At 51.4% G+C, this 115343-nt stretch carries 79 protein-coding genes and 1 tRNA gene; 38 read left to right on the forward strand and 42 right to left on the reverse strand.

What is annotated here, in order from left to right:
* The first annotated feature begins 559 nt into the window (after positions 1–559).
* Both acs and EOE67_RS03915 read left to right on the forward strand, forming a co-directional pair.
* Positions 560–2509 (forward strand): acetate--CoA ligase, encoded by a 1950-nt coding sequence (acs, locus tag EOE67_RS03910; protein WP_127697751.1) that lies wholly within the window; start codon positions 560–562, stop codon positions 2507–2509.
* A gap of 136 nt (positions 2510–2645) precedes the next feature.
* Complete coding sequence (locus tag EOE67_RS03915; RefSeq protein WP_127697752.1) at positions 2646–3326, forward strand: LuxR C-terminal-related transcriptional regulator; 681 nt, start codon at positions 2646–2648, stop codon at positions 3324–3326.
* Here EOE67_RS03915 and EOE67_RS03920 read toward each other — a convergent pair.
* The 3 genes from EOE67_RS03920 to EOE67_RS03930 all read right to left on the reverse strand — a co-directional run bounded on the left by EOE67_RS03920 (position 3323) and on the right by EOE67_RS03930 (position 8887).
* On the reverse strand, positions 3323–4162 hold the full coding sequence (locus tag EOE67_RS03920) for a kinase (protein WP_240652711.1): 840 nt from the start codon (positions 4160–4162) through the stop codon (positions 3323–3325). The two genes, EOE67_RS03915 and EOE67_RS03920, sit on opposite strands and share 4 nt — an antisense overlap.
* Positions 4155–5264, reverse strand: coding sequence for an AI-2E family transporter (locus EOE67_RS03925; RefSeq protein ID WP_127697753.1), 1110 nt, complete (start codon positions 5262–5264; stop codon positions 4155–4157). The genes EOE67_RS03920 and EOE67_RS03925 overlap by 8 nt, the downstream gene beginning before the upstream one ends.
* 77 nt (positions 5265–5341) lie before the next feature.
* On the reverse strand, positions 5342–8887 hold the full coding sequence (locus EOE67_RS03930) for a PAS-domain containing protein (RefSeq protein ID WP_127697754.1): 3546 nt from the start codon (positions 8885–8887) through the stop codon (positions 5342–5344).
* A 168-nt stretch (positions 8888–9055) separates the two neighbouring features.
* On the opposite strand from EOE67_RS03930, the gene EOE67_RS03935 reads away from it, so the two are divergent.
* The 3 genes from EOE67_RS03935 to EOE67_RS03945 all read left to right on the forward strand — a co-directional run bounded on the left by EOE67_RS03935 (position 9056) and on the right by EOE67_RS03945 (position 11737).
* Entirely contained in the window at positions 9056–9319 is a 264-nt protein-coding gene (locus EOE67_RS03935; RefSeq protein WP_127697755.1) for a DUF4212 domain-containing protein, read from the forward strand.
* Between the two features lie 5 nt (positions 9320–9324).
* Positions 9325–11091, forward strand: a complete 1767-nt coding sequence (locus EOE67_RS03940) for a sodium:solute symporter family protein (protein WP_127697756.1) — start codon at positions 9325–9327, stop codon at positions 11089–11091.
* A 115-nt stretch (positions 11092–11206) separates the two neighbouring features.
* Complete coding sequence (locus EOE67_RS03945; RefSeq protein WP_127697757.1) at positions 11207–11737, forward strand: hypothetical protein; 531 nt, start codon at positions 11207–11209, stop codon at positions 11735–11737.
* Between the two features lie 47 nt (positions 11738–11784).
* Here EOE67_RS03945 and efp read toward each other — a convergent pair whose 3' ends face one another.
* From efp to EOE67_RS03965, 4 genes are read right to left on the reverse strand one after another with little or no spacing between them, the layout of a single operon-like run.
* Positions 11785–12345 carry an elongation factor P gene (efp, locus tag EOE67_RS03950; RefSeq protein WP_442966062.1) on the reverse strand — a complete coding sequence of 187 codons (561 nt, stop codon included), beginning with the start codon at positions 12343–12345 and terminating at the stop codon, positions 11785–11787.
* A gap of 18 nt (positions 12346–12363) precedes the next feature.
* A complete protein-coding gene (gene earP / locus EOE67_RS03955) occupies positions 12364–13539 on the reverse strand; it encodes an elongation factor P maturation arginine rhamnosyltransferase EarP (protein WP_127697758.1) in 1176 nt (391 codons plus the stop codon).
* 44 nt (positions 13540–13583) lie between these two features.
* Positions 13584–13991 (reverse strand): hypothetical protein, encoded by a 408-nt coding sequence (locus EOE67_RS03960; RefSeq protein WP_127697759.1) that lies wholly within the window; start codon positions 13989–13991, stop codon positions 13584–13586.
* On the reverse strand, positions 13964–14500 hold the full coding sequence (locus EOE67_RS03965) for a hypothetical protein (protein ID WP_127697760.1): 537 nt from the start codon (positions 14498–14500) through the stop codon (positions 13964–13966). Before EOE67_RS03965 ends, EOE67_RS03960 begins: the two co-directional genes overlap by 28 nt.
* Positions 14501–14638: 138 nt before the next feature.
* Here EOE67_RS03965 and EOE67_RS03970 point away from each other — a divergent pair, with 138 nt between their 5' ends.
* The 3 genes from EOE67_RS03970 (at position 14639) to EOE67_RS03980 (ending at position 18439) form a co-directional block, all read left to right on the forward strand.
* Positions 14639–15955: a sensor domain-containing diguanylate cyclase gene (locus tag EOE67_RS03970; RefSeq protein ID WP_206099423.1), complete on the forward strand. Its 1317-nt coding sequence runs from the start codon at positions 14639–14641 to the stop codon at positions 15953–15955.
* Positions 15945–17933 carry a TonB-dependent receptor plug domain-containing protein gene (locus EOE67_RS03975; RefSeq protein WP_164852214.1) on the forward strand — a complete coding sequence of 663 codons (1989 nt, stop codon included), beginning with the start codon at positions 15945–15947 and terminating at the stop codon, positions 17931–17933. Before EOE67_RS03970 ends, EOE67_RS03975 begins: the two co-directional genes overlap by 11 nt.
* Positions 17934–18004: 71 nt before the next feature.
* Entirely contained in the window at positions 18005–18439 is a 435-nt protein-coding gene (locus EOE67_RS03980; protein ID WP_276317434.1) for a YfiR family protein, read from the forward strand.
* A gap of 40 nt (positions 18440–18479) precedes the next feature.
* Here the strand turns inward: EOE67_RS03980 and EOE67_RS03985 are convergent, their stop codons facing one another.
* The 6 genes from EOE67_RS03985 to thrS all read right to left on the reverse strand — a co-directional run bounded on the left by EOE67_RS03985 (position 18480) and on the right by thrS (position 23299).
* Positions 18480–19088, reverse strand: a complete 609-nt coding sequence (locus EOE67_RS03985) for a LysE family translocator (RefSeq protein WP_127697763.1) — start codon at positions 19086–19088, stop codon at positions 18480–18482.
* Between the two features lie 16 nt (positions 19089–19104).
* Positions 19105–19968: a substrate-binding periplasmic protein gene (locus EOE67_RS03990; protein WP_127697764.1), complete on the reverse strand. Its 864-nt coding sequence runs from the start codon at positions 19966–19968 to the stop codon at positions 19105–19107.
* 172 nt (positions 19969–20140) lie between these two features.
* Complete coding sequence (rplT, locus tag EOE67_RS03995; protein WP_068069276.1) at positions 20141–20500, reverse strand: 50S ribosomal protein L20; 360 nt, start codon at positions 20498–20500, stop codon at positions 20141–20143.
* A 16-nt stretch (positions 20501–20516) separates the two neighbouring features.
* Complete coding sequence (gene rpmI / locus EOE67_RS04000) at positions 20517–20714, reverse strand: 50S ribosomal protein L35 (protein ID WP_068069322.1); 198 nt, start codon at positions 20712–20714, stop codon at positions 20517–20519.
* A gap of 104 nt (positions 20715–20818) precedes the next feature.
* Complete coding sequence (gene infC, locus EOE67_RS04005; RefSeq protein ID WP_276317431.1) at positions 20819–21376, reverse strand: translation initiation factor IF-3; 558 nt, start codon at positions 21374–21376, stop codon at positions 20819–20821.
* A 12-nt stretch (positions 21377–21388) separates the two neighbouring features.
* Positions 21389–23299 carry a threonine--tRNA ligase gene (thrS, locus tag EOE67_RS04010; RefSeq protein WP_127697765.1) on the reverse strand — a complete coding sequence of 637 codons (1911 nt, stop codon included), beginning with the start codon at positions 23297–23299 and terminating at the stop codon, positions 21389–21391.
* A gap of 288 nt (positions 23300–23587) precedes the next feature.
* On the opposite strand from thrS, the gene EOE67_RS04015 reads away from it, so the two are divergent.
* The 4 genes from EOE67_RS04015 to EOE67_RS04030 are packed head-to-tail and all read left to right on the forward strand — an operon-like array spanning position 23588 to position 26168.
* Positions 23588–24448 carry a fructosamine kinase family protein gene (locus EOE67_RS04015; protein WP_127697766.1) on the forward strand — a complete coding sequence of 287 codons (861 nt, stop codon included), beginning with the start codon at positions 23588–23590 and terminating at the stop codon, positions 24446–24448.
* A gap of 29 nt (positions 24449–24477) precedes the next feature.
* The gene (hxpB, locus tag EOE67_RS04020) at positions 24478–25128 is read left to right on the forward strand and encodes a hexitol phosphatase HxpB (RefSeq protein WP_127697767.1); all 651 of its coding nucleotides are present in this window, start codon (positions 24478–24480) and stop codon (positions 25126–25128) included.
* On the forward strand, positions 25125–25922 hold the full coding sequence (locus tag EOE67_RS04025; protein WP_127697768.1) for a pteridine reductase: 798 nt from the start codon (positions 25125–25127) through the stop codon (positions 25920–25922). The genes hxpB and EOE67_RS04025 overlap by 4 nt, the downstream gene beginning before the upstream one ends.
* A gap of 45 nt (positions 25923–25967) precedes the next feature.
* Positions 25968–26168 (forward strand): CPXCG motif-containing cysteine-rich protein, encoded by a 201-nt coding sequence (locus tag EOE67_RS04030; protein ID WP_127697769.1) that lies wholly within the window; start codon positions 25968–25970, stop codon positions 26166–26168.
* 38 nt (positions 26169–26206) lie between these two features.
* Here EOE67_RS04030 and EOE67_RS04035 read toward each other — a convergent pair whose 3' ends face one another.
* The gene (locus tag EOE67_RS04035; RefSeq protein ID WP_127697770.1) at positions 26207–26842 is read right to left on the reverse strand and encodes a riboflavin synthase subunit alpha; all 636 of its coding nucleotides are present in this window, start codon (positions 26840–26842) and stop codon (positions 26207–26209) included.
* A gap of 102 nt (positions 26843–26944) precedes the next feature.
* Between EOE67_RS04035 and EOE67_RS04040 the strand changes: the two genes are divergently transcribed.
* The 6 genes from EOE67_RS04040 to EOE67_RS04065 all read left to right on the forward strand — a co-directional run bounded on the left by EOE67_RS04040 (position 26945) and on the right by EOE67_RS04065 (position 34574).
* Positions 26945–28318 (forward strand): MATE family efflux transporter, encoded by a 1374-nt coding sequence (locus EOE67_RS04040; protein ID WP_127697771.1) that lies wholly within the window; start codon positions 26945–26947, stop codon positions 28316–28318.
* A gap of 19 nt (positions 28319–28337) precedes the next feature.
* A complete protein-coding gene (locus tag EOE67_RS04045; protein WP_127697772.1) occupies positions 28338–29417 on the forward strand; it encodes a DUF3080 family protein in 1080 nt (359 codons plus the stop codon).
* Between the two features lie 130 nt (positions 29418–29547).
* Positions 29548–29624: transfer RNA gene (locus tag EOE67_RS04050), tRNA-Val, on the forward strand.
* Positions 29625–30059: 435 nt separating this feature from the next.
* Complete coding sequence (locus tag EOE67_RS04055) at positions 30060–31760, forward strand: phosphate ABC transporter substrate-binding/OmpA family protein (protein ID WP_206099424.1); 1701 nt, start codon at positions 30060–30062, stop codon at positions 31758–31760.
* Positions 31761–31792: 32 nt separating this feature from the next.
* On the forward strand, positions 31793–32443 hold the full coding sequence (locus EOE67_RS04060; RefSeq protein ID WP_127697773.1) for a hypothetical protein: 651 nt from the start codon (positions 31793–31795) through the stop codon (positions 32441–32443).
* 424 nt (positions 32444–32867) lie between these two features.
* The gene (locus EOE67_RS04065) at positions 32868–34574 is read left to right on the forward strand and encodes an alkaline phosphatase D family protein (protein WP_127697774.1); all 1707 of its coding nucleotides are present in this window, start codon (positions 32868–32870) and stop codon (positions 34572–34574) included.
* Positions 34575–34642: 68 nt separating this feature from the next.
* On the opposite strand, the gene EOE67_RS04070 is transcribed toward EOE67_RS04065, so the two are convergent.
* Positions 34643–36964 (reverse strand): TonB-dependent receptor, encoded by a 2322-nt coding sequence (locus EOE67_RS04070; protein WP_127697775.1) that lies wholly within the window; start codon positions 36962–36964, stop codon positions 34643–34645.
* Positions 36965–37224: 260 nt separating this feature from the next.
* Here EOE67_RS04070 and EOE67_RS04075 point away from each other — a divergent pair, with 260 nt between their 5' ends.
* The gene (locus EOE67_RS04075; RefSeq protein ID WP_127697776.1) at positions 37225–38004 is read left to right on the forward strand and encodes a substrate-binding periplasmic protein; all 780 of its coding nucleotides are present in this window, start codon (positions 37225–37227) and stop codon (positions 38002–38004) included.
* 568 nt (positions 38005–38572) lie between these two features.
* Here the strand turns inward: EOE67_RS04075 and EOE67_RS04085 are convergent.
* Positions 38573–40030: an aminotransferase-like domain-containing protein gene (locus tag EOE67_RS04085; protein WP_127697777.1), complete on the reverse strand. Its 1458-nt coding sequence runs from the start codon at positions 40028–40030 to the stop codon at positions 38573–38575.
* A gap of 140 nt (positions 40031–40170) precedes the next feature.
* Between EOE67_RS04085 and EOE67_RS04090 the strand changes: the two genes are divergently transcribed.
* The gene (locus EOE67_RS04090) at positions 40171–40947 is read left to right on the forward strand and encodes an aldolase (protein ID WP_127697778.1); all 777 of its coding nucleotides are present in this window, start codon (positions 40171–40173) and stop codon (positions 40945–40947) included.
* A 10-nt stretch (positions 40948–40957) separates the two neighbouring features.
* Positions 40958–41833, forward strand: coding sequence for a dihydrodipicolinate synthase family protein (locus EOE67_RS04095; protein WP_127697779.1), 876 nt, complete (start codon positions 40958–40960; stop codon positions 41831–41833).
* A 142-nt stretch (positions 41834–41975) separates the two neighbouring features.
* Here EOE67_RS04095 and EOE67_RS04100 read toward each other — a convergent pair whose 3' ends face one another.
* From EOE67_RS04100 to EOE67_RS04115, 4 genes are all read right to left on the reverse strand, one after another.
* Entirely contained in the window at positions 41976–43334 is a 1359-nt protein-coding gene (locus EOE67_RS04100) for a DUF2252 family protein (protein ID WP_127697780.1), read from the reverse strand.
* Between the two features lie 282 nt (positions 43335–43616).
* Positions 43617–45260: an amidohydrolase family protein gene (locus EOE67_RS04105; protein WP_127697781.1), complete on the reverse strand. Its 1644-nt coding sequence runs from the start codon at positions 45258–45260 to the stop codon at positions 43617–43619.
* Positions 45261–45514: 254 nt separating this feature from the next.
* Positions 45515–46273 carry a DUF3307 domain-containing protein gene (locus EOE67_RS04110; RefSeq protein ID WP_127697782.1) on the reverse strand — a complete coding sequence of 253 codons (759 nt, stop codon included), beginning with the start codon at positions 46271–46273 and terminating at the stop codon, positions 45515–45517.
* A complete protein-coding gene (locus EOE67_RS04115; protein WP_127697783.1) occupies positions 46266–46916 on the reverse strand; it encodes a hypothetical protein in 651 nt (216 codons plus the stop codon). The genes EOE67_RS04110 and EOE67_RS04115 overlap by 8 nt, the downstream gene beginning before the upstream one ends.
* A gap of 367 nt (positions 46917–47283) precedes the next feature.
* On the opposite strand from EOE67_RS04115, the gene EOE67_RS04120 reads away from it, so the two are divergent.
* Positions 47284–48753 (forward strand): alkaline phosphatase D family protein, encoded by a 1470-nt coding sequence (locus EOE67_RS04120; protein WP_127697784.1) that lies wholly within the window; start codon positions 47284–47286, stop codon positions 48751–48753.
* Between the two features lie 130 nt (positions 48754–48883).
* Entirely contained in the window at positions 48884–49810 is a 927-nt protein-coding gene (locus EOE67_RS04125) for a TlpA family protein disulfide reductase (RefSeq protein WP_127697785.1), read from the forward strand.
* Positions 49811–49846: 36 nt separating this feature from the next.
* Here EOE67_RS04125 and EOE67_RS04130 read toward each other — a convergent pair whose 3' ends face one another.
* From EOE67_RS04130 to EOE67_RS04140, 3 genes are all read right to left on the reverse strand, one after another.
* On the reverse strand, positions 49847–50905 hold the full coding sequence (locus tag EOE67_RS04130; RefSeq protein ID WP_127697786.1) for a 2-dehydropantoate 2-reductase: 1059 nt from the start codon (positions 50903–50905) through the stop codon (positions 49847–49849).
* A 12-nt stretch (positions 50906–50917) separates the two neighbouring features.
* Positions 50918–52267, reverse strand: coding sequence for a class II 3-deoxy-7-phosphoheptulonate synthase (locus tag EOE67_RS04135; RefSeq protein ID WP_127697787.1), 1350 nt, complete (start codon positions 52265–52267; stop codon positions 50918–50920).
* Between the two features lie 210 nt (positions 52268–52477).
* Positions 52478–52951: a low molecular weight protein-tyrosine-phosphatase gene (locus EOE67_RS04140; RefSeq protein WP_127697788.1), complete on the reverse strand. Its 474-nt coding sequence runs from the start codon at positions 52949–52951 to the stop codon at positions 52478–52480.
* Positions 52952–53100: 149 nt separating this feature from the next.
* Between EOE67_RS04140 and EOE67_RS04145 the strand changes: the two genes are divergently transcribed.
* From EOE67_RS04145 to EOE67_RS04155, 3 genes are read left to right on the forward strand one after another with little or no spacing between them, the layout of a single operon-like run.
* Entirely contained in the window at positions 53101–54009 is a 909-nt protein-coding gene (locus EOE67_RS04145; protein WP_127697789.1) for an AAA family ATPase, read from the forward strand.
* Positions 53997–54923: a DUF58 domain-containing protein gene (locus tag EOE67_RS04150; RefSeq protein WP_127697790.1), complete on the forward strand. Its 927-nt coding sequence runs from the start codon at positions 53997–53999 to the stop codon at positions 54921–54923. The genes EOE67_RS04145 and EOE67_RS04150 overlap by 13 nt, the downstream gene beginning before the upstream one ends.
* Positions 54917–56860, forward strand: coding sequence for a transglutaminase TgpA family protein (locus tag EOE67_RS04155; protein WP_127697791.1), 1944 nt, complete (start codon positions 54917–54919; stop codon positions 56858–56860). Before EOE67_RS04150 ends, EOE67_RS04155 begins: the two co-directional genes overlap by 7 nt.
* A gap of 15 nt (positions 56861–56875) precedes the next feature.
* On the opposite strand, the gene EOE67_RS04160 is transcribed toward EOE67_RS04155, so the two are convergent.
* From EOE67_RS04160 to htpX, 4 genes are all read right to left on the reverse strand, one after another.
* On the reverse strand, positions 56876–57115 hold the full coding sequence (locus EOE67_RS04160) for a TIGR02647 family protein (protein WP_068063138.1): 240 nt from the start codon (positions 57113–57115) through the stop codon (positions 56876–56878).
* Between the two features lie 62 nt (positions 57116–57177).
* Positions 57178–57735 (reverse strand): lipid-binding SYLF domain-containing protein, encoded by a 558-nt coding sequence (locus tag EOE67_RS04165; protein ID WP_127697792.1) that lies wholly within the window; start codon positions 57733–57735, stop codon positions 57178–57180.
* A 9-nt stretch (positions 57736–57744) separates the two neighbouring features.
* A complete protein-coding gene (locus EOE67_RS04170) occupies positions 57745–61134 on the reverse strand; it encodes a S41 family peptidase (protein ID WP_127697793.1) in 3390 nt (1129 codons plus the stop codon).
* 224 nt (positions 61135–61358) lie between these two features.
* A complete protein-coding gene (gene htpX, locus EOE67_RS04175; RefSeq protein ID WP_127697794.1) occupies positions 61359–62234 on the reverse strand; it encodes a protease HtpX in 876 nt (291 codons plus the stop codon).
* A 214-nt stretch (positions 62235–62448) separates the two neighbouring features.
* Between htpX and pepE the strand changes: the two genes are divergently transcribed.
* Entirely contained in the window at positions 62449–63156 is a 708-nt protein-coding gene (gene pepE / locus EOE67_RS04180) for a dipeptidase PepE (protein WP_127697795.1), read from the forward strand.
* On the opposite strand, the gene bioD is transcribed toward pepE, so the two are convergent.
* From bioD to bioB, 4 genes are read right to left on the reverse strand one after another with little or no spacing between them, the layout of a single operon-like run.
* Entirely contained in the window at positions 63157–63831 is a 675-nt protein-coding gene (bioD, locus tag EOE67_RS04185; protein ID WP_127697796.1) for a dethiobiotin synthase, read from the reverse strand.
* A 1-nt stretch (position 63832) separates the two neighbouring features.
* On the reverse strand, positions 63833–64717 hold the full coding sequence (gene bioC, locus EOE67_RS04190) for a malonyl-ACP O-methyltransferase BioC (protein ID WP_127697797.1): 885 nt from the start codon (positions 64715–64717) through the stop codon (positions 63833–63835).
* Positions 64717–65871: an aminotransferase class I/II-fold pyridoxal phosphate-dependent enzyme gene (locus EOE67_RS04195; RefSeq protein ID WP_127697798.1), complete on the reverse strand. Its 1155-nt coding sequence runs from the start codon at positions 65869–65871 to the stop codon at positions 64717–64719. The genes bioC and EOE67_RS04195 overlap by 1 nt, the downstream gene beginning before the upstream one ends.
* A 33-nt stretch (positions 65872–65904) precedes the next feature.
* Complete coding sequence (gene bioB / locus EOE67_RS04200; RefSeq protein ID WP_127697799.1) at positions 65905–66960, reverse strand: biotin synthase BioB; 1056 nt, start codon at positions 66958–66960, stop codon at positions 65905–65907.
* A gap of 129 nt (positions 66961–67089) precedes the next feature.
* On the opposite strand from bioB, the gene bioA reads away from it, so the two are divergent.
* Entirely contained in the window at positions 67090–68385 is a 1296-nt protein-coding gene (bioA, locus tag EOE67_RS04205) for an adenosylmethionine--8-amino-7-oxononanoate transaminase (RefSeq protein ID WP_127697800.1), read from the forward strand.
* Positions 68386–68428: 43 nt separating this feature from the next.
* Here the strand turns inward: bioA and EOE67_RS04210 are convergent, their stop codons facing one another.
* Complete coding sequence (locus EOE67_RS04210) at positions 68429–68803, reverse strand: hypothetical protein (RefSeq protein WP_127697801.1); 375 nt, start codon at positions 68801–68803, stop codon at positions 68429–68431.
* A gap of 118 nt (positions 68804–68921) precedes the next feature.
* On the opposite strand from EOE67_RS04210, the gene asnS reads away from it, so the two are divergent.
* Positions 68922–70322, forward strand: coding sequence for an asparagine--tRNA ligase (gene asnS, locus EOE67_RS04215; protein ID WP_127697802.1), 1401 nt, complete (start codon positions 68922–68924; stop codon positions 70320–70322).
* Between the two features lie 113 nt (positions 70323–70435).
* On the opposite strand, the gene EOE67_RS04220 is transcribed toward asnS, so the two are convergent.
* On the reverse strand, positions 70436–71209 hold the full coding sequence (locus EOE67_RS04220; protein WP_127697803.1) for a 4'-phosphopantetheinyl transferase family protein: 774 nt from the start codon (positions 71207–71209) through the stop codon (positions 70436–70438).
* Between the two features lie 160 nt (positions 71210–71369).
* Between EOE67_RS04220 and EOE67_RS04225 the strand changes: the two genes are divergently transcribed.
* On the forward strand, positions 71370–72161 hold the full coding sequence (locus EOE67_RS04225) for a MipA/OmpV family protein (protein WP_127697804.1): 792 nt from the start codon (positions 71370–71372) through the stop codon (positions 72159–72161).
* 139 nt (positions 72162–72300) lie between these two features.
* Here EOE67_RS04225 and EOE67_RS04230 read toward each other — a convergent pair whose 3' ends face one another.
* Positions 72301–83019, reverse strand: a complete 10719-nt coding sequence (locus EOE67_RS04230; RefSeq protein WP_127697805.1) for a non-ribosomal peptide synthetase — start codon at positions 83017–83019, stop codon at positions 72301–72303.
* Positions 83020–83051: 32 nt separating this feature from the next.
* Complete coding sequence (locus EOE67_RS04235) at positions 83052–84524, reverse strand: MATE family efflux transporter (protein WP_127697806.1); 1473 nt, start codon at positions 84522–84524, stop codon at positions 83052–83054.
* A 309-nt stretch (positions 84525–84833) separates the two neighbouring features.
* Between EOE67_RS04235 and EOE67_RS04240 the strand changes: the two genes are divergently transcribed.
* The 8 genes from EOE67_RS04240 (at position 84834) to EOE67_RS04275 (ending at position 92381) form a co-directional block, all read left to right on the forward strand.
* Positions 84834–85529 (forward strand): ABC transporter ATP-binding protein, encoded by a 696-nt coding sequence (locus tag EOE67_RS04240; protein WP_127697807.1) that lies wholly within the window; start codon positions 84834–84836, stop codon positions 85527–85529.
* Positions 85526–86920, forward strand: coding sequence for an ABC transporter permease (locus EOE67_RS04245; RefSeq protein WP_127697808.1), 1395 nt, complete (start codon positions 85526–85528; stop codon positions 86918–86920). The genes EOE67_RS04240 and EOE67_RS04245 overlap by 4 nt, the downstream gene beginning before the upstream one ends.
* Positions 86921–86941: 21 nt before the next feature.
* Positions 86942–87721, forward strand: a complete 780-nt coding sequence (locus EOE67_RS04250; protein ID WP_206099425.1) for an outer membrane lipoprotein-sorting protein — start codon at positions 86942–86944, stop codon at positions 87719–87721.
* Between the two features lie 3 nt (positions 87722–87724).
* A complete protein-coding gene (locus EOE67_RS04255) occupies positions 87725–88999 on the forward strand; it encodes a hypothetical protein (RefSeq protein WP_127697810.1) in 1275 nt (424 codons plus the stop codon).
* Between the two features lie 16 nt (positions 89000–89015).
* Positions 89016–90152 (forward strand): sensor histidine kinase, encoded by a 1137-nt coding sequence (locus EOE67_RS04260; RefSeq protein WP_127697811.1) that lies wholly within the window; start codon positions 89016–89018, stop codon positions 90150–90152.
* Between the two features lie 6 nt (positions 90153–90158).
* Positions 90159–90890, forward strand: coding sequence for a LytR/AlgR family response regulator transcription factor (locus EOE67_RS04265; RefSeq protein ID WP_127697812.1), 732 nt, complete (start codon positions 90159–90161; stop codon positions 90888–90890).
* A 19-nt stretch (positions 90891–90909) separates the two neighbouring features.
* Positions 90910–91566: a hypothetical protein gene (locus tag EOE67_RS04270; RefSeq protein WP_127697813.1), complete on the forward strand. Its 657-nt coding sequence runs from the start codon at positions 90910–90912 to the stop codon at positions 91564–91566.
* A 74-nt stretch (positions 91567–91640) separates the two neighbouring features.
* Positions 91641–92381, forward strand: a complete 741-nt coding sequence (locus tag EOE67_RS04275; RefSeq protein WP_164852216.1) for a thioesterase II family protein — start codon at positions 91641–91643, stop codon at positions 92379–92381.
* A gap of 51 nt (positions 92382–92432) precedes the next feature.
* On the opposite strand, the gene EOE67_RS04280 is transcribed toward EOE67_RS04275, so the two are convergent.
* The 7 genes from EOE67_RS04280 to EOE67_RS04310 form a co-directional block, all read right to left on the reverse strand.
* Positions 92433–93425 carry a hypothetical protein gene (locus EOE67_RS04280; protein WP_127697815.1) on the reverse strand — a complete coding sequence of 331 codons (993 nt, stop codon included), beginning with the start codon at positions 93423–93425 and terminating at the stop codon, positions 92433–92435.
* Between the two features lie 78 nt (positions 93426–93503).
* On the reverse strand, positions 93504–94553 hold the full coding sequence (locus EOE67_RS04285; RefSeq protein ID WP_127697816.1) for a hypothetical protein: 1050 nt from the start codon (positions 94551–94553) through the stop codon (positions 93504–93506).
* A gap of 276 nt (positions 94554–94829) precedes the next feature.
* Entirely contained in the window at positions 94830–96830 is a 2001-nt protein-coding gene (locus EOE67_RS04290) for a thiamine pyrophosphate-dependent enzyme (protein ID WP_127697817.1), read from the reverse strand.
* Positions 96831–96907: 77 nt separating this feature from the next.
* Complete coding sequence (locus EOE67_RS04295) at positions 96908–97543, reverse strand: 2-oxoacid:acceptor oxidoreductase family protein (protein ID WP_127697818.1); 636 nt, start codon at positions 97541–97543, stop codon at positions 96908–96910.
* A 17-nt stretch (positions 97544–97560) separates the two neighbouring features.
* Positions 97561–102540 (reverse strand): type I polyketide synthase, encoded by a 4980-nt coding sequence (locus EOE67_RS04300; protein WP_127697819.1) that lies wholly within the window; start codon positions 102538–102540, stop codon positions 97561–97563.
* Positions 102541–102552: 12 nt separating this feature from the next.
* Positions 102553–108216, reverse strand: a complete 5664-nt coding sequence (locus EOE67_RS04305) for a type I polyketide synthase (protein ID WP_127697820.1) — start codon at positions 108214–108216, stop codon at positions 102553–102555.
* A gap of 21 nt (positions 108217–108237) precedes the next feature.
* Positions 108238–114558 carry a type I polyketide synthase gene (locus EOE67_RS04310; protein ID WP_127697821.1) on the reverse strand — a complete coding sequence of 2107 codons (6321 nt, stop codon included), beginning with the start codon at positions 114556–114558 and terminating at the stop codon, positions 108238–108240.
* Positions 114559–115343: the final 785 nt, after the last annotated feature.

Genomic DNA, 115343 nt, shown 5'->3' on the forward strand with positions numbered 1-115343 from the left:
TTCAGTTCGTGTCAAGCGTCTTTTTATCGACTATTTTCACTTTCTTCAAACTCACTCAGTTCGCTGCTTTCGCTGCTCACCGTGGCATGGCGCGCATTATAGGGCGTATTTAAAATGGCGCAAGCGGAAATTTGAAGAAAACTGCAAAACCCGGTTTGATTGCCGAACTTTTGCCCAACTTGTCGCATAAAGCAACAATTCAGCCTATTTAAGCAGTACTAAAAGACAATTATCGTCGTCAGTTCCACATTCAGTGCGTCTTACAACATCAACTTCGGCAGTGTCATCACTGCTACTACGTACTGAATCAAGCTGGTGTGACCTTTATCGAAGGCCATTTGTTGCATAGTTGTGGTCTGTCCGCTGTTGTTAGTTTTATTTGTCGGTAATAAATCGTTTTACGCTGGTTCAGGTTTGACCGAAGCAGCATTTTAGTCACAGCACCCGAACAAATGACAAACCAGCTAGACTAATGTCTAATTTTCGGCACCGGTCACTTGCGGTAGAACAACAGCATTATATTGTAGCTGGCGCCAAGCGCCCTTGGAGAAATTGAGTTATGTCCCATCAACAACTTTATCCGGTTACGCAAGCCGCTTTAGCCAGAACCTATCTGACGAACGAGCAGTATTTGCAGATGTACCAACAATCTATTAAAGAGCCAGAGCAATTCTGGGCCGAACATGGCCGCCGGCTCGATTGGATCACACCTTATACCAAAGTCAAAGACAGCAGTTTTGAATTGGGTAATGTCCATGTGAACTGGTTTAGTGATGGCACCTTAAACGCCAGCTACAACTGTCTGGACCGCCATTTGCCAGCAAAAGCCAATCAAGTTGCTTATTTCTGGGAAGGTGATGAGCCTGGCGTACAAAAAGCCGTCACTTATCAGGAGCTTTATGATGAAGTGTGTCAGCTGGCCAACGGTATGCGTAGTCTTGGCGTAGGCAAAGGCGACAAAGTCACTATCTATTTACCGATGATCCCACAAGCGGCTGTCGCCTTACTGGCATGTGCCCGAATTGGCGCCGTGCATTCGGTAGTATTCGCCGGGTTTTCGCCGGACGCTTTGGGCAGCCGGATTGTCGATTGTGATTCCAAACTGGTGATCACAGCCGATCAGGCGTTACGTGGCGCCCGTACTACGGCATTAAAAGACAACACCGATTTAGCTTTAGGCCACTTGGGTGCGGCAAATCCGGTCAAGCATGTGATTGTAGTGAAACATGTTGGCCAAAATATTGATGAGCATGCCGGGCGCGATGTCTGGTATCACGATTTATTAGCCGCGCAGCCTAAACACTGCGAACCAGAACCGATGAACGCTGAAGATCCATTGTTTATCCTTTATACCTCAGGATCTACCGGCAAACCAAAAGGTGTGTTGCATACCACCGGCGGTTATATGGTATGGGCATCAATGACGCATCAATATGTGTTTGATTATCAGGATGGTGATGTTTACTGGTGCGCCGCCGACGTCGGTTGGGTCACCGGCCACACTTATATAGTGTATGGACCGCTGGCCAACGGCGCAACCAGCGTAATGTTTGAAGGGGTTCCGACTTATCCAAACGTCAAACGAATCGCGCAGATTGTTGATAAATACCAAGTGAACGTCCTTTATACCGCCCCCACTGCCATTCGCGCTTTAATGGCACATGGTACTGCCGCGGTTGAAGGTGCCAATTTATCCTCACTGCATTTATTAGGGAGTGTCGGCGAGCCGATTAATCCGGAAGCCTGGCATTGGTACCACGAGCAAGTGGGTAAAGGTCAATGCCCGATTGTCGACACCTGGTGGCAAACTGAAACCGGTGGTGCACTGATTACCCCGTTACCTGGCGCAACCGCATTAAAACCTGGCTCTGCCACCCGGCCATTTTTTGGCGTTATTCCGGCAATTGTGGACAACGAAGGCAATCTGCTTGATGGTACCTGTGAAGGCAACCTGGTGTTGCTCGATAGCTGGCCTGGCATGATGCGCACGGTATTTGGTGACCATGACCGCTTTGAACAAACTTATTTCTCTACTTATAAAGGCATGTACTTTACCGGCGATGGTGCTAAACGCGATGAAGATGGTTATTACTGGCTGACTGGCCGGGTTGATGACGTGCTCAACGTATCAGGTCACCGCTTGGGCACCGCCGAAATTGAAAGCTGCCTGGTGGCACATGAAGCCATTGCTGAAGCCGCGGTGGTCGGTTACCCGCATGACTTAAAAGGCCAGGGCATTTATGTGTTTATTGCGCCACGTGTTGGCGTTGAACCCAGTGATGATCTGACAAAGGCCGTGAAAGAATGGGTACGCCGGGAGATCTCGCCAATTGCCAGCCCTGACTTAATTCAGTGGGCGCCGGGTTTACCCAAAACCCGCTCTGGTAAAATTATGCGGCGTATTCTGCGTAAAATTGCCGCTAATGAACATGATTCCTTAGGCGACATTTCGACGCTGGCCGACCCTTCGGTGGTCGAGCATCTGATTGAGAACCGTTTAAACAAGTAGCAACTGGCCAGAGTATAAGCTATTGAATAGCTTATACTCTGGCAAATGCCTAGACAGTGATCAATGTCTTCACTATGCTGCGTACACGCGAGGATCGGACTACATCGGGATCCAGCTTGCTAAACCGGAGCCTAGTATGACCAAGCTAATAGTCGCAGACGATCACCCGCTGTTTCGAAATGCCCTGATTAATGCCATCAGTAACACCTTTATCACCAAAGCCACTATAGAAGCCGACTGTTTTGAAGCCACCTGTCAGGCACTAGAACAGCATCCGGACGCCGACTTGTTGTTACTTGACCTGCATATGCCGGGAAATTGTGGTTTTCTCGGACTCATTCAGCTGCGCAAAAACTTCCCGACATTACCCATCGTGGTGATCTCCGCCAGCGACGATCCAGACGTCATTCGCCGGGTAATGAACTTTGGTGCTTCTGCTTATATACCAAAATCAGCGCACCCGGTCGAAATTGGTAAAGCTTTGACCGCAGTGATGGATGGCGAAACCTGGTTACCGCAAAATTTGCAGGCATTATTCAAACCGGATCCACACAACGTAGCGGATTTAGATTTAGCCGCCAAAGTGGCACAGCTGACCAATCAGCAATACAAAGTGCTGTATTTCCTGACCGAAGGTTGGCTGAATAAACAAATTGCCTACGATTTACATATTTCCGAAGCGACGGTGAAAGCGCACTTAACGGCTATTTTCAGAAAGTTAGGTGTCACCAACCGCACTCAGGTGGTGATCCAGGCGCAGCGGCTGCAGTTGGAACCGCCGGTTGATCGCGCGATGGCGCAGCATGATCCGGCCTAAAGCAACTGCGGTTGATGGAACGCGTCTAGTTCCACCACCAGATCAGCACGTTGTGGCAATACCAAAAAGCTATGCTCCGTCAGCCGCTGAAAAGTTTGCATAAAACGCTCAAGCTCAATGTCGTTCATCCCTTTACCGCATTGCTGGCGCAGTTGATGTTCCTGCAACGCCCGCCAGCGGCAGATCGTTGGCCAATCCGGTGCTTTTAACCAAATCAGCGAACTCAGCAACGACCAGTATTGCTGATACTGACCTGCCAGTTGCTGATTAACAAAGTGGCGCCAGCTAAAGCTTTGATCTTCAGATTGTTCTAATTGATTCACGGCTTGCTGGAGATCGGCTGTAGATTGCGCCGTCAGACCTAAACACCAGCCCTCGATAATCAACAACGAAAACTGTTGTGGTGCACGCGCAGCAATGGGTTGATCCAGCGCTTTGTCAAAACGTGGCAATGCCACCGGCTGCCCATTGCGCACGGCCTGAGCATCGGCAATCGCCTGAGCGATATGATGGCTTCCCGGCACGCCGCGCATCACGAGCAACGGATGCACCTTCGCCGCCAACACGGCTCGCTGCTGCTGACTCAGATAATAATCATCCAGCGACACAGCACCCGCAATAACGCCCTGCTCCTGCGCAAATTGTACTAACAAGGTCGACAGCGTGGTTTTACCGCTGCCCTGCGCGCCAGAAATGCCGATCACAGCCGGTTCCTGATACTCTTTGCTCAGCGTCTGCCACAGCCCAGTGACAAACATCCGGTACTGATCTCGCTGACGTTGCTTTGGAAACAACGCCAGCAGCTGTTGCTCGAAGCTCTGCACGGTGTCACTCAATCGTTTTGCTGTTCATTCGCTGCTCGGCCACATCTTCGGACGAAGAGGCGGTGCTAAAACCCGCCTGATTAAATTCAGTGATAAAGATCTGCCAAAACGCCAAAAACAACGCTGCAATTAATGGCCCTAACACAAAACCATTAATCCCAAGCAAGGTGATCCCACCCAGGGTTGAAAACAGCACGATATAATCCGGTAACTTGGTGTCGCGGCCTACCAGCAACGGCCGCAGGATGTTATCAGCCAGACCAATCACCAGCGCACCGTACGCGATCAGTACCGTTGCCTGCCACCACTGCCCGGTTGAATACAAATACAACGCCACCGGAAACCACACCAACGCCGCTCCAATGGCCGGTAATAAACTTAAAAAAGTCATCACCACGCCCCACAAAATAGGCGCCGGTACGTCAAGGATCCACAAAATAATCCCGCCCAGTACGCCCTGTACCACCGCAACCACCAGATTACCTTTAACCGTAGCGCGGGTCACTTCAGCAAATTTAGCAAACAACATCCGCTCGCGCTCGTCACCTAACGGCAAGGCCACAATAAAGAGCTCAACTAATTTGGCGCCGTCTCGCAGCAGAAAAAATGCCAGGTACAACATCAAGCCGATATTTAAAAACAAACTGGCAGCATTCTGACCCACAGCAAAGGTTTTTTCCGCTAACAGCCGGCTACCTGCAACCGCAGCTTCAGACAAACGCTGTTTAATATTGTCGGTATCGACACCAAATTCCTGCAATGTGTTAGTGACCAACGGAAATGCCATTTTGATCTTATCCAGCGTTGCTTCGGGATTTAGTTCACCCTTTTCGATCCGCTGGTAAAAACTGATCCCTTCCTGCACAAATGATGCGCCAATCGCCAGCAAGGGCAGCACGACCATCACCACACAAATCAGCAACGTCAGCGCGGCAACCCGATTTGGTTTATTGCCAAGTTTGTACAATAAAAAACTTTGCAACGGGTAAAAAATGACCGCCAGCGCCGCTGCCCAAAAAATTGCCCCCCAGAATGGTTCCAATACCAGACCAAAGCCAAAGGTCACCGTTATTAATAACACTAAAAAAAATCGCCGTTCCAGCTGTGCACGCATTCGTTTAACTTCTCCCTATCAATATTCTTTTATCCTACCATGAGCCAGCCAGAAACCAATCCCAGCGTGTTGGATCCTTAACTGCCTTTCGCCAAACGTAAATAATTCAAACTAGCCCGCAAGGCGGCGGCTTTGATCGGTTTTGCTAAAAAAATCATCCCGGCTTGTTTGGCTCGCTCCGGTAAATCCGGCTCTGGCGCTGCTGACACCAAAATAGCCGGCACGCCAGGCCAGTATTGTTGTAATTGCTGGTACAGCTGCAGACCATGCTGATGCTGACCTAACTGGTAATCCAAAATCAATACATCCGGCGCGGCCGTTGTGGTCGCCAGTTGTAAAATGCTGGCGGCATCGTGGCAACTGCGCAGGTTCCCGACGCCCCATTGCCGGAGCAAGGCCGCAAGCGCAGTCAGATTTGCCGTGTCATCATCAACACAACAAATCGACAACCCTGCAAACGGACTGTGCGCAACCGACACTACCGGCAGTGACTGATTCTGGATATCCGCAACGTCGACCTTGTTGAGAAACGGTACTGTGAACCGAAACACCGTGCCTTTGCCAGGTACCGAAACCACTTCAAGGCGATGACCCAGACTTTTCGCCATCCGCTGTACCACGCCGAGGCCAAGGCCAACGCCGGACTCACCGCGTGCGGTCGCGTCAACCCGATAAAAATCATCAAAAATATAAGGTAAATCCTGTGCTGCAATACCGGGGCCGGTATCCCACACTTCGATGCACAACAATTCGCCGCGGCGTCGACACCCTAACAACACCTTGCCAGTGGGCGTGTATTTAATCGCGTTGGACAACATATTTTGTAAAATACGGCGCAAGTAAGTTGAATTACTTTGCACCAGATAGCTGCTGGTACGGACTTTAAGTTGCAGATTTTTCTGCATCGCCAGCAATGAATATTCATCGTGTAATTGCCGCAATAAACCGGCAAGTTCAACCGGCTGCCTTGCTGGCTCTAATTTGCCATCATCCAGCTTGGCAATTTCCAGCAAGGTGGAAATCAGCTCCTCGGTGGCTTTGAGTGAGTTATCGAGCTGCCCAATCATCGCTTGCTGGCGCGCAGGTTCCGCTTGCTCCTGCAGTGCCGCGGTAAACAAACGGGCGGCGTTTAGCGGCTGCAAAATATCGTGGCTAGCCAGCGCCAGAAATCTGGTTTTTGATGCGTTGGCACTTTCGGCTTCAGCTTTTGCCAACAATAATTGTTGCTCAGTGATCCGGCGTAAATCAATTTCATCGAGCAGTTCATCATTGATCTGGCTGATTTGTTGCGTGCGCTCCACCACCCGTTGTTCCAGATGTTGTTTCGCTTCCGCCAGTTGTTGCACTGCTTTTACATGGCCAGTGATATCGGTAAAGCTGGTGACAAAACCACCGCCAGGAATAGGATTACCACGCATTTCAATCACGGTGCCGTCCGGTCGCACCCGCTGAAACACATGCGCCGTACCACGTTGCATATGCTGCAGCCGTTTTTGCACATGATCGTCGGCGCTGCCCTCACCGCACAAACCGCGTTCGGCATTAAACCTGACGATATCGGCTATCGATCGGCCAACCCGCACCATGCCTTCGGGATAATCAAACATTTCCAGGTATTGCCGGTTCCAGGCCACCAGCTGTAAATCACGGTCAACCACGCTCACGCCCTGACTCAAATGCTCCAGCGTCGAGAACAGAATTTTGCGCGAAAACTGGATCGCCTGGCGGGTGTCGTCGAACAAAGTCACCACATCTTCAAATGCCAACTGACGCCCATCCAGCACCGCATTGACCATGGCGGCAGCGCTGGAAGATCCAATCACTCCGGCCAGTTCCCGTTCAATGTGGCGCACCAGCGCAGGCTCCGGCGCTTCGTCCAGTGCCGGAGCCTGTCGTTGACGGCGGCTGAATTCGGCAATCGACTCATCAGCGCGGTCAACTCCGATAAAACGCTCCAGTAAAGTTTTTAGATCCTGGCCATAAATGCGGCTCCGCCGGGCGGTTTTTACCTCGTCCAATGGCAAATTCGGTTTCACAAAAGCGACCGCTTGCAGCCGGTCGTTTAAATTGGCTTTATGCAACAACGACATCGCAACATAGGCCAGCAAATTAAGTCCCAGTGACCACAACACGCCATGACTGAGCGGGTCAATGTCGAGCCCAAACAACCTAGTTGGTCGAAGCCAGCTTTGACCAAACAACCCCTGCTGCATAATCGCGCTGTCGACCACCCCGACACTGACCAACTGTGGCAACATCAGACAGAAAAACCACAGCGTAAAGCCAATTCCGACGCCGGCATAAACGCCAGATGCCTGGCCCCGTCGCCAGTACAAACCACCCAGCACCGCCGGTGCTAACTGAATAATCAGGGCAAAGGCCAGCAGACCGGTTTCGGCCAGCTCATAATTTCGGGCAAATAGTGTGTAATAGCCGTACGACAACGCCATCACCACCACAATCATCAACCGGCGTACCCGCAAAATCAGCGGACTGTAGTCGCGCGCAAGCTGTGCATTTGGGTTGGCTCTTAGCAGCGTTGGCATCACCACATCGTTACTGATCATGGTACTGAGCGCCAGCGTGGCGATGATAATCATCGACGTTGCCGCCGAAAAACCGCCAATAAATACCAGTGCACTGACACTTTCCCAGCCCTGACTGGCCGGCAGTAACAATACAAAACTATCGGCATGCGCCAGCTGCTGCGGGAATAACTGATAACCAGCGAGCGCTATCGGCAGCACCACCAACGTCACCAACACCAGATAACCGCTGAACCAGCGTTTGGCGTGTTGCAGATGTTGGGGTGCAACATTTTCAACAAAAGTGACGTGGAACTGGCGCGGTAACAAAAAAATGGCCGCCATTGCCAGCACGGTTTTGGTAATAAAAGCCAGCAGACTAAACGATTCATGGTTGCTGCGCGTGGCAGCATATTGGGTAAAATCACTGAACACCGACCAGGGCCTGTCCAATACAAACCAACACACCGCAAACGCCAGCGTCAACAACGCAGTGAGTTTGATCACCGATTCAAAAGCAATCGCGACCATCACACCACGGTTTTGCTCCGTTAACAGCACTTTACGGGTACCAAACAAAATCGCAAACAACGTCATGGTCAATGCACTTAGCAGTGCGGAATCTTGCCACCAGGCAGCCTGCGTATTTTCTGGCTGACCTAACAACACCTGATATGAAGTTGCCACCGCCTTGAGCTGCAGTGCGATATAAGGCACCACCACGATCAGACACAACAGCGCACTCATCGCCGCGATGGCGTGGCGTTTGCCATAGCGGGCACTGATAAAGTCAGTAATCGAAGTGACATTGTGTTTCTTGGCGACAAACAATAACTTACGTAGTACTGGTTGCCCGAAGACAAACACCAGCAAAGGCCCAAGATAAATCGGCACATAGTCCCAGCCGGAACTGATGGCCGAACCCACAGCGCCATAATAAGTCCACGACGTACAGTACACAGCAAGCGCCAGACTATAAATCAGCCCGCCATACTTTTTGAGTAATTGATCCGATGCGTGACGTTCAGCCCAATTGGCAATCAGGAACAAGCCACCGACATAACACAGCGCCAATACAGCAACAATCCACGCAGCCACGAAGGTCTCCATTAATCTGTAGGGTCAAAACCAGCCGCTAATGTTCGTCAGCAAAGCGCTGATGTCAATACTGCGATGATTTGCTTCGACTAAAGTCGGGCTTTCGTTACCACAGCCAGCTGCTAGATTAAAGCTGCTCGTAACAATAACAAAAGAAGGATTTAATAAATGACGGTGCATGATAAAAATGCGGAGGCGTATTGGAAAGCCAATTTGCGTCTGATCATCGGTAGCCTAATCATCTGGGCGCTGGTGTCCTATGGATTCGGCATTATCTTCCGGCCACTGCTGGCTGGAATTGCGATCGGCGGAACTGATCTTGGCTTCTGGTTCGCGCAACAGGGTTCGATTATTACCTTTATCATTCTGATTTTCTTCTACGCCTGGAAGATGAACAAACTTGATAAAGCATACGGCCTGGACGAGGAGTAACCCCGATGAGCCAATTTGCAATCAACTTGTTGTTTGTCGGCGGGTCGTTCGCGCTTTATATCGTGATCGCGATTTGGGCCAGAGCCGGCTCCACCAAAGAATTTTATGTCGCTGGCGGTGGCGTCCACCCGGTGATGAACGGGATGGCGACCGCCGCTGACTGGATGTCTGCAGCCTCTTTTATTTCAATGGCCGGCTTAATTTCCGTCGGCGGTTACGCCAACTCCACCTATTTAATGGGTTGGACCGGTGGTTATGTGTTACTCGCCATGCTATTAGCGCCTTATTTACGTAAATTCGGCAAATTCACCGTGCCCGATTTTATCGGCGACCGTTTTTACAGCTCAGGTGCCCGTTTAGTCGCTGTCGCTTGTTTAATTATTGCTTCTGTTACTTACGTGATTGGCCAGATGACTGGTGCCGGCGTCGCGTTCTCGCGTTTCCTGGAAGTCAGCAGTGACGCCGGTTTAATTATTGCGGCGGTGATTGTGTTTATGTATGCCGTGCTTGGCGGCATGAAAGGTATTACCTACACCCAGGTCGCGCAGTATGTGGTGCTGATTGTTGCTTATACCATTCCGGCAGTGTTTATTTCGCTGCAACTGACTGACACCTTCTTACCACCGCTTGGTTTGTTCTCGGATCATGTGCAATCTGGCGTGCCATTACTGCAAAAGTTAGATGAAGTGGTGCGTGAGCTGGGTTTTGTTGATTACACCGCTGATGTCGATAACAAACTGAATATGGTGTTGTTTACCTTGTCGCTGATGATTGGTACTGCCGGTTTACCGCATGTGATTATCCGGTTTTTCACCGTACCGAAAGTGGCGGATGCCCGTTGGTCTGCCGGTTGGGCGTTGGTGTTTATCGCTATTTTGTATCTGACGGCACCTGCGGTTGCATCCATGGCCCGGTTAAACCTGATGACCACTATTTTCCCCAATGGCCCAACAGCTGATGCAGTCAAATATGAAGAACGGCCAGACTGGATTAAAAACTGGGAAAAAACCGGTTTAATCAAGCATGACGATCTCAATGGCGACGGTCGCATACAGTTGTATAACCACAGCCCGGCTTTTGCAGCAACCGCGACCGAGCGTGGCTGGAAAGGCAACGAGCTGGAAGTGAACAACGATATTCTGGTGCTGGCCAATCCGGAGATCGCCAATTTGCCAGGCTGGGTGGTTGGTTTAATCGCAGCTGGTGGTTTAGCGGCAGCGTTATCGACCGCGGCGGGTTTGTTGCTGGCGATATCGTCCGCCATCAGTCACGACTTAATTAAAGGCTCGATCAATCCGCATATCACGGAAAAACAGGAATTGCTTTATGCACGAATCTCGATGGGGCTGGCGATTGTCGTTGCGACCTGGCTGGGGATGGATCCCCCCGGCTTTGCCGCGCAAACCGTAGCACTGGCGTTTGGCATCGCTGCAGCGTCTATATTTCCAGCTTTGATGATGGGGATTTTCTCCAAACGGGTGAATAGCAAAGGCGCTATTTGGGGGATGGTGGCAGGGATGGTGTTTACCTGTGTTTATATCTTCCTGTATCTGGGTTGGTTTTTTATTCCTGGCACTGCTTCGTTTGAAAACATACCGGAAAATTGGATCTTCGGGATTTCGCCGTTGTCGATTGGAGCCATTGGTGCGGCAATTAACTTTCTGGTGGCCTTTGGGGTGTCCGCTGTGACAGAGCAACCGCCAAAAGCAATTCAGGATCTGGTCGAAAGTGTACGCTTCCCGCGGGGTGCCGGCACTGCAGTTGATCACTAACGAACGTCAGCAGCTGTAATCTGAGGCTTTGCTCAGGTTACAATCTGCCCTGTAGACTCATGGGTCTTCACCGGCCCATTTTTTCCGTCAGACGGTTAAAAGGATAACGAACACAATGCTTTGGGAACTTCTGGCCACAATGATCGCCGGTGTTGGCGCTGCGGGGGGCGCCCTACTGTTACGTAAATTGAGCCGCCAACGCCTGCCTAAGTACTGGGTGCCGGTGTTTGCCGGTCTTGGCATGCTGACCTTTCAAATTCATGGTGAATACAACTGGTTCCGCCATCAAAGTGGTTTATTGCCGGAAGGTGTTACAGTGGTCCGTACTGTGGAAAGTTCCAGCTGGTGGCGTCCCTGGAGTTACCTCAAGCCACACACGCTGCAATTTGTTGCGATGGATAGTAAAAACGCCAGTTCGAATCAGCACAATACCGACTTAGTGCTGGTTGATTTGTATTTTTTTGAACACCGTCAGCCTGCCAGGCGGATCAAGCAAGTAGTCCACTGCGCCTTGCAAAAGCGAGCTTTGTACAGCAACACACTGCCTCTGCCTAAACCTGGCGAAGCCGTTGATGACCGCTGGCAAGTATTAGCACCCGGCGATGTAGTGCTGTTGCAACTCTGTACACCAAGCCGTTCCGACTAAATAAAAAAACCCGCACAAAACGGCGGGTTCTTTCAACTGGCGGCTAATTACTTAGCACGGCCACGGTATTCGTCAGTACGGGTATCGATTTCGATTTTGTCACCAGTTTCAACAAATGCTGGCACCATCAGTTCAAAACCGGTGTCCAGTTTAGCTGGCTTCATCACTTTGCCTGAAGTATCACCACGGGCAGCAGGTTCTGAGTACACAACTTCACGAATAACGAATGGCGGCAGGTCAACAGAGATTGCACGCTCACCGTAGAAAACAACTGAACACTGCATATCCGGAACCAGATATTTCAGCGCTTCGGTCATGTTTTCAGCTTCGATTTCGTATTGATTGTATTCAGCATCCATGAATACATACATTGGATCAGCGAAGTAAGAATAAGTCACTTCTTTGGTATCAAGCATCACTTGTTCAAACTTGTCGTCAGCGCGGTAAACAGTCTCTAAACCGCCACCGGTCAACAGACCTTTCATTTTCATTTTAACAACAGCAGCATTACGGCCAGATTTGTTGAATTCAGCTTTCTGAACAACCATTGGCTCGTTGTTGACCATGATCACCTGGCCAGCGCGTACTTCTTGAGCAGTCTTCATCATAATTGAAATATCTTCTTGTTAGGAAAAATTGCGGGGCATTATAAATTTATTTTCAGCAAAACGCACGAGGTTGGTAACAAGATCTTGCTGTAATAGCAAAAACTGCTGCCATTGCCGCTGGTGCTCGGTAATTTCTTTCATATTTTCAATCAATAACGGCATTAGCTCTGCAAGCGATTGTTCTAAATCCCAGCGGATATGCAGTTGCCGGATGAGTTCGGAAATTGCGGCTGGCGCCGCTTGCAGATATTTATCCAAAAATGCCTGCAATTTCACCTGATGGGCTTGTTCTTGCTGGCGATAAATTTGCCAAATCATTGGCTTACCCGCCCAGTGCGCCCGGATCACCGAATCTTCACCCCGCACAAAATTGAGATCACAAGCCGCCAGCAGGTAGTCATAGTGCGGTTGTGGCATAAATGGCAGGAGTTCAAGCCGTAGCCTATTAATTGTGATTGATGTCTGGGTGGCAAGTTCTGGCCAGATCTGCCGCAGCTGCTGCGCAACCACACCTTCTGGCACTAACAGCAACACCGACTGCGGTAACTGCTGCAGTTGTCCGACAAAATCAGCAATCGCTTGCTGCTGATAACAAAACAGTGAAATTTTTAGTTGATACTGCATGGCATCAACAACTCCGGCCTGAGCCCAGAATTGCTGCTGCGCCGGTACATCCTGACTAAAGGTTTGCAAATTCTCAACCAAGCCTTTTTCACGTAATAATCCGCCAGTTTGTGTGGTAAAACCTGGGAAAAAGAAATACTTAGCCAAGTTAAGCCCTGCTTGTGGTGAGGCCAGAGAATGGCAGCCATGCACCCAATCTTCGGCCGATAAATACTCCAGATTCAACCAGATAGCATCTGGGCGCAGCGCTGAAAACTGCGACAGGTAAGAAGTTGGCACCGAGCAAGCCAGCGCCTCAATGAGCAGATCCGGAAATTCATCGGCGGTCAGTGCTGGAAATTCAGCCTGCCATAATCTGATCAGCACACCAAACTGCTGCTGCTGTGCCGACTGCGGATTAATCTCTGGGCAAATGCGTTGAAAACTTTGTAAATCATCGACCCAGAGCGTCACTGCAATATTATGTTCAGCTGCCATTTGCCTGGACAATCGCCAGCAAATACCAATATCACCGAAATTATCAATGACGGTACAAAATACGTCACAACGTTTAATAGTCCGCACGGACATAGATGTTCTCCAAAGCGCATACCACAGATGCTTTGCTTGATATTTTAACCAAATGAACGCCAGACGATACCGACCAATTTCAGACTGATCAGCAAAGAGCCCACGAATAACAACAAGATCAAACTGGCGGTACCGTGTAATTTCAGGTAAAACCAGTAAAATTTGAGTTTCATCCTCCAGCCAGCCCCTGCCGGTAACAACGGCGGTTGAAAAACAAAAATCAGCCGGATAAAGATCCAGATCAACATCCATAAAGACAGCAGCAACGGCAGCAATAACTCACCGCCACCACGGTGTTCGGCAAACAACCAGTAACCAGTCCATCCGCCGCAGCCAACAAGCAAAACCCACAACCACACAAGCGCAGGATAACGACTGCCAGCAATCCTCGTTAACTGGGTAATGTAACTGCAATACCAGCGCTTCATGTCGTCGGCAACGCTTGTTGCCATAATTCAACCGGAAACAACGGTAAGATCCCTGAGAGGCCAGCCATATCCCCCACCAACCAGATTTGCTCAAACGGATGCTGACCTGGTAACAACAGTCGCGGGCGATATTGCTGCAGATCCTGACAACGCCACAGTGGGTTGGCATTACGGATCACCAGCCAGACGCGCTGACTGTCATATTTTTTCTGACCTTTTTGGGCGATCAGTCGGTTTAGCGCCTCAAGCAGCCGGTCTTCCGCCGGTACTTGTTGCAAGGCCAATAATTGTTGATGCGTTTGTAAGGATAAAGAACGTCCGAGAATATGCATGGCTTCGGCTTCACTTCCATACAAATGGGCGATTTCTAAATCCAGACGTTGCGCTTGCAGATAACAGGAAACATCAGGTTTAGCCGGCTCATTGTGCCAGATATGGCGCATCCGCAATCCAAACTGCTGTTCATACAGGCGCATAAAGAGCCGGGCAGCATCGTGTTCAAGATTTATTTTTTCCAGTTGTTGCTCACGCATGATCCGGACTCGCCCTTCTGCTGGAAATAATTAATAAAATCCTCGCTATATTATCGCAAGCAGCTATAAAAAATAAGACTTCCCAGCTTTAGTGTCGGTGGCAACATCGGCAAATGTCCGGATAAGGCGACCCAGTAAGTGACGCAACCCAGTATTCTGACGCCAAAACACCAAACAGATTTACCCGATTCACTGGTCGTCAGACTCACACGGCTGAATAACGGCATTCTGGCACTGACGCTCACCTTTACTTTCACCGCGATGGCCGCCACCTTTTGGTTCGGCTCTATTTCCCATCAACAACACAATGCGCTGGCCAGTGCGCAAGTGCTGGCCAGCAGTATTGCACCGGCGTTGATCTTCAGTGATCCAAAATCGGCGCAACTTGAATTGCAAACCTTTAGCCGCGCCACTGATGTGCTGGCGGTACAGGTGTTGCACATGTCACAAGTGTCGCCAGGTGAAACAACAATTTTTGTCCAGTGGCAACAGCCAGAATGGAAGAAAACGTTGACACCACCCACCATCTGGCCGCAACAAGCAAATGTGGTGTCGGGCTGGCAGCAATATCAAATCCAGATGCCGATTATGTTTAAACAGGAACAAGTCGGGCTGTTACTGGTACAACAAAGTCTGAAAAGTTTACAGCAGCAGGTGATGGCGCTAATCGCGTTGATGGGGCTCATTACATTATTGATGCTGGCACTGGCCAGCAGAGGTTTGCGCCTGGTGCAACAGCGCGCGTTGTCGCCGATTATTGAGCTCTCAGCGCTGGCAGAACAGGCTGCTCGGGACAATGACTACAGTGTACGGGGCATTGTCAGACGCCATGATGAAGTTGGCCGGCTGACCGAGCGGATCAACGAATTATTTACCCAGGTCGCGGCCAATCAGTTTTGGCTGAAACAACAACTGGCCGACGAGCGTCAAACCGGACAGCAATTAAAACAACTGGCCCATCATGACAGTCTGACCGGCTTGCCCAACCGATTGTACTTCCAGCAACAATTATCCGCGACCCTGCAACTGACACTACAACAGCACAAAACGATGGCGTTGATGTTTATCGATTTAGATAACTTCAAAACTGTAAACGATAGTTTCGGCCACGATTATGGCGATGAAGTCCTGCAACTGGTGTCAGCACGAATGCAGCAGGTGCTGCGCGGCCAGGATTTATTATGCCGGCTGGGAGGTGATGAATTTGCCGTGCTGCTGAGCGAACTGAACGATATCCGCCATGCTGAATCGCTGGCCGAACGGCTGATTGCCGCCGTGCGTTTACCAATGGTGATCCGGGAGCATCTGATGCCGGTCGGTGCCACTATTGGCCTGGCGTTCTGCCCGTTGGATGCCAGCGAGCCTGCCACCTTATTGCAAAAAGCGGATGAAGCCATGTATGCCGCAAAACGCGCTGGCAAGAATACCTTTCGCCGGGTGCAACATGCGCCATAGAGCCTGGTTACTGCTCTGTCTGTGTTATTGCGGCTCGGTTCTAGCGCAGCAGCAATATCAACAACAGCTGCAACAGACGACTTCACAAATAGCCGAGCCTAGCTTGGAAGAGTTGCTGCGAACGCCGTTAAACGCCGTGCCGCGGGATGTGGAAATCACCACGGCGAGCCGTACCCAACAAAGCGCCGACACTGCACCGGCCATCACATATCTGGTCACCAGTCAGGATATCCGGCTCTTCCAGTTACGCACGCTGGCAGAAGTGCTGCAGCTGATGCCGGGAATTCAGATCAGCAGTGATGGCGGATTTCATTACATCGGCGTACGCGGTTTAGGCCGGCATGCCGATTTTAATTCGAGGCTGTTGTTTTTAATCGATGGTGTACGTGCCAACGACAACATTGGCGATGCCATGCTGGTCGGGACGGATGCCATTGTTGATGTGGAGTCGATTGAACGGGTGGAGTTTACCCCAGGGCCAGGCTCTGCCCTTTATGGCAACAACGCCTTTTTTGGGGTGTTAAACATCGTGACTAAGGGCGTCAGCCGGTTACATGGAGTGGCACTGTCGATCCAACTCGACAGTTTACAGCAGCAACAACTGAGACTGAACTTTGCACACCGTGAACAAGCAAGTTGGGAAAGTTGGTTGAGTGCCAGTATCAATGAGCGGCCGAATATACCGCTGACTTACCCGGCTCCCGACCAATTCACCGACTTGCTCCAATCGCAAAACCACGAAGATTTTTATCGGCTGCAAGGCGGATTTAAAAGTTCAGGCTGGTTATGGCAAGGGGCATATAATCAGCGAAAATTGACCATACCGATTGGGCTGAGTGAGCCGTTCACACCAGAGGTGAGCGATATTTCTGAACGAAATTACCGGTACCGGATCAGTAAAAAATTTGTATTCTCGACCGAGTGGGAGCTCGACGCCAAACTGAGCCAAAGTGGACTTGGTTTTCAACGGTTAGAACCTTATCAGGATCCAAGGTTACAGCGGTTTGTCGCGGAAACCAGGATGGACGGTCGCTGGCGGCATATTGAACTCCAACTGGCCAATCGTAGTTTTGCCAGTCATCTGCTGCTGGCTGGATTCGAGCATCAACAGGATTTACTGCAACAAATTACCATCGGCGATGCAGGTTTCCCGCCAGCATTTACCTTTATCGGCAACAATCATCGAACCGGTATTTTCTTACAGGATCTATGGCAAATACTGCCAGAGCATACGCTGGTGCTGGGCGCGCGCTTTGATGACAGCGAAACCGGCCCAGCCATCACCACGCCCAGAGTGGCCTGGATTTGGCAAACCACCGCCGATATGACGCTAAAATTGATGCACGGCAGCGCGTTTCGGGTTGCTAATCTGAATGAATTCAGCACCAATGCCCTCACTATCCACCCTATCCCTTCCGAAGAAAAAATCGAAACAACTGAGCTTGCCTGGCAACATTATCTGACGTCGCAGCTGCAGTATCGGCTGGCATTTTTTCAATCAAACATCACGGATTTAATTGAAATTGACCCTTTTATCGGCGCGTTTATCAACGGCAGCGCCTTACGCAGTCATGGTCTGGATGCCGGCATTGAATATCGGGGACGTCAGCAGCAACAATTCCGGCTGAATTGGTCCTGGCAGAACACCCGTTATCAGCAACAAACGAAGCTACTGGAAAATTCGCCGTCACATCTGCTGAATATTCTCTACAATCAACCCCTTTTTAATCCGGACTTTATTTTTAGCTGGCAAACCAGAGCCGTCAGTCAACGCGAAACCTTACTGGAGAGGCTGCCAGGCTACGTGCTACACAATGCCAATATCCTGTGGCAACTGTCGGACGAATTGGAACTCAGTTTTGGCATTCATAACCTGACCCAGACCCGATATTATGATCAACCAAGCCTAACTGCGCCACCGATCCAAAACTTCGATAGGACAGTCCGTATCGCGCTGCAATGGAGACTGCACCGATGACGTGGGCGCAATTTTGCTTCTTAATCAGCTGCTTGGGCGGCTGTTTCCAAGTGATAGCTGTAGAACCGGACATGCTGCTCAAGGCCAGATTTGTAGCACGATTCGTGCAATTGACTGAATGGCCGCCACCACCGCCGACCCGCTTTCGGTATTGTGTTGCCGGGAATACGCCGTTGCTGCAGGCGTTACAGCAGACAAAGCTACATAGCTCACAAGGCGAGCCGTTGCAGATTGAGGCCATTGAGCAACCAGCCCAGGCATTAACTTGCCAGCTATTAATTCTGAGCCTGGACCAACACGCTGAACTTATTCGCTGGCAACAGCAGCTGGCAGCAACACCGCTGTTGGTGATCACTGACAATAGCGAAGCCTTTCATAGCCTGGCCGTCATCGGTTTAATCACCGAACCAGACGGCATCAGTTTTCGCATTAATCACAGTCTGGCACAGCAGCGTGGCCTTAAACTAAGTTCGCAGTTACTGAAGCTAGCCAGGGAAGTGATATAAACAAAGACTGTTTTGGAAAAACATCAGGCCGGGGATGTTCTCAGTGCCAAGGCCACATCTCGTAAATTACCGGCACGACCGACGCAATCAACAATAAACCCATACTGATATTAAAAATCCGCTGCGGGAGCGGCTTGGCCAATAACGGCCGCAACAAAGCCCCAAACACCAGCCAGGTTCCGACACAAGGGAAACTCATCAACAAAAACGCCGCGGTAATTTGCACCACGTCGAAATAAAAGGAACCAGCCAAGGACGTAAACGCAGCAATAGCGCCCGACGCCATCACCCAGGCTTTGCCATTAATCCATTGAAACAACGCCGCTTGCCAGAAGGTCAACGGCGGCCTTTTGATTGCATCAATAGTGCCTGGCGTGCTGCTGGCGATCCGCCACGCCAGCCAGATCAGGTAGCAGACACCGAGAATTTTAATGATCCAATGCAGCCACGGGTATTGCTGAAACACCACGCCAAAGCCGATGCCGACCAGCAGCACCATGGTTGGAAAACCCAGACAAATACCCAGTAAATGCGGCAAGCTGGCTTTAATACCGTAATTCACGCCGGACGACATGATCATAATGTTGTTTGGGCCAAGGGTAATGGTACTGGAAAATGCAAAGAACAATACGGCGAAAAATACGTCCACGGTCAGCCTCGGTTGGTTATTGATGCTCTAACTTATGCCACAAGCTGGCATCGTCAATCGGCGTTAAGGGTGGTAAAAATGGATTTGGTAATTCAATCACCGTGCGCCGTTCCAACGCCATCTGGGTTAAATGCTTTTGAAAAAACTGCTGAAATAGCGCCAAAAAGCTACCGTCGGCCAATGCTTTGCGCAGGCCTGATTCGATCGTTGCCGCAAGTGCCAAATTGTCTTGTTTGACAAAAAAATACACGGCTCCCGGGTAATGGATGAGCCAGTCGGTTTCAATTACCAGACCTTGTTGCCGCCAGGTTTGCCTTTCAGCTTCAATTTCCAACACGCCGCGCGGAATGGCATCAACGCGGTCTTTTAATAACATCTGGAACAAGTTCTCATACTTCGACACCGCCAAAATCGAAAAACGGCTGGCACGCAGAATTTCGGTATCCACCCAATCGTGCACCTGCGCAAAGCGAAGTTGCTGCAGCGCTTTTTTGTCGGCTAACTGGCTGAATTTTTGCTGATCGGCAGCTTTGATCAGCAGCAACCGATAGCTGCCAAGGCCACGATAAATCGGAATTCGAATGGGTAAATATTGCAGTTCACGGTCACTCGACGTCATGGTCCACACCACATCGATACCACCATTAGCGTTCAACAAATGCAGAGCGCGGCTTTTTGACATAGGTTCAGCGGAAGGTTGCAATTCTGCCTTTACCCCGGCTTTATCAAATGCAAGTTGCAACAACGCAATCGGATATTCCGAACGAAAGTCGCTCATGGTGGCAACTGCCGGATATTTGATGATCAGCGGTTGTGCACAGAGCGGTAACAACGCCCCACCCACCATCCATGTTAAGAACAAGGCCAGACATCGCCTCATTTCAGATCCTTCTCTATTTTAGGTAAATAAAGTGTAGCAAATTACCGGGCTATCACAACCTGAGTTTCGACAGGACAAGACGCAACGGCGACAAAGAGAGTTTGACGGACAGCTTGAGGAATTTTAGACACAAAAAAGGCAGCCGGAGCTGCCTTTTTAAACTACTTAAAAATTAAGCAGTTAAAGCTTGTTTCGCTTTAGACACCAGGGCAGCGAATGCACCTTTGTCATATACAGCGATGTCAGCCAGAATTTTACGGTCGATTTCAACAGATGCTCTTTTCAGACCATCGATGAAACGGCTGTAAGATAAACCGTTTTGACGTGAAGCAGCGTTAATACGCGCGATCCACAGTTGACGGAATTGACGTTTACGTTGACGACGGTCACGGTAAGCGTACTGGCCGGCTTTGATAACTGCTTGGAAAGCTACACGATAAACACGGCTACGGGCACCGTAGTAACCTTTAGCCTGGTTTAATACCTTCTTGTGACGCGCACGTGCGGTCACACCACGTTTTACTCTTGGCATTTAAAATCTCCTAATATTATGCGTATGGCAAGCAGCGAGCGATACCAGCGACGTCAACTTTTGCAACTAACGTTTTTGGACCTAACTGACGCTTACGCTTAGAAGACTTCTTCGTCAGGATGTGGCGAAGATGTGATTGCTTACGTTTAAAACCACCAGAAGCGGTCTTTTTAAAGCGCTTTGCAGCACCTTTGTTGGTTTTCATCTTAGGCATAGTTAAAAAACTCGCATTGTTTTGATTACAACGAATAATAAGGCGAAAAGCCACACTCCACTGCGTTACCGCAGCGGAACACGACTTTTACTTGTATGCACTTATTACTTCTTATTTGGGGCCAGCATCATAATCATCTGACGACCTTCAACCCGGCTTGGGAACGATTCACAGATAGCGATATCTGCCATGTCGTCTTTAATCCGGTTTAAAACGTCAATACCGATGTCAAGATGCGCCATTTCACGACCACGATAGCGCAGCGTTACTTTAGCTTTGTCACCCTCTTCAATGAAGCGACGCAGGTTGCGTAGTTTTACCTGGTAATCGCCTTCATCAGTTCCAGGCCGGAATTTGATTTCCTTGATCTGGATCTGTTTTTGCTTCTTCTTCTGCTCTTTCGCAGCTTTACCCTTTTCGAAGAGGAACTTACCATAGTCCATTAACTTACAAACAGGCGGCTCAGCTGTTGGACTGATTTCTACCAGATCACAACCACCTTCCTCGGCCATCTTAATGGCATCAGCGGTACCTACTACACCTAATTGTTCACCTTCCAGACCAATCAAACGCACTTCGCGGACGTTGATTTCTTCGTTAATACGATTCGGTCTGTTCGTTGGTAACGGTTTCTTTCCTACTTTAATGGTATGTTCCTCCAAGGATTAATATCATCAGACCCGGTCTTTGATTTCTGTGGTTAGTTTTTCAACCAACGCTTGTACAGACATCTTTCCTAAGTCTTCGCCTTTACGTGTTCTTAAGGCTAAATCACCGGCTTCAACTTCTTTGTCACCGACGACAACCAGATAAGGAACACGGGCCAGCGTGTGCTCGCGGATTTTAAAGCCAATCTTCTCATTTCTCAAGTCAGAAGTTGCTCTAATACCGTGAGATTTGAAAGTTTTTACTAATTCTTTGACATAATCGGCCTGATTATCGGTAATGTTCATTACCACAACCTGCGTTGGCGCCAACCATGCCGGCATTAAACCCGCATATTCTTCAATCAAAATACCGATAAAACGTTCCAGCGAGCCTAAAATAGCACGGTGAATCATCACCGGAACTTGCTTCTCGCCGTTTTCAGCCACATAAGAGGCGCCTAAACGTGCTGGCATTGAAAAATCGAGCTGCACAGTACCACATTGCCAGGCCCTGTCCAAACAATCGTGTAAGGTAAATTCGATTTTCGGGCCATAAAACGCGCCTTCACCGTGTAAATACTCGAATTCGATGCCCTTGCTGGTCAGTACATCGGCCAAAGCTTTTTCGGCTTTGTCCCAAATTTCATCAGAACCAACGCGTTTTTCCGGCCGGGTCGATAACTTGACGACGATTTTATCAAAACCGAAAGTTTTATAAGTCTCGTACACCATATCGATGCAACCACCGACTTCAGCTTCAATTTGCTCTTCAGTACAGAAGATATGCGCGTCGTCCTGAGTAAAACCACGCACCCGCATTAAACCGTGTAACGAGCCTGATGGCTCATTGCGGTGACAACAACCAAACTCAGCCATCCGCAGCGGTAAATCACGGTAAGACTTTAAGCCCTGATTGAAAATCTGCACGTGGCCCGGGCAGTTCATCGGTTTAATCGCGTATTCGCGTTTTTCCGACTCGGTGGTAAACATCGCACTTGAGTATTTATCCCAGTGGCCCGATTTTTCCCACAGCGAACGGTCCATCATCAGTGGGCCTTTCACTTCGTCATAATCAAATGAGCGCAGTTTTTCACGGATATACTTTTCAAGTTCGGTGTAGATAGTCCAGCCATCGTTGTGCCAGAACACCATACCTGGCGCTTCTTCTTGCCAGTGGAATAAATCCAAAGCTTTACCGATTTTGCGGTGATCGCGTTTTTCAGCTTCTTCTAAACGGGTTAAATAAGCGCCAAGCTGCTTTTTATCCGCCCATGCAGTACCGTAAATCCGCTGCAGCATTTTGTTTTTGGAATCGCCGCGCCAGTAAGCACCGGCAACTTTCATAATTTTGAAGTGTTGGCAAAAACGCATATTCGGCACGTGTGGACCACGGCACATGTCGATGTATTCTTCGTGATGGTATAAACCCGGCTGGTCGTCTTTGGCGACATTCTGCTCGAGAATTTCCATTTTGTAGCTTTCGCCACGCGCAGCGAAGGTGTCGTAAGCTTGTTGCCAGCTGACTTTTTTCTTCACTACGTCATATTCGGTTTTGGCCAGTTGCAGCATCCGCTCTTCCAGCGCTGCTAAGTCTTCGGTGCTGATTGGACGGTCTAAATCAACGTCATAATAAAAACCGTTGTCGATCACCGGACCAATCGCCATTTTGACGTGTGGCCATAATTGTTTGATGGCGTGACCTAATAAATGCGCACAAGAGTGGCGCAGAATTTCCAGACCAGCTTCATCTTTGCTGGTCACAATCGCCAGTTTCACGTCACGGTCGATGATTTCGCAGGCATCAACCAACACGCCGTCGATTTTGCCGGCAATGGTCGCTTTGGCAAGGCCAGGACCAATGTCTTTGGCAACGTCTAATACAGATAAAGGGGCATCAAAAACGCGCTGACTTCCGTCAGGCAGAGTAATAACTGGCATGTCATTTTCCTTACAGTGGTGACCCATACCAAGGGTCACTTGTGAACAATAATGAAGGTGAATGTTCTTTAGCGTTTAACCATACGAACGGTTAAACCAACCGACACGGCGCGTAGCCTGTGCTGGTTTACCAAAAAGCGGCATTATCTTACCCGTTTGTGCGCTTGGCAGGCAACCACTGTTCCCAGCAAATACCAATCATCTCCCCTGAATATTCACAAAAGCTATTTTTGTTCCATACTTGATTCACCTCGCCGTTCTGGTCGGCTGCAATCACGGAGCAAAGATATGTGGCAAGCGCTTGCTGAGCAAATCAGCGCAGAATTACAATTCGATTTTCAGATTGAGCATAAACAGCAATTACCCACCCACTCCGGCAATTTGCTTTATCAAATCCAGGGCCAGGAACAACAATTTTTCGTCAAACTAAATCAACGTGAAGTGCGGGACAGTTTCGAAACCGAAGCCTTGAGCCTGAACTATATAACGCAGCGCCATTGCCTGCGCACTCCCAAAGTCATTTGCGCAGGACAAACACTGGATAAATCATTTTTGGTGCTGGAATACCTACCACTCAGTAGCGAACATCCTTATGGCTGGCAGGCACTAGGCCACCAACTGGCCTTTTTGCATCAGGCCGATGATCAGGCGATGTATGGTTTTGACTGGGATAATTATCTGTCTGCCACCATGCAGCCCAATCAGTGGCAAGCCAACTGGTCGAGCTTTTTCTCCGAGCAACGAATTGGCTGGTTGCTGCAGCTTTTGGCCGAGCAACAGCAGCATTTCGGCGACATTGATACCATTGTCGAAAAGGTCCGCCAGCGCTTACATGGTCACCAACCCAAACCAAGCTTGCTGCATGGCGAGCTGATCCGCAGCAATATTGGTTTTTTAGGCGAAATTCCGTTGTTGTTCGACCCGGCCTGTTATTTTGGTGATCGGGAAGCAGATTTGGCTTATGCCGGGATGTTTAACCCGTTACCGGCCAGTTTCTTTACCGCTTACCAGCAGGTAAATCCGTTGCCTGAGGGTTACCTGGAACGGAAAGATCTTTATAATCTGTACCATCTTTTACACCACGCTTATTTGCGCGGCGGTCGTTATAGCTGGCAAGCGAAAGAATATATTCAGCAATTGCTAGGTTAAATAACACCAGCCGCCCGTTTCGGAGATGTATGTCAGCTGCAGTAATTTTTGATATGGACGGTTTGTTGCTTGATTCCGAAGATTTCTGGCAACAAGCTGAGTTTGAAATGTTTTCGTCATTAGGCGTGCCGCTTCAACCTGAGGATACCGCGCAAACGCTCGGCTGGCGCTGCGACTATGTGGTGCAACACTGGTATGCAAAATTTGCCTGGCAAGGCCCAACACCGGCCGAAGTCGGCGATGCCATTATTGATAACGTGATCCAACTTATTATTCAGCAGGGTAAATTAATGCCGGGCGCACGTGAAGCCTTAGAGTTAAGCAAAAACTTAGGTTTACCAACCGCGCTGGCGACTTCTTCTAATCATCGAATGATGCTGGCTACACTCGAACATTTTGATTTGCTGCACTACTTTCAGGCGACTTGTTCGGCCGAATTTTTGCCTTTAGCCAAACCACATCCACAGGTTTACTTAAATGCCGCGGCAGCTTTAGGAATAGAACCACAGCAATGTGTGGCGCTGGAAGACAGTGTGACCGGGGTGATCGCGGCAAAAGCGGCGCGGATGCGTTGTATCGCTATTCCGGAGCATGCCAACTTCGACGATAGCCGTTACGGTATTGCCGATCTGAAGTTGCCATCATTGTTGCAGCTGACTGGCGCGGAGTTATTACGATGAGTGAAACTCCGGTGATTAATCAGGTATCTCAAACTAACGCCAAAGTCGCATTGGTCACCGGAAGCGCCAAACGCCTTGGCCGGGAAATCATCCGCACCCTGCATCAGGCCGGTTTTCGGGTTATTGTGCATTGTCGGCAATCTACGGCTGACGCAGCGCAACTTTGTCAGCAGTTGAATGCGCTAAGGCCAGACTCAGCCTGCTGGTTAAAAGCAGATTTAAACGATGACATCGCGCTTGCTGAATTCGCAGCGAAAGTTCCACAGCAATTCGGTAGACTCGATGTGCTGGTTAATAATGCCTCCAGTTTTTACCCTACACCGGTTGGCAGCGCCACATTAACGCAGTGGGATGATTTATTTGGCAGTAATGTCAAAGCTCCTTTTTTCCTGACACAGGCATTTGCCGCTGAGCTTTCCAAGCAAAAAGGTTGTGTAATCAATCTGGTAGATATCCACGCCGAAAAACCACTGGCAGAGCATTCTGTGTATTGCATGGCCAAGGCGGCGCTGGTGATGATGACCAAAGCGCTGGCGCGTGATTTAGCGCCTACAATAAGAGTGAACGGCATTGCCCCTGGTGCTATTTTATGGCCAAGTGCGCACACAACAGCAATGCCCACGCTGACCGAGCAGGATAAAACCGGCATTCTGGCGCAAATTCCGCTTGGTCATTTAGGTCAACCCACAGATATTGCGCAAACGGTTTTGTTTCTGGCAACTTCGCCTTATATCACCGGGCAAATTTTGGCGGTGGATGGTGGTCGAAGTTTAGGCGGCGCTAATAAAGCGTGACGGCGCTCGTCCAGCAAGCAACCGCACTGCGCGCTGGAGGTGATGATGGACTTAATCCATAAAACCATACTCTGCCCATTTTGCGGCCACCCAACCCATGTCACGCTGGATGTCAGTGGTGACGATCAAGATGATATTGAGGACTGCAGCAACTGCTGTAACCCCATTCATATCGTCACCCACAAAGATGAACTGCACAAAAGCGTGCAGGTGTTTGTGGACGCCGAAGACGAGCAGATTTACTAACAGCAGGATTGTCGGCAGTGAAGTCGCGGTATCAACCTTTATTCTGGCGCTATCAAGCCACGCGCCAGCAATAAGCGTTCAACTGTTTGCACTATGGTATAACTTTGCTGGTCAATTTCGATATTGACCTTGTCACCACTTTGCCTGTTACCAAGGGTGGTGAGTGCCAAAGTCTCCGGAATGATATGTAGCCAAAATCTGCCGCCTTCAACCGCACCAACGGTCAGACTAATACCATCGATGGCGATAAAACCTTTACTAAATACATAAGGTTGCCACTGGGGCTCCAGCTGTAACTGCAGCGCCCAATTGTCGGCAGTTTGCATAACCTGCAACACTTCAGCCTGGGTTTGAATGTGACCTGACAATATGTGGCCGCCAAGTTCACTGCCAAGCGTTAACGAGCGTTCAAAATTCACGGCACTGCCAACGGTTAACTGCCCCAAATTGGTTAACCGCAGCGTTTCATCAATTAAATCAAACTGTACCCAACCAGGCTCTGTTTGCGCATCAAAGCCAGTCACTGTCAGGCAAGTGCCGTTAATCGAAATACTGGCGCCTTGCATTAAATTCTGTAGCAACCTGGCGGCCACCTGCAATCTGAGTTTTCGAAAACCAGGGCGATCTTCGATCTGGTCGACAATGGCGGTGCTCTGAACTATTCCGGTAAACATCTGTGCCCCTTTTTGTGCTAAATTGCAGTGAGTTTTACGCGTCCACCATGACATCGGAATGTCATGGTGGAAACGTGTTGCATCCTAAGCCTGCGAGTTGCCATGTTACCTTTTTCCCGCTTTGAAGCCAAAACCATCCTGAAACTGTCTGGCCCTATCGCGCTGGCACAGTTAACGCAAACCATGATGTACGTCATCGATACGCTGATGGCTGGTCGGGTCAGCCCGGTTGATATGGCCGGTATCGCCGTTGCATCTGCGCTGTGGCTGCCGATTATTCTGACTTTTCAAGGCTTGTTGCTGGCGTTGACGCCAATGATTGCGCAACATTTTGGCGCCGGCCACAAACAACAAATTACTGCTGTCACCCTGCAAGGTGCTTATTTAGCATTTGCGCTGTCACTGATCATTTTCCTGTTGATGCAATTTATCGCCATCCCACTTGGCATGATGGAAATGGACGCGCTATTGCGGCAAAAAGCGCTGGATTATATGGGTTATATTGCCTGGGGCGTGTTCCCGGCGGCTGGTTATATGCTGCTTCGAAACCTGTTTGAAGGTATCGGTTATACCAAAGCCGCCATGTGGATTAGCTTTATCGGGATTTTGGTCAATATTCCGGCCAATTATGTGTTTATTTACGGCAAGTTTGGCATGCCGGAATTGGGTGGCGCTGGCTGCGGCGTTGCAACGTCGCTGGTATTTTTAGCGCAATTTATTGCGATCTGTATTTATGCGCTGATCAGTAAAAAGACCGCGCCGTTCCGGCTTGCCCTACCCGATTATGGTCCGAAATTAGCCGAAATCTGGCAGATAGTTGCACTTGGCACGCCAATCGCTTTTGCGATGTTTTTTGAGGTGACGTTGTTTGTCTGTATTCCGCTGATGATTGTGCACCTGGGCCCAATCGTGGTCGCTGCGCATCAAATTGCGAATAATTACAGTGCGTTAGTTTTTATGTTGCCGCTCAGTATGGGCATGGCGACCACCATTCGGGTTGGTCATCTGGCGGGCGCCATGGATGTGCGGGAACTTCGCACTGCGATTAGTACTGCCGTTGTGATGTCGATTGTGATGGCGTTTGCTATCGCCGGCTTTACTTATGTCAGCCGCGATTGGGTCGCGTCGCTTTATACCAAGGATCCGGTCGTCCTTGCGATGGCAAGCTCAATTTTAGTGCTAGCCTGCCTGTATCAAATTTCTGATGCAATTCAGGTGGTGTGTAATTGCGCCTTACGCGGCCTGAAATACACCAAGCCAATCTTTTTTATCACCCTGATCGCTTATTGGCCGATTGGGTTTGGCCTTGGCACTGTGCTTGGGCTGACCGACTGGATAGTGCCCAAAATGGGCGCGCAGGGATTTTGGGTGGGCATTATCATCGGTTTAACGGTTGCCGCCGTATTGTTAGCATGGCTTCTTCGCAAACAGCTGCGCAAAATTGAATACAACCAACAACAAACAATCACGACCTAAACATCTACCGGCGCGGTTGATGTTGCGTTTTGACGGGCGGAAGCTGCGGCCAATTTGGGCTTTGTGGTTGCTGATAACCACCGTCTTAGCGGGCTGCAGCCGGATTGATGCCAACACATTATTCAGCGATTACCAGCAGCGTCTGAGCAGAGTGCTGGATCTACCGGCTGCAGAAGTGCAGCTGACTCCGCTGCCGCAACTATCCCCATTACCGCCACTACCGGCGATCCGTGAGCTTAAATATCAGCTCACCGACAGTCGGCTGAATCTATTGGATTTAGTCGCGCTGCGACATTGTAACCTGCAATTATTAATTGCTGAGCGCAATAACAGCCTTGGCAAAGTGATGAGTAGCGCCAATCTGCTTGGCTACGAGCTACAGCTTCTAGCCGGGCTCAAACCTTGTCTGGTCCATCCGGATTTAACCGACGCCCTGAAAGCTGATTTACAGCAAATTTATATTCAAAAACAACAACAACTGCCGCTGGTATTACAGAATTTTTTAACCACGGACCTGACCTTGCGCAAGCAATTAACCGGTCAACCACGGTTACTCACGCAAGGCGCCAGCAACGCTGTGGCAGAACCACTCACCGCCCTTAAAAATCTCAACGTCCTGAAACAGCAGGTGTTGGCGCAGCACGAGACTATCTATCCAACACTGACCGCTGCTTTTATTAATCAGCAGCTTGCTGTGCTCCATCACGGCAGTTTTATTGCCGACTGGCAATATAGTTTGCGCCAAAGTAACGCCTGGCTGACGCTGCTCAATCAGCAATTGTCAAAGCTTCCTGTCGCTAGTCTTTGTCAAAAGCAGGCGAAAGTGGAGATCCTGAATAACATTCTTATGCAGATTTTTATCGCGAAAGTGCAAAGTTATCTGGCGGAACTGGATGGCATCAGTCATCAGCTGCTGCCGGAACTCACCCTGCTCTATCAAGGAACCAAACTTGAGAATAGTGTTGATGAGCGCCTGGCAAAACCGGCGCAGCAGCTACGGGATTTAATGAAACACCATGTCAGTTGGTATCAGCAGTTGCAGCAACAATGTGGTACAAAACCGCCGTCACCCAAAGGACAACACGCAGAAAACCGCTGATTTAGCACAAAATTGCAGCGCTTGAATGACTAGGCGGAAAAATCGCTTGCAATAGCCTGACGGCGAAAATACTATAGCGCTCGTTGCGAAAATCGCCCCCGTGGCAAGATTTGCAACAAGATTACAAAATGCGTCCTTAGCTCAGTTGGTTAGAGCACCACCTTGACATGGTGGGGGTCGGTGGTTCGAGTCCACTAGGACGCACCAATATTGCCCTTGGTACCCTTTCCTTTTTAGTTCTCAGTTTATATATTGATATCAATGATTTAAGCATATTTTCTGGCTCAAATCTGGTGTTTATGCTTATTTTCGAATCAATCTTTCTCTGACTTGCCAAATCAGTTTATCTCTGAATTTTCGTTTTTGTGCCCAAACCGGGCACAAAAATTCACTTATAAATCACGCCAATAAAATATTTTTGAAACCCTTGTTAAAACATTTTTTATTCATGGCCAAATTCAGCAAAAGTCTCGCCTACTCTTTAAGCCGTTTAACTTCATTATTTTCTTAAAATTTGTGGTAACCATTTGTTTATGAACTTCGCATTATTTATTGCTTGTCGACGCAGTGATGTCACTTTTTTGAAATATGACTGCATTAACGTAATAGGGTTTTCTATTAGCAGTAAATTAGGTACACGCCGTGAACTCGAATACTCAAAATTCAGCAATCCTGGCTTCTGCGCTCGCCAGACTGGTTCAGCTTTGCCAAACAAATTTTCAAATCCAGTTGTCACAATCCCAACTGGAACTAAATCGTGAATACCGTGAAACAGTCATTGCCGAATTGTCCGAACTGGAAGATCCGCAGTTGAGCTCTTTGTTAGCAGAAATCTCGCAACTATCTGCTACATCCGTCACTAAAGCAGTTTCAGCTGCTGAAGATAGCAAGCAGCCAGCTATAAAGGGACGCAAATCAATATTATGGCCAGCGGTTATCCTGCTCATTGGTTTAGCCGGTGCTGGGGGCTGGTTTATCTCCACTGCAAATCATAGTGCACTGAGCGTTGCTGCGACAACTGGCGACACAGCGGCTAACGCGGCTGCGGACGATAAATCAACAAATGGAGTTGCATCGCAATCGCCCACAACGTTACAACCCATTATTCGTTTACATGGTTCGAATACTGTCGGAGAAAAACTCGCTCCGGTATTGCTGGAAGCATTTTTGACCCAACAAGGCGGTTCAGCATTTTCCTGGCAGCAACAGAGCAGCGAAACCGAACGGCGCGTCACCTTTATCGATGCTGGCAAGACAAATACAGTACAATTACACGCTCATGGCTCAAGCACCGCGTTTAAAGACCTCCTCGCCGGAAAAGCAGACATCGGCATGTCATCAAGACGGATCAGCAGTGACGAAGTCACTCAAGGCATATCAAAGCTTGGCGATCTCAGCAAAATAGGTAACGAACATATTATTGCGCTGGATGGTCTAGCGGTCATTGTCAACCAAAACAATACGTTAAAATCAATTTCAACTGAAGTTTTGTCAAAAGTATTCGCTGGGGAAATTACCCGATGGTCGCAGCTTGGCGGCGCAGATAAACCTATTGTTGTGTTAGCACGAGACGATAACTCCGGTACCTTTGATACTTTTAACAGTCTGGTATTGAAAAAATTCGACAAAACCTTAACTGACCAAGCCCGGCGCTTCGAATCCAGTACCGAACTTTCTGTTGCAGTGGCACAGGACGAAACCGCTATCGGCTTTATCGGGCTGGATTTCATTTCTTATAACAAAGCATTAGCGATTTCAGAAGGTGCAGATACCGCACCAATTTACCCAACCCGCTTTACCATCAGCACTGAGGACTATGCATTATCCCGCCGATTATACTTGTACACACCAACTTCGGCTTCCCAAACTGCCAAGGACTTCGCCCAGTTTGCTATTTCAGAACAAGGTCAGGCTTTAGTCGAACAGACCGGCTTGATTTCGCAAAATATCAAAGTAGAAAAAACCTTTGCGATTGATGATGCCCCGGCGTCCTACAACCGTTATGTCGAAACCGGACAACGTCTATCGCTGAACTTCCGCTTCAACCAAGGCGAAAATGATCTGGATAACAAAGGTAAGCGGGATTTAGAGCGGCTTATCCGTTTTATGGAACAAAACAGTGGTCGTCGTTTGGTATTAATGGGCTTTTCTGATGCCGTAGGTGCCGAGGAGACTAATACCGATTTAGCGATGCGACGGGCCAAAGTTATAGAACGTGAACTCGTATCACGGGGCATACCAGTGATGGCCGTTGAGTCTTATGGCGAAATGTTACCTATCGCAAACAACGACTCGGATACCGGACGTGAGCGGAACCGTCGGGTCGAAGTTTGGGTTATTTAGAACCGTAGCCGCAAGTTATTGAGGAAAATTATATGTACCGATTATTTTCTAATGCCAGCAATTTACGAGCGGTCTTTGGCAGTTATAGTACGGTTGAAGCCTTAAGGGTAAAATCGAACATCGATTTAGTAACTCGCAGATTAAAAATTCCGTCGCGCGCTTTATTAGAACAAATGAAACAAGAAGGCATTTCGTTAACTGATTTTGAACAGAAGGTCACCTCAGAAGCCGACTGGTCAATGATGTCTGAAACAGTGCTAAGAAGCCATTTGCGCGCAGCATTTTTGGATGAAATTAAACTTTATGATGCGCTTGCCGCGCTGAGTTTGTCGCAGCAAGCCGATATCCGAGATGTGATGTTGGACGTTGTGTCGTTTTTACATTTACCATCTGAAACATTGCTTCGCCGGATGCAGGATGAAGGCCTTACGCTGGATAAACTTGGCGTAAAACAAGCTGCCATTAGTAAAATCGATGCAATACGCGACAAATTAAATTCGTTAAACCAACAAAGCACAGCTCAACAGTCAAGCCCCACCAGCCATCCTGATGATTCAATCGCAAGCCTTAAACAGCGGATCCAGCAACTAAAAAATCAACCGGCTGAGACAGAACACAACGAGTCTCAAGTTCCACTGAATGTCGTCGCTTTGGCCCGTTTGCGCGAGAAATTAAAGGCTTAAAGGCATCAACATCCAAATGCTTTATTGGCAAGTTCTCTTTATTTCCAATAAACTATTTTTGATATTTCAGAAATAATGATGACAGGATTTTACTGCTAAATTAAATGCGCCTCATTGAGTTCGGGAACAAAAATGCCTATGAAAAGACGCATTAAAAGCTCGACTTGGAATCGATCCAAACCCGTAAAAAACGTCCTCTGAAAAACTGGTGGTTAGTCGCTGAAATTCTAAAATGACAACCAATCGAAAAACTTATGACTTTCGTCTGTCGGCAGTCAATAAGTTACCCATTATTTATTGCTCCGGCAAATAACGGATGCTCAATGAAAGCAATAAGTGAAAACCCTCCCCTTAACACAACGAATTTAACCATGCTGAAACAATAAAGTTTTACTCTTATTGAAATTTAATAAGAGGTTGATTTATGACTAACTTTTCTCGTCGGGACTTCCTGAAACTGACAGTGGCGGCTTTGGCCGTTTCGAGTGTTTCTTCGATGGTAACTGGCTGTGCGACAGTATCCGATGTGCACAATTTCAGTCGGGTCATGTTCAGCCACGGCGTGGCCAGCGGAGACGCCACACAAAACAGCATCATTCTCTGGACCCGCGCCCTGCCACTGCAGACGGGAGACCGTGTAGTCAATTTGGGATGGCAACTCGCCTTCGATGCTCAATTCAGCCAAGTGATCAGATCTGGTCAAGTGTCCACATCTGCTGATCGAGACTTTACTGTCAAAGTCGACGTGCAGGAACTTCCAGCCGGCTTGAACTACTTTTATCGCTTTATCGGTGCAGACACTCAAAGTACCGTTGGCAAAACGAAAACCTTAGTTTCAGCGCAATTAACAACATTAAAACTCGCGGTTTTTTCCTGTTCTAATTATCCGGCAGGCTATTTTAATGCCTACCGGGAAGCGGCGTTACAAGCTGATTTGGATGCAGTGATCCATCTCGGTGATTATATTTATGAACACGCAGCTGATGGTTATGCCACTGAAAAATCTGCCGAAATCGGCCGAACCTTTGCAGCTGATAACAGCTCCGAAATTCTCAGCCTGGATGATTATCGTAAACGCTACGCGCTCTATCGCACCGATGCTGGACTCCAACAATTACATGCAGCAGTACCATGGTATTTGGTTTGGGATGATCACGAAATTACCAATGATACCTGGCACAGTGGCGCAGAGAATCATCAGACGGAAAGCGAAGGTGATTTTCTGGTAAGACGGATGGCCGCTGTTCGCGCATATTATGAATGGCTACCGATCAGACCACCTCAGGGCGAAGCTAGTGTACAGATTTATCGTAGCTTCGATTTTGGCAATTTACTCAGTCTGCACTTATTAGACACCCGGGTCATCGCCCGTGATGAGCAGCTTGATTACAAAAACTATAGTGACAATAAAACCGGCAAATTTGCCGCGGAACGATTTGCAACGGACATCAGTGCTGAACGCTCGTTACTCGGTCAGGAACAATTGGCCTGGCTTAGTGAAAAACTGAAGCAGTCAAATTGCCACTGGCAGCTCTTAGGGCAACAAATATTGATGTCGAAAATGCATCTTCCGGCGGAACTGTTAAGTGTGCAGGACTACAGCAAACTGCCAGAAAAATTAAAAGCGTTGGTTGAAGTGAAAACCAGGGTGCTCAAAGCGCAAGAAGCCGGCAAGCCAGTCGACCCGACTGATTTCGCCCGGGTGAATCAGTTGATGCCCTACAATCTTGACGCCTGGGATGGTTATCCAAGAGAGCGGGAGCAGCTATACGCTATAGCGAAGCAACTGAACAAACCATTGGTGGTGATCGCTGGTGACACACACAACGCCTGGTACAGTCTGTTAGTTGACCAACATGACCAGCAAGTTGGGGTGGAATTTGCCACACCCAGTGTCAGCTCTCCAGGCATGGAATATTATTTACAGGTTCCACCGGCACAAACTGAGGCATTGGCACATGCTTTTAGTCTGCTGATTAAGGATTTGCAGTGGTGTAACCTGCATCAACGTGGGTTTATGCAGCTATCCGTTACTCGTGATCGCATCACATGTGAATGGTTGTTTATCGACAATATTCTAAGCGAGAATTATCAGGTCGTGGCACGGCATCACCAAATTTACCCGTCCTGACATCCACAACTATCCTCAGCAAAAAGCCCTGCAAGATTGCAGGGCTTTTTGTTTACAGATGACGCAAATTACATAAAGGTTTTTCGGAACTCGACACCAAACATCCGAGGCGTGCCGGCAATAAAACTCGGGAAACCAAATGAACCGCCAGTGTTACCCGCATCAACAAGGTACTGCTTGTCAAACAAGTTACTGGCGAACAGAGTAACCGCCCAATCCTGAGCGGTATTTTCAAAGCCAAAACGTAAACCTGTCAGTTGAACCGCCGGTTGTGCGATATCAAAACCAGCGATCGGCGTGTTACTTTCTTCAAAAAAGATATCACTGCGGAAGGTGTAAAGTAATGAACTATTGATCCGATAGTTACTGCTTAATTCTTTCGAATATTGCAGACCCGTTCCGGCAGTATATTCTGGCTGTAACCGGAACCTGTTACCCGCCAACTCGCCATTACTGCTATCGTCATCAATTTTCGCGTCGATCCAGGCCAGATTGGTAAACCATTCCAGCTCGTCGGTTAAAGCCAACTTGAGTTCAGCTTCCACCCCCATGTTTTTCGCATTACCTGCATTTTCAACGAAAAAGTTACCTGCGCTATCCTGACGGGTCACCTGGAAATTCTGGTAATTCTGATAAAACATCGAGACCGCATAAATCAGCTGATAATCTTCAATGCTGCCTTTGACACCCACTTCATAGTTCAGAATGCTCTCTGCCGGAACTTCGGTCACTCTTGGGATCACCCCACTGCTACTATTTGCAGAACTAACGTCAATAACCTTTGATCGCCGTCCTTTAGAGATGGTCGCATAAAGATTCGCTTGCTCGTCCAATCGATAAAGAGCATTGAAACGAGGTAACCAGGCATCGTCAGTTCCCTCTGCACTAAAAATTCTACCAGCCGTTGAAGCGACGGGTAACAGTGGCACTCCTGCCAGTAATGAATTGGCAAAGTTTGATGCATAGCGGCTAGTTTTATCTTCGTCGACGTAACGTAATCCGGCAGTCAACTCAAGTTGTTCGTTTAGTGCAAAACTAACGTCTGCAAAAGCAGAATATGCAGAATTTTCACCGTAATTTTTAAATTCACCGCTATACGGGAGAAGCTGGGCCTTTCCGCCGGTTAATACCGGGGTAAGTACGTTGACACTCCCGTTTGGATTGATGCATGGAACTTTAACGGGGAGCAGACCCATACAAGCCAAAAATACCGATTCTTCTGTACTAAACGGGACTCGTTGCGCCCCTTCTTCGTCGAAATAGCTCACACCAAAAAAGCTGTTCAGCTTATCTGAAGCATAATTTAATCGAAGCTCCTGACTGAACTGCTCGCCTGTGGCATCTTCCGCAAACTCCAGGAACCATGCCTGGGTACCATCGGCATCAAATACTTCCAATGAATCAAAATCACGTTTCGCGGTGATACTGTTAAGGCTCCAGGTGCTATTTAAATCCCAGCTAATCGACAGGTTTAAATCTTTAACCGTCCTTTCTACGCCAAGCTCTGCTTTACCAAATATTTGTGCTGCAAGTGGACTACCAGTTGCTTCCACAAAAGTGTATGGACTATTGTCGCCACCTGTTGGAGAGAATTTTCTGCTTTTAAATGAGGTACCGCTGTCATCATTTTTTTCGTAGTTGTACACGAGATCAACGGTCAGGTTTTCCGTTGGAGTGAACCGTAACGAAGGCCGGATCCCTACCCTGTCCATACCGTTCATATCGCGTTGTCGTTGCGCAATATTCTTGATGTAACCGTCACGCTCCCGATATGTAAATGCCAGTCGACCTTGCAACTGCTGTTCACCGCCGGTCATATAACCCTGGACATTTTTAGAAGCGAAATTTCCAGCACCTACTGACAGGCCTGCCTCAAATTCTTGTTGCGGTTTTCGAGTTGTAACACTTAACGCGCCTACCGAAGCCGCGGTGCCAAACAGTGTTGCCTGTGGACCTTTGACGACTTCCACTCGTTCTATATCAAACAATTCAAAATACGAGCCACGCGAGCGGGAAATATCGCTGCCATTGTAATAAACCGAAACGCGGGGTGCGGCCTGTGCGGAACCACTGTCAGATGTAATACCGCGGATAACAAAACCCGGGTTGTTGGGACTTTGTTCCTGAATCACCAATCCTGGTGTAATTTCTGACAAAACATCCAGATCTTGAATACCCAGCTTTTCAAGCGTCTCACCGGAAAAAGCAGTAACCGTCACTGGAACATCCTGGATCGCTTGAACGCGTTTTTGTGTAGTAACTTCGATGCGCTCTATGTCTTTTTCGGCATCATTTACTGGTGCCGCATGAACAGATGAGATCCCAAACGACGCGAAAATAATCGCATCTAACATTTTAATTTTAAATTGTTTTTTTATCAGCTTTTGCATTTTGATCGTCCTATTTAATCAGCTTGCGCTAAACTAATGACTTCAAATGACAACTGCGGGTTAAACGGATGACAGATTGGTTAAATTGGTAAGACCAGTTGTAGCGGGAGGAATTTTACTCACAGTGCTGGCAGACTCATTTTGCACATTCCTCCTATTTAACCGAGTCGGAAGGTTCAATAACGGTTAAGTCGGTTCGACGCATACTCGATTCAAATGAAACTTACCCTATAAGCGTTCACTATTGAGAGGAAGTTTTGGTGAAAGCTCTAAATGTTTTACCTGGTTTTTGGCTTTTGTTGTTTCTCGCCTGTTTGCCATTACAGGCTTCTACAATCCGCGTTTGTGTTGAAGATTTTGATTATTATCCGCATTACGATTTTCATAAACTGCCCGGTCGTGGCTTTGCGGCAGAGCTGTTTGAAATGTTTAGCAAAAACACCGGCATTAAGTTGCAAATCATTCCGATGCCGGCAAAACGTTTGCATGATAACCCATTATGTCAGCTGATTTATCCCGACAACCCGTTATGGCATACCGCCCGTGGCACTACCCAAAAAGTATTTTTTAGCCTGCCACTTACAGAAATTATCGGATCTTCAGTTGTCCGCAAAGGCGAAGGACAACTAACCCTTTCTGAAATAAGATCTATTGCCATAGTACGTGGATTTACACCAGATCACCTGTTGTCAGTGCAATCTGAGCACCAATTTGAATTCGTCGAAACCAGCAACGCGACAGCGGCATTAATGATGCTGCTTAAACGACGAGTTGATGCGGCAGATGTGGAATGGCATGTCGCTCAGTACCAGCTTACACAAGCCGGTCAAAAAGACGCTGTCGAAATAGGCCAGCTTTTGCCACTCTCCAGTGTTGGTTTCCATTTATCGAGTCAAAATCATGGAAATGTATTGCAAATATTTGACACGTTTTTACGAGAGAATGCAGAACAAGTAAAGAATTTAAAAGACAAACTGAAATTGAAAACTATTGCAGAACTGAAACTTGAATTAATTCCGCCTGTAAAAAAGCCATTGTAGTCAACCAAGAACGAAATCCTTAGCCCTCAATGTACGATTTTTTACACATCAGCTGCGGCACTGCACAAAAAATTATTGAAACAGAGCAATTTCAGCGATAGCGTGGTATGCGATAAAAATTTACTCCAAGTGGCAGGTAAGAATTCAACTTACGGGCTAATGACTTCAAAAATAGCCTGCTTGTGTTCGCCGACAATAAGGATCAGCCTGCTTGAAAAATTCTATACGCAGTGTGTGGCTTCTAAGAGTCATCATGACTATCACTGCGTCAGCAGTTTGGTGATTTTTGTCCCTTGGCTTGCAGCCTGCGCCTATATGGCACCACTCCCAGACACTGTTCAATTCGAGCATCGCGCGCTACCATAAAAATATCGATGCTGTAGTTAGCCTGTTTGTAAATACAAGCGGTGGAAACTCATGGATGGTTTCAGAAATCCTGTACAACCGAATTATTAGAATTGTGCGCAAGCAATCAGAGCCAAGTATTTCTGTTGCGCACCAGGACGCACCAAATTCTGCCTTGATACAACTCCATTCAGCGATAAATCCAACTATCTACGTCATGGATCTAAGTTTGACCCGCTGTATTTACCTGCGAGTGTAGTCTGGTTAATGCCATCGTGATTTCTGGTTCGGTGTAGGCTCCAAACCCAAAGCGAATTGAAGTGCAGCCTTGCTTGTCAACGCTAAAATGCGGCGCTGCTGCGAAATCCGCCAGTTGCAGCTGCTTGACACCAAACTCCAGCCAAAAAGCCAAACCACCAGCGGGAATAAAAAAACGGACGCTGTCACCAAATAGTCGGTGGAGCTCATGAACACAATGATCACGACGATTTTTATAGATTTTTTTGCTTTTGCGGATATGGCGCTTTACTTCACCCGACGCTAGTAATTCGGCTAAAGCCAGTTCTGTTATGGTATTGCCTTGCCTGTCGATCATTAAAATTTGCTGTACTGCCTGGTCGATAATATCGGTATTGGCCACCAGATAACCGACGCGCAGGCCCGGTGCAAATACTTTGGACAAAGAACCTATATGCAGGACCCGTTCGGAACCCGGCAAGCTGGCAAGTGGTGGTACCGGCCTGCTGTCAAAATGAAACTCGTGATCATAATCATCTTCTATGATGTAAAAATTATGTCGGGATGATAGCTGCAGCAGCAGTAAACGCCGATCCATCGCCAGTGTGACAGTGGTTGGATAATGATGATGTGGCGTGGTGTAAATAGCGGCCACTTTTTTGCCTGCACTTAGCTGGTCTGCGATCAGTTGCTGCAAATGTGTCACATCCAGCCCCTGTTGATCCGTTTTACAGCGCAGTATGGTAAACCCGGCATCTGCAAAAGCAGCCAGTGCTGGCCCATACGTCAACTCTTCAAACACCATCACGCCATCGGCTGGTTTGAGCACCCGGGATGCCAGGTAAATGGCCATCTGACTGCCACGCACGGTACAAATCTGTGCTGCGGTGAGATGCAGGTAACGCTCCTGTGTCAACATTTGTTGCAAGGCATTTCGTAATTCTATTGTTCCTTGCGGGTCGCCATAACCCAGATACTGCTTACGACTGGCGGCAATCAGTGCCCTTCGGTAAGCCCGCGCCAGCAACTCGTACGGGATCAGGCGTGCATCCGGAATGCCATCATTGTCGGATTGATACCCTTTGTTTGCGATGGGTATTGGCGCAAGCAAAGTAGCATTAGAACTGTCAAACGTTGGCTTATCGGTCAGTAAATGTTGGTATTGCGCTGACAAGCGCTGCTCAGGTAACAGATCGGACACAAAAGTTCCCCGTTTTGCCTGTGTGACCAGCCAGCCCTGGGCAATTAATTCGTCATAAGCTATCTGCACGGTTTTACGGTTCAGCCCAAGCACAGTGGCTAATGATCGGGAACCAGGCAACAGCGCACCGGTTTCCAGCCTGCCGGTTAAGATGTCTTCAATCAGCTTATTCACCAGCCGACTGTGAATAGTCTCACCGGCACTGTGCTCCAGCCATACCTGTGTTTGCCACGGACGTAACATCTTTCCCCCCTACTCCAACCTTTGATCTTCACCAGTAGCTGGCCCATTACTCATTATAAAACTGGATGTTCTTGCTGGTCCAGAATCATCTTAATCTTGTTTGCAGTCAATCGACGTTGAGACTTAGGGGACCGATCACGATGAAAACAGCACAGTTCGACAAGCAACAGCTAATGTCCGGAGCACAACAACAAATGGCGATGTTGCTGGACAACGATCCATTTAACGACCGGCAAAAACTGGCTCTAACCTGCCGGATTTTATACGACCACGGCCATGATGCTGGTTTGGCCGGTCAAATCACCGCCCGCACTGCAACTGGTAATACCTTTATTACCCAACGTTTTGGCTTGGGTTTTGATGAAATTACCGCGGATAACCTGATTGAAGTTAATCAGGATCTGGAGCCGGTTGATCAGCTGGCAATGCCAAATCCAGCCAATAGATTTCATACCTGGATTTACCAGCAACACCCTGAAGTCAATTGCATTATTCACACCCATCCAACTCATATTGCAGCCCTTTCCATGCTCAGAGTGCCGCTGATAGTGGCACAAATGGACACCTGCAGTTTATTTGATGACTGTGCCTTTTTGGGTGAATGGCCCGGCGTCCCGGTCGGGAATGAAGAAGGCATCATTATTTCCAATGCGCTGGGCAACAAAAGAGCCATTTTGCTGGCCCATCACGGTCAGTTGGTGGTTGGAAAAACCATTGAAGAAGCCTGCAACCTGGCACTGATGATCGAGCGCGCTGCCCGTTTACAACTGCTGGCGATGGCCGCAGGTCAGATCCAACCGCTGCCTGTGGCTTTAGCACAAGAAGCTCACGACTGGTTGTCGACGACACGTCGCAGCAAAGTCAATTTTGCCTATTACGCCAGAAAAGCTTTGAAATCCCACCCTGACACTATCTAAGGAGTTTACGATGAAACTAACCGGCATTATTGCTTACCCAATCACCCCATTTACCGCTGACGGCAGTCAACCTGATCTGGAGAAACTTGCCCAAAGTATCGAGTTATTGTTAAAAAGCGGCAGCGATGCAATCGCCCCTTTAGGCAGTACCGGTGAAAGTGCATATTTAAGTTTTGCCGAGTGGCAGCAAGTGGCGCAGCATTCAGTACAAGTTGTTGCCAAACGGGTGCCGGTGATCATCGGCATTTCTGAATTGACCACAGAACAGGCTATCCAGAAAGCCCGTTTTGCCGAGCACATCGGAGCTGATGCGATTATGGTGATCCCGGTTTCCTACTGGAAACTGACCGACGCTGAAATCTTTGCTTATTACCAAGACATCGCCGCAGAAATATCCTTACCTATCATGATCTATAACAACCCGGCGACCAGCGGCGTGGATATGTCACCCGAGCTGATCGTCAAAATGTTCAGGGACATTCCTCAAATCACCATGGTGAAAGAAAGCACCGGTGATATTCAGCGGATGCACAAAATTTATCAGCTATCGGCGGGCGAACTGCCGTTTTACAACGGCAGTAATCCGTTGGCTTTAGCCGCTTTATGTGCCGGAGCTAGCGGTTGGTGCACCGCTGCACCGAATTTGTTGGGCGTGTTGCCAAAAGAGCTTTATAGCTTGGTCCAGACTGGCAACCTGAAGGCAGCAACAAGCAGCTTTTATAGCCAGTTGCCGCTGTTAAGTTTTATCGTGGCCGGTGGACTGCCAAAAACAATCAAAGCAGGTTTAGCAATCACAGGTTTTGAGGTGGGTCAGCCGCGCAAACCACTGACGGCTGCAAATGAAGCCGAACGGGCGACTTTAACCCGCTTATTAAATCAGTTCTGAGTGTCGAGGTGCAGATCAGAGTTTTACTCTGATCTGTTTGTAACGACGGGCCTGTTTTTAACGGCAGGTCTGTTTTGCGTCAAATACCCAAAATCATTGAAGATTTGGGTAGGCGATGAGCGAAGGCAACAACCCCGGCTCTTCAAGGATCAGGGGTATATTCTAGATTTAATAGTTGTCCCAGCAGCTCACAGTCGGTTTTTTGCTGCTCGGCGTAGTCGACACAAGCCTGTACTAATGCATCCGCGGCTTTCGGTAAGTACTTCACCACCGCTTGCTCAAAACGGAATGAACGGCGGTCGCCTCTGCTGTGGCACAACGCCAGCGTGCGGCCACAAGCCTCAGCATACTCTGCCAGTTCTTCGCCCGGCGCTTTTGCCGCAAAACAGACATCTTCCGGATCCACATCGACATTGGCGTGATGCAGTGAGCGCACCAGATAATGGGCGCCATTCCAATAATGCTCATCGAGCACCAGATCTGGACGACGTTGCATTAAACGTTGGCAGTCCACCGTTAAATGCGCGGCATTTAAACGGTTCACCGGGCTTAAATCCGGGAAAAAATACAACGGCGCCGAATCGCGTTGTTGCTTGGCTTCAATCAGATGACACTGCGCTAAATCGTCGTCCCCCCTAATTTCTTTAGGACCGACTAATAAATAATAACGCTGCATATTTAAAGAACCGGTACCTGCGCCCTGACGGGTGACAATATCCAAAATATCGTCACTGACATAAGGCCGGAACGTAAACTCGACCTCTTGATAAAGCTCTGGACTTAAGCGGCTGAATTTAACTGGATCTTGCTTAAACATCAGTGGCCGCGCTGATAAATCTGCGACTTTAGCCAAGGTGCTTTTACGTAAAAAATCTTCGCCTTTGGCCGAGCGTTTAATCGCTTTTTTCAGCACCGGCTTTAACACATGGTTTTTCGGAAAATCGTCCAGCACTGAATATCGAAGCTCTGGCTCGTCTAAAATCGCCTGACACTGCGCGGTGTAAGCGATTAAAAAGCTGCGCACTGCAGCAACTGCATCTTTTGCGCTGACCACTTCTAAGGTGTCCAGTGCTAATTCTGCTTCATTGGCGTAACGCTGCTGTTTTACACCCTGACAATAATCCGCAGCCAATAAAATACTGACGGCAAAACGGCTCCAGTCCCAGACCGCATGGCCAACACAGGCGTCGTCAAAGTCATTGGGGGCAAAAATGACCCGATCACCGGACGAACCTTCTTCGGTAAAAAAACCAAAATTAGATAAGTGGCAATCGCCAATGACTGTCGTCAGCGGGATTTTGGTGGTTAACAGCTCCGGCAACTGCAGCACCGAGTTTTTGATATCGGCATAAAACAGCCCGGAACTTCCCCGTAAAAACCGAAATGGGTTCAACGCCATTTTCTGATGTTTGAGAAGCACAGGACCGACGCCAGGTTCTACGGCATCTGTGCGCTTAAATTCCTGCTGTATCTGTTCACGACGTAGTTGCGACTGCGACATAAGATGCTCTTTTCACTTACTTTTCACTGAGAATTCTAGACTGAGATAGTACGCTACCTCGGCCTGAAGTCGAAAGCTGATCTGTGCTGTATTTGTAACAAATCGCAACTGGGGATGGGATGAGGACACCCACTTTCCTTTGAACTAGGACACCCACCAATTTTCATGAGTTAAAAAGTCTTTGAACCAGGACACCCACCAATTTTCGTGAGTTAAAAAGTGGGTGTCCTGTTTTACTGTTGTCAATGTATGGATGTGATGCAGATTTTCCGAATTCAGGCTTTAAAGCTGCGCCATACACTCAACTTCTACTTTAGCGCCCAATGCCAGACCACTGGCGGCAAAAGCGCTTCTGGCGGGTAAAGGCGCTTTAAAATATTGAATGTAAACCTTATTGGCAGCTGGCCACTCGTTGATATCGGCTAACATTAATGTGCATTTAAAGACGGCATCAAAGCCGAGCTGATGTTCTTGCAATACGGCCGAAATATTCAGCATGGTTTGATGCATTTGGCTTTCAATTGTCTGCCCATTCAGCACCATAGTGCCGGGAAAATTCCCCAACTGCCCTGACAGATACAGCACGCCATTGACCGCACGGGCGCTGCTGAATGGCAAGCGTTGATCATCGCCACGATAGACAAACCGGCCATTTTTAATCACGTGGCTTATCTGACGGCTATTGCTGATATTTTCTGTTGGATCTGCTGATAAGATCAGCAGATTGGCCTTTTTCCCGATGTCGATGCTACCGACTTTATCTGCAATACCAATAGCTTCAGCACCATGTAAAGTTGCAGCCTGAATCGCTTCTATTGGCGTCAGCCCTGCCTGTTCAACCAGTAACTGCATCTCCTGATGCACCATAGGGTAATCAAGCCCGGCTTTATCACTTAAATAATCGGTGCCCGCGACAATTTTTATCCCTTGCTGGTGCGCTAGTTTGGTTAATAACACCCCATGCTGATAAATAGTGGCCGCATTCAGATTCCGTTTTTGCAACTGATGGAAAATCGTTAAAGTGGCATCCAGCATTGTGCCGTGTTGTTTCATTTGCTGCAGCAATGGCAGGTAATTCGCCGGATCAAAAGAAGCCTTTTTTACTGCTTCGGACACCGGTAAATCTTTACGGCGCCAGTTTTCATAAGAGGAAATAACGGTTGCAGCTAAGTCAGGTGCATGCGAAATGACCTCAACTCCGGCTTGTACCGCATCCGCCGGGTTCGCTGGCCCGACATAAGCATGAGCCCACACTTTCACACCGTGTTTTTTTGCAGCCGCAGCAAGCTTAGGCATTAAATCAGCCGGTACTTTGGCATAAATTTTTATGCCTGTCGCACCAGTCCCTAAAGTGCGTAACATTAACGCATCAAAGTCGGTCTGTGCATTCACCGAACGCATCCAGTCGGTATCACCCGGCGTTTTGCCACGAGCTGAAGCGACCGTGCGCGGATCGCTGAAAAACTCGGGTCCACCAATAATGACTGAATAATACATATCAGGCGATTGAATTAAATCCAATTCGGCCTGCCGTTTTAAGCCCGTCAATACGCGCACATCACCGCCCATATCCCGAACTGTCGTCACGCCACCTCTTAACAAAGCGCTGAGTCTTTGTTGTGTAGCAGCAGCGTTATCGCCTCCTTCGGGTTCCGTGGCATGATGCACATGAGCATCAATTAATCCCGGCAGCAGGTACAAACCTCCCATATCCAGCACTGTACTGTCAGCAGGACGTTTTTTGCTGCCGGTTTTATACACCGCGCTGATGCTATCTCCATCAAGTACAACGGTTTGACCCGCTTTGAGTTGTAAGCTTTTTACATCCACCAGGGTGATATTTTCTAATAACACACTCTGTGCTGACGCGGCACAACTTAGGGCAGTAAACAGCAATGCAACAGGACGGGAAAATTGAATGGCCATTAGTTTCTCTTCTAAGTGATTGTTCTTATTTATGTCTATACCCGTCATCCTTGAAGACTCGGGGTTGTTGCCTTCGCTCGTTCGCCCCAGTCACATAGGACAACTATGCTCCTGGGGTCTCACTCTCTCGTCGCCTACCCGAATCTTCAATGATTTTGGGTATAGTTATACCTAAGCCATATTGAAGCCACCAGTAAACAACTCAAAACCTGACGTTAAAAATCTGGTTTTGGCCGCATTCCGGCCGTATTCGCTTATTTAATTTTCAGCTCCAGTGACAATAAGGTTCCTACCAGAGTCGTGATCACCACCGAGACCAATGAGCCAATCAACACGTACTCTGTCATGCTGCGATCGGCGTTTTTATTCAGCTCTCCAAATCTGAAGATGGACTTAGCTGCCAAGACAAAACCCACGGCTTCATAACTGCCCACCAGCGTAAACGTCAGTATTAACAAGCGTTCTAAATAACCGATAAGCTCACCGCCGGCGACAATGCCGCTCACCTGAGCTTTTTTAGCTTCACCGGTACCTGAGATTGGGTACTTCTTTAAGATGCTGCCAATCACAATCGATGTTGGTTTGAGAATGAGCAAATAACCAAGCACCACCAGCAGTGCATCCGAAAACTGCTGATGCTGCAGCACTTCAGCAATACTGACACCGTCTGTCATATAAAGGGCGATGGCTGCGAGCACTGTGATATGCAATGCCTGATCAAGCACAAAGCAGGATAACTTCTCGCCATTCGGGCTCGTGACTTTCCATAAATCAATCATAAAATGGCTCACTGCGACTATCACGACCCAGCAGGCAGCCGCGCGCCCATCAACCCCAAATACCATTGCAGGGATTAATAACGAGATGCCATGTAACAGTGAATGAAAGTACAGCTCTTTTGCGCGGTATGTTTTGGCTTTTTTGGCGTCGACCCAGCGTTTTGGCTGTAGGTAAAAGTCACAAATGATGTGCATCAGCAAAAACAGCAGCAGTAAATGAAAAAAATCAACCATACTCGACTCCCGCGACCTGCTTGATGAATCGCCAATTCAGTTCACTGATCAACGGCCAGCCAGAAGCTTTGAGTGACTTACTGGCGGTTGCGGTAGCAACACCAAGCGTTTCAGCTAATTCATTGACTGACAAGCCGTCGTTCGATTGCAACATCGGCAGCATCACTTCACATTGGCGCGAAGTTAATGCCGTAAGTTGTCGATCAAGGTACTTGATAAGTAAGGCAAAGTGCTCGGTAAGCTCTAAGCGGTCTGAGCTAAACACTAACCGCTCACTCTTCAGGGCTTTTAAGCCACGGCCAGATAGCACAAAGGCTTTACCCATCGATTGTGACACCGATTCTCGCAGATCAGCATGCGAGGCAATCGCAAAACTAATGCGGCTATCAAATTCTTTGCCAAGTGCTTTGATGCTGATCCGATAAATCAGGGTGTATCGCAGAGCACTTTCAATATCATGCACCACGGACTGAAACTCGTCGCCACGCTCGATACTATGCGCATTGGCGGAATTGCCTGTGCTGATCAACAGTTGGATTTGTTTAATCCTTGTCAGTAGTTTTTCAAACTGCTCAGAGGTGAGCTTAGTTGAATTGACAATGTCACCACTGATCACAGCGATAGGTTGATGAGTAAGCTGCACTTTTAAACTCCGTTTTACGTCCAACGACAAATTTAGCCACTTTTGGCTAATTATGCAAATTTAGCTATTTTTGGCTAATTACACCATAGAGTCCGCTTGCTCTAACCAACTGCAATTAGCCATTTTTGGCTAAAAACAGACAATTAGCTATTTATGGCTAAAAACTACAAACAAGCGCCATTAATCCTTCCAAATAACGCACCAGATCCTGCCTTTACTGGCAATAATCCCATCACCGATTAGAATTCCACAGGTGGTCAACACTGAACCATCCAGCAACGGCAAGGATGACGTCGGGCGGCAGGCAGTCGATGCTGCACCCATTTGAGGTGTCGTTTCCCCCCTTTTTGACACAAGGAATATTGATATGGCGCTGCATGCCCCCGCTTATGGTCCGGTATTGGGATTGACCACTGGCAACTCGGTCAGACTGATGGCCGGAATTGACCACCATGGAATTGACGAAGGTGTGTCGAAAGCATCCAAACTAAACTCCGGCTTTTTGCGTTTTAAAAAAGCAGCCGACAGCAGATGGAGCAGCGTCAAAAAATTTCGTTTTAACCGCAATTTTTATTGGACCGGGGTGATTGAACTGACCGATCTCACGGCGGATACCGAATACAGTTACCAACTTGGTTATGATTTAAAAGACCCTACGCCAGAGCCTGCCGCTGCCGACTGGAAAAAAATTCCGGTTCACAGCTTTAGAACCGCGGCCATGGCACCAACATCGCTGCACTTTTGTTTTGGCTCTTGCCTGCGTCAAGACGATGATGATGACCGGGTCGGTAAAGTGTTGCACCACGTCAGCGCGCTGCATGCTGCGCGACCGCTGGATTTTATGCTGTGGATGGGCGATCAGATTTACAACGACAAAATGCTGTTTTTAACCGCTAACAATTCTTCGAGGGATGACTTTTTCGAGGTCTATAAACATTTTTTCAATAACGCTTATGTAAAGCCGATCCTCGCCAACATCCCAAATTATATGGTGATGGACGACCACGAAATCGAAAATAGCTTTGCCGATGGTGCGGCGGACTATGCCAATAGTGGTTTATTCAGTTCAAAAACCAAAAAGGAACGGCTGATCAATGGCATTCTCGCGATGTATTGTTATCAGCTCAGTCACGGCCCTATCTACAACAGTGTTGCCGATCCGGAGCAGCCGGGCGTCGCATTTATTAAAGGTCAGGAAGACAATCAAGTGCCGGTGCGACACTATGCCGCGGTGGCGATGGGTGACGTTGGATTATTTCTGATGGATTGCCGCAAAGAGCGCAACAAAGACAAAGACTTGCTGATTTCTGAACATCAGGAAGCAGCCTTGCTGGCGTTTTTGTCCGATCCACAATACCGGGTGCGTTTTGTGGTGTCTTCAGTGACGTTTCTGGCCGACGATGACGCCAGCAAAAAACGCGCTGACAACTGGAAACGCGCGGCAGCGCAACGAAACCGGATCATCAGCCACCTCATCAAGCACAGTATTCCAAACGTGTTTTTCCTGTCCGGTGATGTGCATTCGCATTTTGCGGCGCGCCTGGAAATCAACAAAAAGCCCAGCAGCATTTATCAGTTGGTGTCGGGTTCATTGTTTTGGCCAACCTCATTTATCATCGACCAAATCCGCTGGTTCCGCGACGATGTGATGTTTAAGCAGCCGGTGTTTGGCTGTGATAAAAAAGTGGTGCTCAGTAACCCCCTTTCCGACATCGACACTGACTTTTTTGCCAGTAATGGTATCGGTTATGTTGCGGTTGAACAAAACGAGGTATTATTTCGGGTGATCAATGAAAAAGGCACCACCATGATTGAAGCTCGGCTGCCGTTGCAATAACTAGCCAAGTTACGGGTGACCCTGGTAAAAATATCGCGAATTTACAAAACGAATTTACAAAACGAATTTTAAAAACAGCCATCTTCTTCGGTGCCAGACTCGGCACCCTGATATTTATCCGGAGTCTGATATGAAAAAAATGTTTAGCTTACTGATTTGGATCAGTTACTTAGCACTGGCTACACCGGCCATGAGCGCAGATTTTGCCTCAGTGCAATTACAACAGTTCCCAACCTTGCAACCGGTCAGTTTGCAAGGCCTCAACAATGGTAAGCCTAGCTATGTGAAATTGTGGGCCAGCTGGTGCCAGCCTTGTCTGGAGCAGATGCCACATTTTCAAAAGCTGCAACAAAGCTACGGCGACAAAGTTAATTTTGTCGCGATTAACATCAATATTAATGAAGAGCGTGACGCCATTCGGCAGGTGATTAAGCGTTTCGGGCTGACGATGCCGGTGTGGCTGGATCAGCAAGGTAAAATCGCGCTGGCGCTGGGGCTGGTCGGAACCCCGATGTCGGTGCTGATCAACAGTCAGGGACAGCAGGTGTATAGCACCCATGAATCCGATCAGGCGCTTGATACCTTACTGGCTAAACTTGCCGCCGGGCAGCAGCTGCCACCGGCCGACAACAGCAGTCTGTCAATCGCCGCCCAGCAACAGTTGTTGGCACCATTTACCAAAGGCGAACATCTGCTGTTTTTTAGCGCCAGCTGGTGTGACTGGTATCTGGCTGAATCGCGGCCGGCGATGTCAGCCCACTGTAAAGTTGCCCAGCAAGGTTTAAATAAACTGGCGGCCGAGTTCCCAGCCCAGCACTGGCAAGGTGTGGTCAATCATTTATGGACCGATGACAAAGCGCTGAACGATTTTATCGCGTTGTATCAGCTCAAAGTGCCATTTCAAATAGATAGCGGCGGCGTGTTATTCCAGCATTTTAATGTGCGTGAAATTCCGGTATTGCTGAAAATTAAGGATGGTAAAACGGTGGCGCGGATCACTGATTTTAACGATATGGCCAAGGTCCGTCTGATGTTGCAGCAGACCAAAGCGCTTTAGTTGTCGCTTTGCACTGTAAACAAAAGATCTGTCACGCTAATGACCAAGCAACTGCTGTTTTAAAGCCAGCGGCGATAAACTCAGTTTTTCGCCCTGCTCCAGATGTTTGATAAGTTCAACAATCGCTGAATTGACCGGTGTCGCCACGCCGGTCTGAATACCAAGACGCTCCACGGCGCCGTTCAGATACATAATTTCGGTGCGCCGGCCGGCCTGAATATCGTCCCACATTGAGGATCGGGCAAAGGGGTCAATGCGCAGCATTTGTCCGGCCAGCACTTTAAACAGCGGCGTCGGTAAACGCAGCAAGGTGGGTAACCAGTGGTTCGGTAGACGGGTTAAGCTGCCGGGCTTGATCTGTAGCGCCTGACATACATGAAGCCATTCCTGCATCGCAGCAGCCAGCACCTGGCGTAAATCGCGGTTTTGCAATTGTTGTTTCAGTGGTAAATCACTGATCGCATTCAGTGCATTATTCAAATTTAACAATAACTTACCGTATTCCACTGCCTGCATATCCGCCGCAATCGACAATGGCAGACCATGTCTTGCAAAAATAGCCGCCAGATATTGCAAACGGTTGTCTTCACTTTGTGGCCAGATTAAATCACCGCCGCTGGCCATCGAAAAAGTGCCGGCACTGGTTTTCACCACGTTAAACGGCACGATGGCGCGATAAATTGGATTTGGCAGTTCGTTTTCCAGCATCACGCTGATGCCAACGCCATTTTGCAGCGCTATCACCGGCACGTCAGGACGGATAAATTTCTTCAGTTGTGGAATTAAATGTGGCAGGCTGGTGGCTTTGACGGTGAGCAAAATCACATCACATTCAATCAGACTCACCATCGAGGTAAAAAACGCCGGTGCGTTGACCGTCAGATGTTGCCCGCCGAAACTGGCCGTCAGGCCGTAGGCAGCAAATTCGATGGCTAAAGCTTCGCGGCCAAAAAACTGCACCGCTAGCGCTTTATCCTGACTCAGCACGGCTCCCAAAAAACAACCGACAGCGCCGGCACCGACAATCCCCAGCGTGCTGTGAATGGCGGCACTTTGGGTTTGTTGCTCCGGTAGACTGTCGGTATGACTGGGCATAATGCCTGCTGGTTATTTACGAACGCTTTGCAGAGTATCCGCGATTAAAAACGCTAATTCCAGTACCTGATCAGCATTTAACCTTGGGTCGCACTGCGTCAGGTAACGTTTGCTTAAATCGTTCTCCGACAAACCATAAGCGCCGCCGGTACATTCGGTGACATGCTCGCCGGTCATCTCCAGATGAATACCGCCAGCATGGCTGCCTTCGGCCTGATGCACCTGGAAGAAATTCCGGATCTCACGCAAAATCGCTTCAAAATCACGGGTTTTATAGTCGTTGCTGGCTTTGACGGTATTGCCGTGCATCGGATCTGAACTCCAGACCACTTTGCGGCCTTCGCGCTGCACGCGGCGCACTAACGCCGGTAATTTATCGGCTAATTTGTCTGCGCCCATCCGGGTGATCAGCGTCAACCGTCCCGGGATATTTTCAGGGTTTAACTGGTCAATCAGCCGGATCAGATCCAGCTCGTCCATACCAGGGCCAACTTTTACGCCAATTGGGTTGTGAATGCCGCGGAAGAATTCGATATGTGCGTGATCCAGCTGCCGGGTGCGTTCGCCAATCCACACCATATGCGCCGAACAGTCGTACCACAATCCTGTTAATGAATCGCGGCGGGTTAAGGCTTCTTCGTAGTTCAGCAACAAGGCTTCGTGCGAGGTATAAAGCGTGGTTTCGCGAATTGATGGTGAATTTTGCGCGCTGATGCCGCAAATTTCCATAAAACGCAGCGCTTCCTGAATACGCTGCGCGATATCCTGATAACGGCCTTTCAGTGGGTTCGACTCGACAAAACCCATATTCCAGCGGCTAACCTGATGTAAATCAGCCAAACCGCCCTGGGCAAAAGCCCGCAACAGGTTCAGCGTTGACGCCGAATGATGGTACGCCGTCAATAACCGGTTTGGATCCGGCTTGCGGGCGGCGGCATTAAATTCAAAACTATTGACGATATCACCGCGATAACTTGGGTGACTAACGCCATCGATGGTTTCTAAATCGCTGGAACGTGGTTTGGCATATTGACCCGCCATCCGCGCGACTTTCACCACCGGACAACCACCGGCAAAGGTCAGTACCACCGCCATTTGCAATAACACTTTAAAGGTATCGCGAATTTTAGGCGCATTAAAGTTACTAAAGCTCTCCGCACAATCGCCACCTTGCAGTAAGAAGGCTTTGCCTTCGGCCACCTGGCCTAACTGACTAAAGAGATCACGGGTTTCCTGAGCGAATACCAAAGGCGGAAACGAATGCAGCTGTTGCTCCACGTTTGCCAATAAGGTCAGGTCATCGTAAGAAGGTTGTTGTTGGATGGGAAGTGCTCGCCAACTTTGAGGCGTCCAGGTGTTCACGTTGTGTATCCTATTAAGGTTATGATCGGTGCTAATAAATGGGTTATTAAATTCACTTTGGCTGTTAATCCGCAGACAAAGTAAATTTATTAGCGGCCAATTTCAATCGCTAAATGAGGTTCTATAGCAATTTAGCCGTCTATAGCTGAATTATTAGCCAAAATAGCGCTCAGTAGCGGCTGCCTTTACGACTTTGCAGCAGCTTTGCAGCTACTTTTTCCCAAGCTGTGCTTGCTGTTGTAGCGACACCAGTAACTGCTCGCAGCTGGTTTGGATCATCTGCAGCACCAGTTCAAAGCCCCGGATCCCACCGTAATATGGGTCCGGCACTTCCTGTTGCCTGGCAAAATCCGGGTGATAACTCATCAGCAATTTCAGTTTATGCTGCTGCTCGGGTGGACAACGACGTTTTAGCGCCGCCAGATTTTCCAGATCCATCGCCAGAATTAAATCGTAATAAGCAAAGTCAGCGCTTTGCACCGGTCTGGACTGAATGCCTTTAAAGTTATAGTCGCTGGCGGCATTGATACTTCTCGGATCCGGCGCCGCCCCTTTGTGACTGGCGCTGGTACCGGCCGACTCGACTTCGCAGCGGAAGTTTTCGGCAGCGGCCAATTGACGAAAAACCGCATGGGCAGTTGGTGAGCGGCAAATATTGCCAAGGCAAACAAAGAGTAATTTCATCGACGGCGATCCCTCATGACAGAGCGGCCAGTATACGAACTTTAGACTCTGTTGCCAAAAATTAACCAGCAAATTTAGCCGCAGTCGCAGCTGTTTTTGCTAAGCTGGCAGATAACAGCGTTTTCGCCAGCCACTTAGACAGGTGTTCAGTGCATACAGAAATTCAGCTCGTCGAACAACAACTTAACCGGATTATCTTAGGTAAACCGCAGCAAATCCGACTGGCGCTCACTTGCTTGCTGGCTGAAGGGCATTTGCTGCTGGAAGATTTACCTGGCATGGGTAAAACCACCCTCGCCCATGCGCTGGCCGAAAGTCTTGGTTTAAGTTACCGCCGGGTGCAGTTTACCAGCGATTTATTGCCGGCCGATTTAACCGGTTTCAGCATTTTTGATGCCCGCTCACAGCAATTTAGTTTCCAGCCCGGCCCGGTTTTCAGCCAGGTGCTGCTGGCCGATGAAATTAACCGCGCCAGTCCAAAAACCCAAAGTGCGTTGTTAGAAGCGATGGAAGAACATCAGGTATCGGTAGATGGGGAAACCAGGCCGTTACCAGCACCATTTTTTGTCATCGCCACGCAAAACCCGTTGTTTCACAGTGGCACCAATGCGTTACCGGAATCACAACTCGACCGGTTTCTGATCCGACTGAGTCTGGGGTTCCCCGACCGCGACGCCGAATTACAGCTACTGCAACAAGACTGCAGCGCCAGCCAACATAAAATAGTGCCGGCGTTACTCAGTACCGAGCGCTTAATTGCTTTGCAGCAACAAATTCCCAAGCAGCAAATCAGCAATGAGGTGCTGGGGTATGTGCTGGATTTAATCGGCCACAGCCGCAAACGTAGTGACATGTTGCCGCTTTCGCCACGCGCCGCCAAAGGCCTGGTACGCGCCGCCAAAGCTTATGCATTTTTACAGCAACGTAGTTTTGTCACTGCTGACGATATTCAGGCGGTTTTTCCGGCCGTGGCCGAACATCGGTTACAACCAAGGCAGCAACAACAATTTGCCGGCCTTGCCCAGCAACTGTTGCTGGAAACGCCATGTTTGGTTTGACCTTACAACAACCAAAACGCTGGTTTAAACAACGTATGTGGCAGTGGCTGGCAAAACGTCAGCCCGCTGCGACGACGCTGAAACTACAGCAACGGTTTTTGTTTGTGTTTCCAACCAGCTATGGGTTTTCCCTGCTTGGGTTAGTTTTATTGTTGTATCTGCTTGGTACTAACTACCAAAACAATCTGATTTTGCTGCAAAGTTACTTTTTAGTCGGCTTGCTGCTTCTAAGTATCATACTGAGTTTTCGTAACCTCAGTGGCTTGACCCTAAGTGTAACCGCTGCCCCAGCCGTGTTTCAGGGCGAGGACATCAGCATCACGCTGCAGCTATCACAGCCACAACAACGGCAGCAAATTTTGTTTCAGCTGGGTGATTTCTCACTGCTTTGCCCACAATTACCCGGCACTGTATTGCTCAAACTGCCCGCCACCAGCCGTGGCTATTATCAGCTGCCAAGAATTGCCGTCAGTACCGTCCATCCATTTGGACTGGTGCGCTGCTGGTGTTATCCGTTATTACAGCAACATTATTGGGTGTATCCGAAACCGCAACATCAGGACAACTATCTGCCACCTGATGCCGATGCCGGCGAATTGCAATGGTCGCATTTAAGCCCCTATCAGGCGGGCGATCCACTACAGCGCATCGACTGGAAGCGGCTGGCCCGCCAGCCACAGCAGCCGGTGGTCAAAGTGTTCAGCAATGTGTTGCCGGAGCAACAACGCGTGCTGATCTTGCCGCCGCTGACCGGCGTCGCTTTGGAAATAGCGCTGTCGGATCTGTGTGCGCAAATTATTGAACTCAGTCAGGCTCGACAACCTTATGCCTTGCAGTTACCCAAGCAACTGATTGAATTTGGGACTGGACCTGATCATCGTCGTCGTTGCCTGGAGGCGCTCACTTTATGCTGAACAGTCCTCTACAGCTGCGGTTGTGGCTGGTGCAACTGGCGTTACTGATGCTGTTAGCTGATGCTTTTGTGCTGTGGAGTCTGGGCATTTATGCCATGTTGTTACTGGCAAAATTGCCACAACTATTCTCGCCGCAGCCGCAATCCTTAAGACCGGTCTGGAGTTTAACGCTGTCGAATGTGATGGCGACGCTGATTGTCACTGCGCTGCTGCTGTTTAACCTGAGCGGTGGCTTATTGCACCTGATGATCCATTTTTTATTGCTGGCGGCGATATTGCGGTTATTGGGGTTTCGAAGCAACGACCTGGCTGACTTTCGCCAACTGAACTGGGTGCATTATTTTCTGATCGCCTGTTGCTTTATCCTGAATCAGTCCTTGGCGATGGCGTTGTTGAATTTTGCGTTATTGCTGCTGCAGCTGTCCTGCCACTATTTGGGTTTTGCCGCCAGCAACAGCCGCCTGCCGCTCAACCATGCACTGAAACTATCTTTGTGGTTTGTGCCGCTGTGGCTGGGGTTATTTTTGGTGTTCCCGCGGTTGTCACCGTTGTGGCAACTTCCGATCAGCCAACAAGCCAGTACCGGGCTCGGTGACGAGCTCAACCCCGGTAGCATCGAGCAACTGGTTGAAAGTGATGAATTGGCATTTCGGGTCGAATTTAATGGCGCCAGGCCGGGTGCGGCAGAACTGTATTGGCGGGCACGGATTTACGATCAGTTTGACGGCCGCAGTTGGCGGCGATCAGACCGGGCAGAACCCGCCAGTTTTGCTGGCTTGCGCGCCCCGCCAGCACTAACACTGAGCTACCGGCTGGTGGCGGAACCCCATCAGCAACGGCATTTGTTCAGTTTAGGGATTCCGCTGCAGGTGCCTGGTGATCTGCGGTTGAATACGCTGGGCTTATTATCAACCCGTCAGCCACTGAGTCAACGCACCAGTTTCAGTCTGACCAGTGCGCTGTTGCCGTTGCCAGCAGAGCCCGCGCTGGCGCAATACCTGGCGCTGCCGGACGGTAACCCACAAACCAGGGCGCTGGCGGCAAAACTGGCCAATGAAGCACAATCACCGCAGGCGTTGGTCGCGTTGATTGGTCAGCACTTACAACAAGGTTATCGTTATACGCTGACACCGCCGCTATTGACCGGAGAGCAAATCGATCAGTTTTTATTTGAAAGTCAGGCTGGTTTTTGTAGCCATTATGCTTCGGCCAGCAGTTTTATCTTGCGCGCAGCTGGCGTCCCCAGCCGGATAGTCGGTGGCTACCTTGGTGGCGAATGGCGGGATAACGGCAGTTATTTACAGGTGCGCCAACGTGATGCCCACGCCTGGGTCGAATATTTGCAAGATGGTCAGTGGCGACGTTTTGATCCAACGCTGATGGTCGAACCTGACCGGCTTCACAGCACTTTGGATCAACTGTTATCCGCGGCGGAGTTGTTAAGATTGCAAGGTAATTGGGCGCAGCGGATGGACTGGAGCAAACGGCTGCTACAACAACTGGAAGACTTAGATTATTACTGGTCACGTTGGGTATTGGGGTTTGACACCGATCGGCAACAGGATTTATTAACGACGCTGAAACAGTGGCTACAACAACTCCAGCAGCTAGACTGGCGTTTTTTACTGCAGCTGTTGCTGCTGACGTTGACCTTGCCGTTATTGTGGCTGGCATTTCATCGCTGGCAGCAGAAACGCCGGCAACCCATACCGCAGTGGCTACAACAGCAATTACAGCCGTTTGCCCGTAAAGCACCAGAGCTGACCATGCAGCAGTTTTTCCGGCAGTTAGCCGAGTTGTTTCCGCAGGCGAAGGCCGAGATTAGCGCGGTGGATGACAGTTATCAGCGGTTGATGTTTGCTGAAGAAACAACTGTTTTGCCGCAGTTAAAACGGCAGACAAAACAGTTGCGACAAGCGTTACGACGACCCACTTAACCAGGCGACTAAAGGCTATTCACCGGCGGACAGGATCCGCAGTGCCGTCTGCACATGCTCGGCACAGTGCCTGCCAAGATCAGTGAGGTAACCGCCGTCTTCATGGGTGACCAGGCCTTTTTTGTAAAGTCTGGCCACAGCCGCCAGACTTTCCGGATCTGCAGATTTATGGGCTTTAATCCCTTCCAGACTCGTATCGAGATTAAATAAATTCAAAATCCGGATCTCAGCATTTAATTCGGCATTAACTGGCATATCGACTCCTTTAAATGATTGCAGTTCAACCATAGCCGCAGCAGGCGGCAAATGGCAAGCAATTAATTCAGTGCATCGTCACGCCAGAATTTAGTGCCTTTAATCGTCGCCTGTAATGCTAAACCAGATTCAGTCAGCTGATAAATGGTGATGTTATCGACGGTAATTTCACCGCCAATCGCATCCCCTTTATCTTTGGCTTTAGCTGCAGCGTCCAGCTGGCCGCCAAAAGCCCAACCATGATCAACAAAACGATTGAGCGCTTCTGGGGTATGGAACACAAATACCAGCCGGTAATCTTTGGCGCCGATGCCAAGACCAACCCCAACCTCACCCATTTTCATATAGGTCACAGCACCATTGTTGCTGTGCACCACACCATAACCGCCACCGGCGCTGGCGAAAATCAGATTGATGTTGGCGTTACTGAACACCGCATATCCGGCCGCACGTTCGATGGTATCGGCGGCATAAGGTTTGTCCCGATACAGCGCATTTAAGGTGTTGGCGCGCATGTTTTCAATCGACTGGCGCTGCTGCGCCACGGTTTTGCCCTGATGACTGGCACAACCGCTCAGCAGCAACATCACAGAGATGCATAGGGTAAGCATGAACTTCATGGTGGTTTCCTATTTTATAGTTTTTGGACCTGTCGCATCGGCTGCGCTACCTGCTGGTAACGGCAATGCCTGCATTTTGACCGGCGGAACTTGTTTAAGTTGCTGTTGCAAATAACTAATTGCTGCAACTAATTGTGCATCATGCCCGTTAAATGTTGCCAAAGGCAAATTTTCCACTACCAGATCCGGGCTCACGCCACGCCCTTCAATCAGCCAACGCCCATCCATCGCGTGCTGCGCCGTTTCCGCAACACGGGCCACGCCGTAGTCACTCAGCAGATTGCGACCTGACAGCCAAACACCAGCGCCCGCGGTCTGTTTGCCAATCAATTTGCCAAGCCCCAGAGTTTTAATGCCTGCGGCAAAAGTCTCGCCATCGGAATACGTCAGCTCATCGGTTAGCACCACCAACTGGCCATTAAAGCTTTGTTGCATATTGGGATAAGCTTTGCCCCGCACCGGTTGCCAGAACGCCCAGGCACGGCGCAGCAGCTTTTCAATCAGGATACTGTCGATATTGCCGCCTCGGTTACGACGCACATCGATAATCAAACCTGGTTTTTCCAGTTGGGCATAAAAATCACGGGCAAAACCGGCCAGATCCGGCGGCGTCATCGCATTGAGATGCAGATAACCAAGCTGCTGTTTGCTCAGGCTGGCGACCTGTTGCTGATTGGTCTGCACCCAATGGCTGTAGCGCAGCATGGTTTCCTGCTGCGGCGAAATGGCTTCGACGACAGTTTGCAGCACCGATCCCTGACGTTTGAGTGTCAGCAGTACTTGTTTACCTTGTTGTTGCAACAACGCCTGATGATAAGAAGCTGCATCCGTGACCGCCTGACCGTTTACAGCAAGGATTTGGTCACCCGCTTTGGCATCAACACCGGCTTTGGCCAATGGCGCTGCCAGCAAAGGTAAATCCGGGTCGGTTCGGTAGATTTGGTTAATCCAGACGGCATTATCGGCAAAACGCAGCTGCGCGCCTAAAGTCGCTTGTACTACCTGCTCCAGCGGTTTTGCAAAATCATTGCCACGCACCTGCGAATGCAGTGCATCCAATTCGCCCATCATCTGACTGAATAAATCATCCAGCTCGTAGCGGTCGCGCACCCGGTTTAACAGCGGCTGATAGCGCTTTTTACTGGCTTGCCAGTCCACACCACGCATGGCGGGGTCAAACAACGAATCACGGTGCATGATCCAGGCATCATTAAACATCTGTTGCCATTCAGCAGCGGGTTGCAGTGAAATACTCAAATCTTTGGTCGCTAACGCTTTGCCTTGCAGATTATCCGGCGCCTTGGCTGCGGCATCCAGCAACAATAAATCGGTTTGTTCCGGCGTTGGCTTTTTGCTTAACAGCAGCTGTTTACCGTCATGACTTAATGAAAAATCGACCACCTGTTCACTGAAAGTGGCGGTGTCAGGTTTGAGCGCGTCAATCGCCACGGTTTTCAGTGTTCCGGTATTGGCACCTTGGGCTGAGTCCAGTAAAAACAGGAACTTATCATTGAGCTCCAGCTTTTGATAATTGCCGGCTGCGACCGGAATTGGATACAGCTGGCCAGGCAATTGCGCTAACGGTATTGCTGCGGCTTTGGCTGGTTTGGCATCATCTTTCGCTGCCGCTGCATTTGGCAAAGGACTTGGCAAGGAACTCAGTTCATTCGGCGCTAAAAATGGCTGTTTGGCACCTTGGGTTAACGCCAACGCGTAGACCTGCGTTCTTTTATCAAAGGCCGGCCCCATATTACGATCGCCCCAAGGCGATGCCGGACTGGCTTCAAACTGGCGCTGCGATAAAAAATACAACCAATTGCCATCCGGGCTAAAGGCCGGACTAAAGGACGAATAATTTTCGGTGGTCAGCAATTGGCTTTGTTTTGATTGCAGCTGATACAACATCAACTGTGGCCGTTCGCGGTCTTTGTGTTCAAAGGTAAAGGCTAATTGTTGGCTGTCACTCGACCAGACAATATTTGGATAAGGGGATAATCCGGAGCCGTCTTGATAAATCAGCTGATTGGTTCCCGATTGCAGATCCAGCAACCACAAATGACCGGCTTTATCATCATGCGCTAAATAACGGCCATCCGGCGATGGATACAAGCCCCAGCGAAAGGTGTTGCCATCTTTGGTCAGCTGCTTTGCCCCGGCACTGCCATCAGCGGCAAAGCGCCAGATTTCGTTCTCACCGGACTGGTCATTAATCGCATAGACAAATTTGCCGTCGGGGCTTAATACTGCACTTCTGGAGCGACTGGTGTCTTTGGTGGCAATAGTCACAGCGCGGCGTGGTGGTTTACTCAGCACCGCCAGTTTGCCGCGCACCGTTACCACGGCTTTTTCGGCTTTACCCGCCAAACTGGCCGACGTCAGATAAGTCAGCGGTTTATCAATAAAACGCTGGCGCTGATAAGGTGCATCGGAGCGTAACGTCAGCTGCAGTTTTTGTGGTTTTGCGCCTGCAGCACTGTTCAGTGCCAGCTGATAGATGTCAGCGCCTAACTGGTAAACCGCATGATCGCCATCAACCCGGAAACTACGCAGCTGAAAATCCTGCTCGGCAGTGATAGCTTTGCCAGCTGCACCATCCAAATCAAACTGCCAAACATTCGGATTGCCAGAGGCATCGCTGACCAACAGGATTTTATCGCGCCATAATTGCACTTGGCGTACTGAACCAACATGATCCGCTGCCAGCCGGGTCGCTTCTGTTTTGCTACCTAAATTACCGTCTAAATTGCCGTCTAAATTGCCGTCTAAATGATACCGCCACAGCTGACCCATGGCGCCGCCGCGATACACGCGAGCATTGTCGCCGGTCAGTTGCAGGCCATATCGAATGAAATACAGGTACTCGCCTTTGGCATCGATGACACCTTCCACCGCATCGGCCAGGGGCAAGGTTTCCGTTTCGAGCGTCTCTGGATCCACCATTTTCAGCAGCCATCGGTTGGCCGGGCCAACCTGATGGTCGGTGCTGTACAAAATTTTACCGTCGGCGGTCCAGCCTTGCACTTTCACTTTGCTGTTTTCAAAACTAACCCGTTTGGGCAAACCACCGTCTTTACTCAGCACATAGACTTCGCTGACGCCATCGTAATTGGCCTGATAAGCCAACCATTGTCCGTCCCTCGACCACTGCGCATTGATTTCTTCTGCCGGATGAGTGGTCAGTCTTTGCGCTGGAGAGGTTGAGCCAAGCTGCTGCAACCACAAATCGCCCTCAGCGGTAAACACCAGTTGATCCAGATGCAAAGCCGGCGCCCGGTAATAACCCTGTTGCTGCGAGGCCAAGGCTGGCAAAGCAGCCAGACAACAAAGCACAGTGACCGATAACTTAAACACCGGTGACGACAATTTAATCGAGGGTAAAGACAACGCAAACCTGGCCATGTTGCTGATCCAACTGAGTGAAAAGTCCATCAACATAACAAAGCATTGACAACTCCTACAGTCACCAGCGGACAAAACTCGTTCAACGGCAGGGATTTAACGTTTAAATTCTGTGCACAGTGCAACATTGGGGCGAAAAAAAGGGCCGCTACTGCGACCCTGAACGGTTGAGAACTGTGCCCACGCCAGCTGAAAAGCCCGGCGGATCAAGTGACTTCAATAAATTAAAAACCTGATCTTAAAGCCGCAATCCGTTTTTCCAGCGGCGGGTGACTCATAAAGAGTTCCGAAGCGGCCGGTTTGTTGGCAATACCAAACGCCATCATTGACCCTTCTAACTGGCTTTCATGGTTGTTGCGCAGGCGTTCCAGCGCTGCAATCATTTTATCCGCACCCACTAACTTGGCCGCACCGGCATCGGCGCTGTATTCACGTTTGCGCGAGAACCACATCACGATGATGCTGGCCAGCACGCCAAAAATCATTTCCAGTACAAACACTGTGGCCATATAAGCCAAACCGCCCTGCGCCGGTTCTTCGCTATCGCTGCTGCGGGTAGCGTTGGAAATTGCACCGGCAATCAACCGCGCCATGAAAATCACGAAGGTATTGACCACACCCTGGATCAGCGTCAGCGTCACCATATCGCCATTAGCAACGTGCGAAATTTCATGCGCCAACACCGCTTCTACTTCATCTTCGCGCATATTGCGCAGTAAGCCGGTACTCACGGCAACCAACGAGCTATTGCGGCTCATACCGGTGGCAAAGGCATTCATTTCCGGTGAATCATAAATGGCAACTTCCGGCATTTTAATGCCCGCTTTGGCCGACTGGTTTTTCACAGTGGTAAATAACCATTGTTCAGTCGCGTTACGCGGTTGTTCAATAACAACAGCGCCGGTTGAGCGTTTGGCCATCCATTTTGACATCGCCAGTGAAATAAATGAGCCACCAAAACCAAACACCGCGGCCAGCGTTAATAATCCACCCATGCTGTTGCGGCTGATGCCAAATACCGAAAAGACGATACTCAGCACAATAGACAACACCAGCATCACTGCTAAGTTTGTCAATAAAAACAGCATTATACGTTTCATGTTTACCTCTTTACTTCTGATGTTAAGACCAGCATATTTAAAATTCCTGTCCTTACTATATGGTCTGATTTTTGATTTTCAATGTCGCCTCCACCACGATTTGTAAGCGGAAGTGTCACCGTCATGCCAAAGCCGCCAGCAAAACCTATGATGACCCCTGCTGCAATCCCGCCAGCGCTGCCGTAGAATGCAGCAAACTTTCCCGGAGTTCTTTATGCAGTTATTACTTTTAAGTTCATCCCGTGCTGATAACAGCGACTATTTAGCACCAGGTCTTGCTCAAATTACTGAAATTCTTGGCGATATCCAGCGGGTATTATTTATCCCCTACGCCGGTGTTAGTGTCGGTTACGATGCTTATCAGCAGATGGTTCAATCTGCGCTCGGGACTATCGGGATCACGGTGGATAGCATTCATCAGTTTGAAAACCCAGCATTGGCAGTGGCCGAAGCACAGGCGATCGTGATTGGTGGCGGCAATACCTTTCACTTGCTGCACCAACTGTATCAACATCAGCTGATTGAATTAATTCGTGAAAAAGTAACTGCGGGCACGCCTTATATCGGCTGGAGCGCAGGCTCGAACCTTGCTGGACAAAGTATCCGCACCACCAACGATATGCCGATCATTGAACCACCGTCATTTAATGCACTGAATTTATTACCCTTTCAGCTTAACCCCCATTACACCGACTTTAAACCGGCCGGATTTCATGGCGAAACCCGCGATATGCGGTTAAATGAATTTATGCTGTTAAACCCAACCACGGCTATTTTCGGTTTACCTGAAGGCACCGCGCTGCGCCGCGAAGGCAATCAGCTGCATTATGTTGGCACTGTAACTGGTTATTTGTTTGTTGGTGGCGAAAAAACGCCGGTTGCACCCGGCGCTGATTTATCCGGCTTGTTGCAGCGGCCTTAGCTAACGAAGGCTATGCAGCACTGCATCAGCCAGTTGCAGTGCAATCTGCACTGGCGCATCGCTTTGAAACGGCAATACCGCCAGCCGCGGCCAGGGTAAACGTTGCGTCAGATCCTTGATGTTGTCGTCCAGCAGTAACATCGTAGGATCTATCACATTGGCCACCCACCCCAGCACTGGCACGCCACTGCGTTGTAATTCGCGGGCGGTTAACATGGCATGATTTAAACAACCGAGTTTCATGCCAACCACCAAAATTACCGGTAATTGCTGCTGTATCACCCAGTCGGCGAGATAAAGTTGTTCATTGATTGGCAATAACCAGCCACCAGCGCCTTCAATTAGTCTGATGCTGGCCGGTAACGTGGCAGTTTCAGCCAACTGCTGATCCAGCACTGACAAATCTAGCTCGATGCCTTCATTGGCTGCCGCCAAATGCGGTGCCACCGGTGCTTGCAGCAACAACGGATTCACCAGGTCGTAGGGCAAAGCAATAGCAGATAACGCCTGTAGAATTTTGGCATCGGCGTTTTTGCCATCCCCGTCCACCCCAGCGGCGATAGGTTTTAAGCCAATGGCAGGGATGTTTTGCGCAGCGAAGCCCGTCAATAGCAGGCGACTAACATAGGTTTTACCGGCATCGGTATCAGTGCCGGTGATAAATACGGTTTGCATTTTAGTCTGTTGCGCCCTGTTTGAAGCGAGCTGAACCTGGAACAGTCGCAGCAGCAGCGGGTTTAGTCACCACCAGTTGCAAGACCTGATAACTCAAAGGTAAACCCCTTGCGCCGCGAAACTGCTCATAGTTATTCGCAAAAGCCAACCAGCGCTGTTTGCCCATTAACCCTTGCCCTTGCCGACCTTGTACAAAGTTAGCACCAATCTGTTTAAAACCGCGCGCCAATGCCCGAACATCGGGATAAAACACCTGGTACTGCTTCTGTTCACTGACGATATTCACACCAAGCGGTAGCAACTGCGCCAATAACTCAGTTGCTGCTAACAATTCAAGTTGATGGGCATCGTCATCGACCCCGGCCCAGCTTTGCTGAAACTCCCTCAGCGACCCTTGCACTAAAGTGCTAAGCAGCAGCGTACCGCCTGGTTTTAGCAGCCGGCAAAGTTCGCTGAAAGCTTGTTGCGGTGTCGCACACCATTGCAGCATCAGACTGCTGAAAATCACATCAACACTGCCATCTGGCAGCGGGATCTGACAGACATCGGCCTGGATGTAGCGGCTGGCGCAGCCCAGTGTTTGCGCCTGTGCCAGCATCGCCGCGCTTAAATCGACCGCCCATAATTCGCTGCAATGGTTGACGAGTTGCGGATGATACCAACCAGGGCCACAGCCGACGTCCAGTAACACCTGGTTTTGCTGTACTAAAGAAGGTATCGGCGCTGCGGCGGGCAAAAGAGCAGTCAGATCCAGCGCCACCTGTTGCTGCAAAGTCGCCGCATTGACATAACTGCTGGCCGCTTTATCAAAATGGGCGGCAATCACCGGTGAAAATGACGACAACTTCATCCGGTCCTGTTGTTGTTCGTGTACCATGACAGCCATCACAAAAGCGCCCTTAAACTTTGAAATAACAAGGCTAAATCTGCTTTTTGATGTAACGCTGTTAAGGTAATACGAAGCCGTGCCTGCTGCTGCGGCACCGTTGGCGGACGAATGGCACTGAGCCAAATACCCTGCGCTCTGAGTTGCTCACTCACCACCATGGCCTTGTTGCTGTCGCCAATCAATAACGGCTGAATCGCACTATGAGATGGCAACAACGGCAAATCATATTGTCTTGCCAACTCCTGACAATATTGAATATTTTCAGCCAAACGCTCGCGACGCCACGCATTTATGCGACATAAACGGATACTCTGGGTCATCGCCACCGCCATGGCCGGCGATAACGCGGTGCTGTAAATAAAATGCCGCGCACTTTGGGCTAAATAATCTGCCACCAATTGGGTGGTAGCCAAAAAACCGCCCTGACCGCCGAGCGCTTTACCAAAATTGGCCATCAGACACTGCGCATCTTGAGTCGCCAGACCGGCCTGCACCAGTGACCCAGCACCTTCTGCACCTTGCACACCAATGCCGTGGGCATCGTCCAGTAACAACGGCGCCTGATACTGTTGACTCAACTTCAACAGCGTTGGTAGATCGGGCGAGTCACCATCCATACTAAAGACACCTTCGGTCGCAATGACGGCTGGCGCCTCGTGCTGGCTTTGCAGTAATTTTTGCAGCGAAACTACGTCATTATGCAAAAACCTTTTATAACCACCAGGTAACTGCAAAGCCGCATCAATCATCGAGGCATGGCTGAGTTTATCCAGCAGCAACAGCTCGTCTTCGCCGCAGAGCCCCAATAACATTGCCTGATTGGCAGCAAAACCGGAGCTAAACAGCAGCACCGCTTCAACATTCAGCCAATCACAGATTTCATCACAAAGCGCTTGATGCGGTTTTTGCTGGCCACTGATCAGCGGCGAGCCGGTACTGCCCACGCCAAAGTCGCTGGCGCCTTGTTGCAGCGCTGCGACGACCGCCGGGTCAGCGGATAAGCCCAGGTAATCGTTGCCGGAAAAATTTAAGAACAACTTACCCTGAAAGCTCAGGCTGGAACCTTTGACAGCATCCAGTACTTTGAGTTGGCGCAGCAAGCCTGCCTGTTGGCGCTGTGCCAGCAACGCCTGCATCTGTTCAGCACGCATCAGCAGCGCCTTGCCGGGCAATGATCATGACTATCAGCTGGCAGCATGAAACAACGACGGTGTATTTTGCTCTTTAATCGCATCGGCCATCGCCGCTTCGTAAGCTTCATCCGATACGTCATGACGCTGCTCTGGCACCAAACCAAGTTTGACGAACAGTTGCATATCGGCATCGGCTTCCGGGTTTTCGGTGGTCAGCAGTTTGTCGCCGTAGAAAATCGAATTGGCACCGGCCATAAAACACAGCGCCTGCATTTGTTCATTCATCCGCGAGCGCCCTGCTGATAACCGGACATGGCTTTTTGGCAACATGATGCGGGCAACGGCGATGGTGCGGATAAACTCAAAGCCATCCAAATCTTCAACATTTTCCAGCGGTGTACCGGCCACTTTCACCAACATGTTAATCGGTACACTTTGCGGATGCTCCGGCAAATTGGCAATTTGCATCAACAGCGCAGAGCGGTCATTGGCACTTTCGCCCATGCCGACAATACCGCCACAACAGACTTTCATCCCGGCATCCCGCACATGTGACAGCGTGTCTAACCGGTCTTGATAAGTGCGGGTGGTGATAATTTCGCCATAAAATTCCGGCGAGGTGTCGAGGTTGTGGTTGTAATAATCAAGACCTGCGCCTGCTAGTTCCTGCGCCTGACCGGCATCAAGTTTGCCCAGTGTCATACAGGTTTCCAGACCCATCGCTTTGACGCCTTTGACCATTTCCATGATGTACGGCATATCACGCTGCTTTGGGTTACTCCAGGCGGCGCCCATACAAAAACGGCTGGCGCCTTTGTCTTTAGCCGCTTTGGCTTGAGTCAGCACTTTCTCTACTTCCAGCAAGCGCTCGCGCTCGAGGCCAGTATTGTAGTGGCCGCTTTGTGGGCAATATTTGCAGTCTTCGGCGCAAGCACCGGTTTTGATCGACAACAAAGTACTGATTTGCACTTCGCGTGGATTAAAATTGGCGCGGTGAGTCAGCTGGGCCTGAAACATCAGTTCATGAAAAGGTAACGCAAACAAGGCGTTGACCTGCGATAAAGTCCAGTTATGACGCACTTCTGCATTCGGCATGGTAAAAGACATAGATCCCGGTTTCCTGTGGCGTTTTTGCATTGTAGTTCGAATGATTTGTCGTTAGTCTAACGGCCTGCCCTTTGAAGTCAACGCCAACCAGTTTGCAATGTTTACCACTGGTTATTTATTGAGCAATTTATGGCTATTGATCTGCAATTTGACCGTCAACATATCTGGCATCCCTACACATCGCTAAAAAACCCGTTGCCGGTGTATCCGGTCACTCACGCATCCGGCGTGACACTTTATCTGGAAGACGGCCGTTCGCTGATTGACGGCACGTCCAGCTGGTGGTCGGCGGTACATGGCTATAATCATCCGCAGCTAAACGCCGCCGTCACTGAGCAGCTCAGTAAAATGAGCCATGTGATGTTTGGTGGTATTACCCATCAACCGGCGGTCGATTTAGCTAAGACATTGTTATCGCTGGTGCCGGCGTCCCTTACCAAAGTGTTTTTCGCCGACAGTGGCTCGATAGCAGTAGAAGTGGCGCTGAAAATGGCGTTGCAGTTCTGGCTGGCGCAGGGCAACCCCCATAAAACTAAAATTTTAAGCCTCGCCAAGGCCTATCATGGCGATACTTTTGCTGCGATGGCGGTGTGCGATCCGGATGATGGCATGCACAGCCTGTTTCGCAGTCAGCTCACACCTCAGCTGTTTGCACCGGCGCCACAAAGCCGCTTTGATGGGCTGTGGCGGCCTGAAGATGAAACTTCACTGCGCTGGTTGTTTACTCAACACCATCAGGAAATCGCCGCGATGATCGTCGAGCCCATTTTACAAGGCGCTGGCGGCATGCGGATGTATCACCCGCGTTATCTGCAACTGTGCCGCGAGTTATGTAATGAATTTAATGTGCTGCTGATTTGTGACGAGATTGCCACCGGCTTCGGTCGCACCGGCAGATTATTCGCCTCTGAACACGCAGCTATCGCGCCGGATATTATGTGTGTTGGTAAGGCGCTGAGTGGCGGTTACATCACGCTCGCCGCGACTTTATGCAGTGATCAAGTCGCAAACGGTATTGGTGGCACTTTAATGCATGGACCAACTTATATGGCGAATCCGCTGGCCTGCAGCGTGGCCAATGCCAGTTTGCAAATCATCGCCAGTGGCCAATGGCAAACCCAGGTCAGCGCAATTGAGCAACAACTCAAAACCGAATTAATCGCTGCCAAAAACCTGCCGCAAGTGGCCGATGTACGGGTGCTGGGCGCAGTGGCCGTGCTGGAAATGATGGATACAGTGGATGTGGCGTTATGTCAGCGGCTGTTTGTCGATCTCGGCGTCTGGATCCGCCCCTTTGGCCGGTTGTTGTATCTGATGCCGCCTTTTATCATCAGCCCGCAGGAATTGCGGCAGCTGACCGGTGCCTTACTGCAGGTGGCACAGCAGCCAATTTTTACCAGCCAGCCGCCGTTGCCGGGAGCTTAAATACAGTTGTCGACAGATGCTGAGTTAAAACCAGCGAACCGGCTCAAACCACCTGATATAAATAAGTTAACAAGGCTGCAGACATCGCGAGCAACACCAACACGTTATAGCGCATCCGATCATCGGTACGGCGTAACCGGGCGCGATTAAGCAATAAGCTAAGCAAACTGATCCCACAACACCACCATAGTAAATACAGCAGCTGTGGCGTCAGCTCCGGATGCCAGTATTCACGAACAGAGATGCCCCAGTAACGGACTAAACCAGATTTAAACTCCGGTTTTGCCATATGGGCAAAACCAAGCGCAGCAACAAAAGCGACCCAACCCACAATCGATAAAATACTCAAACTATGTAATAACCAGTCTGGGCCCTTACGGCGATTTTTCGGTGGCAGTGCTGGTTTTTGCTCAGTCAAATCGGGCTTCCTGTCAATTTTTGCTTGTGTTGAAACGCGGCCTGCGTATGATTACACCTCTTTAGCGAAATTCACATCGAAATTCAAACCATTCAAGCAGCAAGTTGGAGCCTATTGCATGACACATGCAGTGATTAAAGATGTTTTGGCCGGCAAATATGCAGTCGGCGACCTAGTTACCATTAAAGGCTGGATCCGCACCCGTCGCGATTCCAAAGCTGGTATTTCTTTCCTCGCCGTACACGACGGCAGCTGTTTTGATGCACTGCAAGCCGTCGCTCCGGCTGAACTGAATAATTACGAAACTGAAATCAAACGCCTGACTACGGCTTGCTCGGTGATTGTCAGCGGCACCATCGCTAAATCTGAAGGCCAGGGCCAATCCTTTGAAATTCAAGCTAATTTGGTTGAAGTTTTAGGTTGGGTCGAAAACCCTGATACCTACCCAATGGCACCAAAACGTCATTCGATGGAATATCTGCGCGAACAGGCACATTTACGCTCACGGACCAACATGGTAGGCGCGATCACCCGCGTGCGCCACTGTCTGGCCCAGGCCATTCACCGCTTCTTCCATGAGCGTGGTTTTTACTGGATCAGCACGCCAATCATTACGGGTGCCGATGCTGAAGGCGCAGGTGAAATGTTCCGCGTCAGTACTTTAGACATGGAAAACCTGCCACGCGATGACAAAGGCAAAGTGGATTACAAACAAGACTTCTTCGGTAAAGAAACCTTTTTAACGGTGTCTGGTCAGCTCAACGTTGAAACCTACGCTTGTGCATTATCGAACGTATACACCTTCGGCCCGACTTTTAGAGCTGAAAACTCTAACACCACCCGTCACTTAGCCGAATTCTGGATGATTGAACCAGAAGTGGCATTTGCCGAACTCAAAGACGTGGCGCAACTGGCCGAAGACATGCTGAAGTATGTGTTTAACGCCGTATTGACCGAGCGCAGCGACGACATGGCATTTTTCGCCGAGCGCGTCGACGACAAAGCCATTAGCCGTCTGCAAGACATCGTCAATTCAAGCTTTGTGCGGATGGATTACACCGATGCGGTGGAAATTCTGAAAACCTGCGGCAAGAAGTTTGATTACCCGGTGGAATGGGGTGTGGATTTACAATCAGAGCACGAACGTTATTTAGCCGAAGTGCATGTTGGCGCGCCGGTTATTCTGCAAAACTATCCAAAAGACATCAAAGCCTTTTATATGCGGATGAACGAAGATGGTAAAACCGTCGCCGCCATGGATATTCTGGCACCAGGCATCGGTGAAATCATCGGTGGTTCACAGCGTGAGGAGCGTTTAGAGCAGCTCGACGCGCGGATGGATGCAATGGGTCTGAATAAAGAAGATTACAGCTGGTATCGTGACCTGCGCCGTTACGGCACAGTACCACATGCTGGTTTTGGTCTGGGCTTTGAGCGTCTGGTGTCTTATGTGACGGGTGTGGGTAACGTACGGGATGTGATTGCCTTCCCACGGACTCCGGGCAATGCAGATTTCTAAGTAAAAAAACCTCGCGACAACAACCTGCTGTCGTTTTTAAGTGAATGCCTGTCTGAAAAAAGATGGGCATTTTTTTTAGCGATTTCCGGGTTCGGATCACAAGCCGGATCATCTTACCTGCTTCTGACTTCGGCAAGTACCTGCACCAATAGCGCTTCGGCCTGATAATCCAGCCAGATTTCCGTGCCTGCACACCATGTTGCTGACCAGTCCACGGTCAGCTGCAGCAAAATCTGCTGACCGGTGACCGCACGTACTTCAGCAGCATGAAACGCCATAATTTGCCGGCAATCGGGGTATAAAGCTTTATATAAAGCTTCTTTGGCGGCAAAAATTAACGTCAACAGCTGCGACTCTGACCACAGTGTCGGACCTTGTTGCTGCAGAACAAATCGCGAACACCAATGCAACTCCACAGAACTCAAAATAGCTGGCCCCAGCTCATTAAATTGCGCCTGCGTCAGCCATTTCTCCAAATCAACCCCCAGTCGATACGCTGGCTTTGCAGCAAGTCCTGCAACCAACTCATTGCCACAGTGTGATAATGAACCTTGCTGATCTGCAGGCCACTGTGGACTGCGATCGGCCGCTGGCAATATCTGCAAAGTGCACAAACCCAGTTGCAGTTGCAGCTGTCGAAGCAATAAACGACCGGCCAGGTATTCCGCCTGACGTTGTGGCACCGCCCGACAAACTTGTGCTGGTAGCACAATGTGGTGCCGCGAGGCTAACCTGACCAGCTCAGGCTGCGGTACAAACTGAGCCCGGCTTACCAGCCAGCCTTGCCAGGTCCAGCTGCGGACGTGCTGCAAAAAACCATCCACCGGTAACTCATTGGGTAAAAAATCATCAGCGACTACTTCGCCTGTGAATAATGTTGTTGTCATCTACTGAGTCCTTTGAATATCTTCAGCGGTAAACGTCGCCATCCATCCGGTATGCCAACGGTTTATCGGCTGACAATGCTGTCAGTCACATGCCAAAGCGCCCCCCGAAGTAGCCGATTACAGTAACACTCCCTGACCACACTTCTGACAAGGAGCTTTTATGTCTGCGATGTTATACCAACCCCGTTTACTGATCCCCAGCCTTGGGATCATCTTCAGCCTGCACAGCCCTGTACTAACCGCAGAACCATGGCAATTCGAAGCCGGTGCCGGTGTTATCAGTCAGCAACAGGTCTGGAAAAAAATGCCAACTGTCACCTCCGCAGTACCGTATTTTTCAGCGAGCAAAGGCCCATGGCGCATTGGCATTGATGGCGGCAATCTCATAAGTTACAGTTTTTATCAGGACGAAGCTTTCCGCCTCTACGCCGGCGTTGGCATCCGCGATAACGGTTATGATGCCGATACCAGCCTGAGCTCTGATTTATCTGACGATCCGGTGTTTAGCGGCTATCAGGCTCCCAATACTGAGATCACCAGCGCCGTTGGATTCAGTTGGCATTGGATTTCACTACAACTAGCACAGCAACTGAACGACGTTCGGACAGCACAAGTTGTTGATTTGGCAATTGAACTACCATTGTACCAACACAACTCCGGCTTACGTTTGATGGCGAACATCGCGGCCAGTTGGATGAACGAAGATTATACCCAACGTATTTATGGCGTTGCACCCGGCAATCAGAATCTAAGCGTGAACCGGCCGGTATTTCAAACCGAAGCTGAAGTGAACTACAGCTTGAATCTCCGTGTTCAATATCCGCTCAGTACACAAACGATGCTGCTTGGCAGTACCGGCGTTACACAGCTGGCCGACAATTTACAAAAAAGTCCGCTTGTCGGCGAAGAGCAAAGCCTCGATGCAATGTTACTGGTGGTATACCGCTTTTAACCGTTGTTGCTGACTTCAGTGCAAAAATCCCGCCTTGTTGCGGGCTTCTGCATTGAAGTCAGCTGTTCGTCTTGCCACCAGACTCATTGCACCTGACACGATGATGCAACCGATCCGCAGATCGGTTGCATCCCTATCGTCACACTGACGACAACAACTGAATCAACTTCTGCGCCAGCGCCGGAGCAGACAACATGGTTAAGTGATCGCCGGCGACTTGCTGTAACTGCAAATTGCCTTTTAGATATTGCTTCAGTTGTCGGCGTAGATGGGTACGCGGATGTGCGGTAGCGAAATCATCACCATAAATAAGTACCGCCGGGCCGTGAAATTTCGGACCAGGCTTAAACTGCCGGTACAATTCAGCCTGAGCGCTGGCAACTGCTAGCAGCGCATCAAGCTCAGTCTGCCAGTCGTCCGTCGGCAATAAACCCGCCTGCTGCATCAGTTGCACCAAAGCGCCACGGTACTGCGCTGGGTCACTGAATTCCAGAGCTGGTTGTGCCATTGCCCGGCACAGCAGCTGGTACATTTCACTGCAAGCATCCAGCACATCACCGGTATCTGCCATTGGTCGTAAATCGACATCCAACAGACACAAGGTGACCTGTTCGCCCTGTGCTTCGAGCATACAGGCGAGCTGATAAGCGATGCGTCCGCCGAGCGAATGACCGGCGATGTGATAAGGTCCCTGCGGCTGTGCCCGGCGCAATGCCTGCAGATAGTCGCTGGTCAGGGTTGCCCAATCCTGATGCGGGTTTTGCAGGCCAAGCCGGCCCTGCGGTTCTGCAACCTGCACCTGTGCATTGCCACGCAACTGACGCGCCAGCGGCAGCATGGCAGCACTGATCGCGCCAGCGCCCGGGATCACCCACCATTCGGGTAATCCGGCCTGAGGTTCCAGTACGACCCAGCGTACGCTATCATCCTGCGACCGCGTGTGGTCTTCATGCTGTAGCAGAGCGGCACTGAGATGGTCGGCCAGACGACGAATGTCAGGGTTGTGAAACAAATCAGCCAGACTGAGCACTGGCCACTGTCTCGTCCGCCCTTGGCTGTTTAACAGCTGCATCAAGCGAATACTGAGTAACGAATGACCGCCCAGTTCAAAGAAGCTGACTGTCACGTCCGGCACCTGCTGTTCCAACACCTGTTGAAAAATCTGCTGCAACACCAGTTCCAGCTCAGTTGCTGGCGGCTGGCTAATCTGCCTTGTCGGTTGTGGCGACGGCAGTGCCTTGCGGTCAATTTTGCCATTACTGTTGAGCGGAAAATTGTCCAGCTCCAGCCAATACGCCGGTTGCATATATGCCGGTAACTGCTGCTGCAGATATGTGCGCAAACTGTGTTCGTCGTCGGTAACACCGGCACAACGCTGCCAATACAGTACCAACTGTGGTTGCTCACGGACGGTCAGGACAAGAGCTACAGCTTGCTCAACTGCCGGATGCTGGCGCAACTGGCTTTCAATATCGCCAAGCTCAATCCGAAAGCCATTGATTTTAACCTGATGATCAAGCCTTCCCAAAAACGCCAACTGACCGCCAGGTAACTGTCGCACCAGATCGCCTGTGCGATACATGGTCTGTGTTGACGTTGAAAACGGATCGGGTAAAAAATGCCGTGCCGTTAAATCTGGTCTGTTGCGATAACCCGCAGCCACGCAGGGTCCACTCAGATAGAGTTCACCGGCGACACCGGGTGGTTGCAGTAAACCCGCAGGACTCAACACATAACTGCGCACCCCGGGCAACAGATCACAAACCGGCGCCACACCTTGCCCGGCAAAGTCGTCTTCACTGCGGATTGGCGCGGCCGACACCCAAATAGTCGCTTCGGTCGGTCCATAAACATTCCACAGGGTGCCGCCACCGGATAGCAGCTGCAACGCCAATGGCTTACTCAGAGCTTCGCCACCACACAACATGGTCAGCCCAGGCCTGCTCTGCCAGCCAGAAAGTATCAATCCTTGCCAGGTGGCAGGTGTTGCCTGCAGTAACCGGATCTCAAACCGATCCAGCCATTGCTGTAACAACAACGGATCACGTGCCTCCTCGCTTTGCATCAGTACAGTGCGCCCGCCCCACAGCAGCGGCAGCCACAACTCCAATACCGAAATATCAAAGGTAACCGTGGTGATGGCGAGCATTGCCTGCTGCGGCTGAAAACCAATCCTGGCGGCGATCTGATTCAGGCATTCCAGCACCGAGCTCAGATACACCTGCACGCCTTTGGGCTGACCGGTTGAGCCTGAAGTATAAATCAGGTAAGCCAGTGGATCGGCCGGCAACAGCAGCTCTGGCGCAGTTGATGGTTGCTGTTGCAGCGTTCGCAGCAGTTCCGGGGCATCCAGCACCCAAAGTGCCGTAGCGAGTGCTGGATCTGTTGATAACGTCTTTAAGTTCAACTGTTGTGCGAGCGCCTGATAACAGCGACTCGCCAGCGTCAGCTGCACGTCGGCATCCAACAATACCGCCTGCTGCCTCGCCGCTGGCTGTGTGGGGTCTAGCGGCACATAAGCGCAGCCCAACTTCCAGAGCGCCAGAATTGCCATTGGCAACTGATGATCACGGCGCAATAGCAACGCAACACGCTGCGTCGGCCTGATCCCTATCGCATACAAAGCGTGTGCCAGTTGATTGGCGCCGGCTTCAAGCTGCTGGTAACTGAGCGCATGCAGTGGATCGGCCACCGCGATCTGATCCGCGTGCTGCACCTGTTGCTGATGCCACTGCGTCAATAAATCGGTGTGGCGGGAAAAGCTCAGCCGATCTTCAGTTAACACCGGTTGTTTTGCCAATAGCAGTTGCTGCTGTTGCGGACTGAGCACTGGTAAACGACCCAGCGACCGTAGCGCTTCAATACGTACCTGCTGCAACGTCAACAGCAATGCATCAAGCAATGCGTTGGCGGTACGTTCACTAAACAAAGCGCAGGCATAATCAAGCCGTAGTCGCAGCTGCTGTTCCTGCACCTGCAAATTCAGACTGAGATCAAAACGTGCGAGTACTGCGTCTGGTTGTATTAAAGTGATTCCATGTGCCTGCAGTGCAGTGTCATCCGACACGTCCATGGCCATAAAGATTTGGAAAAGCGGATGGATCGCGGCTTCGCGCGGCGGATTCAGTGCTGCAACCAGTAATTCGAATGGATAATCCTGATATTGCTGGGCCTGGTGCAGCTGCTGCCGGCTTTGTTCCAGCAGCGCCGTGAAATGTTGCGCCGGATCACAATCAAGTCGCAACACCAGGGTGTTAACAAAAAATCCAACCAGATCCTGCAAACTGGCCTGCGTCCGGTTGAGTACCGGCGTGCCGATCACAATATCGCGTTGTCCGCTCCAGCGTGCCAGCACATGAGCAAAAGCGGCGTGGCATAGCGAAAACAAACTGGTCTGATGGCTGAGCGCAAATTGTTGTAACTCCTGCAGTTCTTCCCGATTGATCATCAGACTGATGCTGGCACCCCGATGGTCAGGTAACACCGGTCTGGGGAAATCGAGTGGCAAAGCATGCACCGGCGGCAATTGTGCCAGTGTCGTGTTGAAATAGTGCGCCGCCTGGGCAAAATATCCCGCTTGCGCCAGCGCCTGTTGCCACAACGCGTAATCACCATATTGCAGCGTCAACACCGGAACTGAAGCATCTCCATGCTGCAGTTGCTGATAGCAACGCAGCAAGCCGTTGATCAGCAAGTCTACCGACCAGCCATCGCCGGCAATGTGATGCAGATTAAACAATAAGAACTGTGTTTCGCCACTGTCGACCAGTGCCAGCCGCCACATCAGATCAGCCTGCAGGTCAAACGGCGTGTCGGCGTGTTTTGCTGCGACAGCACTGAGATCTGCACGCCCGGCAATACTCAGCCGCTGAAGCGAGAACTTTGCATCCGGCATCACCCGTTGCCAGCTCTGGCCGTCCTGCTCCACCATGACGGTACGCAGGATTTCATGTTGCGCGGTCAGCAGATTTGCCGCTTGTTCCAATATGTCCGCGTCCAGTGGCTCCAACAGTTGCAATGTGGCGCTGATGTGATACTGCGCCGAGCCAGGTTGTAGTTGTTCGATAAACCACAGCCGTTGCTGGCTGAACGACAACGGCAGCAACTGCGCCTCATTCGTTGCGATTATCGTCCTGTTGCCGGCCTCTTCACTCGCTACCGCAGCGTTGGCTACACTCGCCCTGGCGACCAATAACGGCCAGTGCTGTTCATCCTCCTGCAACAGTCTGGCCATCGCCGCCAGTTCACTGTGCTGAAAAATATCACGCACGGCCAGCTCACGCCCAAACTGCTGACGGATCAAGGCCAGTAACCGGATCGATAGCAACGAGTGCCCGCCCAGCGCGAAAAAGTCACTGCGCCTGCTCTGCACGGCAACACCCAGCAATTGTTGCCAGAGCTGCGCCAATTGTTGCTCGGCAGCGGTGGCCGGCGGCTCACCGGCACTGTGGGCAAACGCCGTGTCAGCTGGTTGTGGTAAGGCTTTGCGGTCAATTTTACCATTGGGCAATAGCGGCCATTCCGCCAGTTGATGTAATGCCGCAGGCAACATAAACTGCGGCAGTTTGCGGCTTAAATACTGACGCAGTGCCTGAATATCGACCTGATGATCAGCCCGTAAGTACGCCAGCAAACGCCAGCTGCCTTGTGGTTGATCGGCCACGACCAGTGCACTACAGACCCCCCGATATTGCAAAATCTGCGCTTCGATATCGCTGAGTTCAATCCGGAAACCATTCAGTTTGACCTGATCGTCTTCACGACCAAAAAACTCCAGCTGATCATCGCTGTTCCAACGCGCCAGATCACCACTGTGATACCACAGATCGCCGTTGCTACTAACGGCGATACCCAGCGGATCCTGACAAAATACGGCCGCTGTTTGTTCAGCACGTCGCAGATACCCCTGACTGACGCCGGGACCGGCAATCCACAATTGACCGATAGCACCAGGTGGTAACAGCCGGCGATCTGCGTCGAGGATATAACAACGATTCATGCCAACCGGCCGCCCCAGCGGAATTTGATGTTGGCGCGGTTGCACGGAGGAGATCGGATAACAAGTGGCCGTCACCGTTGTTTCGGTTGGACCATAGGCGTTGATCAAGCGAATGTGACTGGCGGTGCTTTGCAGCCAACGCCGTACCTGTTGCAACGGAGCCGCTTCACCGCCAATAATCACCAGTCGCAGTGCCGGATCAAAAGTATCTGGCAAGGCAGTGGTCAGCTCGCTCCAAAATGCTGTGGGCAAGTTCAGCACTGACAGCTGGCAGGCTTGCACCTGTTGCCAGAACGACGCCGGACTATCGATCCAGTTTTCCTGGCGCAATACCAGACAAGCGCCGCTGTACCAACTGGCAAAAATTTCTTCAATTGAAATATCAAAGTTAATGCTGCTGAACTGCAGCACCCGATCGGTGGATTGCAGCTGATAAGCTTGTTTCATCGAATGCGCCAGATGCAACAACTGCGGTTGCCCCACCATCACCCCTTTTGGCGTACCGGTCGATCCCGAGGTATAAATCAAATATGCCACCGCGTCCGCAGAAGGCAATAAAAGCACAGTGGTCTGCAGCGCCGGCAATTGCTCTGCACTGAACCAGTCAGCCCAACATTGCTGCAGTACCCGGCAACGCGGTACAAAAACAGGCTGCTCAGCCTGGTCAAATCGCTGCGCCTGCGTGGGTTCGGTCAGCACTAAGACCGGTTGTGCATCCTGTATAATTTGCTGTAGCCGTTCATCCGGATAAGCCGGATCCAGCGGCAGATAAACAGCACCTAGTCGCAATAACGCCAGCACAGTCACCAACAACGGCACTGAACGCTGCAAACACAAAGCTACCACCGCGCCTTCAACGATCCCGTCCCGCTGCAGCGCAGCGGCGACCACCTGACTTTGTTGCCACAACTGCTGATAACTGAGCGCCGTAGCGCCGTGCTGTAACGCTGTGGCTGCCGGGGTGTCAAGGGCGAATTGTTGCAACTGCGCCAGCAATGTCGCCGCACCGGTGTTGGCTTCAGTGTCGGTGACAAATGACTCCAAAGTTGGCGCGGTACCATGTCCTGTCAACAGCGATACGCGCTGCGCTGCCGATAACGCATCCAGTTGGTCCCATCGTTGCTGCGAACTGTGCAGCATTTGTTGTAATAACGCCTGATAACTTGCAGCCAGCCGCTTGATGGTCGTCGCACTGAACAAGTCCGCGTTGTACTCAAATGCAAACTCAAAAGCGTTGCTTTCGGTGCTGACTTCCAGTGTCAGCTCAAATCGGGCATGTTGCTCGGCGCCGCTGGCTTTGCTCAGGCTTACATCGGCAAATTGCATGTCGGCAAGGCCGGGCGGGTCCATGCTAAACATGATCTGAAACAGCGGCGAATACTGACTTTGTCGTACCGGCTGCAACGCTTCGACCAGCTTCTCAAACGGATATTCCTGATGTTGTTGTGCTTGTGCCACCTGTTGCTGCACCTGATGCAGCAGCTCTGCCAGTGTGAGAGCAGGATCCAGTTGCTGGCGTAGCACCAGCGTATTGACAAAAAAGCCGGCCAGATTGCCAAGCTCGGGTTGAGCGCGGTTGGCGACCGGCGTGCCAATAACCAAATCGCGGCTCTGGCTGTATTTTTCCAGCAACAGATAAAAAGCGCTCAGCAACACCGTAAACAAACTGACCTGCTGCTGCCTGGCGAACTGTACCAATTCAGTGCTGTGTTGTGTTGCCAACGTAAATGCATGCCAGCCACCATGGTGGCTTGGTTGCTCCGGCCGGTCAAAGTCCAATGGCAACTGGTGCACTGGCGGGGCATCTTCCAGCACCTGTTGCCAGAAGCTGAGCTGTTGTTGCCAGTGCCGCTGAACGTCCGGGCTTTGTTGCCACAACACATAATCGCTGTATTGTAACGGCAGGGGTGGCAATGTTTCAGCGCTGGCAGTGCCGGCGTTGGCTTGGCACAGTGCCTGGTACAAAGTGGCGAACTCAGTGGCGAGTACGGCCATCGACCAACCATCGGTTGCGATATGATGCAGATTCAGCACCAGTAAACCGCGTTCTGGTGCAGTCTGCAGCCACCATGCCCGCAGTTTGATGTCGGTTGCCAGGTCAAAAGGCAATGCCAGCAAAGCTGCAACCTGTTGTTGCACCTCGCTTTCGTGGCAGTGTTGCAAATCACGTTGCTGCACTAACGAAGCTGGTAACGGCAACGGCTGTTGCCACAGCTGACCGTCGTCGTCTTCAGACAGACCAAAGTGCAGTGGCTGATGGCGTGCCAGTAACGTCATTAACGCCTGATCAGCGAACTTTGCCACAAATGGCCCCGTTACCTGCCAGACCAGCGGTACATGGTACATGCGCTGTCCGGCGGACCAGCGTTCAACAAACCACAGTCGTTGTTGCGACGCTGACAGCGGATAACGAGCCTGGGGCGGCAAGGCTTTCAGAGATGGGATGGCTGGAGCTGCGATGTTGGGATCACGCACCGCAGCGTCAATACGACAGGCTAACTCCGCCAGATCGGTGCTGCCAATCACTGCGGCCAATCCGAGCTCAACCGGCCAGTGCTGCTGGATCTGCGACAATAAACGGGCCGCGAGCAAACTATGACCACCGAGCGCATAAAAATTGTCATGCCTGCCGACTTGTGCTGCTTGCAATAGCTGCTGCCAGATTGTCGCCAGCAGCCGTTCAGTCGCACCTTGCGGCGGTTCAAACAGTGTCCGCTGATAATCATCTGCTGCCGGTAACGGTAACGCTTGTTTGTCCAGTTTGCCATTGGCGGTCAGTGGCAATTTAGCCAGAATCACCAGTGCAGCGGGCACCATATAGTCCGGCAAAGTGGCCCGAAGCGCGGTCCGGACTTCGTCACAGACATTGGCTGGTGCCACCAGGTAAGCGATCAGTTCGGCATCGGCACCAGCGCCAAGCACCCGCACTGCGGCCTCACGCACCTGTGGTTGAGCCAGCAATACCGCCTCAATTTCCGCAAGTTCGATCCGAAAGCCGCGCAGCTTAACCTGGTGATCAATCCGTCCCAGATATTGCAATTGACCTTCCGGTAACCAGCGCACCAGATCGCCGGTACGGTACAACTGACCCGCGGCAAAGGGATTGGGAATAAACTTTTCCGCATTCAGTTCCGGCCGCTGCAAGTAACCCGCGCCAACCCCGGGGCCGCCAATCAGTAATTCGCCGGGGACACCAGGTGGCACCGGGCTCAGCGCATTGTCCACAACGTAGAGCCGGGCTTCGGCGACGCTACCTCCCATTTGCATCCTCACAAAATCTGGCGGCAACTGGCCCTGAGTACAATAAATGGATGTTTCGGTCGGACCATAACTGTTCAATAAACATCGGCCTTCTGCCCAAAGCCTGGCGAGTACATCCGGGCAGGCTTCACCGCCGATCAGCAAAGTACGGACACTTCGCCAGGCTGTTACGTCCAGATACGGCAGCAACGCCGGTGTCATCAAGGCATGGGTCAGTTGATCACGCGCGACCACCTGGTCTAACGCTGCCGGATCACGTACCACAGCTGCCGGATACATATACAAAGTTGCGCCACTGCACAGTGCCCAGAAAAACTCCACCAGACCCGCGTCAAAGCTGAATGAAGCAAATTGCAGCACCCGACTGCCCGGACCAAGGCCAAGTCGGGGAATTTGTTCCCACATCAACCGATTCACCCCCAAATGCTGCAATTGAGCACCTTTGGGTAATCCGGTTGTGCCAGAGGTATAGACCAGATACATCAGGCTGTGCAGATCACCGGATATCGGCGGCGCTGTCACGGAAAAGTCGCTTAAATCCAGCAGATCCAGATCCTGTCGTTGGCACTGTCCTTGTTCCGGCTGCAGCGATTCAGATTGCCACTGCACAGGTAACTGCAGCTCTGGCAATACCACGGTACTCTCGGTCAGCAGCAATGTCGCAGCGCTGTCGGTCAGAATGTGGCGGATGCGTGCGTGCGGATAATCTGGATCAACAGGCACAAACACGGCACCGGTTTTTGCAACCGCCAGCCAGGCCACGGCCAGTTGTGGGCCACGTGGCAGGCTGATAGCAACCCGCTGGCCATAACGAACTCCCTGTTGCAGTAAAAAATTCGCCAACTGATTGGCCTGCTGATCGAGTTGCTGGTAACTAAGTTGTTGCTCCAAATACTGGATCGCAGTTTGCTGCGGCTGCTGTCTGGCCTGCTCTGCCACCCACTGCTGAATTTGCCAGTCACGCCATTCAACCGGTAAGGCATTATTTTGTGAGCTGGCCGCTGGTTGCTGCGGTGGTTGCTGGAACTGCGCCAACAGCTGCTGCTGGGCCGGTGACAGCCAACCAAGCGTCGCCAGTTTTGCCTGAGGTTGCAGCGTCATTTGCTGATACAAGGCCAATAATGCATCAAGCCAGTGTTGCAAGATATCGGTATCAAACAGCGCCGACGCATAATGCAGATTCAGTGCAATCTGCCCTTGTTGTTCAATCAGCTCCAGACAGAGATCAAAACTGCTGACGCCTGGGTCAAATGGCAAATCACGCACCTGCAGCCCCGGCAGGTTGAGCACCCGATCATCAGCATTTTCAAAGACAAATATCACATCAAATAACGGATTACGTGCCGATGATTGCGATCGACTTGCAACATTGTTGACCAAATCCGCAAACGGCAGTGCCTGGTGCTGGTAAGCGCCAACACAACGCGCCCGCACCTGCTGCAGCAATTGCGCCAGCGTTTGCTGTTCATCGATGTCCTGGTGCAGCACCAGCGTATTGGTGTACATCCCCATGGTATGTGCGGCGGCCTCATTGCCACGAACCACGGCGGGCACCCCGACCTGGACTTCAGACTGGCGGCACAACCGGGATAACCACAACTGACAACCAGCCAGCAGCAGCATAAACAGGCTCACCTGATGCTGCCTGGCTGTTTGCTTCAGTGCTTGCGTCAGATTGAGATCCAGTTTGCTGAACAAGCGCCCCCCCAGGAACTCTTGCCGTGCTGGTCTGGCGCGGCACAAAGGTAATTCCGTGGGTGGCCGGTTTCCCAGACTTTGCTGTTGCCAGTACTGTAAATCTTGCTGATAACGGACTGACTGGCAGTACTGCTGCTCCCAAAGCAGGTAGTCGCCATATTGTTGACTGACAGCCGGCAAAGTCTCGCCCTGGTAATGTTGCAGCAATTCCCGGACAAACACCGACAGCGAAAAACCGTCACTGATTGCATGATGAAAATCGGTCAACAGCAAATGATGATCCGGTGCCAGTTGCAACAGATATACCCGTGCCAGCGGCGCCTGCTGTAGATCAAACGGCTGTAACAAATGACGCAACCGGCTACTGAGTGTTGTGGCGTCGAGCTCTTGCCAGTCTTGACACTGCAGACCAAACACCGCTTCACTTTGAATATGTTGCCAGAACAGTTCGTCGGCTCCTGCACGCTGCTGTTGCGATAATCTGGTCCGCAGCACCTGATGCCGGTCAGCCAGAGCCTGCATCGCTTGATCCAGGCGCGACACATCAAGCGGCCCGGTTAGTTCGGTCAGCGACGTGATGTGATACGACAACTCCGCATCCGGTTGCTGACATAACAGATATAACCGGCGCTGTGCCGAAGTCATCGGCAACCACTGAGACTGAGATGGTATGACTGCAGCTGAAGCCGACAGCTGCACTTTTAACGGGGCTGCGACAGGAGCTGCCACTGCATCCGGTAACCCTGCTGCGCTGCGGCGGTGGTGACTGGTTTGTGGTCGTTGCAATTGCTGCAGCTGTACTGACATCAGATGCTGCATTTGGCTCATCCGTGCCAGCTGCTGCACAAAAAGTTCAATTAACGGGGTATTGCCGGGGCGGCCTGGTAGAGAAGTCTTCACACATCACTCCTTGGTTTGGCGTCAGATCGCGGTCAGACCGCTTCAGAATATGGGTTGGCCTGGGCAGGATTATCCCGCTTCGTTAAAGCAGCTGGCGCTTTGAGCGGGTGCCACAAGGCAAGTAGCAGGCAAAGTGCACCCAGCACTGCGGCGGCAACATCGGTGGCAACAAACGCCCACCAAATGCCACTTGTGGCCCAGTACGCTGGAAAAATGAAAACGAAAGGCAGAAAAAACAGGTAGTTATGTGATAAGTAAATCAATAGCGCCAATCCGGCCCGGCCCGTCGACAGGAAAAAACCAGCTGAAACAAAAAACAGTGCATACAGTGGAAACGCCAGACAAGCAGCCTGGGTAATCACTATCGCTGCTGTACTGACTTCAGCCGGCGCCATAAATGCACCGTACAACCATTGCGGTTGCAAATACATCAGCAGATACACCAGCGTGGCATAGGCTAGGGTCCAACCGAGTGCGGCATAGACCGTCAGGCGTAATCGCCGATCGTCTCCAGCTCCGGCATGATATGCCGCCAGCGTCTGAAATGCTGCCGCCAGCCCTTGTAATGGCATCACCACTATCACCATCATTTTGATAAAAAGCCCAAAAGCAGCAGTCGCGAGCAATACATCGGCGGTACCAGCAAGCTGACTGTTGACTGCGGCAACCATCAGACCGATCCCGAGCTGATTTAAAAATAACGGCAGACCCAGTAGCAGCATTTCCCGCTTCACGCCCGGCGTCGCCGGCTGACGCGACCAGGTTAACAAGTCCGATCCCGGGCTACTCTCAGCGGTCTCTGCTGCAGTTTCTAGATCAGCCGCTTGCTGATCCAACGTGCTGCGCCGCCCCTGCAGTAGCCATAACGCCAGCAGTGCCGCCAATAACTGCGAAATGGCAGTGGCGATACCCGCCCCACTCACCCCCCAATCCAGACCGACGATCAACAATGTATTCAGCAGCACATTCAACAGACAGCTGCTGACGACCACGATGACCATCAGCTTTACCCGAGCCTGAGCGCGAAAGGCTTCACACCACAATTGAGCCAGCAACACGGGCAGCGTGCACAAGAGGACCGGATAGCCGTAGTCAAGGGCCAGCGGCATGACGTTTTCAGGGGTCTGCAATAATGCCAACATCGCAGGCAGCCCGGCACACAGCGCGATAGTTAACACAATGCCGAGCCAAAATGTCAGCAGCGTCGCTTGCCATAACGCGCGCTGTGCTTGTTCCGGTTGGCCTGCTCCCAACGCGCGGGTCAGCACACTGGCAAGCGCGCCACCGAGTGCAGTGCCGAACGCCGCGACCAGCATTTGCAGCGGAAAAATCACTGACAATGCAGCAATAGCCCGATCGCTCTGACTGAACTGGCTGATAAACGCCATGTCCACAGCATTAGCCAACGCACCAAACACCAGCGACAACATGATGGGCAGCGCCAGCCGCCAGAGGGTCGGAAACACTGGCGCGGCAGCCAGTGCAGATAAAGCAAGTCCGGACATGGGGTACTCCCTTAATATGTGAGCAATCGCGCTACGGTCAGCAGGACGTGCAGCGGCTGCATCGCTAAAGTGCCGCCACAATATGACAAGAGTTGAACGCCAACTTGATGAAAAGATTATTTTTATCTGATGAAGCCATCGACAACAACACGCCAAAAGCACGGGAATACATGTTATCCGCACCCGTTGCACTTCAAGCCAGATAACAACGCTTTATCACAATTCACAGCCAGCAGCCGTGAAAACAAGCAGGCTAAGCCCACCTGATTTTGGGATCTGTGTTTCGCATTCTGTTCAAGGAGTACCAGCATGAGCCTGGCGCAATTACATCACCTGTCGAAAACCTATGCCCTCGGTCAGCTGCGGGTTCCTGCGCTGACGAACATCAGCCTGCAACTAAAACCTGCTTGTTTTACCGTGTTGTCAGGACCGTCCGGCAGCGGCAAAACCACCTTGTTGAATCTGATCGCCGGCATTGACCGGCCGGATCAAGGCAATATCGAAATCGCCGGCCAGTCACTGCAACGACTCAGTGACAACGCACTGACCGACTTTCGTGCCCGTCACATTGGCTATATCTTCCAAAATTTCAATCTGTTACCGGTACTGTCGGCATATGAAAATATCGAATATCCGCTGCGATTGAATAAAACGCCGCCCGTCAAACGCCGTCAACGCGTGCTGGAACTACTGGACGCAGTAGGCCTTGCCGACAAAGCCAGCCACCGTCCCAATCAGTTATCCGGTGGACAACGCCAGCGGGTGGCAATTGCCAGAGCGCTGGTGCACCAGCCGGTACTGGTGTTGGCGGACGAACCGACCGCCAACCTCGACAGTCAGACCGGCGCACAAATTATTGCACTGATGCGGGAGCTGCAACGAGTGCAACAAACTGCTTTTGTGTTTTCTTCACATGATCCACAGGTCATCGCCAGTGCCGATCATCTGGTGTTATTAAAAGATGGCCATCTGCTGACGCCAGAGCCAATCCGGGAGGCGGTATGATTGCGCTGGCATTACGTAATTTGTGGCGCAATCAGCGCCGATCTTCAACCACGCTCTTGGCAATGATGATAGGCATGTTGTCTATTTTGCTGTTTGGTGGCTACAGCCGCACCGTCTACTACGGCCTTGAAACCGATTTTGTCGGACGTAGCGGCCATCTGCAGTTACAACGCAAAGACTATTTCTGGTTTGGTAGCGGTGACCCACAGGGCTACAGCCTGCATGGATATAAGCAACTGGTGAACGATATTCAGCAGGACCCGGTGTTAGCGCCACTGCTTCGGGTTGTTACTCCGGTACTACAGTTTGGCGGGATTGCCGGTAATTTTGATGCAGGTCTGTCCAAGCTGGTGATCGTGCAGGGTGTGGACGTCACAGCACAAAACGAAATGCGGCGCTGGAATGATTATCAGCTGGCGATTACACCGGAACTACACAGTATGAATCCGGCGGCCGGCAATGAAGCCGAAATTGGTATTGGTGTGGCGCGGATGCTACAGCTGTGCGCCCAACTGGACGTGCCGGATTGCCCACAGCCGCAACTTTCGGCGATTGACCCAAATACCCAGACGCTCGCTGCTGACATTGCCGCGCTTGCTGCTGGTCAGTTACCAAGCGAACCGGCAACACCCGCAAAGTCCGGTGCCCAGCTGGAATTGCTGGCGGCAAGTACCGGCGGCGCACCAAACGTTAACCGGCTGCAAATTAACCGGGCTGTTACTACCGGCGCCAAAGAACTGGACGAAGTTTATCTGGCGATGCAACTGGCCCAGGCCCAACAACTCCTTTATGGCGAGTCTGAAGAGCGGGTAACAGCACTGCAAATCCAGTTGTATCACAGTGCCGACTTAGAAGTCGCACGGACGAGACTGCAAGAGCTGATTAGCAATCGCTGGCCGGAGCAGCCACTGGAAGTACACGATTTTCGTACCTTAAATCCGGCTTTTGGCCAAATCACCGGCATGTTTGCCGCCATCTTTGGTTTTATTACCATCCTGATCAGCGCCATCGTGTTGTTTACGGTAGGTAACACCATGAGTATGGCGGTACTGGAGCGCACCGTCGAAATCGGCACTTTACGTACGCTGGGCTTACGTCGCAGCGGTATCCGCCGGCTTTTTATCAGCGAAGGTCTGCTGCTCGGACTGACCGGTGCTCTGCTGGGCACCGCGTTGGCGTTGCTGTTCGCCGCGCTGATTAATCAGGCCGGTTTTACCTGGTTGCCACCGGGCAACAGTAATCCGGTGCCGATCACCATCCGGCTGTGGGGCGAACATCAGATGTTGCTTGGCATCGGCCTGACCGTGGTGCTGGTAGCGACAGTCTCCGCCTGGTGGCCTGCACGTCGTGCCGCACAGCAGGATGTGGTCGATGCATTACGTTATGTTTGAAATCAATGCCGGAGTAAAATGATGAAATTTGTATTCAGGACGTTACTGCTGAGCTTGTTATTACCGGTCTTTGCCGGACAAGCCAGCGCCACGGATGACGCCGCGGCATTACTACAACGGGCTGATGAGGTCAGAAATCCCCGTCAGTCTTATCGGCTCACGTCAACACTGATTGAGTATCGTAACGGGAAGGAAATCAGCCGCAACCAGTTGGCGGTGTTTACCCGCTACGAAGCTGAGCAGCAGCAATTTCGTAATCTGATCCGTTTTTTGCAGCCAAGACGCGATAACGGCAAATTGTTACTCAAAGATGGTGCCGATCTGTGGTTTTACGATCCTGCCGGTAAAGCCAGCATCCGCATCTCAGCACAACAAAGGTTGCTCGGACAAGCCGCGAACGGCGATGTAGTGACCACCGATCTGCGTCGTGATTACAGTGCTGTAATATCGGGTACCGAGACACTGAACGACGCCGAAGGTCAGCTGCGTCAGACGGTGCTGCTCGAATTGACTGCCCGGCACCCCGATGTCACTTATCCGCGAATGCAATTGTGGCTGGATCCGAAAAACGGCCAGTCGGTCAAAACCGCTTTATATGCCCAAAGTGGTAGTCTGCTGAAAACGGCCTGGTTCCGTCACTACAAAGACGCGCTCGGCCAACTCAGACCCCAGGAGACCATCATTATTGATGGCCTGAATCCACAACTGGTGACGGTGATCCAAAGTCAGGATCATCAGGCCATGGATGTACCAGCGCAATGGCTGCAACGCCAGGCACTGGAAAGTTTTACCGGACGCTAATTGATGTCGCCGCTGCTGCTTATCTGTCTGCTGCAACCGGCAATTGACCCGGCGCTAGAGCCGGCATTGCCTGCTTTTTTGGCAACCGATTTGCCGGAGGTGCTGGCTAAACCACATCCAACCGCTGCCAGCAACGGTACAGCCACCGACTGGCAACTGTCTGCCGAGCTAGCGTTGAGCCGACAGCAACGACATTGGCAAAGCAGGCTGGCATTGGACAGCCGCTTCAGCCATAACAGCGACGACCAATCCGCCTATGTCCGCTGGAACAGCAGGCTGGATGGATTTGGTGGCACGTCCGATTCCGACGACAACAGCGCTGCGGTGATGTCCTGGAAAGAGTTATACGTTGGTTATCGCTGGAACGACAGCTGGCTGACCGAGTTGGGTCGGATCAATCAAAAAAACGGCGTGGCGCGTGGTTACAATCCAACTGATTTTTTTGCCGGTAACGCGGTTCGGGCGGTCATTTCACAACAACCTGCGGTACTGCGTGAACAACGACTCGGCAGTTTGATGCTGCGCCAGCAATGGCTGGGTGACGCTCAGTCAGTCACGCTGTTATGGAGCCCTCAACTGGCAACCCAGCCCGACGATGCCACTTTTTCGCCGGACTGGGCGCGCACCAATGCCGTTGCCCGCTGGCAGATCAGCGCCGAGCAGCAGCTGTATACCGGCTGGACGCTCGGCCTGCTCTCTTACCAGAGTAAAAATGCTGAGCCACAGTACGGCCTGAACCTGAGCGGCGCTTTAAACGAGCGCTGGTTATACCATCTGGAAGCCGCAACAGGTTCACAACCACAGTTCATAGTGCCGCCGGATAGCGCTTGGCATGCCAGCGATATCGCTGCCAACGTCAACGCCGGCAGCACTGCCAGCAGAGTGGCGACCGGCGTTAGTTACAGTCTGGAATTGCCGCTGACACTCACCCTCGAATGGCAATATGACGACGCCGCCGCCGGGCGCCACGACTGGCAACAACTGCTTGAACTACCGGCATTGTGGCAACAATACCTACAACAGCGCCAGGGGCAACAACCAACCCGGCAAGCGTTGCTATTCCAGGCACAAAGTCAGCAATGGTGGCCCGGTTTTGACTGGTCCTGCCTGTGGCTACATGATTTGCAAGACAATAGTGATATGTTATTAACTGAGTTAACATGGATGAAACCTGAGTATGACATTGTACTGCAATGGCAATGGGCTCCCGGCCCTACCCGTAGTCACTTTGGCGCAGCCAGCAGTCAGTTACAACTGCTGTTGCGTTATTACTTCTGATAAGAGCTGAAAACTGATGCCTGCACCTGCCGCCCAAACCAAAGATCTGCGCCACTGGCTGCGTGAGATCCTGATCCTGTTGGCAATTAATTTTGTCATCGCCAGTCTGATGTATTTGCTCGATGACAGCACCAGCTGGCCAACCAAACTGGTGTACGCCAATGCGGTTGGTTGTTGTATCTGGGGTTTAACCCAGCTCGGCCACGTACTGGCCAGGCAAAGGTTGCCCGTGTGGCTGATCCAGTTACTGGCGGTCCCACCGGGTTTATTTCTTGGTCTGAAAATCGCCGCCGGACTGGGTACACCTGACGTATTTCAATTTATGCAACAAAACCCGGATATTGGCTGGCGTAGCCTAATCCTGCCGCTGGTTGTTGCCATTATTGCCGCCAGCTTTGTGCTGGTACGGTATCAGGGTCAGGTCTACCGGGCAGAGCTAGAGCGCGAAAGGCGATTACTGGCAGAATACCGTCAAGCTGATACCCAGGCCCAGCTCATGTTGCTACAGGCTCAAATTGAACCGCACTTTTTGTTTAACACCCTGGCCAACGTTCACAGCCTTATCATGTTTAATCCGCAGCAGGCTCAGACCATGCTGACCCACTTTAATGGCTATCTGCGGGCTAGCCTGCAACGCACCCGCCGCCCGCTGTCGACCTTACATCATGAGATAGAACTGATCGAAAAACTGTTGGAAATTGCCCGTATTCGCCTTGGTGATCGGCTGTCGTTTGATATTGACATCATGCCGGAACTGCACGGCAAGCTACTGCCACCGTTATTACTACAACCGCTGGTGGAAAATGCCCTGGCGCATGGAATTGAACCCTCGCTGATCAAAGGCCATATCCGGGTACACGCCGAACTACATGGCGAACAACTATGCCTGAAAGTTACCGACAACGGCGTCGGTCTGGAAGCACAAACCCGGCAGTCGACCGGCGGCATCGGGCTGGCCAATGTCCGTAAACGGCTGCATCACCTGTATGGCGATAAAGCCCGGCTCGCGTTATACGAAAATCCACCCCATGGATGTATCAGCGAACTTTGCCTGCCGATGTCAGCCCTGGATACACCACCGGCAGTGCTGTTACCGGAAGTGCTGTTGCAGAACCGTAAGGCCGACCTTAACCCAGCTCATTATCAAGAGTAACGCCGTATGCCGACCGCTTTAATCGCCGATGACGAACCTTTACTATTGAACTATCTATGTGACCGGCTTGCCCATTTATGGCCAGAGCTGGAGGTAGTAGCCACCGCCCGCAACGGTGTTGAAGCACTCAGTCTGGTGCACCAGCACAAACCAGATTTTGCTTTTCTTGATATTCGCATGCCAGGACTCAATGGCTTGCAGGTGGCAGAAAGCCTGCAACAGACCAGGGCGGTATTTGTCACCGCTTTTGACGAATACGCAGTTGCGGCTTTTGAACGCGCGGCCACAGATTATTTGCTGAAGCCAGTGTCCGACGAACGCTTAAAAAAATGTATCGACCGCCTGCGTCAGCAGTTACAACCCGATCCGGCCCTACTGGCCCAATGTCTTGCCGGATTGCAGTCCCACAAAAGCAAACTGCACTGGTTTCATGTTGGACTTGCCAACCAGACCCGGCTGGTCGCGCTGGATGAAGTGCTGTTTTTTCAGGCGTCAGACAAATACACCGAACTGGTCACTGCACATGAACGGCACGTGATCCGTACACCGCTTAAAGAGCTGATCCGCCAGCTTGATGGCTATTTATATGCACAGGTGCACCGTAGCTACATTGTCAGTTTAAGAGCCGTTGCATTTGTCGAAAAAGACTTGTTCGGCCGCCACCAAATCCATCTGAAAGAGCACCCGGATGTGTTACCGCTGAGTCGCTCTTTTGCGGCTCAGTTTAAACAAATGTAAGGAAACAGGAGATAGACGTATGCGTAGAATCATTTTGTTATCAAGTATCGCGCTGTTGGTTTTACCTGGCTGTAAGGTCAGCAAAGTGCGGGACATTATCAAAGACTATGACTACAAAAATAGTTACCAACTGATTAACGCCAGCACTGAGCCAGTGGACATCCATATTGGTTCACATGACAACAGCGGGCGGGCACCCAATATCAGCGACGGCAAATATCGTGTCGGCAGTCTTGAAGCCGGTCAGGACAGTGTCAGCACCAAAGTTAAACGTGACAACATCGATTACCGCGTTTCAGTACAAAGCTTTCAGCGACTGGATAAAATCGGCAGTAACCACCTGATTTATGACGTTAAAAACGACGACGACCAGACCGTCATCGCTTGGCAGGACAATAAAACCCCACGTATCAGCGCTTTTAAAAAACACAGCAGTGATCAAAGTGGCGTTTACCGGGTGCGTTTTTTCGCCGTTGCCAATGGCATTGAAATCAAAGCCGGCGGCATCAGCCAATTGCTGGAAAAAGGTCAGCCCAGTGGCTGGTTCAGCCTGCAGAATTGCAAGGGCGAATTCAGCATTAATGGCAAAGCACTGGATATCTGTCAGGCCACGGCCGGTCAATCGTTCTTGCTGGTCATCGGTCCCGACAAAGTGTTAAGTATGAGCCGCGGCTGATGGGGTCCCTCGTTTCGGCCAGCCGTTGGTTCAGTTCGCAGCGTCTGATAACCGGTAGGATAAGCGGGCAACAGTTGCCAGAGCAAGCTCAGGCGCTGTTGCTGGCGGTGCCTTTTGCAGGCGGCAACGAGCATGTGTACCGGCCTTGGCTTGAATTATTACCACCGTGGCTGGACTTTCAAACCGTGCAGTTGCCCGGGCGTGGCCGGCGCTTTTTTGAGCCCAATGATTTGTCGATTGAACAAATGGCGGCCGCAATCGTCGCCGGTTTACCTACACTGCTGGCAAACCGGCCCTGGGTGTTGTTTGGCCACAGTATGGGGGCCCGTATCGCTTTTGAAATATTGCATTTGTTACCTACTCCATTGCAACCGGCAGCGGTGGTGCTAAGTGGCGCCCGCGCGCCGTTTTTACCAGCGACCACCCGCGATGTTGCCAAAAAAGATCGTACAGCTTTTATTCAGCTGCTGCGCGAAATGAACGGCACGCCAGCTGAGATCCTGCAAAACGACGAGCTACTCGATTTGTTTCTGCCGATGTTGCAACGGGATTTTGCGCATGTTGAACACTATCGCAGTGCGCCGGAACGGCCTTTGCTGCACCAGCCTAACTGCTTTGTGTTTGGTGGTGATCAGGATCCGGACATCAATCAAAGCCATCTGGTTGCCTGGCAACAGTGTTTTGCCGAGCCGATTGCGGTACAGCTGCTTACGGGTGACCATTTTTTTATCTTCGGTCACGGCCAGGCATTGCTGGAACCGCTGCTGCAGGCACTTCAACCGCTGGTGTCAGCCAGATCACAGACAACGGCATAACCTTGTGCCTTCGCCACACTTTATCCGGCATTGAGTCAGGCACAGACTGCCTCAGCGGCTCAGTTGCTGCAACAAGACGGCACTTTGTACTGCCTGGGCATCCGGCTGATAGGGTGTACGGTTCAGCGACTGTGGATCAAAATCGCCAAGGGCGACCGGCGCAGTTAACGGTCGGCCATAACCTGTTGCAGCGCCTGGCATCGGTGGCGCCAGTTCCAGTTGTAACCGGCTTAACTCCGCTACAAAACGTTTGTCCGGTAGCACCGAATGGTGGGCTCGCAACCGGATGTGCTGACTGCCACTTTCCAGCACAAATTCCCCCTGCAAAATAGCCAAAGGTTCTGCCGGCGTTTGTTGCTGGCCAAGTACTGCCTGTACCCGGTACAAACCGGCCTGTTGAACTTGCAGCTGCAACGGCAATACTAAATCACTGTCGTCTGCTTCCAGCGCCAAGGGTTGCTCCAGCCAGGCTACCGGCTGGTTGTAACTAAGTTTCGCCAGCGCACCATGGCCAGGTTCACTTTCCACACTCAGTTCGAGTTCCGCAGGGAAATCCGTTTGCCCCTCCAGTTCAAGCCGGAACAGGCCATCAGTCTCCGCTACTAATACGCCACTACTGACCAGTTGTTGGTCAAGACTACGCAGTTGGTAACGTATGACCGCCAGCTGCTCCCCCTGCACCCTGACCGTTGCTGTAATAGGCTCCGGATAACTGAAACGGTATTGGCTGAGCTGTAATTGCCAGACGATGCCATCGTCCAGCGGCACTGTGATTGCTGCCACTGCGGGCGGTTCAGTTTGCGCCAGATTTTCGGCCGTCACAGCCTGAGAATAAGGTGGGCTCAGTAGTTGTGCGGTAAATTTTTGAACCTGATCGGACGGCGTTGGCGTCGCTGCAAGCAATGGTGCTGCCGGGGTCTGAGCCACAGCTTCAGCTGGCGCATCGACCCGCGCTGGTAACACAGGGGCCAACACTTCGGGCTGCCAGTACCAGGCCGTCATCAACATCGCCAGCGCCATCAGCATTAACATTATTGGTTTCATAAGCACTCCTCATCCGCATCAAGGCGGCCAGCGATGCTGGCCGCCGACTCTGTTTTAAAATAAATCTGACAATTCTGCTTACATTGCTTTTCGCTGCACCAGTGCCGAAACCGGCGTCGTGGCCGAATCGACGACAAAACGATAAGTACCGCTGAAAGGCCATTTGGCTTTTTCATCTTTACTAGCAATCGACAACCGGCCACTACCAAAGCTGACATTGTTACTGGCCGTGGTGTACTTACCCGCCGTTTTGTTGCTGACCAACGCTGAATGGGAATAACCCAACGCCATCAATAACGGCAGGTGATTTGGCATAAAGCTGGTCACTGCATCGCTGGAGAAACCAACTTTACCATCCAAATCAACCTGATGACTGCAGCTGACATAAGCCGCCGCTTTTGCAGCACCACAAGAAGAGTGACTTGCGACCACCCCGTCATCCTGACCGGGTAAAAACGACTCCGTGATCCAATAATAATCAGTACCACCGCCAATAAACCGCACTCGCGGCACTCGGTTCACCGGCGCACTGATCAATGCCCGGGCGGTATTGACCGACAAATCATTTAAAACACCGACATTGGCACGGGTCGGTTCAAATCCGAGCCAGGCCTGCACGGCTTTTTTCACCAGCGTCCCGGCTTTTCCGTCGGCCACGTTCAATGCCAGATCTGCTAATTCAGAACCACCACCAGCACCGGCAAAGTCAAAAGTCGCAATAATATTCAGCGGAGCCAATCCGGCATTGCGTAACCAGTTGGCCTGGTTCTCCAGCAGATAACGCGCGACCAGATCGCCGGTTGAATGTGTGACCAGCACACAACCCGGTTGACACAGATTGTCTCTGGACATCTGCTGCAGTTTTGGCCACAGATAATGGCTGGCAATTTTACCTTCAATCCGTTCATGTGACGGCCAGTCAATCCGTGCGCTGGCATGCTGTAACCAGAATTCCTGCCAGTATGTTTCGCCATTGGCGGTGACGGCAGCTGCGTCCGGCTTGCTTTGTAACTGTGACGGCTGGAAGCCATGTAACAGCACATACTTATAATCTGCCGCCTGAGCGGTGCTCATCTGTAAAGTTCCCAGCGTGGCAGCCAGTGCCAGCATCAGCATATGTTTTTTCATCATCATGGTCCTTTGTTGTTTTGATCCAAACCTGTCGGCTGACAGGCCAGCCTACGATAAGAAAACAACGCTGGAACTCAATGACAATCGCGCGCAAAAACTTGCTAATATTCTGATATTTTCACTGCAATTCGCTTCATTTCGCCGAAATTAGTCTAGTAAAAAACCTTTCATCGCAGCAAATGGCCATTGGTCCGGCCCGGCACCGCTTCGGCGGATTTTCCGGGCCACAACAATTTCAGCGCCAAGACAAGGCTGTCTTCCGGACAAAACAATTCATTCTGCCGGATAAAACTGCACAGCGTCGACTTTGGCCGCGGCAGCCGCTTTTTGCTGGCGTCGATCCAACAGGGCGCGCAAGCGATGCTCCAGTTTTTTTAGCCAGGGTGCCAGCACCGGTTGCTGATTTAAAATCCGAATCATCCTTGCCCATGGCAGTTTGCCTGCAACTCGCGCCAGTGGTTTGGCCAACGGACCTGTTGCCGGTACCAGCATACTGACAGACAACGGCACAATCGCCTGTTCCGGACAAAGCTGACTACAGAGTCCACAGCCGATACAGCTACTGCTGATTGCGATATGCGCTTGATCTTGATCCAGCGCCGTCACTTCAAAATTCTGGCAGTTCGTTTCCTTCACGCAATCGCCACAGCTGGTGCAGACTGACTCCAGAATGGTGTAGCGAAACGGCGTTTCGTCTTTGATATTGAGCTCCTGTACACAACTGCCTTTAAGCACCAACACCGACAATGCCGGACGGGCCAGTTCCGTATCAAGCCAACGCTCAATTGCCGCTGGCTCCAGTGAAGGCAGCACCTGACAATGCACCACACCAAGACTTTGCAGCAGTGCCAGCCACTTGTCTGCGGTCAGCGATAAACTGGTGTACTGCATGCCCGTCATCGCCGAGCCGCTGTTGTCGAGAATAATCACAGTCCCATGACATTCCTGACGAGCCAGCGCCATCATGCCGGTCATCCCAGAGTGGAAGAACGTCGAATCACCCAGCACCGCGACACATTCGGTAGCCGCCTGCACACCTAAACCGTCGAGATAACCTTGTAACATGCCAAGACTGGCTCCCATGCAGAGGTTGGTATGTAAGGCACTGAACGGTTCAAGCGAACCAAGCGTCGAGCAGCCGATATCCCCGACCACATACAACTCACGCTGTCTGAGGATCTGAAAAATACCGGTATGCGGGCATCCGCCACAAAAGCCTGGCAAACGCGGTGGTAGGTTATCCAGCCAGCGAATATCGATGGTCGCAGGCATGGTCGCGCGAATAAAACTGTCCAGCTCCGGTGCTTGCTCTGATCGCAGCGTCTGCAGACTAAATTCACCGACCCCGTCATAATCCGGTTTATCCAACGTCGCTATACCCAGACTGCGCACTTGCTGGTCAAGGTACCCAGACGACTCTTCCGCCACCAGAATTCGCTCACATAGCGCAGCAAAGGCGCGGATCTGTTGTTGAGGCAGCGGATAAACCAGCTGCAACTGCAGCAATGGCAAATCCTGCCCCAGTAACTCCTGTACCACGCCGGATGGGAAACCACTGCTGATAATGCCAAGCGGATACCGACTTTGCAGTTTATCCGGCAGCGTCCGTACACAGAGCTTGTCTGCTATCTGACTTTGTGCCAGTGCCTGTAGATTGTGGTTTCGTCGTTCATGGCAGCCGGGGACAAAAGCCGGCAACAGCAAGTATTTCTGAATTGGGCTGGCAAACGAACCAATGTGATCTTGTGGTTGCCTGTCCTGACGCTCCAACTTATCTTTGCTGTAACACAGCCTCGAAGTCAGGCGTAATACCACCGGCAAATCAAACTGTTCGGACAGCTCAAATGCCAATCGGGTCAATGCCTGCACTTCCTGCACCGTCGCCGGTTCAAGCACCGGCACGCCAGCTGCCAGACAAAGCAGGCGGGTATCCTGTTCATTTTGCGAATTACGCGCACCAGGATCGTCACCAACCACGACCACCAATCCGCCCACTACACCGGTGTAAGCAAGATTGAAAAATGGATCGGCAGCTACATTTAAGCCAACGTGTTTCATCACCACCAAAGTGCGGGCACCACTGTGGCAAGACCCCGCGGCCATCTCCATCGCGACTTTCTCATTGGTCGCCCAGCAGCTTTTCACTTGCGGCAGCCGTTGCATGACTTCAACAATTTCCGTGACCGGACTTCCCGGATAGGAATACAGCATTTTGACACCGGCCTCCCAGGCACCAAAAGCAGCAGCTTCACAACCTGAGTGATAATTCAGCATTTATATATCCTTCTGAGCTCAATCCTGTTGAGCTAAATCCGTGGTGTTTTTATCCAATCAACCCAGCCACCGATCAATCAGGCCCGCTTGAGACCGTGTTCTGGTGCGTCCGGTAAATCCTGTTGTTCCAACCAGTCAAAACCGGCGGCCAAGGCGCGTTGATTTGGCTCCAGGTACGCGGACGGCACCGTTTCACCGAGCAATTGCGCAGCAAAACTGTGTGAAAAACCGTAGCTGGCACAAAACACCCCAAACATCACGGCCGAGCTGAACTTGTCAGCCAGTTGTTCACGGCGTAACAGCTGTTGCATTGGGATCACCAATAACGCGCAGTGCTGCGAAAACGCCTGTACAATATGTTGAAAATCAGGGTATTGCCGCTGTCGCGCCAGACTACGGCCTGTCGGAAACTGTAAATCAGATAACAATGTCATAGTGCCCCGCTGACACAACGGCAATTTACGCAACGCTTCCAGCGGCTCCAGCCCAAGCAGATAATCGGTGTGCTGTGAATACAGACACGACGTTTCGATATGCCGGCCCGCCCGCAACACCGCGCTGACGCTGCCCGTACGCTGGGCGATGCCCCGCTCTTCAGAAGTAATCACCCGCGGATGACGTTGGTATAACGCCATGCCGGTCAACCGGGTCAGCAGGATATTGCCAAGACCACCGACGCCGGTGATCACCACATTGGTATAGGATTGCCGCATACAAAACTCCTTTTGTGTCAGATTGTTAAAGCCGATGGTATAGCATGGCCGTGCGCTTCTTTATGCTGCTCGGCCTGCCGGTAAAACGCAAAACCGCCGTGCCGTAACTGCGTCGCAGCAGCACGGCAGGCCTGTAAGATCACGTCGATATCGTCATACTGATGGGCAACTGAAAGGAAACAAGTGCGTCGTTCCCAGACGTACACACCTTTGGTCAGCAACAAACTGAAAAACAACTGCTGTTGGAGTCCCTGTAACCGGAAATCCACCCCACCACAAGGTTCAAAACGGAACAACGAACCAAAGTGACTGATTTGCAGTGGCACGTTGTCGGTGCTGAAATACTGATTCAGTGCTGTCACTAAGGTTGTGGTCAGGTCATTGACCTGCTGCTGCAGCACACCGTTGCTGTCACGCAGCCGCAGTAATACCGCCCGGGCAGCAGCCATCGTCAGCGGATGTTTGCAGAACGTACCGGCAAACACCGTGGTTTTTTGATTTGGCACAGAATCATCGCCAAACTGCCAGCTGCCGCCATCGATACACCCCATAAACTTGGCTTTACCGGCTACGACACCCAGGGGCATGCCGCCGCCCAGTACTTTGCCGTAAGTGACCAGATCGGCCTCCACCGCAAAGTGCTGCTGCGCGCCTTTTTGCCCGGTGCGAAAACCGGTAATAATTTCATCGATGATCAGTAAGCAGCCCTGTTGCAGGGTCAGTTGGCGCAGTTGTTGTAAAAAGGCGGCTGGTTGCAAACCAGGTTTACGGCTCTGTACCGGTTCAACCAGCACCGCTGCAATTTCAGCTCCCTGCGCGGCAATAGCTGCAAGCGCTTCGTCACTGCCATACCGCAGCACAATGACATCCTCAACCATACCCGCCGGAATGCCTGGCGCACTCGGCACCGCACCATATTCGCCATTATCAGCGAGTACACCGTCATAAGTACCGTGGTAAGAGTCTTTAAAAATCACAATTTTGCTGCGCTGCGTGACAGTGCGGGCAACCCGCACAGCCACGGTGACAGCTTCAGAGCCGGTGTTGCAAAATGCCACCCGCTCCACGCCGGTCAGCTCGCAAATCAGACTCGCCACTTCACCGGCTAGCGCGTTTTGCGGCCCTAAATCAACACCAAGAGCCAGCTGTGTCTGCATGGCTTCGCGGACAAAATCCGGATTATGGCCAAAAAATCCCACGCCATAACTGCCCGAAATATCCAGATACTCGTTGCCGTCAACATCGGTAAAACGCGCGCCAGCCGAGCGGGCTGACACAATGGGATACACCATTTCCTTTAACGTCAGACTGAAATTCAGGCTGGCGATCCAGTCGGCTAGTACCGGGCGGTACTGACCCGCATATGCCTTTGACTGACCGGTACGGGCAACATGATCAGTCACCAGGTGTTGCACAAACGTCAGCTGTTGCGGATTTAACCCTTCGCGGTTAAACAACATGCCACGTGCCTGGTTACTCTGGCCATTGGCAATGTCGGCCGGAACCGCAGCCATCGCCGCCGGCTGCCGTACTTTTGCCGGCGTGACGCTGTCATCCTCGGGACTGAGATGAGAGGTACTTTCAGGGACTGCACTGGCAAGATCCGGTTCGAAGTCAACCGGAGTCTGTGCCAATAAGTGCAGCTGCTGAGCCATCAGTTGATTCATTTGATCCATTTGTGCCAGCTGCAGCTGCAATAGCTGCGCCAGTCCGGGTTCCAGCACGCTGCCCGTGGTCACCTGCAAATTCGGTTGCGGCAACGTCGGTCGTAGTATTGCGGTGGTGCTTGACGCCATCGAAACAACCGGCGCGGCAGCGATAGTCACTGCTTGTGGCGCCGGTGCAAGTTGTGCCTCTAACTCGGCCGGATATTCACTGAGTAAATAACTCACCAGCGCACTGACGGAGCTGTGCTGCTGGAACAACTGCTCCACCGCCACTTCCAACTGATATTTCTGCAGCAACCGTTGTTGCAGCTGCACCACCATCAGGCTGTCGAGCCCCAGTTCAAACCAGTGTGCGTCCGGTTTAATCTCGGCGGGCGTCAGCCCGGAAATCTGGCTGAGTAGTTGCTGTAATTGTTCCTGTAATAGCGCTGGCAATTGACCAGACGCACTGCCGGTTGCCATGGCAGAAGCCATCACGGCGCCGGGCGAAAGAGCTGAAAGTTCAGAAAAGGACATTGAAGACTCCTGTACCGGCCCGGCGGGCACGGTTTGGTCATTTAACGGGATCCAGAATTGCTGGTGATCAAAGGGATAAGCCGGTAACGGCAATAGTGCAGTTGGTTCGCTGTATAACGCTTGCCACTTTACATCGAAGCCGGTTTGCCATAACTGGCCAACCGCATCCAGCCAGGCCCGGTCGGCCGGCCAGCTTTTACGCAGGCTGCACAGTACCAGTTGCTGTGGATAATCGGCGGTCAACAGCGCACTTAACGTGGCGTGGCCACCAAGCTCCAGCAAGATACCGGTATTGGCACAAGCCACGGCGGCAGCTTCGCGAAACCGCACCGGTGCCGTAATTTGTCCTGTCCAGTACTCAGCGGTTAAATCAGCGACTTGCAGCGGTAATGCGGTCACATCAGAAATACATGGGATCCGACCTTGGCGCGGCTGAATATGTGCGATTGCAGCGGCAAATTCGGTCTGCATACCCGCGAATGCAGGACTGTGAAAAGCCTGGGTGACATCCAGCAATTTGTTGCGAATGTGCTGACTGTCAGCCCACTGCTGCGCCAACGCTATTGCAGCCGGATCACCACTGAGCGTGATACTGTGCCGGGCATTGTCCGCCGCCAAGACCAGTCCAGCGTCCGTCCGTTGACTGTTGACAGCCGCCAAACATTCCGGCCAGCGCTCTGCTGCCATTTGCAGCGCCAGCATCTGACCTTCACCACAACGCTGCATTAGCTCGCCACGGATACAGCAAATTTCCAGCGCCTGCTCCAGTGTGTAAAAACCGGCGACGGCAGCAGCGGCAATACCACCGATACTGTGACCAACCACCACAGCTGGCGCCAGTCCCAGACTTTGCCAAAGCTTAAACAGCGCCCATTGCACGGCCACGATAGCAGGCTGTGTCCTGCTGGTTTGCTGTAAGGTTGCTTGTGCTTCATCGGCTTGCCCGTCAGCTGGATACAACAAGGCCAATAAAGACCAGCCGCGCTGTGTCGTCAGCCACTGCTCAGCTTCATCCAGCGCTTGACGAAATACCGGATAATGCTGGTAAAGCGCCAGTCCCATTTGCAGTGACTGACTGCCCTGGCCACTGAAGCACCAGACCATACTTTTATTGCTACGTTTTGCTGGCAGTTGCAGCGTTGCCCCGTCAATGGCTGCCGTTGCAATTGCAGCCTGACATTGCTGCGCCAATGCCACGGCACTATCCGCCAGCAGTGGCAAGCGCAGTGGCAGACTGGCTCTGCTACGCCAGGCACTCGCGCAATAAGCCATAAAATCTTTTTGTATCAATGCCCTATCTTGGTAACGCCTCACGAGCTGCGCCAGTGCTGCCGGGCTTTTTGCCGACACTGGCAGGAGCTGCCAGCGTGGTGTTGCTTCCTCGGCTGTGGCGCCGACCACAGCAGCCGGTGCACGCAATACCACATGCGCATTGCTACCACTAAAGCCAAAGGCGCTGATCCCGCAGGTCGGTCGGCCACTGCGTCCGGTAAATTGTTCCAGCGAGGTTTGCATCTGTAGTGGCAACTGCTCCAGTTGGATCAGCGGGTTCGGCTTTTGAAAATGCAGGCTTGCCGGTAGTTGCTGGTGTTTGATACAGAGCACCAGTTTAATCAGCCCGGCAATCCCTGCGGCCGCTTCCAGATGACCAATCTGTGATTTCACACTGCCGATCCGCACCGGCGTAGCGGCATCGGCAAACACTTCAGCCAGCGCCTGTGCTTCTATCGGATCACCAAGCGGGGTGCCGGTGCCGTGCAGTTCCACATAATCAACTTCATCCGGTTGCACACCGGCCGCCTGCAATGCCTGACGGATCACCTGCTGCTGCGCCAGTCCGTTGGGAGCAGTCAGGCCATTACTGCGACCGTCCTGATTCACTGCACTGCCACAAATCAGCGCCAGCATCTCATCACCAGTTGCTATAGCATCAGCTTCACGTTTTAACACCACCACCCCACAACCTTCACCACGGCCATAACCATCGGCACTGGCATCAAAGGTTTTGCAGCGGCCATCCGGTGCTAAGGCATCAAGCTGTGAAAATGCCACAAAAGGCTCAGGTGTCAGCATCAGATTGACCCCGGCAACGATGGCCAGATCACACTCGCCGGCACGCAGGCTTTGTACCGCCTGATGTAGCGCAACCAGCGATGATGAACAAGCCGTATCGACGGCAAAACAAGGGCCATGCCAGTCATAAAAATAACTCAGCCGACCGGAAGCGGTACTGGCATGCACGCCGGTCAGGGCATAAGCACTGATGTTGTCGCTGTTCAGCGAACCCATATGCGCTTTAAAATAATCATTGCTGCCAAGACCAACAAAGACCCCGGTATTGCTGCCGCGCAGTTGCTGTGGATCAAGCCCGGCGTGCTGTAGCGCCTGCCAGCTGACTTCGAGTAACAGCCGTTGCTGCGGATCCAGCGCCTTGGCTTCTACGGGCGTGATGTCAAAAAAGCGCGCATCAAAACCGGCGACATCGTCGATAAAACTGGCATGACGCACATAACTGCGACCGCTGACTTTGGGCTGACGCTGGCCGTCGAACCATTGCTCGGCGGCAAAACGGTTGGCCGGCACCGGCCCCACCGCATCAACACCGCCCGCCAACAGCTGCCAGTAAGCATCGGCATCATTGGCGCCGGCCGGGAACCGGCAACCAACGCCGATCACCGCCACTGCCGACTGCCGCTGCGCCTGACTGGCTTTCAGATCGGCATCCAGTTTCTGGATTTGACCGACCGCCCGGCGCAGTGCCTCTTTATATTTCACTTCAGCTTGCTGATATTTAACTTCCGTTTGCTGATCCATATCCGGCTCCGTTTAATCCAGCAACGCGGCGATATCCGCCAGCACGTCGGCACTGCTTTCGGTGGCCACGATCTTCGGCTGCAGCTCCGGTAACGCCTGCTGCAACAGATAGTCGGCCGCTTTACGCAATGTTGGATAATTAAAGAAAAACGATGCCGGCAACTTCACCCGATAGGCGCTCGCCAACTGGCTGCGTGCTTCGACCATCATCAGTGAATCGGCACCAAGGTCCATCAGCGGCAGGTCCGGATCCAGACTTTGCTGCGGGCTATATCCCAGGACTTTGGCGGTGATGGTATTCATCTGCTCCAGCAATAAGGTGAGGCGCTGTGCCGGTTCGGCTTGTTGCAACAAACTCAACCAAGCCGGAACTGCAGCTGAATTTGTAGTCGTCTGCGCATCCGGTAACAGCGCGCTGAACAGGCCATAACGCTGAGCCGGTGCGGCAAATCCCTGATGTAATGCCCAATCCATATCGACCACCGCTGGTGCAGCCACTTGTTGTGTCAGGAGTTGCCACAACGCAGCCATGCCCTGCGCCGGACTCAGGCTATGAATGCCGCGCGCCGCCAGTCGATCACCACGCCTCGCATCGTCACTTGCCATACCGCCGTCCAGCCAGGGGCCCCAATTCACAGCGGTCGCGACTAATCCTTGTTGTTGACGCAACGTTGCTAATGCGTTCAGAAACTGGTTGGCGGCGACATAGTTACTTTGGCCTGGACTGCCAAACAATGCCGTCACCGAGCTAAACAACACAAAACAATCCAGAGTCAGCGCCCTCGTCGCCTGATGCAGATGCCAGGCCCCCAGCGCTTTACCGGCAAACACCTGACTGAAGCGTGCCATCGTCTGGTCGGCAATCAGCCCGTCGTCCAGCGCACCGGCGCAGTGGAACACACCACCCAAGTCCGGCGTTTGCGCCACCAGTGCACTCACCGCCGCGCTATCCGCCACCTCCAGCAACTGATACTGAACTTTGATTTGTTCGTTGCCAGCCAACGCCTGCAGCCATTGCTGCGTCGCCGCATCCGGCGCCTTGCGCCCGGTCAGCAATAACGAACAAGCCCCACGCTGCAACAATGACTCAGCCACCTGCCGACCCAGTGCACCAAGCCCGCCGGTGATTAAATATGTGCGATTAGCCTGCGGTTTAAATGCCGCAACGGCCGGCAGCCGCAACCGTTCCAGTCGCGCCAGCGCCGCACTGCCTTGTTGCAAACGCCACAGCGGTTCGTGTTGGGTCGCTTCAATATCGGCCTGCAACAAAGTGGTCAGAGCGCTGATGTCAGCAGCTGATCCACCATTCGTCTGGCCTTCAGTCACACCATCCATCAGCACCGTCGCACGCCACAGATCCGCATGTTCCAGCGCGATAACCTGTGACAAACCAAGCAACGCCGACTGAGCCACTGCACTGGACGCCGTATTGTCCAGCAACAACCACAGCTGGAACGGATGAGCTCCCTGCGCAATTTGTTGCACTAAAGTCAGCAGTGCGCCGTAATGCGCGGTAAGTTCGGTTTGAAACTCTGGCGTGGCAACAGATAAATCCAGTGCTGCGGCATAAACCAGCTGCGTCGGCGTCGTGACAACACCTTGTTTAGACACCGAGGCGCAGTGCTGCCACAGACTTTGCAGTTCAGCCTCTGTAGTCAAGTCCGCGTGCAGATGTCGCAGTGCTGGTAACGACGCCTGAGCCACCTGCAATTCGCTGAAGGTCGGCCACAGCAGACTGACAACGTGGCCTTGTAAGGCCAGTTCGCTGCCAAGCCGGGTCGCCACACCACTTCTATCTGCCACCAGCAGATAATGTTGCGGGCTTGGGCTGCTGCTTGTGCTGATTTGAGGTAATGCTGCGGGCAACCAGTCTTGCTGATAAAGCAGTGGCGCTGTATTGACCTGCAAATTGCGCAGCAATACCGACTCGGCACTGCGTTTGGCGGTAATGCCTTCTATCGTCAGTAACACGGTGCCGGTGGCGTCACACACCGTGATATCACTGGTCATCACGTCAGAGCCCTGCTGCACATCATAGTCACAGGTATAAGCCCAGACTTCTGCCGGGATTGTTTTGGCATAAAGGCAAACCCGACCAATCGAAATCGGAATAAATGCCCGGCGGTCTTGTTGCAGCTGAACAAAATCAAGTGCTGACACCGGTAACGAGGTATGGAACAAAGAGTCAATCAACCCCGGGTACACCAGATAAATATCCTGATCCGGTACATCAGCCTTTAACGTCAGCCGTGATAAACCTTCGTTATGGCCTTTAAACACCTGTTGGATGCGGCGAAAGCCATCTCCGAGTTTAAAACCAAGACCAGAGAAAAACTGATTAAAGGCACTGACATCAACTTCAGTGGTGAACTTTTGTCGCAGTGCCGCCAGATCCAGAGCCGCCGGCGTCTGGTTGATACCACTTAGCACCCGGCCGCTGCAGTGCCGGGTGAAGTCACTGCCTGCCAGCAACGCATCACGGCTGACCAGCACAAACTGATGCTGCTGTTGCTGTGGCTGTTGTTGAAGATCAGGGGTCAGGATCACCTGCCCGGCACGGCGTTCACCGTCGCGGGCAATCAAAGGTGCCAGAAAATCAATGTTTTCCAGCACGGCGACCGGTTGCTGCAGTACATCACGGGCGGCTGACAACAACATCGACACATGCGCAGCCGCCGGCGAGATTGGCGTGTCATACACAATATGTTCGGCCATAAAATAAGGGGTGGTGGCGCTGTATTCGCGCGCAAACACAATTTGCTCACCCAATGCCGGCGTATCAAAACGCTCGCCCAACAATGAATGTTGCAGTCTGGCGCCAAGCTGCGACTGTTGCGTCCGCTCTGATGATGTCGGCTGCGGCGAGGTAAAGTCATAACGCAGCGGCATCCAGTGGGACTCACGCTGGAACGGGTATGTGGGAATGGCCACGCGTCGCGCCTGTTGCGCTCGATAAAAAGCCGCCACACCGGGCATCGGTTGCACTAACTGTAACTGCCCGAGTGCCAGCAGATAGGTATTGAGTCCGGGCTGGTCGCGTTTCTGACTGGCAATTAACTGCGGCATTGCCGTTTTGCTGCTTTGCTGTAGCAACCGCCGCGCCAGGCCGAGCAGAGTGTCGGTGCCGCCGACTTCCAGCCACAGCTGCACCTGTTGTTGTTGCAGATACTGCAGGACCGGCAGAAACAACACCGCTTCACGGACGTGCGCGACCCAATAATCCGGCCGCGTTAATGCTTTACGCTCCGGCTGGCCGGTCAGTGCGCTGACAAAAGTGATGGCTGGCTCATGGTATTGCACTGTCGCAGCCACTTCAGCAAACGCCTGTAACACCGGCTCCATCAATGGCGAATGAAAACCGTGCGACACCACCAATGGCCGGGTTTCCAGATCCTGCGCCTGACAATCGGCAATAAATTGCGCCATCGCATCCAGCGCACCTGACACCACGGTGACATCAGTGGCATTGACCGCCGCGACCGACAACTGACCACGATAGCCAAGCAGCAGACTGTCGACGGCCGGACGTGGTGCAAAAACCGCCGTCATGCCGCCGTGGCCCGGAGCCTGCTGCATCAGCCGACCACGTGCTGCGACCAGCCGGACCGCGTCCGCCAGACTAAATACACCAGCGACAACCGCAGCGGCATATTCACCGATACTGTGACCAGCCACATAGTGTGGTGTCACACCATCGGCTAGCCATTGTTGTGCTAAAGCATACTGCACGGCAAAAATAGCCGGTTGCGCATAGGCCGTCTGATTAATCAGGTCGTCAGCGATATCGGTATTGGTGTTGTGCCACAACACATCCAGCAACGGCAGCTCCAGTTCGGGGCTAAATAGCGCCGTCACTTCGTCCAACGCCTGACGGAATACCGGCTGCTGCTGATACAGCTCCCGCGCCATGCCGACATACTGCGAACCCTGGCCGGTAAACAGTAGCGCCAAGGACTGAGATTTATGCTCATGACTACTGATGCGGACACGATCAGCGCCCTGCAATTGGCCGTCGGCAATTTGACGTAACGCGTTGATCGCCGAAGCCTTATCAGACACCACCAGCGCCAGCCGCTCCTGAAACAGACTACGGCCACAGGTCGAGGTATAGGCCAGATCGGCCATTTCCACATTTTGCAATTGCAGGAAATCAGCAAAACGCTCGGCCTGTTGCTGTAAAGCGCTCAGCTGACGACCACTTAAAATCAGCAACTGGGCGCTGGCACTCTGTAACTGCCGGGATATTTGAGGTGCCTGTTCCACGATGACATGGCTGTTGGTGCCGCTAAAACCAAAAGAACTTAACCCGGCGCGGCGTACACCATGACTGTCATCAGCGGCGACCGGCGCTTGCCAATCCTGTAATTCACTGATCACCTGCACCGGCGCACCTTGCCACTGAATATGTGGGTTTGGCGTGGCAAAATTCAGACTGGCCGGCAACTGACGATGCGAAAACGCCAGCAACAGTTTAATCAACCCGGAAATGGCAGCCGCCGGTTCCAGGTGACCAAGATTCGTTTTCACCGAGCCGAGTTTCAGCGGATGTGTCGCCGGCCGACCTTCGCCATACACCGTTTGCAGCGCTTCGACTTCAATCGGATCCCCCAGCGGTGTACCGGTACCGTGCGCTTCCACATAATCGACATCAAGCGCGTTCAGTCCGGCATTTTGTAACGCCTGACGGATCACTTTTTGCTGTGCCAGACCGCTCGGCGCCGTGAAGCCGTTGCTACGCCCATCCTGATTCACCGCGGTACCACGCACCAGCGCCATGATCGGATCACCGTCACGCAGTGCATCCGACAACCGTTTGACCACCACCATGCCACAGCCCTCGGCACGGACATAACCACTGGCGTCAGCGTCAAAAGTCCGGACGATACCGTGCGGCGAAATCGCCTGTAGTTTGGTAAAGGCAATATGAGCAATCGGCGTCAGGATAAGGTTCACACCTCCAACCAGCGCCAGATCAGATTCACCGCTGCGCAGGCTCTGGCAGGCCAGATGTAACGCCACATTCGATGAAGAGCAGGCCGTATCAACAGTCACAGCAGGGCCTTCAAAACCAAAAGTGTAAGACAAGCGGCCGGCCGCGGTACTGTGAGTCGCTCCGGTCATGCTGTAGGCATCGATGGTGGTTGGATCGCCGGACTTCAGATGCGCATGGGCATAATCGTCACTGGACATCCCAATAAACACACTGGTCGCTGAACCTTTAAGCTGCTGTGGATCCAACGCCGCAACTTCCATCGCCTCCCAGCTGACTTCTAACAACAACCGTTGTTGTGGATCCAGCGCTTTGGCTTCTTTTGGCGATACCGCAAAAAACTGGTGATCAAACTGATCGAGCGCCAGTTGTAGGTAACCACCATGCGTGGTGTACATTTTGCCAGCTGCCTTTTGTTCGTCAGCGTAATAATGTGCGGCATCCCAACGTTTGGGGTCGACCGGCGTGATGGCATTGATACCGTCAGACAGCACTTGCCAGAACTGCTGCAGGTCATTGGCACCACCAGGGAAACGACAACTGGCACCAATAATGGCCAGAGGTTCAGTGCGTTGTTGCTGCAACTGCTGCAATTTATCCTGAGCTTTTTTATATTCAACAAACAGTTTTTTCATCGCCTCTGCTGACTGAGTTGCTTCAGGTTGGGTCTGGATATGTTCGCTCATAGGTACTCCGTTTCCTTTGGTTTAAACAGCACTGAATTCCTGCAGGATCAGCGCATTCAGCTCTGCTTCTGACAGGTTTTCCAGATAATTAAATGGATTGTTATGGGGCAATTCAACGGCTGGTGCGGTACTTATCACAGTCGGCGCCGGTCCAAACAGCTGGCGACACAATTCAGCCGCCAGTAACTCAATACTCGGAAAATTAAATATCAGGCTGACTGGTAAACTGAGCGCCAGTTGTTGGTTGAGCGTACTGCGGATAGTGACGGTGCCAAGCGAATCGACACCTTGCGCCATCAGCGATTGATCAACACTCACGACAAAACCAGTAATGGCTTCAACCTGCAAAACCAGCCAGTCCTGCAATGCCAGTTCCGCCTGCGGCCGGGACAGTTGCCGCCAACTGTCGAAATCGACAGCACTGTCAGCGAGGCTTGTTGCAACGCCCGACACTGCGGTTTTAGCGTTGTTGACCAGCGGTTGCAACAAATCAGGCTGGTGTAAATTAGCGGCAAGTTTTGACCAGTCGGCCTGAGCAATGACCAAATGACCGGACGCTGCGCACAATACTGACCAGTGCGGTTCTAACAGCTGTGGTGTCAGCCACTGATATCCTTGTGCGGCTATTTTTTCTGCCTGAGCCAGCGCCATTCCCCCTTGTTGCCAGGGCCCAAAACTCAGCGACAGCCCAGACAGACCAAGCTGCTGTCGCATCAACACCAAACCGTCCATAAAACCGTTGCCAAGGGCATAATTGGCCTGACCAAAATTGCCAAACACCGAAGCGACGGAGCTAAAGAGGACAAACTGACGCAGCGGCAAACCGATGGTGGCAAGATGCAGATTCAGGCTACCCCGTACTTTGGGGGCCAACACCTCCGATAACTGCGGTTTGCTCATCCGGGCCAGACTGACGTCTGCCAGCTGACCGGCACAGTGCCAGACCGCCTGCAGCGGTGGCAGATGTTCAGCTATCCACGCCAGACAAGCTTGCAACGCCTGTTCATCGCAGACATCGGTCCTTGACCAATGGACTTTGCCCTGCGCTGCTGGATCTGGCAGCAACGCCGACAACCATTCGGCAAAATCGGCCGGTTGCGGCCGCCGGCTACAAATCACCACGGCGCTGGCCCCTTGCAACAACAGCTGGGGCAATACCACCGCCGCAAGCGCGCTTTGGCCGCCGGTGAGCAACACAGTGCCGGATAAAGCCGGTGTATTGTCGGAAGCTGCCGTTGTTACCGGTGTTAATACAGCTGGCAATGCAGCCGGCTGCAACTGTGGGATCAACCACTGGCCGCCTGACGCGCGCTGTTGCCAGCGTCTGATCTGACCTTGTGGTGCTTTGTCTATCTGGCTCAGCGCCGGTTGCAGCGTGTGGGCCGGGCAATCGGCAGGCAGGATCAACAGATCAGCGACCTGATCCGGATATTCCAGCCGCAATACTTGCTGCAGAGCACTCATCGCACAACTTTGTGGCGTGTCTGCTGGCTGCGCATCAATGTGCGCACCGGCGGCTGGTACAGCGACGGCACCGGTAAGTTCCGGTTGCACCAACACCAGTTGCAGCTGCCGGCAGGTTTCCAATAACGCTGGGATCTGCTGGCGCAGCCACTCGGACTGTCGTTCCAGCGAAGTAGCTAATTCTGTATCGAACGGCAACGCCGGCAGGATCAGTACTTGCTTGTCGACATGTTGTTCGTGCCCTGTCGCCTGGCGGAATGGCGTCAGCAGGGTGTCCCACCCGGCCGGCAACACGCCTTCCGGCGCAATGGCGTAACACACATTCGCCGACAGCGGTGGAGCTCCCGTAGCTACCGTAGCTACCGCTGACGCAGCTGTGGACAGCACAACTTCAGGCCGCCATTCAGTGCGCCAGTATAAGGGGGCCGGTGCCGGTTGAAATTTGCCCAGCAACACCTGCTGATCGGTTTGTTTCACTGAGAAATCATCGGCCAGCAGCTTTAATTCACCATCAGCCCCAAACACCAGCACCCGGCCAGTCAGCAGACTGCCCTGGGCCTGACTTTCGCTGTAACACCAGTAATATGGCTGGTCTAATGGTGCAAACTGGCTGATTTCCCCCATGCTGAACGGTATATAGATCCAACCACCTTGTTGCATCTGACTGAGCAAGTCCGGCACTGAACAAATCAGCGTTTGTAACAGTGAATCCATCAAACCTGGCGCTACCACAGCGCCTGCGGCATCTTGATCCGGCAAGCTGTCGACCCGGCACCAGGCTTGCTGCGGTGCGGTGCGCCAGATCTGCTGGATACGCCGGTAGCCATCGCCGAGCTGATAACCCAAAGCTGCCAGATGTTGATACCAGGGCGCCGCCGACTCTGCTTCCCCGGCCGGTGGAGCTTGCCAGTAGCGTTGTAGTCGCTGCTGCTGTTGCAGGTACAGACTATCCGGTTGTAGCTGGATCTCAGCACGGGCGTGTAACAGCCAGTCTGCTGCAGCATGGGATGCATCATCACAGCTGCGTAGTTCCACCGCTGCCTGTGCCCCATGACCAGAGATCAACGGCCCTTGCAAAGTCAGCTGTACCGACCGCTGACGGGAATCACCCGCCAGCACTAACGGCTGATGTAATTCGAGCTGGCGGATACTCAGTTTCCGGGCGCCGGCAAGCTGCGGCAATGCAGTCAATAACATCGAAATATGCGCCGCCGCCGGCGAAATCGGCGTATTAAAAATCAGATGTTCGGCCAAAAATTGTTGTGAGCGTTCAAACTGCAGGCTGTACCAGCATAGCTCGGGCACAGCCGCCAGCTGCTGTCTGGTATTCATCAATGCAGGTTTGGGAGCCTGGGTGCTGACCCTGTTGTCTGCTTTATTCGGGAGCGGATCCAGCCAGAAGTGTTTTTTCAAATAAGGATAAAGTGGCAATAACGCAGCAGTACCCGCCGCCGGTCGCCCCCACCAATGTTGCAATGCAGGCCAGTAGACGGCGGTGCCGCTTTGGTAATGTGCCGCAATTTGTAATACCAACCAGTTGCGATCCGGCCAGTTCAATTGCTCGTCTGGCGCCAGTATTTTTACATCGTGAGCAGGCGTCAGTATTTGCCCGGCACAGAATTGTAGCCATAACGGACTGAATGCCTCATCTTCCGCCAACAACAACGGTAACCGGGTTAAATCGTCAGCAGCAGCGCTCAACAACTGCTGAACAACCGGTGTCGCTGTAGTCAGCACCTCGCTGCTGTCGATACCTGCTTCTGACAATAACAACAACGCCACCTGCATCCGGAGTAGGTCGGTCGCAGCCAGCATTCGTGCGGAGTCGTTTTGCCAAATCAGTGCTGAACTTTGTAACCGGCTGCGCCAGTGTGTACAAAAATCTGCCGCTTGTGGCCAGAGCACAGGCAGCAGATCATGATTGCCAGCTTCTGCCATTCCACAATGTTGTAATAAAGCTTGCCAATAATCAGCCGCCTGGGCTTTGGTCAGTGCGCCAAAGTACAGCCCTGGGGCCTGGGCCGAACGCCATCCGCTATTCGTCAGATGTTGTTGCAATTGTTGTTGTAACTGTTGTTGTAACGCCGCGGCGTCGACACCGGTCAGTGCCAGGCGGTGGCGCTGATGGCCGCGCTGCAGATAGCTGGCCCGACACAGATCCGCCAGCGGCAAATCCGGCTGCCGCAACAGGTGCAACCAACGTGCCGCCAACTCAGTCAGCGCCTGCGGCTCCCGGGCGCTAAGAGTTAGCAACTGACGCTCTGGTGCTGATTGGGGTTGCGTCTGGCTCGCAGGTGCCGCTTTTAAAATCACATGGGCATTGGTGCCGCTAAACCCAAAAGAGCTAACCGCGGCATACGACAATTGTCGCCGGATGGTTCCGGTCACCACTTGCAGTTGTAAGCCAGCAAAATCTATCAATGGGCTGGGCTGGTCGAAATTAGCACTGGCAACCAGTTGTTGTTGTTGCAGACATAAGGTCGTTTTAATAACTGACAAAATACCGGCTGCGGCTTCCAGGTGGCCAAACACCGTTTTGCCGGAACCAATCAACAAAGGTTCGCTGCGATCGGCAGCCTGACCGTACACAGTGCCAAGCGCCTTCGCTTCTATCGGATCGCCAAGCGGTGTGCCGGTACCATGCGTTTCGACATAACTAACCTGCCCGGCACTGATGCCAGCGCGTTGCAGCGCTGTGTGGATCACTTGCTGCTGCGCCGCACCATTCGGGGCAGTCAGATTGCTGGAGATGCCATCCTGGTTCACCGCCGTTGATGCAATCAATGCCAGAATATGATCACCGTCGGCCTCGGCCTGCTTGCGTGATTTCAGCACCAGTACACCACAACCCTCGCCCCGGACATAACCGTTGGCGCCGTCAGCAAATGCCCGGCAAATACCATCCGGCGACAATGCACCAAGAGCAGAGAAACAGACAAATAAATGCGGCGTCAGTAGTAAATTAACACCGGCGACCAAAGCAGTGCTGCACTCGCCGTGGCGGATCGCCTGGCAGGCGTCATGCAGCGCGACCAGTGACGACGAGCAAGCAGTATCAACCGCTTTATTCGGCCCTTGTACACCCAACCAATACGACAATCGACCCGCCGCAGCACTGTACATACAACCAGAGCCGGTGTAAGTACCTATCCGGCTTAAATCACCACTGTATAGCTGAGACGCTTTGTAGTCGTCAGTCGAAATGCCGACAAAAACTCCGGTATCCCGGGCTAAGTTTTTGCCGGGCACCAACCCTGCATGTTGCAATGCTTCCAGACTGACTTCCAGCAACAAGCGTTGCTGCGGATCGAGTGCCCGGGCTTCTGCCGGGGAAATGTCAAACAATGCAGCATCAAACTGCTGCGGATCCCAGTCTTGTAAAAATCCCGCCCATTTTGAGCGACTTTTCCCCGGCTGATCATCAGAAGCATAATAAGCATCAGCCTGCCAGCGTTCAGTTGGCACTTCACGGATCGCTGAATTGCCCTGCACCAACCGCTGCCAGAACAACTGTGGGTCATTGGCACCGCCGGGGAAACGGCAGCCGATCCCGATAATGGCAATGTCGTCAGTTTCAGCCAGCGAAGGTGCCACTGCATTATGCTCCTGGCGCTGCCCTGCAAGATAAGCTGCCAACTGCAGTGGCGTTGGATAATCAAAACACCAGCTCAAATCAACGTCACAAAAAAGCTCGGCTGCCAGGCGCTGACAAAAACCGATCACCTGCACCGATGTCAGACCCAATTGAAAAAAACCACGCTCGGGGTCCAGCTTGGTATCCGCCTGTTGCGGCAACATTTTCTGCAGCTGCTGATCAATCAAACTCAGAATAGACGCCTGCGATAATCGGTTTTGATTTAACTTTGTCGGTGCAGAAACCAGTTTCATCAGATCCGTCGGCGCTTGCCAGTGCGGCAAAAATACCGCCAGTTCTGCCAACGCCTTTTGTAAACTGAGGTGGCAGTTTTCACCACGTTTTAACGTCGGCTGTGCCCGGGATTTGCTGCCGGTCGTTTTTATAATGTCGTGCAGACAAAACAACAACACATGGTGTGGTGCAATTTCCAGCAAAATGTCGGCACCGTCGGCGAGCATCGCCTCGACCGCCGGATAGAATTGCACCGGTTGCCGAATATGCTGCTGCCAATAGTCCGAATTGAGTTCGTCGGCATTGATCTTACGGCCACGCAGACTCGAATATAAATCAAGCTTGGACGGCGCCGCTGTGATCACCGGAGCTGCAATATCGCCTTCGGGTAAATACGGACTGTGAAAAGGTACGGCGCCATGCAGCAGTCGGGCAAATTTTTGTTGCGCCTGTTGCAACCCGACTAATTCCTGCAGTTGGGCAAGCGGGCCACTGACAATCTGGATACCCGGACTGTTGTACGCAGCAACGACAACCCCCTGCCATAAATCAGGTGCATTGCTGCGCGCCTGGGCCATGTCAGCAGCACTGATGCTCAGCTGAGCCATCCCATAACCAGATTGTGGATCGACTCGTTCGATTAACTGATTATGGCTTTGCATCAACGCCAGCGCCTGAGTGACATCCAGCACCCCCGCAGCACAAGCAGCGGCAAACTCGCCGGTACTGTGGCCGAGCACCATGTCAAACTTTAAGCCGAGCGCTTGCAGTTGGCGAAATAAAGCCAGTTGCACTATAAAGATACATGGATTAGCGATGGCAGGTTGTTGTAATAAAGTGTCGCTGTCTGTGGTATTGAGGAGTTGCAGTACCGACCAGCCCAACTGTACTGAAACTTGTTGATCAAGTATCTCCAGCTCCTGCTGAAAAGTGGGCCAATGGGGTTGCAGTGATAAGGCCATTTGCGGCCACTGCGACCCCATACCCGAAAAAATGCCCGCCAGTTTCATCGCTGATTCCTTGTATTTGTTTCATCAATGGTTCGTCAACACGACATTTAACTGGCTTAAACCGCTGACATTTAAGGTCTGCGACATGCTGAAGGTCCAAAAGCCGGACCAACTGCCAGCAATGACTGACGAAGTGGCGGCCATGCTACGAAGGAAGTTTGAAGTTTTATTTACATCAAAGTTATATATATTTGATATTTATTAGATAAAATAAACCCCTCAACCGCCAACCACCACTCGTCAGCAATGGATGCAACTCAGGCTTGAAATGAGCCGCTTCGTCGGAATTACTCACCATCGACAAAAAAAGTTCCCGCGGCCATGGCCACGGCAAAACGACTCACCGATCCCGGGTGAAAGGCGATAACCTGCAAAAAAATGCTGACGAATGGCGGGTGGTTGGATGTTAAAACGGCTCTTAGCCAGCCTGGTGTTGAGATAGTCAAACGACATACTTCGGAAAAGTTGATCTAAAGTGGCAATGGTAGGCTTAGTAGAATACTATACCCAAAATCATTGAAGATTCGGGTAGGCGACGAGGAGCGAGACCCCAGGAGCATAGTTGTCCTATGTGACTGGGGCGAGCGAGCGAAGGCAACACCCCCGAATCTTCAAGGATGACGGGTATAAATCGGGCGATCCGGCAAGACATCAGCAAACTGTCCATCCCTGAACATAAAAAAACCTGCGACATCGCTGTGGCAGGCTTTTTATGGTCAGAATGACAGTTTTTATGTCCGTTGAACTTCAGTCACAAATGCACGACTCTTTATCGATATAACGAC

It is taken from the genome of Rheinheimera riviphila, from assembly GCF_004005945.1.
GTDB lineage: Bacteria > Pseudomonadota > Gammaproteobacteria > Enterobacterales > Alteromonadaceae > Pararheinheimera > Pararheinheimera riviphila.

Coding starts and splice junctions, on each gene's coding strand:
- bioB (WP_127697799.1), bottom strand. CDS start 66,960: ATGTCTTTTACCATGCCGAATGCAGAAGTGCGTCATAACTGGACTTTA.
- EOE67_RS04095 (WP_127697779.1), top strand. CDS start 40,958: ATGAAACTAACCGGCATTATTGCTTACCCAATCACCCCATTTACCGCT.
- hxpB (WP_127697767.1), top strand. CDS start 24,478: ATGTCAGCTGCAGTAATTTTTGATATGGACGGTTTGTTGCTTGATTCC.
- EOE67_RS04065 (WP_127697774.1), top strand. CDS start 32,868: ATGACTAACTTTTCTCGTCGGGACTTCCTGAAACTGACAGTGGCGGCT.
- bioC (WP_127697797.1), bottom strand. CDS start 64,717: ATGGCTGTCATGGTACACGAACAACAACAGGACCGGATGAAGTTGTCG.
- EOE67_RS04220 (WP_127697803.1), bottom strand. CDS start 71,209: ATGACAACAACATTATTCACAGGCGAAGTAGTCGCTGATGATTTTTTA.
- EOE67_RS04245 (WP_127697808.1), top strand. CDS start 85,526: ATGATTGCGCTGGCATTACGTAATTTGTGGCGCAATCAGCGCCGATCT.
- EOE67_RS03980 (WP_276317434.1), top strand. CDS start 18,005: ATGCTGCTCAAGGCCAGATTTGTAGCACGATTCGTGCAATTGACTGAA.
- bioD (WP_127697796.1), bottom strand. CDS start 63,831: ATGCAAACCGTATTTATCACCGGCACTGATACCGATGCCGGTAAAACC.
- EOE67_RS04225 (WP_127697804.1), top strand. CDS start 71,370: ATGTCTGCGATGTTATACCAACCCCGTTTACTGATCCCCAGCCTTGGG.
- bioA (WP_127697800.1), top strand. CDS start 67,090: ATGGCTATTGATCTGCAATTTGACCGTCAACATATCTGGCATCCCTAC.
- EOE67_RS04090 (WP_127697778.1), top strand. CDS start 40,171: ATGAAAACAGCACAGTTCGACAAGCAACAGCTAATGTCCGGAGCACAA.
- EOE67_RS04060 (WP_127697773.1), top strand. CDS start 31,793: ATGTACCGATTATTTTCTAATGCCAGCAATTTACGAGCGGTCTTTGGC.
- EOE67_RS04070 (WP_127697775.1), bottom strand. CDS start 36,964: ATGCAAAAGCTGATAAAAAAACAATTTAAAATTAAAATGTTAGATGCG.
- rpmI (WP_068069322.1), bottom strand. CDS start 20,714: ATGCCTAAGATGAAAACCAACAAAGGTGCTGCAAAGCGCTTTAAAAAG.
- EOE67_RS03915 (WP_127697752.1), top strand. CDS start 2,646: ATGACCAAGCTAATAGTCGCAGACGATCACCCGCTGTTTCGAAATGCC.
- EOE67_RS04235 (WP_127697806.1), bottom strand. CDS start 84,524: ATGTCCGGACTTGCTTTATCTGCACTGGCTGCCGCGCCAGTGTTTCCG.
- EOE67_RS04165 (WP_127697792.1), bottom strand. CDS start 57,735: ATGAAGTTCATGCTTACCCTATGCATCTCTGTGATGTTGCTGCTGAGC.
- EOE67_RS04105 (WP_127697781.1), bottom strand. CDS start 45,260: ATGGCCATTCAATTTTCCCGTCCTGTTGCATTGCTGTTTACTGCCCTA.
- EOE67_RS04085 (WP_127697777.1), bottom strand. CDS start 40,030: ATGTTACGTCCGTGGCAAACACAGGTATGGCTGGAGCACAGTGCCGGT.
- EOE67_RS04130 (WP_127697786.1), bottom strand. CDS start 50,905: ATGCCCAGTCATACCGACAGTCTACCGGAGCAACAAACCCAAAGTGCC.
- EOE67_RS04305 (WP_127697820.1), bottom strand. CDS start 108,216: ATGAGCGAACATATCCAGACCCAACCTGAAGCAACTCAGTCAGCAGAG.
- EOE67_RS04110 (WP_127697782.1), bottom strand. CDS start 46,273: ATGGTTGATTTTTTTCATTTACTGCTGCTGTTTTTGCTGATGCACATC.
- EOE67_RS04280 (WP_127697815.1), bottom strand. CDS start 93,425: ATGAAACCAATAATGTTAATGCTGATGGCGCTGGCGATGTTGATGACG.
- acs (WP_127697751.1), top strand. CDS start 560: ATGTCCCATCAACAACTTTATCCGGTTACGCAAGCCGCTTTAGCCAGA.
- rplT (WP_068069276.1), bottom strand. CDS start 20,500: ATGCCAAGAGTAAAACGTGGTGTGACCGCACGTGCGCGTCACAAGAAG.
- asnS (WP_127697802.1), top strand. CDS start 68,922: ATGACACATGCAGTGATTAAAGATGTTTTGGCCGGCAAATATGCAGTC.
- EOE67_RS03925 (WP_127697753.1), bottom strand. CDS start 5,264: ATGCGTGCACAGCTGGAACGGCGATTTTTTTTAGTGTTATTAATAACG.
- EOE67_RS04150 (WP_127697790.1), top strand. CDS start 53,997: ATGTTTGGTTTGACCTTACAACAACCAAAACGCTGGTTTAAACAACGT.
- EOE67_RS04250 (WP_206099425.1), top strand. CDS start 86,942: ATGAAATTTGTATTCAGGACGTTACTGCTGAGCTTGTTATTACCGGTC.
- EOE67_RS04285 (WP_127697816.1), bottom strand. CDS start 94,553: ATGAAAAAACATATGCTGATGCTGGCACTGGCTGCCACGCTGGGAACT.
- EOE67_RS04295 (WP_127697818.1), bottom strand. CDS start 97,543: ATGCGGCAATCCTATACCAATGTGGTGATCACCGGCGTCGGTGGTCTT.
- EOE67_RS03975 (WP_164852214.1), top strand. CDS start 15,945: ATGCGCCATAGAGCCTGGTTACTGCTCTGTCTGTGTTATTGCGGCTCG.
- EOE67_RS04155 (WP_127697791.1), top strand. CDS start 54,917: ATGCTGAACAGTCCTCTACAGCTGCGGTTGTGGCTGGTGCAACTGGCG.
- EOE67_RS04035 (WP_127697770.1), bottom strand. CDS start 26,842: ATGTTTACCGGAATAGTTCAGAGCACCGCCATTGTCGACCAGATCGAA.
- EOE67_RS03965 (WP_127697760.1), bottom strand. CDS start 14,500: ATGCGTGAGCAACAACTGGAAAAAATAAATCTTGAACACGATGCTGCC.
- EOE67_RS03990 (WP_127697764.1), bottom strand. CDS start 19,968: ATGAGGCGATGTCTGGCCTTGTTCTTAACATGGATGGTGGGTGGGGCG.
- EOE67_RS04255 (WP_127697810.1), top strand. CDS start 87,725: ATGTCGCCGCTGCTGCTTATCTGTCTGCTGCAACCGGCAATTGACCCG.
- pepE (WP_127697795.1), top strand. CDS start 62,449: ATGCAGTTATTACTTTTAAGTTCATCCCGTGCTGATAACAGCGACTAT.
- EOE67_RS04240 (WP_127697807.1), top strand. CDS start 84,834: ATGAGCCTGGCGCAATTACATCACCTGTCGAAAACCTATGCCCTCGGT.
- EOE67_RS04125 (WP_127697785.1), top strand. CDS start 48,884: ATGAAAAAAATGTTTAGCTTACTGATTTGGATCAGTTACTTAGCACTG.
- EOE67_RS04120 (WP_127697784.1), top strand. CDS start 47,284: ATGGCGCTGCATGCCCCCGCTTATGGTCCGGTATTGGGATTGACCACT.
- EOE67_RS03940 (WP_127697756.1), top strand. CDS start 9,325: ATGAGCCAATTTGCAATCAACTTGTTGTTTGTCGGCGGGTCGTTCGCG.
- efp (WP_442966062.1), bottom strand. CDS start 12,345: ATGATGAAGACTGCTCAAGAAGTACGCGCTGGCCAGGTGATCATGGTC.
- EOE67_RS03935 (WP_127697755.1), top strand. CDS start 9,056: ATGACGGTGCATGATAAAAATGCGGAGGCGTATTGGAAAGCCAATTTG.
- EOE67_RS04310 (WP_127697821.1), bottom strand. CDS start 114,558: ATGAAACTGGCGGGCATTTTTTCGGGTATGGGGTCGCAGTGGCCGCAA.
- earP (WP_127697758.1), bottom strand. CDS start 13,539: ATGTCCGTGCGGACTATTAAACGTTGTGACGTATTTTGTACCGTCATT.
- EOE67_RS04260 (WP_127697811.1), top strand. CDS start 89,016: ATGCCTGCACCTGCCGCCCAAACCAAAGATCTGCGCCACTGGCTGCGT.
- EOE67_RS04100 (WP_127697780.1), bottom strand. CDS start 43,334: ATGTCGCAGTCGCAACTACGTCGTGAACAGATACAGCAGGAATTTAAG.
- EOE67_RS04195 (WP_127697798.1), bottom strand. CDS start 65,871: ATGCGTGCTGAACAGATGCAGGCGTTGCTGGCACAGCGCCAACAGGCA.
- EOE67_RS04030 (WP_127697769.1), top strand. CDS start 25,968: ATGGACTTAATCCATAAAACCATACTCTGCCCATTTTGCGGCCACCCA.
- EOE67_RS04160 (WP_068063138.1), bottom strand. CDS start 57,115: ATGCCAGTTAATGCCGAATTAAATGCTGAGATCCGGATTTTGAATTTA.
- EOE67_RS04025 (WP_127697768.1), top strand. CDS start 25,125: ATGAGTGAAACTCCGGTGATTAATCAGGTATCTCAAACTAACGCCAAA.
- EOE67_RS04170 (WP_127697793.1), bottom strand. CDS start 61,134: ATGGCCAGGTTTGCGTTGTCTTTACCCTCGATTAAATTGTCGTCACCG.
- EOE67_RS04300 (WP_127697819.1), bottom strand. CDS start 102,540: ATGGATCAGCAAACGGAAGTTAAATATCAGCAAGCTGAAGTGAAATAT.
- EOE67_RS04270 (WP_127697813.1), top strand. CDS start 90,910: ATGCGTAGAATCATTTTGTTATCAAGTATCGCGCTGTTGGTTTTACCT.
- EOE67_RS03945 (WP_127697757.1), top strand. CDS start 11,207: ATGCTTTGGGAACTTCTGGCCACAATGATCGCCGGTGTTGGCGCTGCG.
- EOE67_RS03960 (WP_127697759.1), bottom strand. CDS start 13,991: ATGGCAACAAGCGTTGCCGACGACATGAAGCGCTGGTATTGCAGTTAC.
- EOE67_RS04040 (WP_127697771.1), top strand. CDS start 26,945: ATGTTACCTTTTTCCCGCTTTGAAGCCAAAACCATCCTGAAACTGTCT.
- EOE67_RS04265 (WP_127697812.1), top strand. CDS start 90,159: ATGCCGACCGCTTTAATCGCCGATGACGAACCTTTACTATTGAACTAT.
- EOE67_RS04140 (WP_127697788.1), bottom strand. CDS start 52,951: ATGAAATTACTCTTTGTTTGCCTTGGCAATATTTGCCGCTCACCAACT.
- htpX (WP_127697794.1), bottom strand. CDS start 62,234: ATGAAACGTATAATGCTGTTTTTATTGACAAACTTAGCAGTGATGCTG.
- EOE67_RS04045 (WP_127697772.1), top strand. CDS start 28,338: ATGTTGCGTTTTGACGGGCGGAAGCTGCGGCCAATTTGGGCTTTGTGG.
- thrS (WP_127697765.1), bottom strand. CDS start 23,299: ATGCCAGTTATTACTCTGCCTGACGGAAGTCAGCGCGTTTTTGATGCC.
- EOE67_RS04290 (WP_127697817.1), bottom strand. CDS start 96,830: ATGCTGAATTATCACTCAGGTTGTGAAGCTGCTGCTTTTGGTGCCTGG.
- EOE67_RS04015 (WP_127697766.1), top strand. CDS start 23,588: ATGTGGCAAGCGCTTGCTGAGCAAATCAGCGCAGAATTACAATTCGAT.